This window comes from Pseudomonas sp. Z1-29 (assembly GCF_051131995.1).
Classification (GTDB): domain Bacteria; phylum Pseudomonadota; class Gammaproteobacteria; order Pseudomonadales; family Pseudomonadaceae; genus Aquipseudomonas.
Window position 1 is genome coordinate 736088 of the sequence record NZ_CP071645.1, and the last position, 113071, is coordinate 849158.

The 113071-nt window shown below is 62.5% G+C and carries 103 protein-coding genes and 2 pseudogenes (2 of these 105 cut by a window edge); 53 read left to right on the plus strand and 52 right to left on the minus strand.

Features of this window, described 5'->3' with window-relative positions; translation table 11 throughout:
* The 4 genes in view from J3P84_RS03500 to J3P84_RS03515 are tightly spaced (each overlapping or abutting the next) and all read right to left on the minus strand, a layout consistent with a single transcriptional unit that may run on beyond the window.
* On the minus strand, positions 1-319 hold the start of the coding sequence (locus tag J3P84_RS03500) for a lysylphosphatidylglycerol synthase domain-containing protein (protein ID WP_434627803.1). The gene continues 683 nt to the left of window position 1, outside the view; only the first 319 of its 1002 coding nucleotides appear in the window; the start codon lies at positions 317-319; the stop codon falls past the left edge of the window.
* On the minus strand, positions 306-1604 hold the full coding sequence (gene clsB, locus J3P84_RS03505; RefSeq protein ID WP_434627806.1) for a cardiolipin synthase ClsB: 1299 nt from the start codon (positions 1602-1604) through the stop codon (positions 306-308). Before clsB ends, J3P84_RS03500 begins: the two co-directional genes overlap by 14 nt.
* Positions 1601-2413 carry an endonuclease/exonuclease/phosphatase family protein gene (locus J3P84_RS03510; RefSeq protein ID WP_434627808.1) on the minus strand — a complete coding sequence of 271 codons (813 nt, stop codon included), beginning with the start codon at positions 2411-2413 and terminating at the stop codon, positions 1601-1603. Before J3P84_RS03510 ends, clsB begins: the two co-directional genes overlap by 4 nt.
* On the minus strand, positions 2410-3336 hold the full coding sequence (locus tag J3P84_RS03515; RefSeq protein ID WP_434627811.1) for a DUF72 domain-containing protein: 927 nt from the start codon (positions 3334-3336) through the stop codon (positions 2410-2412). Before J3P84_RS03515 ends, J3P84_RS03510 begins: the two co-directional genes overlap by 4 nt.
* 287 nt (positions 3337-3623) lie before the next feature.
* Between J3P84_RS03515 and J3P84_RS03520 the strand changes: the two genes are divergently transcribed.
* Positions 3624-5735, plus strand: coding sequence for a mechanosensitive ion channel family protein (locus tag J3P84_RS03520; RefSeq protein WP_434627814.1), 2112 nt, complete (start codon positions 3624-3626; stop codon positions 5733-5735).
* Positions 5736-5865: 130 nt separating this feature from the next.
* Here the strand turns inward: J3P84_RS03520 and J3P84_RS03525 are convergent, their stop codons facing one another.
* Entirely contained in the window at positions 5866-10179 is a 4314-nt protein-coding gene (locus J3P84_RS03525) for a DEAD/DEAH box helicase (RefSeq protein WP_434627817.1), read from the minus strand.
* 295 nt (positions 10180-10474) lie between these two features.
* Here J3P84_RS03525 and J3P84_RS03530 point away from each other — a divergent pair, with 295 nt between their 5' ends.
* The gene (locus J3P84_RS03530; RefSeq protein ID WP_434571510.1) at positions 10475-11359 is read left to right on the plus strand and encodes a sugar nucleotide-binding protein; all 885 of its coding nucleotides are present in this window, start codon (positions 10475-10477) and stop codon (positions 11357-11359) included.
* The gene (locus tag J3P84_RS03535) at positions 11352-12281 is read left to right on the plus strand and encodes an NAD-dependent epimerase/dehydratase family protein (protein WP_434627821.1); all 930 of its coding nucleotides are present in this window, start codon (positions 11352-11354) and stop codon (positions 12279-12281) included. The genes J3P84_RS03530 and J3P84_RS03535 overlap by 8 nt, the downstream gene beginning before the upstream one ends.
* A gap of 135 nt (positions 12282-12416) precedes the next feature.
* On the opposite strand, the gene J3P84_RS03540 is transcribed toward J3P84_RS03535, so the two are convergent.
* The 5 genes from J3P84_RS03540 to J3P84_RS03560 all read right to left on the minus strand — a co-directional run bounded on the left by J3P84_RS03540 (position 12417) and on the right by J3P84_RS03560 (position 16575).
* Entirely contained in the window at positions 12417-13115 is a 699-nt protein-coding gene (locus J3P84_RS03540; protein ID WP_434571514.1) for an OmpW/AlkL family protein, read from the minus strand.
* Between the two features lie 229 nt (positions 13116-13344).
* Entirely contained in the window at positions 13345-13863 is a 519-nt protein-coding gene (locus J3P84_RS03545; RefSeq protein ID WP_434571515.1) for a DUF3299 domain-containing protein, read from the minus strand.
* Positions 13864-13874: 11 nt separating this feature from the next.
* Entirely contained in the window at positions 13875-15140 is a 1266-nt protein-coding gene (locus J3P84_RS03550) for an ABC transporter permease (RefSeq protein WP_434627825.1), read from the minus strand.
* A 1-nt stretch (position 15141) separates the two neighbouring features.
* Positions 15142-15852: an ABC transporter ATP-binding protein gene (locus tag J3P84_RS03555; protein WP_434571519.1), complete on the minus strand. Its 711-nt coding sequence runs from the start codon at positions 15850-15852 to the stop codon at positions 15142-15144.
* A 138-nt stretch (positions 15853-15990) separates the two neighbouring features.
* Positions 15991-16575, minus strand: coding sequence for a DUF2796 domain-containing protein (locus J3P84_RS03560; protein WP_434627829.1), 585 nt, complete (start codon positions 16573-16575; stop codon positions 15991-15993).
* A 120-nt stretch (positions 16576-16695) separates the two neighbouring features.
* Between J3P84_RS03560 and J3P84_RS03565 the strand changes: the two genes are divergently transcribed.
* Positions 16696-17043 carry a hypothetical protein gene (locus J3P84_RS03565; RefSeq protein WP_434627832.1) on the plus strand — a complete coding sequence of 116 codons (348 nt, stop codon included), beginning with the start codon at positions 16696-16698 and terminating at the stop codon, positions 17041-17043.
* Here J3P84_RS03565 and trxA read toward each other — a convergent pair.
* The 3 genes from trxA to J3P84_RS03580 all read right to left on the minus strand — a co-directional run bounded on the left by trxA (position 17037) and on the right by J3P84_RS03580 (position 19214).
* Positions 17037-17909, minus strand: coding sequence for a thioredoxin (gene trxA / locus J3P84_RS03570; protein WP_434627835.1), 873 nt, complete (start codon positions 17907-17909; stop codon positions 17037-17039). The genes J3P84_RS03565 and trxA overlap by 7 nt on opposite strands.
* Positions 17910-18096: 187 nt before the next feature.
* Positions 18097-18753 carry a class I SAM-dependent methyltransferase gene (locus tag J3P84_RS03575; RefSeq protein ID WP_434627838.1) on the minus strand — a complete coding sequence of 219 codons (657 nt, stop codon included), beginning with the start codon at positions 18751-18753 and terminating at the stop codon, positions 18097-18099.
* A complete protein-coding gene (locus J3P84_RS03580; RefSeq protein WP_434627841.1) occupies positions 18750-19214 on the minus strand; it encodes a YbaY family lipoprotein in 465 nt (154 codons plus the stop codon). Before J3P84_RS03580 ends, J3P84_RS03575 begins: the two co-directional genes overlap by 4 nt.
* Positions 19215-19341: 127 nt before the next feature.
* Between J3P84_RS03580 and nrdR the strand changes: the two genes are divergently transcribed.
* The 12 genes from nrdR (at position 19342) to J3P84_RS03640 (ending at position 28060) form a co-directional block, all read left to right on the plus strand.
* Entirely contained in the window at positions 19342-19806 is a 465-nt protein-coding gene (gene nrdR / locus J3P84_RS03585) for a transcriptional regulator NrdR (RefSeq protein WP_013694316.1), read from the plus strand.
* A complete protein-coding gene (gene ribD, locus J3P84_RS03590) occupies positions 19803-20936 on the plus strand; it encodes a bifunctional diaminohydroxyphosphoribosylaminopyrimidine deaminase/5-amino-6-(5-phosphoribosylamino)uracil reductase RibD (RefSeq protein WP_434627844.1) in 1134 nt (377 codons plus the stop codon). The genes nrdR and ribD overlap by 4 nt, the downstream gene beginning before the upstream one ends.
* Before the next feature lie 46 nt (positions 20937-20982).
* Positions 20983-21645 (plus strand): riboflavin synthase, encoded by a 663-nt coding sequence (locus J3P84_RS03595; RefSeq protein ID WP_123343996.1) that lies wholly within the window; start codon positions 20983-20985, stop codon positions 21643-21645.
* A gap of 16 nt (positions 21646-21661) precedes the next feature.
* Entirely contained in the window at positions 21662-22753 is a 1092-nt protein-coding gene (gene ribBA, locus J3P84_RS03600; RefSeq protein ID WP_305498480.1) for a bifunctional 3,4-dihydroxy-2-butanone-4-phosphate synthase/GTP cyclohydrolase II, read from the plus strand.
* 154 nt (positions 22754-22907) lie between these two features.
* Entirely contained in the window at positions 22908-23384 is a 477-nt protein-coding gene (ribH, locus tag J3P84_RS03605; RefSeq protein ID WP_039594266.1) for a 6,7-dimethyl-8-ribityllumazine synthase, read from the plus strand.
* Entirely contained in the window at positions 23381-23881 is a 501-nt protein-coding gene (gene nusB, locus J3P84_RS03610; protein WP_305498485.1) for a transcription antitermination factor NusB, read from the plus strand. Before ribH ends, nusB begins: the two co-directional genes overlap by 4 nt.
* An 18-nt stretch (positions 23882-23899) precedes the next feature.
* On the plus strand, positions 23900-24862 hold the full coding sequence (gene thiL, locus J3P84_RS03615) for a thiamine-phosphate kinase (protein ID WP_434627849.1): 963 nt from the start codon (positions 23900-23902) through the stop codon (positions 24860-24862).
* Entirely contained in the window at positions 24859-25362 is a 504-nt protein-coding gene (locus tag J3P84_RS03620) for a phosphatidylglycerophosphatase A family protein (RefSeq protein ID WP_030140455.1), read from the plus strand. Before thiL ends, J3P84_RS03620 begins: the two co-directional genes overlap by 4 nt.
* 11 nt (positions 25363-25373) lie before the next feature.
* Positions 25374-26132: a substrate-binding periplasmic protein gene (locus tag J3P84_RS03625; protein WP_434601967.1), complete on the plus strand. Its 759-nt coding sequence runs from the start codon at positions 25374-25376 to the stop codon at positions 26130-26132.
* Positions 26133-26241: 109 nt separating this feature from the next.
* Complete coding sequence (gene ribA, locus J3P84_RS03630; protein ID WP_305498489.1) at positions 26242-26859, plus strand: GTP cyclohydrolase II; 618 nt, start codon at positions 26242-26244, stop codon at positions 26857-26859.
* Positions 26856-27275, plus strand: coding sequence for an MFS transporter (locus J3P84_RS03635; protein ID WP_434627853.1), 420 nt, complete (start codon positions 26856-26858; stop codon positions 27273-27275). Before ribA ends, J3P84_RS03635 begins: the two co-directional genes overlap by 4 nt.
* On the plus strand, positions 27275-28060 hold the full coding sequence (locus J3P84_RS03640; protein WP_434627856.1) for a cobalamin-binding protein: 786 nt from the start codon (positions 27275-27277) through the stop codon (positions 28058-28060). Before J3P84_RS03635 ends, J3P84_RS03640 begins: the two co-directional genes overlap by 1 nt.
* Positions 28061-28179: 119 nt before the next feature.
* Here the strand turns inward: J3P84_RS03640 and J3P84_RS03645 are convergent, their stop codons facing one another.
* From J3P84_RS03645 to J3P84_RS03665, 5 genes are all read right to left on the minus strand, one after another.
* Entirely contained in the window at positions 28180-30060 is a 1881-nt protein-coding gene (locus tag J3P84_RS03645) for a TonB-dependent receptor domain-containing protein (protein ID WP_434627859.1), read from the minus strand.
* 150 nt (positions 30061-30210) lie between these two features.
* The gene (gene dxs / locus J3P84_RS03650; RefSeq protein ID WP_434627862.1) at positions 30211-32109 is read right to left on the minus strand and encodes a 1-deoxy-D-xylulose-5-phosphate synthase; all 1899 of its coding nucleotides are present in this window, start codon (positions 32107-32109) and stop codon (positions 30211-30213) included.
* Positions 32110-32223: 114 nt separating this feature from the next.
* Positions 32224-33111, minus strand: a complete 888-nt coding sequence (ispA, locus tag J3P84_RS03655) for a (2E,6E)-farnesyl diphosphate synthase (protein ID WP_434627865.1) — start codon at positions 33109-33111, stop codon at positions 32224-32226.
* Complete coding sequence (locus tag J3P84_RS03660; RefSeq protein WP_305498501.1) at positions 33108-33350, minus strand: exodeoxyribonuclease VII small subunit; 243 nt, start codon at positions 33348-33350, stop codon at positions 33108-33110. The genes ispA and J3P84_RS03660 overlap by 4 nt, the downstream gene beginning before the upstream one ends.
* Before the next feature lie 232 nt (positions 33351-33582).
* Positions 33583-34719: a Fic family protein gene (locus J3P84_RS03665; RefSeq protein ID WP_434627868.1), complete on the minus strand. Its 1137-nt coding sequence runs from the start codon at positions 34717-34719 to the stop codon at positions 33583-33585.
* 269 nt (positions 34720-34988) lie between these two features.
* Here J3P84_RS03665 and J3P84_RS03670 point away from each other — a divergent pair, with 269 nt between their 5' ends.
* The 13 genes from J3P84_RS03670 to J3P84_RS03730 all read left to right on the plus strand — a co-directional run bounded on the left by J3P84_RS03670 (position 34989) and on the right by J3P84_RS03730 (position 51188).
* Positions 34989-35777, plus strand: coding sequence for a YfaP family protein (locus J3P84_RS03670; protein ID WP_434627871.1), 789 nt, complete (start codon positions 34989-34991; stop codon positions 35775-35777).
* A 35-nt stretch (positions 35778-35812) separates the two neighbouring features.
* A complete protein-coding gene (locus J3P84_RS03675; RefSeq protein ID WP_434627874.1) occupies positions 35813-37522 on the plus strand; it encodes a DUF2138 domain-containing protein in 1710 nt (569 codons plus the stop codon).
* On the plus strand, positions 37507-38166 hold the full coding sequence (locus tag J3P84_RS03680; RefSeq protein ID WP_434627877.1) for a DUF1175 domain-containing protein: 660 nt from the start codon (positions 37507-37509) through the stop codon (positions 38164-38166). The genes J3P84_RS03675 and J3P84_RS03680 overlap by 16 nt, the downstream gene beginning before the upstream one ends.
* Positions 38163-42731: an alpha-2-macroglobulin family protein gene (locus J3P84_RS03685; RefSeq protein WP_434631147.1), complete on the plus strand. Its 4569-nt coding sequence runs from the start codon at positions 38163-38165 to the stop codon at positions 42729-42731. Before J3P84_RS03680 ends, J3P84_RS03685 begins: the two co-directional genes overlap by 4 nt.
* 1 nt (position 42732) lies before the next feature.
* On the plus strand, positions 42733-44352 hold the full coding sequence (locus J3P84_RS03690; protein ID WP_434627879.1) for a DUF2300 domain-containing protein: 1620 nt from the start codon (positions 42733-42735) through the stop codon (positions 44350-44352).
* A 3-nt stretch (positions 44353-44355) separates the two neighbouring features.
* A complete protein-coding gene (locus J3P84_RS03695) occupies positions 44356-45189 on the plus strand; it encodes a YfaP family protein (RefSeq protein WP_434627882.1) in 834 nt (277 codons plus the stop codon).
* A gap of 396 nt (positions 45190-45585) precedes the next feature.
* Positions 45586-46167, plus strand: a complete 582-nt coding sequence (locus tag J3P84_RS03700; RefSeq protein ID WP_434627885.1) for a YjfI family protein — start codon at positions 45586-45588, stop codon at positions 46165-46167.
* Positions 46168-46188: 21 nt separating this feature from the next.
* Positions 46189-46887, plus strand: coding sequence for a PspA/IM30 family protein (locus J3P84_RS03705; RefSeq protein ID WP_434601949.1), 699 nt, complete (start codon positions 46189-46191; stop codon positions 46885-46887).
* A gap of 282 nt (positions 46888-47169) precedes the next feature.
* Positions 47170-48204, plus strand: coding sequence for an ion channel (locus tag J3P84_RS03710; RefSeq protein WP_434571554.1), 1035 nt, complete (start codon positions 47170-47172; stop codon positions 48202-48204).
* On the plus strand, positions 48191-48853 hold the full coding sequence (locus tag J3P84_RS03715) for a DUF2491 family protein (RefSeq protein WP_434627888.1): 663 nt from the start codon (positions 48191-48193) through the stop codon (positions 48851-48853). Before J3P84_RS03710 ends, J3P84_RS03715 begins: the two co-directional genes overlap by 14 nt.
* 15 nt (positions 48854-48868) lie before the next feature.
* The gene (locus J3P84_RS03720) at positions 48869-49297 is read left to right on the plus strand and encodes a DUF350 domain-containing protein (RefSeq protein ID WP_434571556.1); all 429 of its coding nucleotides are present in this window, start codon (positions 48869-48871) and stop codon (positions 49295-49297) included.
* Between the two features lie 19 nt (positions 49298-49316).
* Positions 49317-50018 (plus strand): DUF1190 domain-containing protein, encoded by a 702-nt coding sequence (locus J3P84_RS03725; protein WP_434571557.1) that lies wholly within the window; start codon positions 49317-49319, stop codon positions 50016-50018.
* A 12-nt stretch (positions 50019-50030) separates the two neighbouring features.
* Complete coding sequence (locus J3P84_RS03730) at positions 50031-51188, plus strand: glutathionylspermidine synthase family protein (RefSeq protein ID WP_434627892.1); 1158 nt, start codon at positions 50031-50033, stop codon at positions 51186-51188.
* Between the two features lie 81 nt (positions 51189-51269).
* Here the strand turns inward: J3P84_RS03730 and J3P84_RS03735 are convergent, their stop codons facing one another.
* The 6 genes from J3P84_RS03735 to J3P84_RS03760 form a co-directional block, all read right to left on the minus strand.
* Positions 51270-52202, minus strand: a complete 933-nt coding sequence (locus tag J3P84_RS03735) for a phosphatidate cytidylyltransferase (protein WP_434627895.1) — start codon at positions 52200-52202, stop codon at positions 51270-51272.
* A 1-nt stretch (position 52203) separates the two neighbouring features.
* Entirely contained in the window at positions 52204-52824 is a 621-nt protein-coding gene (locus J3P84_RS03740; RefSeq protein WP_305498533.1) for a lysophospholipid acyltransferase family protein, read from the minus strand.
* 86 nt (positions 52825-52910) lie between these two features.
* The gene (locus J3P84_RS03745; protein ID WP_434631150.1) at positions 52911-53375 is read right to left on the minus strand and encodes a hypothetical protein; all 465 of its coding nucleotides are present in this window, start codon (positions 53373-53375) and stop codon (positions 52911-52913) included.
* Positions 53372-54709 (minus strand): phosphatase PAP2/dual specificity phosphatase family protein, encoded by a 1338-nt coding sequence (locus tag J3P84_RS03750; RefSeq protein ID WP_434627899.1) that lies wholly within the window; start codon positions 54707-54709, stop codon positions 53372-53374. Before J3P84_RS03750 ends, J3P84_RS03745 begins: the two co-directional genes overlap by 4 nt.
* A complete protein-coding gene (locus J3P84_RS03755; RefSeq protein ID WP_434627901.1) occupies positions 54709-56466 on the minus strand; it encodes a bifunctional alpha/beta hydrolase/class I SAM-dependent methyltransferase in 1758 nt (585 codons plus the stop codon). Before J3P84_RS03755 ends, J3P84_RS03750 begins: the two co-directional genes overlap by 1 nt.
* Positions 56467-56476: 10 nt before the next feature.
* Entirely contained in the window at positions 56477-57100 is a 624-nt protein-coding gene (locus J3P84_RS03760) for a CDP-alcohol phosphatidyltransferase family protein (protein ID WP_434571567.1), read from the minus strand.
* Positions 57101-57258: 158 nt separating this feature from the next.
* On the opposite strand from J3P84_RS03760, the gene J3P84_RS03765 reads away from it, so the two are divergent.
* Positions 57259-57717 carry a GNAT family N-acetyltransferase gene (locus J3P84_RS03765; RefSeq protein ID WP_434627904.1) on the plus strand — a complete coding sequence of 153 codons (459 nt, stop codon included), beginning with the start codon at positions 57259-57261 and terminating at the stop codon, positions 57715-57717.
* A 12-nt stretch (positions 57718-57729) separates the two neighbouring features.
* On the opposite strand, the gene J3P84_RS03770 is transcribed toward J3P84_RS03765, so the two are convergent.
* The 3 genes from J3P84_RS03770 to J3P84_RS03780 form a co-directional block, all read right to left on the minus strand.
* Positions 57730-57966, minus strand: coding sequence for a hypothetical protein (locus J3P84_RS03770; RefSeq protein ID WP_434571568.1), 237 nt, complete (start codon positions 57964-57966; stop codon positions 57730-57732).
* Between the two features lie 244 nt (positions 57967-58210).
* Positions 58211-58591 carry a hypothetical protein gene (locus tag J3P84_RS03775; protein ID WP_434627907.1) on the minus strand — a complete coding sequence of 127 codons (381 nt, stop codon included), beginning with the start codon at positions 58589-58591 and terminating at the stop codon, positions 58211-58213.
* The gene (locus J3P84_RS03780) at positions 58588-63369 is read right to left on the minus strand and encodes an RHS repeat-associated core domain-containing protein (protein WP_434627910.1); all 4782 of its coding nucleotides are present in this window, start codon (positions 63367-63369) and stop codon (positions 58588-58590) included. Before J3P84_RS03780 ends, J3P84_RS03775 begins: the two co-directional genes overlap by 4 nt.
* Positions 63370-63876: 507 nt before the next feature.
* Between J3P84_RS03780 and J3P84_RS03785 the strand changes: the two genes are divergently transcribed.
* The gene (locus J3P84_RS03785; protein ID WP_434627913.1) at positions 63877-64236 is read left to right on the plus strand and encodes a DUF6124 family protein; all 360 of its coding nucleotides are present in this window, start codon (positions 63877-63879) and stop codon (positions 64234-64236) included.
* Positions 64237-64412: 176 nt separating this feature from the next.
* On the opposite strand, the pseudogene J3P84_RS03790 reads toward J3P84_RS03785, so the two are convergent.
* The 10 genes and pseudogenes from J3P84_RS03790 to exaC form a co-directional block, all read right to left on the minus strand.
* Positions 64413-65277: pseudogene (locus J3P84_RS03790) on the minus strand (PDDEXK nuclease domain-containing protein).
* 598 nt (positions 65278-65875) lie between these two features.
* The gene (locus J3P84_RS03795) at positions 65876-66607 is read right to left on the minus strand and encodes a LexA family transcriptional regulator (protein ID WP_434601930.1); all 732 of its coding nucleotides are present in this window, start codon (positions 66605-66607) and stop codon (positions 65876-65878) included.
* A gap of 205 nt (positions 66608-66812) precedes the next feature.
* A complete protein-coding gene (gene ppa / locus J3P84_RS03800; protein WP_434627916.1) occupies positions 66813-67340 on the minus strand; it encodes an inorganic diphosphatase in 528 nt (175 codons plus the stop codon).
* A gap of 111 nt (positions 67341-67451) precedes the next feature.
* Complete coding sequence (locus J3P84_RS03805; protein ID WP_434571575.1) at positions 67452-68264, minus strand: zinc-dependent peptidase; 813 nt, start codon at positions 68262-68264, stop codon at positions 67452-67454.
* Between the two features lie 6 nt (positions 68265-68270).
* Positions 68271-68927 carry a DedA family protein gene (locus J3P84_RS03810; RefSeq protein WP_305498554.1) on the minus strand — a complete coding sequence of 219 codons (657 nt, stop codon included), beginning with the start codon at positions 68925-68927 and terminating at the stop codon, positions 68271-68273.
* A gap of 443 nt (positions 68928-69370) precedes the next feature.
* Positions 69371-69832, minus strand: a complete 462-nt coding sequence (locus J3P84_RS03815; RefSeq protein ID WP_186641436.1) for a GNAT family N-acetyltransferase — start codon at positions 69830-69832, stop codon at positions 69371-69373.
* A 106-nt stretch (positions 69833-69938) separates the two neighbouring features.
* A complete protein-coding gene (gene eutC / locus J3P84_RS03820; RefSeq protein ID WP_434627921.1) occupies positions 69939-70763 on the minus strand; it encodes an ethanolamine ammonia-lyase subunit EutC in 825 nt (274 codons plus the stop codon).
* Between the two features lie 24 nt (positions 70764-70787).
* Positions 70788-72182 carry an ethanolamine ammonia-lyase subunit EutB gene (locus tag J3P84_RS03825; protein WP_434627924.1) on the minus strand — a complete coding sequence of 465 codons (1395 nt, stop codon included), beginning with the start codon at positions 72180-72182 and terminating at the stop codon, positions 70788-70790.
* Positions 72183-72239: 57 nt separating this feature from the next.
* Complete coding sequence (gene eat / locus J3P84_RS03830; protein ID WP_434627927.1) at positions 72240-73688, minus strand: ethanolamine permease; 1449 nt, start codon at positions 73686-73688, stop codon at positions 72240-72242.
* A gap of 238 nt (positions 73689-73926) precedes the next feature.
* A complete protein-coding gene (exaC, locus tag J3P84_RS03835; protein ID WP_305498559.1) occupies positions 73927-75447 on the minus strand; it encodes an acetaldehyde dehydrogenase ExaC in 1521 nt (506 codons plus the stop codon).
* A 470-nt stretch (positions 75448-75917) separates the two neighbouring features.
* Between exaC and J3P84_RS03840 the strand changes: the two genes are divergently transcribed.
* From J3P84_RS03840 to J3P84_RS03855, 4 genes are all read left to right on the plus strand, one after another.
* Complete coding sequence (locus tag J3P84_RS03840; protein WP_434627930.1) at positions 75918-77822, plus strand: sigma-54-dependent Fis family transcriptional regulator; 1905 nt, start codon at positions 75918-75920, stop codon at positions 77820-77822.
* Between the two features lie 240 nt (positions 77823-78062).
* Positions 78063-79412, plus strand: coding sequence for a UDP-N-acetylmuramate:L-alanyl-gamma-D-glutamyl-meso-diaminopimelate ligase (mpl, locus tag J3P84_RS03845; protein WP_434627933.1), 1350 nt, complete (start codon positions 78063-78065; stop codon positions 79410-79412).
* The gene (ubiX, locus tag J3P84_RS03850; RefSeq protein ID WP_305498563.1) at positions 79409-80056 is read left to right on the plus strand and encodes a flavin prenyltransferase UbiX; all 648 of its coding nucleotides are present in this window, start codon (positions 79409-79411) and stop codon (positions 80054-80056) included. Before mpl ends, ubiX begins: the two co-directional genes overlap by 4 nt.
* Positions 80049-80333 (plus strand): YceK/YidQ family lipoprotein, encoded by a 285-nt coding sequence (locus J3P84_RS03855; RefSeq protein WP_434571586.1) that lies wholly within the window; start codon positions 80049-80051, stop codon positions 80331-80333. The genes ubiX and J3P84_RS03855 overlap by 8 nt, the downstream gene beginning before the upstream one ends.
* 138 nt (positions 80334-80471) lie before the next feature.
* Here the strand turns inward: J3P84_RS03855 and J3P84_RS03860 are convergent, their stop codons facing one another.
* The 3 genes from J3P84_RS03860 to J3P84_RS03870 form a co-directional block, all read right to left on the minus strand.
* The gene (locus J3P84_RS03860; RefSeq protein ID WP_434627937.1) at positions 80472-81113 is read right to left on the minus strand and encodes an oxidoreductase; all 642 of its coding nucleotides are present in this window, start codon (positions 81111-81113) and stop codon (positions 80472-80474) included.
* Positions 81114-81140: 27 nt separating this feature from the next.
* Complete coding sequence (locus tag J3P84_RS03865; protein ID WP_434627940.1) at positions 81141-82859, minus strand: C13 family peptidase; 1719 nt, start codon at positions 82857-82859, stop codon at positions 81141-81143.
* A gap of 93 nt (positions 82860-82952) precedes the next feature.
* Complete coding sequence (locus tag J3P84_RS03870) at positions 82953-83408, minus strand: MaoC family dehydratase (RefSeq protein WP_434627943.1); 456 nt, start codon at positions 83406-83408, stop codon at positions 82953-82955.
* 188 nt (positions 83409-83596) lie between these two features.
* On the opposite strand from J3P84_RS03870, the gene J3P84_RS03875 reads away from it, so the two are divergent.
* From J3P84_RS03875 to J3P84_RS03885, 3 genes are read left to right on the plus strand one after another with little or no spacing between them, the layout of a single operon-like run.
* Complete coding sequence (locus tag J3P84_RS03875; RefSeq protein WP_434627946.1) at positions 83597-83962, plus strand: CidA/LrgA family protein; 366 nt, start codon at positions 83597-83599, stop codon at positions 83960-83962.
* Positions 83959-84675, plus strand: a complete 717-nt coding sequence (locus J3P84_RS03880; RefSeq protein ID WP_305498569.1) for an LrgB family protein — start codon at positions 83959-83961, stop codon at positions 84673-84675. Before J3P84_RS03875 ends, J3P84_RS03880 begins: the two co-directional genes overlap by 4 nt.
* 10 nt (positions 84676-84685) lie before the next feature.
* A complete protein-coding gene (locus tag J3P84_RS03885; protein WP_434571597.1) occupies positions 84686-85276 on the plus strand; it encodes an LON peptidase substrate-binding domain-containing protein in 591 nt (196 codons plus the stop codon).
* Between the two features lie 140 nt (positions 85277-85416).
* Here J3P84_RS03885 and J3P84_RS03890 read toward each other — a convergent pair whose 3' ends face one another.
* Both J3P84_RS03890 and J3P84_RS03895 read right to left on the minus strand, forming a co-directional pair.
* The gene (locus J3P84_RS03890) at positions 85417-86733 is read right to left on the minus strand and encodes a bifunctional DedA family/phosphatase PAP2 family protein (RefSeq protein ID WP_434627950.1); all 1317 of its coding nucleotides are present in this window, start codon (positions 86731-86733) and stop codon (positions 85417-85419) included.
* A gap of 218 nt (positions 86734-86951) precedes the next feature.
* A complete protein-coding gene (locus tag J3P84_RS03895; protein WP_434627953.1) occupies positions 86952-87632 on the minus strand; it encodes a DNA-3-methyladenine glycosylase in 681 nt (226 codons plus the stop codon).
* Positions 87633-87830: 198 nt separating this feature from the next.
* Between J3P84_RS03895 and J3P84_RS03900 the strand changes: the two genes are divergently transcribed.
* From J3P84_RS03900 to lipA, 12 genes and pseudogenes are all read left to right on the plus strand, one after another.
* Positions 87831-89102 (plus strand): glutamate-5-semialdehyde dehydrogenase, encoded by a 1272-nt coding sequence (locus J3P84_RS03900; RefSeq protein ID WP_434627956.1) that lies wholly within the window; start codon positions 87831-87833, stop codon positions 89100-89102.
* Between the two features lie 28 nt (positions 89103-89130).
* Positions 89131-89802, plus strand: a complete 672-nt coding sequence (gene nadD / locus J3P84_RS03905) for a nicotinate-nucleotide adenylyltransferase (RefSeq protein WP_434574088.1) — start codon at positions 89131-89133, stop codon at positions 89800-89802.
* A 72-nt stretch (positions 89803-89874) separates the two neighbouring features.
* Entirely contained in the window at positions 89875-90369 is a 495-nt protein-coding gene (gene rsfS / locus J3P84_RS03910) for a ribosome silencing factor (RefSeq protein ID WP_434571605.1), read from the plus strand.
* 9 nt (positions 90370-90378) lie between these two features.
* Entirely contained in the window at positions 90379-90846 is a 468-nt protein-coding gene (gene rlmH, locus J3P84_RS03915; protein ID WP_003185785.1) for a 23S rRNA (pseudouridine(1915)-N(3))-methyltransferase RlmH, read from the plus strand.
* A 10-nt stretch (positions 90847-90856) separates the two neighbouring features.
* A complete protein-coding gene (gene mrdA / locus J3P84_RS03920) occupies positions 90857-92752 on the plus strand; it encodes a penicillin-binding protein 2 (RefSeq protein ID WP_305498579.1) in 1896 nt (631 codons plus the stop codon).
* Positions 92753-92783: 31 nt separating this feature from the next.
* Positions 92784-93887, plus strand: coding sequence for a rod shape-determining protein RodA (gene rodA, locus J3P84_RS03925; RefSeq protein ID WP_305501174.1), 1104 nt, complete (start codon positions 92784-92786; stop codon positions 93885-93887).
* Between the two features lie 17 nt (positions 93888-93904).
* Positions 93905-94915 carry a lytic murein transglycosylase B gene (gene mltB, locus J3P84_RS03930; protein WP_434627960.1) on the plus strand — a complete coding sequence of 337 codons (1011 nt, stop codon included), beginning with the start codon at positions 93905-93907 and terminating at the stop codon, positions 94913-94915.
* A pseudogene (locus J3P84_RS03935) lies at positions 94915-95941 on the plus strand (septal ring lytic transglycosylase RlpA family protein). Before mltB ends, J3P84_RS03935 begins: the two are co-directional and overlap by 1 nt.
* A 311-nt stretch (positions 95942-96252) precedes the next feature.
* On the plus strand, positions 96253-97410 hold the full coding sequence (locus J3P84_RS03940) for a D-alanyl-D-alanine carboxypeptidase family protein (protein WP_434571608.1): 1158 nt from the start codon (positions 96253-96255) through the stop codon (positions 97408-97410).
* A gap of 82 nt (positions 97411-97492) precedes the next feature.
* A complete protein-coding gene (locus J3P84_RS03945; RefSeq protein WP_434627963.1) occupies positions 97493-97768 on the plus strand; it encodes a DUF493 domain-containing protein in 276 nt (91 codons plus the stop codon).
* Entirely contained in the window at positions 97768-98415 is a 648-nt protein-coding gene (gene lipB, locus J3P84_RS03950) for a lipoyl(octanoyl) transferase LipB (protein ID WP_434627966.1), read from the plus strand. The genes J3P84_RS03945 and lipB overlap by 1 nt, the downstream gene beginning before the upstream one ends.
* A 1-nt stretch (position 98416) precedes the next feature.
* The gene (gene lipA / locus J3P84_RS03955) at positions 98417-99439 is read left to right on the plus strand and encodes a lipoyl synthase (protein ID WP_014340371.1); all 1023 of its coding nucleotides are present in this window, start codon (positions 98417-98419) and stop codon (positions 99437-99439) included.
* Positions 99440-100085: 646 nt separating this feature from the next.
* Here the strand turns inward: lipA and J3P84_RS03960 are convergent.
* The gene (locus J3P84_RS03960; protein WP_434627969.1) at positions 100086-100319 is read right to left on the minus strand and encodes a hypothetical protein; all 234 of its coding nucleotides are present in this window, start codon (positions 100317-100319) and stop codon (positions 100086-100088) included.
* 199 nt (positions 100320-100518) lie between these two features.
* Here J3P84_RS03960 and J3P84_RS03965 point away from each other — a divergent pair, with 199 nt between their 5' ends.
* Positions 100519-101457 (plus strand): S66 peptidase family protein, encoded by a 939-nt coding sequence (locus J3P84_RS03965; RefSeq protein ID WP_434627972.1) that lies wholly within the window; start codon positions 100519-100521, stop codon positions 101455-101457.
* A 112-nt stretch (positions 101458-101569) separates the two neighbouring features.
* Here J3P84_RS03965 and J3P84_RS03970 read toward each other — a convergent pair whose 3' ends face one another.
* From J3P84_RS03970 to leuS, 5 genes are all read right to left on the minus strand, one after another.
* Positions 101570-102892, minus strand: a complete 1323-nt coding sequence (locus tag J3P84_RS03970) for a lytic murein transglycosylase (RefSeq protein ID WP_434627975.1) — start codon at positions 102890-102892, stop codon at positions 101570-101572.
* Between the two features lie 72 nt (positions 102893-102964).
* Positions 102965-103129: an alternative ribosome rescue factor ArfA gene (gene arfA, locus J3P84_RS03975; RefSeq protein ID WP_030140368.1), complete on the minus strand. Its 165-nt coding sequence runs from the start codon at positions 103127-103129 to the stop codon at positions 102965-102967.
* Between the two features lie 147 nt (positions 103130-103276).
* On the minus strand, positions 103277-104314 hold the full coding sequence (gene holA, locus J3P84_RS03980; protein WP_434571617.1) for a DNA polymerase III subunit delta: 1038 nt from the start codon (positions 104312-104314) through the stop codon (positions 103277-103279).
* 39 nt (positions 104315-104353) lie between these two features.
* The gene (gene lptE / locus J3P84_RS03985; RefSeq protein ID WP_434627978.1) at positions 104354-104959 is read right to left on the minus strand and encodes an LPS assembly lipoprotein LptE; all 606 of its coding nucleotides are present in this window, start codon (positions 104957-104959) and stop codon (positions 104354-104356) included.
* A gap of 89 nt (positions 104960-105048) precedes the next feature.
* Positions 105049-107655, minus strand: coding sequence for a leucine--tRNA ligase (leuS, locus tag J3P84_RS03990; protein WP_434627981.1), 2607 nt, complete (start codon positions 107653-107655; stop codon positions 105049-105051).
* A 293-nt stretch (positions 107656-107948) separates the two neighbouring features.
* On the opposite strand from leuS, the gene J3P84_RS03995 reads away from it, so the two are divergent.
* Complete coding sequence (locus tag J3P84_RS03995; protein ID WP_434627984.1) at positions 107949-108269, plus strand: hypothetical protein; 321 nt, start codon at positions 107949-107951, stop codon at positions 108267-108269.
* A gap of 103 nt (positions 108270-108372) precedes the next feature.
* A complete protein-coding gene (locus J3P84_RS04000) occupies positions 108373-109134 on the plus strand; it encodes a YdcF family protein (protein WP_434627987.1) in 762 nt (253 codons plus the stop codon).
* A 171-nt stretch (positions 109135-109305) separates the two neighbouring features.
* On the opposite strand, the gene lnt is transcribed toward J3P84_RS04000, so the two are convergent.
* The 4 genes in view from lnt to J3P84_RS04020 are tightly spaced (at most 40 nt apart) and all read right to left on the minus strand, a layout consistent with a single transcriptional unit that may run on beyond the window.
* Complete coding sequence (lnt, locus tag J3P84_RS04005) at positions 109306-110829, minus strand: apolipoprotein N-acyltransferase (protein ID WP_434571625.1); 1524 nt, start codon at positions 110827-110829, stop codon at positions 109306-109308.
* A gap of 27 nt (positions 110830-110856) precedes the next feature.
* Positions 110857-111696, minus strand: coding sequence for an HlyC/CorC family transporter (locus tag J3P84_RS04010; protein WP_186610826.1), 840 nt, complete (start codon positions 111694-111696; stop codon positions 110857-110859).
* Positions 111697-111736: 40 nt separating this feature from the next.
* On the minus strand, positions 111737-112195 hold the full coding sequence (gene ybeY, locus J3P84_RS04015) for an rRNA maturation RNase YbeY (RefSeq protein WP_434571627.1): 459 nt from the start codon (positions 112193-112195) through the stop codon (positions 111737-111739).
* Positions 112188-113071 carry the 3' portion of a PhoH family protein gene (locus J3P84_RS04020; RefSeq protein WP_434627991.1) on the minus strand. It continues 124 nt past the right edge of the window, so the window shows 884 of its 1008 coding nt (coding positions 125-1008); the start codon falls outside the window, past its right edge; its stop codon occupies positions 112188-112190. The genes ybeY and J3P84_RS04020 overlap by 8 nt, the downstream gene beginning before the upstream one ends.

Genomic DNA, 113071 nt, shown 5'->3' on the forward strand with positions numbered 1-113071 from the left:
CCCCCACCGGTAGGATCTGCCGCCAGCCGAGCTTCTGCCGGATGTAGGTGCGACCGATCAAGTCGAAGCAGGCGTAGGTGATGAAACTGGTGATCGTCAGCGCAGCGGCGATCAGCAGCGTGCGCAGCTTGAAGTCAGACAGGGTGGCGAAGACTTCGGACCAGTCGATGCGTCGCGCCAACGCGGTGAACAGCACAATCAGCAACAGGAAAAAAGCCAGCGTCAGCGGGCGTTTCCAGCGGCTCCAGCGCGACTTCGGCTTGGCCTGTTCCGGCGCCTGGGCGTCTCCCGGCGCGGTGTGCGCTTCAGAGTGGTTCATGGGGTTCGCTCCGGACCGCCGTCGGCGGTGAAAAAGGTTTCAGACGCGGTTTATGGGCCGGCAGCCATCCGGCCCAGGCCGGGAAATGACGCAGGAAGTGGAACACCATGAAACCGATGGTCATGCGCCAGAGCAGCCCGCGCGGGGCGTGGTTCTCGGGCATGATGGTGCAATGGGTGCGGCTCAAGTGATCGAGGCGCTCGAACAGCTCGCGGTTGAATGCACGGTCGCGGATCAGCACGTTGGCTTCCAGGTTCAGGGACAGGCTCAACGGGTCGAGGTTGCTCGAGCCGACGGTGCTCCAGTCCTCATCCACCAGGGCGACCTTGCCATGCAGCGGCCGCTCGCAATATTCATAGATCGTCACGCCGGCCTTGAGCAGATAGTCGTAGAGCATCCGCGCAGCAAGCTTGGCGATCATCATGTCCGGTTGCCCCTGCAGGATCAGCCGCACCTCCACGCCACGCCGGGCGGCGTTGCGGATCTCGCGCAGCAACCGGTAGCCGGGGAAGAAATAGGCATTGGCGATCACTACCCGCCGCTGGGCGCTGCGCAGCACTTGCAGGTAGACCTCCTCGATGTCGGTCTGGTGCTCGTGGTTGTCGCGATAGACCAGGCGCACCTGGCCGTCATGATCATTGAACGCCAATTCGGTGCGACGGCTGCGGCGGCGTTGCCACCAGTATTTGGCCCGGCCCGGCCGGCCGGTCTGGAGCAGCGCAAAATGATGGATATCCACCACCGCCGGGCCTTTGATCTCCACGGAGTAATCCTGCTTGGCCTCGGGACCGAAGTCGCCCAGGTGGTCGGCGGAGAAATTGATCCCGCCGATAAACGCGATCACACCGTCCACCACGACGATCTTGCGGTGCAGGCGGCGGAACCAGTTGGTGCGGATGCCCAGGTGCCTGGGGGCCGGGTCGAACATCTGCAGGCGCACCCCGGCCTCGCTCAACGACGCGAGAAACCCGGTGGTCAGTTCGCCACAACCGAAACCGTCGAGATTGACGGTAATACGCACCCCACGCTTGGCCGCATCCACCAACAGGTCGCGCAGTTCAAAGCCGACCTTGTCCTCGAACAGAATGAAAGTCTCCAGGAGAATTTCTTCCTGGGCACGGCGAATTGCCTCGAAAACCCGTGGGAAATATTCCTCGCCATTTTCCAGCAGCGTGACACGGTTGTTGCCGTGCCAGCCGTATTCGATATCGTTCAGCGCCGGGTTGCTCTCGGTCGGCGGGACCTCGATCTTTTCCACCGTTGCCTTGTTCATCGTCGCGCTCATAATTCGATCTCCACCGACAGCGGTGCGTGGTCGGAAAGGTGCGACCAGGGGCGTACATTCAATACTTTGGCGTGATGGGCCTTGAGGTTGCGCACGTAGATGCGGTCCAGGCGCAGGATCGGCAGGCGTGCCGGAAAACTGCGGGCCGGCTTGCCCCATTGTTCGGCGAATACCTCCCGCAGGCCGCAGGGGACGAGCAGGTCATCGGCCTTGCCGCGCCAATCGTTGAAGTCACCGGCGACAATCACTGGCGCTTCAGGCGGCAGCTCGCTCAGGCGCTGGCAAAGCAGTTTCAGTTGCTCGACGCGATGACCTTCGCGCAACCCCAGGTGCACACAGATCGCATGCACGTCCTGGCCTTCGCCACCCGGCAGACGCAGCACGCTGTGGAGCATGCCGCGGCTCTCGTGGCCGCTGATGGAGACGTCGAGGTTCTCGTGGCGAATGATCTGGAATTTCGACAGCAACGCGTTGCCATGGTCGCCCGCCGGGTACACCGCGTTGCGCCCATAGGCGAACTGCGGCCAGAGGGTGTCAGCGAGAAACTCGTATTGCGGGATGCTTGGCCAGTTGCTGTAGCGCTGGGGGTGGTGCTCGTGGGTGCCATGCACTTCTTGCAGGAACACCACGTCTGCGGAAACGCTGCGCACGGCTTCGCGCAGTTCCGGCAGGATGAAACGCCGGTTCAGGGCGGTGAACCCCTTGTGTGTATTGACCGTCAGGACGGTGAAGCGGCTGACCCGTTCGAAATCCCGCAACGATTGCTGGGTCGGGTCACGGGTGGCTTCGCTGGATTCTGGCGTAGTCATGGCAATACCCCTTCGGCCGGGCGCACGCCGGGAGCGGTGGCGAGATGCTTGTCCAGGTCGAAGCGCTCCAGCAGGTGGCGCGCGTCATACGGCGCGCGGACTTTGATGTCGTTGTCGAAATAGCAGAACACTTCCCGGCTCTTGCGCGCCCGGGGTTTCTTTTTCGGATCGATCAGGTGGGCGTCACTCGGCTGAGTGCCGTGGCTCCAGGCTTCGATCCGATCGCCCCAGCGCTTCAGCGCCTCGTCGGTATAGCCGCTGGCGTACAGCTCTTCGGCGCCGTGCAGGCGCAGATAGACGAAATCGCTGGTGACGTCCTCGCGATACGGCCATTTTCCAGCGGTATCCGCCACCACCAGGGCGACGTCGTAACGTTTGAGCAGGGCGACGAAGCGTGGATCGATAAAGCTCTCATGACGGATTTCGACGGCATGGCGCAGCGCACGCTTCTTGTCGGTCGTTGTGCTGGCATGGCCGTCCAGGCGTGGTTCATGCTCGCGTGCCAGCGCGGCGGCGGCTTCGGTGTCGTGGGGCAGTTGCTTGAGGAAGTCTTCGAACAGCTCGGGGTCGAATTTGAAGCTCGGCGGAAACTGCCAGAGGATAGCCCCGAGTTTTTCCTTGAGCTCCAGCACCCCGGAGGCGAAGAAGTTCGCCAGCGGCTTGTGGATATCCCGCAGGCGCTTGATGTGGGTGATGAACCTTGGCGCCTTGACGCTGAAGACGAAGTCGTCCGGCGTCTCGGCGTACCACTGGGCATACCGTTCGGGACGTTGCAGGGCGTAGAACGATCCATTGATTTCGATGCTGTTGACCGCGCGAGAGGCGAATTGCAGTTCCCGCTTCTGAGCCAGCCCCTTGGGGTAGAAATCCCCCCGCCAAGGCGTGTAGCGCCAACCGGAAATGCCAATGTGGATCGCCGTCATGTATCCCTCCCGTGCCAATGACCTCGTACCACCTGTGTCTTTTGATGACCGCCGCGCGGGCTGGAAAGTTTCGGTGGAGTGCCCGGCGGCGGGGAAGAAGTGAACCCGTGGCGAGGGAGCTTGCTCCCGCTGGGGCGCGCAGCGTCCCTGTTTTTTTGGGGCACTGCTGCGCAACCCAGCGGGGATAAATCCCCTCACCACAAGGGCGTGCATTGACCTTTCTGGCGAACTTGCCGGCTGATTCTTGATCAGTTCCTTACTTGTCCCGTGTAAAGGAGCCCCGCGTTTTGTCTCGATTGAGCACCGTATTGCTGTTGGTCCTGCTGACGCTGACCGGCACCAGCGCCTACGGGACCGCTGCTGTCCCTGGCGCCTCCAATCCCAGTGAGGCCCCGGCCGAGCCCGAACCGCTGGTGCAGGGCGGTTTGCTGGGCGCGATCAGTTCGAGCATCGATGACGTCCAGGACAAGCTCGACCTCAACCAGAGCCTGGTGGACGCCTGGCGCCTGCGGGCGGACCGGGCGGCGGACGAGGTCGATCGCCTGGTGGACCAGACGTCCCGTTCCACATGGCGCGTGGCGGGGGATTTCCTGCTGCTCTCGGGCGTATGGCTGGGGACGTTTGCGCTGATATGGACCGCCGCGCGATTGCTGGTGCGCCGCTTGCGCCGGCGTCGCTGGCTACGCACCCGCCAGCGGGTGCTGGACGTGCTCGGCTATGTGCTGCCCTACACCTTGCCTGCCGTGGCCTGCCTGCCGCTGACCCTCTACGTCAGCCACTTCCTGCAAGTCTCGGTTGGTCGCGCCCTGGCGCTGTGTTTCGCCTACGCCACCAGCAGCGGTATTTTTTCCACGTCGGTGCTGCTTTGCGTGATCGTGATGTTCAACGCCGGGCACAAACGGCGAGCGGTGGCGATGCTTCGTCGTTTCACCCCACGGCCGTTGTTCCTGATCGGCTTCCTGGCCGCCCTCAGCGATGCACTGACCAGCCCGCAGATCGCTCGGCAACTGGGCGGCAATATCACCAGCAGCGTTGCGGTGTTCACCGGGCTGTCGGCGTCGATGATCTTTGGCTGGCTGGTGATCCATATGCGCCGGCCGGTGGCCCACCTGATCCGCAACCGACCGTTGGCCCAGCGCTTGAAACAGCCGGCGTTGCAGGAGTCCTTGCGGATTTTTTCCGGTCTCTGGTACTGGCCGATCCTGCTGATGGTGCTGGTGTCGGCGGTGAGCCTGATCGGCGTCGGCGAAGACAACCAGAAAGCCCTGCGTTGCGCCCTGTTCACCACCATCCTGTTGATCGCGATGGTGTTCCTCAGCACCATATTCCAACACGTCTTCAAGTCGCCCAAGGCCGAAGCCATCCAGCGTAACAGCGCCTACAAGGGACGACTGTTGAGCTTGCTGCACGCCTTGGTGCGCATCGTCATGGCGGTGGCGTTCATTGAAATCCTCGGGCGGATCTGGGGGATTTCCCTGTTCGAATTCGCTTCGCGCAACGCCGTGGGCCGGGCGATCAGTGACTCCTTGAGCCGCATCGGCCTGATCTTCCTGATGACCTGGCTGACCTGGGTGGTGCTCGACACGGCGATCCAGGAGGCTCTCAAGCCGCCGCTCAACAAGCGCGGCGCCCGCCAACCCAGCACGCGAGTCAAGACCATCCTGCCGCTGCTGCGCAACGCCGCCAAGATCATCCTGGTGGTGATCTGCGCGATCACCACCATGGCCAACCTGGGCATCAACGTCGCGCCGTTGCTGGCCGGTGCCGGGGTGGTGGGGCTGGCGATCGGTTTCGGTTCGCAGCAACTGGTACAGGACGTGATCACCGGGTTGTTCATCATCATTGAAGACACGCTGTCCATCGGTGACTGGGTGGTACTCAGCTCGGGCCACGCAGGCACTGTCGAAGGCCTGACCATCCGCACCCTGCGTCTGCGCGACGGCAAGGGGTTTGTGCATTCGGTGCCGTTTGGGCAGATCAAGGCCGTGACCAACCAGTCCCGGCAATTCGCCTTTGCGTTTTTCTCGGTGCAGTTCACCTACGACACCGATGTGGACCGTGCCATTGAATTGATCCGCGAGGCTGGCGATTCGATTTCCGAAGACCCGTTCCTCAAGTTCAACCTGCAAGGGCCGCTGGATGTGTTCGGCGTGGACAAGATGGACCTCAACGGGCTGGTGCTCACCGCCCAGTTCCGCACTGTGTCGGGTGGGCAGTATGCGGTGAGCCGGGCGTTCAACCAGCGGCTCAAGAAGCTTGTGGATAACGAGCCGTCGGTGCATTTTGCGCAGACTTATCCACAGCAGGTGGTGATGCCGAAGCGGTTGGATGCACCAGCGGAGCATTCAGAGCCATCGTCGCAGCCTCCATCGAAGCCGTCCGACCAGCCTGCGCAATAACCCGTGGCGAGGGAGCTTGCTCCCGCTCGGCTGCGCAGCAGTCGTCGCTTTTTCAGACGATCGATGAGCCGGGGGCTGTTGCACAGCCCAGCGGGAGCAAGCTCCCTCGCCACGGGCCTTGTGTGTCTGGCTAACGGCGTTGAATCAACTGGGTGCGAATCTCAGCCATCCCTTGAGCATCCAGCTCCACCCAGAACTGCGGCTTGCCGGCAATCAGCGCCGCCACCGGCAACCCATCGCGATATACCAGTCGATTACTCGCCAGCGCCGGCACTTTCGCTCCCGGCAGCAAGGTCCCGGCGAGGTTCAGCGGATCCACCCCACACACCGCGATCAGGCTGCCATCGCTGGGACGGCGCCGCGTTTCGCGCAGCAGGGGAATGGCTTCGGGCAAGGCAAATTGCTCGCCGGCCAGCCCGCTGACAAACCGCCCGCCGCGAATCTCGCCGCGTGCCTCCAGGCGATGGAAAGTGCGCAGTAACTCGCGCCAGCTCGGTAGCCAATCGGCCTCGCGCTCCAGCAGACGCCAGAACACCACGCCGTAACGGCGCAGCAGGGTCATGGCGATGTGTTCCAAGGTCTCGGGCGCAGTCGGCGCCGGGCGGTTACCCGGTTGCGCAGCAGGCGAACTGCGGCGCAACAAGGCCCAGCGCCCGGCGTCGTCCATGCCGCCGACAAACGCTCCACGCCCGCGCCGGCTGCTGCGGGCCTGGCGCTTGCTGGCGGGAGTGATCAAGGCTCGCAGCCCGGCGAAGCTGTCGGCGTTCACCAGCCCGGCGCCCACCAGTTCCTGCAAGGCGCTTTCCAGTTCGCTGCGCAGCAGATGGGCTTCGTGCAGCAACTCATCGAAAAACAATGCGCCGTGCTCGCTGAGGGCCTGGTGGACTTTTTGCGTCCTCGGCGACAACTCGTCGAGCGGCGTCTGCTCGGCCAGGCTGCTCCAGAGCCCGACCTGGCGGCGCGGCAGCAAGACGATCGGCGTGCTGCGCAAGGCGCTGGCGGACAGCTTCTGGCGGGCGCTCAGGCGCGTCCAGACAAACTTGCCGCTGCGACACAGTTCGTCGAGCCAGCTCGCTGAATAATCCTTGATCCGCGCCGGAAACAGGTCGCTGTCCCAGGCCGAGGCGGCCGCCGGATAACCTTCGAACTGGCTGACGATCGATGGCAATACGGCGTTGCCCCGGCCTTGGGCGGATGGCGACAGGTGCTGCCAGTCGAAGAGGAATCGCATGAAATCCTGCAGCGTCACCGGCTCGATTTCCCGGCGCAGGCGCTTGACGGTGTAGCGGTGGATCCGCGCCAGCAGGTGCCGCTCGCACCATTCTTCCTGCCCGGTGCCCGGCGTAAACCGACCGCGCAGCACATACCCTTGTTGCTCCAGTTGGGCCAGGGCCTGGGTCGCTTGCGCGGGTGACAACCCCAGCGGATAGGCGATCGCCGTCAGCGGCTGCGGGCCGAAGGCGCTGAGTCGCGCCCGCAGCACCTCGACCACGGCGTCGTCGCTGTCCCACTGCTCATCAAACCCCGGCAGTGGCGTCAGCGGCGGCTGCCATCGGGCCTGTGGATAAATTGCTTGCAGGCACGTCAGCCGTTCCAGCGGTACCCACAAACCACGCTCCTCGCTGATCCGCACATGGCTGGCGCGACCGCGCTCGGCCAGGGTCCGCAAGCCCTCCAGCCACGACGGCTCGGCGTCGGCTTCGCTGTCGGCGATGCACGCCAGGCTCATCAGCGCTTCATGGATTTCATCGATATTGCTCGGCGTCGGCCAGGCCTCTTCCCGCACCGCCTGAATGGCTTCGGCGTCCAGCGCGCCGAGGTCATCGGTGGATTGCGGATCGCTCCAGCGGCGATTGATCACCGCTTGGGTGCGGCGTTCTTCCAGGGGCGCGTCGTCGAGAAAGGTGTAGGGCCGGGCACTGAGAATTTCCGCCGCCAGGGGCGAGGGCGCCGGCAGGTCGCGGCTGACCAGGCGGATCTCGCCCGCTTCCATGCGTCGCAACAGGGCCAGCCAGCCTTCGCTGTCCATGGCTTCGTGCAGGCAATCGTCGAGAGTCTGTTCCACCAGCGGATGGTCGGGAATCTCTCGCTCGCCGGCGAGATTTTCCAGGCACGCGATCTGGTCGGGAAAAACGCTGGCGATCAGGTCTTCGCTCTTCATGCGCTGGATCTGCGGCGCGACCTTGCGCCCACCGGCGTAACGCGGCAACGCCAGGGCCACGCCGGCGTTCCAGCGCCAGCGCACCCCGAACAACGGCGCATCCAGCACCGCCTGGATCAGGATCTGTTCGGCGCTGTGGCTGTTGAGGTAACGCCAGACCTCGTCCAGCTCGAAGCTGTGGCTGGTGGATAACGAGAGCACGATGGCGTCTTCGCTGGCGGCGGCCTGCAATTCGAAATTGAAGGTACGGCAGAAACGCTTGCGCAGGGCCAGGCCCCAGGCGCGGTTGATGCGGCTGCCGAACGGCGTGTGGATGATCAGTTGCGTACCGCCGGATTCGTCGAAAAAGCGCTCCATCAGCAGCGTGTCCTGGGACGGCAGGGCGCCGAAGGCCAGGCGCGCCGGGGCGAGGTAATCGAGCAGTTGCTCGGCGCTGGCGAGGTTCAGTTGCAGGGTCCCGGTCAGCCAGTCGAGGGCCGGTTGCAGATTGCCCGGTGTGGCGCCGAGCAATTCATCCAGGTGGGCTTGCAGGCGGGCCACGGCCTGGGACAACTCGGCGCTGCGCCCCGGGGCTTCGCCGAGCCAGAACGGGATGGTCGGCGGTTGACCCTGGGCGTCCTCGACCCGCACGCGGCCACTTTCGACGCGGATGATCCGGTACGAGGTATTGCCCAACTGGAACACGTCGCCGGCAATGCTCTCGACCGCGAAATCTTCGTTGACGCTGCCGATGTTCAGGCCCTGGGGTTCGAGCAGCACGCTGTAGTCGGCATTGTCCGGAATCGTGCCGCCGCTGGTCACGGCGGTGAGCTTGCTGCCTCGGCGCCCGCGCAAGGTCCGACTGACCGCGTCGCGATGCAGGTACGCGCTGCGCACACCCTCGCGGCCATTGACGCCCTCGGCGAGCATCTGCAACAGCGCCTGGTAGTGATTTTCGTCGAGTTCGGCGTAGGGCGAGGCACGGCGGAACATCTCCAGCAGCGCCTGTTCGTGCCATTCCTGGCAACTGACCTCGGCGACGATCTGCTGCGCCAGCACATCCAGCGGCGCCTCGGGGATGTGCAGGATGTCCAGCTCGCCACGGCGCACGCAGTCGAGCAGGGCGACGCACTCGATCAGGTCGTCGCGAGTGGTGGCGAACAGACGCCCCTTTGGCGTGCCGCCGACCTGGTGGCCGGAGCGTCCGACCCTTTGCAGGAACGCCGAGATCGAACGGGGCGAGGCGATCTGGCAGACCAGGTCGACATCGCCGATGTCGATGCCCAGCTCCAGGGACGCGGTGGCGATCAATACCTGCAGTTCGCCGCGCTTGAGGCGTTGTTCGGCGTCGAGGCGAAATTCCTTGGCCAGGCTGCCGTGATGGGCCGCCACCGCCTCCTTGCCCAGGCGCTCGCTCAAATGCCGGCTCAGGCGCTCGGCCAGGCGCCGGGTGTTGACGAACACCAGCGTGGTCCGGTGTTGCCGGGCCAGTTCGGCGAGCCGGTTGTAGACCAGTTCCCAGACATCGTTGGCCATCACCGCCGAAAGCGGCACGGGCGGCACTTCGATGTCCAGGTCCCGTGGGCGGGCGTGGCCGATGTCGACGATTTCACAGGTGCGTCCCTGGCCGACGAGAAAGCGCGACACCGCTTCGATGGGTTTTTGCGTGGCGGACAGTCCGATGCGCACCAGCGGTTCGGCGCACAGCGCTTGCAGTCGCTCCAGGCTCAAGGCCAGGTGGCTGCCGCGTTTGCTCGCGGCGATGGCGTGGATTTCATCAATGATCACCGTGCGCGTGCTGGCGAGCATCTGCCGGCCGGAATCGGAACCGAGCAGCACGTAGAGCGATTCGGGCGTGGTCACCAGGATGTGCGGCGCGGTCTTGCGCATCGCCGTGCGATCTTTTTGCGGTGTGTCGCCGGTGCGCACCGCCGTGGTGATGGGCAACGGCGGCAAGCCCATTCGTTGCAACTGCTCGGTGATGCCGGCCAGGGGATTTTGCAGATTGATGCGGATATCGTTGCTCAACGCCTTGAGCGGCGAGACGTAGACCACCAGGGTCTGGTCCGGCAGACCGCCTTGCTCCAGGCCGCGATGCACCAGGTCATCGAGCACCGCGAGAAACGCCGTCAAGGTCTTGCCCGAGCCGGTGGGCGCCGCGACCAGCACCGAACGCCGTTGGCTGATCAACGGCCACGCCCGGGCCTGGGCGGCGGTGACCGCCGGGAATGTCTGGCTGAACCAGGCGCGAACGGCGGGGTGAAAGCCTGCCATGGCGTGGTCGGCTGGAAGGGGCAGATTCATGAGGGGCAGTTTAGGCGGGTGGGGTGGGTAGGATGCAAGTACCGTCCGGGATCTCTATTGCCTGTTCAGGCCCCATCGCGAGCAAGCTCGCTCCCACAGGGGATCTCGACTGTGCATGCAATCATGTGGGAGCGAGCTTGCTCGCGATGGCGGCCTCAAGGCCTGCGCAAAGCCACGATCTGCACATTACGGATGACGGTTGCGCACTAAACCCGCAAAATGCAACGATTCCGACCACGCCCACGGGCGTTGTCGACCAAAAATCTTGTGCCAACAGACTGGGCCTGCTGACTTTATGCGAATGCGCCTTATGTTACTGGGCGGCGGAAATGCCCTTGGGCAGGCGCTGATTCGCCTCGGTGCAGAAGAAGACATCGGTTTTCTTGCCCCCCGCCCGCCCGAAGATGGCTGGGATGCCGCGAGCCTGACGCAGTTGCTCGACGACACCCGGCCGGACGCCTTGATCAACCTGGCGTACTACTTCGACTGGTTCCAGGCCGAGACCGTCAGCGAGCAGCGCCTGGCGAGCCAGGAGCGGGCGGTCGAGCGCCTGGCCGAACTGTGCCAGCATCACAACATCGTCCTGGTGCAACCCTCGAGTTACCGTGTATTCGACGGCTCGCGCGCCACCGCCTACAGCGAAAAAGACGAGCCGGTGCCCCTGGGCTTGCGTGGCCAGGCACTGTGGCGCATCGAGCAAAGCGTGCGCGCCACCTGTCCGCAGCATGTGCTGCTGCGTTTTGGCTGGCTGTTGGACGACAGCGCCGATGGCATCCTCGGACGGTTCCTGGCCCGGGCCGAGCAGCCCGAAGAGCTGCTGCTGGCCGACGACCGCCGGGGTAATCCGACACCGGTCGACGATGCGGCGCGGGTAATCATTTCGGTGCTCAAACAACTCGATTGCGCGGCGCCGCTGTGGGGCACGTACCATTACGCCGGACACGAGGCGACGACGCCGCTGGCGCTGGGCCAGGCAATTCTTACCGAAGCCCGCGCCCTGCACCCGCTGGCCATCGAGTCACCCACGCCCCAGGCCCACGCCGCGCGGCCGGACGCCGCCGAAGAACCGCAGCACGCGGTACTGGCCTGCAAGAAAATTCTGCACACTTTCGGGATCAAGCCACGCGCCTGGCGCGCCGCACTCCCGGGCTTACTGGATAGGTTTTATCGCCATGGCTAAAGGCCCTGTTTTAATCACCGGCGGCGCCGGTTTCATCGGTTCGCACTTGACCGACGCGTTGCTCGCCAACGGCCATTCGGTGCGCATTCTCGATGACTTGTCCACCGGCAAGCGCAGCAACCTGCCGCTGGACAACCCGGCAGTCGAACTGATCGAAGGCGACGTCGCCGATGCGGCGCTGGTCGCCCGGGCCATGGCCGGGTGCAGCGCGGTGGCGCACCTGGCGGCGGTGGCCTCGGTGCAAGCCTCGGTGGACGACCCGGTACGTACCCACCAGAGCAATTTCATCGGCACCCTGAATGTCTGCGAGGCCATGCGCCAGGCGGGCGTGAAACGGGTGCTGTTCGCTTCCAGCGCCGCGGTCTATGGCAACAATGGTGAAGGCCAGTCCATCGACGAAGACACCTCCAAGGCGCCGCTAACGCCTTACGCCTCGGACAAACTGGCGAGCGAGTTCTACCTCGACTTCTACCGGCGCCAGCACGATCTCGAACCGGTGATGTTCCGCTTCTTCAACATCTACGGTCCACGCCAGGATCCGTCCTCGCCGTACTCGGGGGTCATCAGCATTTTCAGCGAGCGGGCCCAGAAAGGCTTGCCGATCAGCGTGTTCGGCGACGGCGAGCAGACCCGGGATTTCGTCTACGTGGAAGACCTGGTACAGGTGCTGGTGCAGGCCATCGAGAAGCCTGAAGTGCAAGCGGGCGCGGTGAATGTCGGCTGGAACCAGGCCACCACGCTCAAGCAGATGCTCCAGGCCCTGGCCGACGTGGTCGGGGATTTGCCCGCGATCAGCTACGGCCCGGCGCGCTCCGGCGACATTCGCCATTCGCGGGCTGATAACCGGCGGTTGCTGGAGCGTTTCGACTTGCCGGCGCAAACGCCGATGAGCGTGGGCCTGGCGCGGTTGCTCGGGCGCTGAGTTTCACCAGCCAAAAAACTGTGGGAGCGAGCTTGCTCGCGATAGCGGTGGGTCAGTCAACATTATTGCCGACTGATCCACCGTCATCGCGAGCAAGCTCGCTCCCACAGGGGCTTTCGTTCCTTCAGGTTCGGCTCAGAACTTGTAACCCAACCCCACCATGTAGACGAACGGATCCACATCCACGTCAACCTTGGCCCGAGTTCCGCCGGCCACCGCGTTGTTGTCGACATAGGCGGTGGTGTCGATGTCGATGTAGCGGACCTGGCCGTTGATCATGATGTTGTCCGTCAGCATGTAGTCGGCGCCGACTTGCCACGCCATGCCCCAGCTGTTGCTCGCCCGGAAGTTGCTGAAACCGTTGGCGCTGGCGTCGCTGCCGACGTGTTCGTCATAGATCCAGGTGTAGTTGATGCCGGCGCCGACGTAAGGCTGGAAGGCCGACTTGGCGTCGAGTGGGTAGTAGACCAGGCTCAGGGTCGGCGGCAAGTGCTTGAGTGTGCCGAGCTTGCCATTGGCGGCGCCGAGGGCGGTGCCTTTGATTTTCACGTCGTGCTCGAATGGCGAGGCCGCCAGCAGCTCGATCCCCCAATTGTCGGTGAGCATGTAGGCGAAGTTCAGGCCCAACTGAGTGTCGCTGCTCATGGTCGCCTTGCCGCCCAGGTCGGCACCGGCCAGCGGGCCACGGTCGACCTTGACGCTGGAACTGTCGGCATCCGGATTGACGGTGATGGCGCCGGCGCGAACGATGATATCGCCGGCGGTATGGGCCTGGGCGAGTGGTGCCGCGAGCGCGAGGGCGACGAGGGAAGCGCTGAGCAGAGACTTTTGCATGGGGGCTCCGGAGAACATTCAAAAAGGATGTCCCATGTTACGAAGCCGTCTGGAGCGGTCTTTTGACTCAGCTCAATGAAAGTGTGATGAGTGGGTCTTGAGGCTTCGCGAGCAGGCTCGCTCCCACAGTGGATCGGTTGTGAACACGAATCTTGTGTCCGACGCAGAACCCGGTGGGAGCGAGCCTGCTCGCGAATGCTATTTCACTGGAAACCATCGGCTACCAGATTCACTCCGGCAGCTCATACACGTAAATCTTCTGCGCCTCCATCTGATACCCGGCATCGGCCAGTTCACTGGTGGATGGCTTGACCTGCATCGGCCCTTCCACCCAGTACGGTTGATAAAGCTCGTCGAGCTTGACCCCGACTTCGCTTTTCACATGCACGATCTGGTTCGACGGCGGAGGCGGCACGTGGATGCAGGCGCCGAAATACGGCACCAGCAGGAAGTCGGTCGTGCGGCCTTCCTCACTGACTTCCAGTGGCACGATATAACCCGGCAAGCGAATCTGCTGGCCGTCCAGGGCCTTGACCACCGGGGCGTTGGGCATGTCCTGCCGGGCCGCCGGCGCGGATTCGGCGGCCAGGGCGTCGCTCATTTTCGACAGGTCATGCAGGGGCGTCATGTTCGGCACTTCCGGCGGCGCGTCCGGCGGGATCATTTCCGACCAGGCCAGGTCTCTCGGCTCGGCCGCCCACAATGGCAGGCTGACCAGCATCAACAGCGCAAGCAGGGCGCGGGGCATTTTCAACGTCCTCATAAACGGATCGACAGGCCATCGGCCAGCGATTGGCGATAGGCGCGCCAGGCCGGCACGCTGCCCATCAGCAAGGCGGCGACCAGAATGCCAGCCAGCAGCGTCCATTCATACTCGCTCGGCCAGCCCAGCGGCAGATACAGGCCGTAGGCCGACTGCACGTAACCCTGGGCGACGGCGATGCCGATGTACAGCAAGGCCAGCCCGGCGGTGACTCCAGCCAAGGCCAGCGCAAAGGCTTCGAGCACCAGCAGCGTCGCGATGTGCCACGGCCGCGCGCCCACCGAGCGCAGGATCGCCATTTCCCGGCGGCGCTCGTTGAGGCTGGTGAGGATAGCCGTGAGCATGCCGATCAAGCCGGTCAGCACCACGAACAGTGAAATCACGAACAAGGCCTTTTCCGCCGTGCCCATCAGGCTCCACAACTCTTGCAGCGCCACACCGGGCAGGATCGCCAGCAGCGGCTCGCCACGGAATTCGTTGATTTCCCGTTGCAGCGCAAACGTGGAAATCTTGCTGTTGAGGCCAAGCATGAACGCGGTAATGGCCTTGGGCGTAAGGTCCATGTTGCGGGCCTGGTCGGCGCTGATACGGCCGTTGCCCTGGGCCGGTACGCCATTTTTCCAGTCGACATGGATCGCCTCCATGCCGCCCAGGCTGATGTGCAGCGTACGGTCCACCGGCGTGCCGGTGCGCTTGAGAATCCCGACCACGGTGAACGGTTTGTCGTCATGCTTGACCAGGCTGATGGCCGCCACGCCGTGGGCCAACACCAGCTTTTCCCCGAGTTTGTAATGCAGCGCCTCGGCCACTTCCGCGCCGAGCACCACTTCGAACGGATCGCTGGCGAATGCCCGGCCGTCCGCCAGTTCCAGATGTTGCCGGCGGCCGTACTGGTAATGCTCGAAGTAGGCCACGGTGGTGCCCATCACCCGATAACCGCGATGGGAATCGCCAAGGGACATGGGAATCGCCCATTTCACTTTCGGATTGCTGGCGAACTGCTCGAAGCTGTCCCAGCGAATGTTATTGGTGGCGTTGCCGATGCGAAACACCGAGTACAGAAGCAGGTTCACCGAACCGGAGCGAGCGCCGACGATCAGGTCGGTGCCGCTGATGGTGCTGGCGAAACTGGCCCGCGCCTCGGTACGCACGCGTTCCACGGCCAGCAGCAGGCAGACGGAAAGGGCAATGGCAAAAGCGGTGAGGATCGCCGTGAAGCGGCGGTTCGCCAGGCTGGCCATGGCTAGACGGAACAAATACATCTCAGACCTCGAGTGGCGTGGCGGCGCGATTGAGATCGGCCAGCGAGAGGTGGCGATCGAACAGCGGCGCCAGGCTCTGGTCGTGGCTGACAAACAGCAGGCTCGAACCGGCTTCGCGGCATTCGGCGAAGAGCAGCCGCAGGAAGTTTTCCCGGGCGTCGTAATCCAGCGCCGAGGTCGGCTCGTCGGCAATCACCAGTTCCGGTTGGCCGATCAGTGCGCGGGCGGCGGCGACCCGTTGTTGCTGGCCGATGGACAATGAGTCGGCGCGGCGATCCAGCAGGCTCGAATCGCTCAGCCCGAGATGAGCCAGCAGCGTGGCGGCGGCTTGATCGACGCTGCCATGGCGTTGCTTCGCCCGTTGCGCGCGTAATGTCGAGAAATGGCAGGGCAGCTCGACGTTTTCGCGCACCGAGAGAAATGGCAGCAGGTTGAACTGCTGGAAAATGTAGCCGGTATGGTCCACGCGAAAGCGGTCGCGGCGGCCGGCGCCCAGTTCGCTGAGTTCCTGACCGAGCAGGCGGATGCTGCCGCGATCCGGTGTCTGCACACCGCCCAGCAGCCCCAGCAACGTGGTCTTGCCGCTGCCGCTGGGGCCCTTGAGAAACAGAGTTTCACCGGCCTCCAGGCGAAACGCCGGGATATCCAGCAAGAGCGGATGCCCGGGCCAGCTGAAGCCCAGGTCGGACAGTTCGATGAGTGCTTGGGTCATGTCGCCGATTTTTCAGGTTAACGGAATTCCTGTGGGAGCGAGCCTGCTCGCGAATGCGGTGAGTCAGCCAACATCGTCGTTGAATGTACTGGCGCATTCGCGAGCAGGCTCGCTCCCACATCGGGATTTTGCGGTGGATCAGAATTTCAGTGCAGGGGCCTTTGCCGTCACTTCAACGCCTTGCTGACCGCTCGGGCCGATCAGTTGTACCTGAATTTTCTGGGTGGCCGGGAAGGTTTTGAACAGGGTCGCCAGGTCCAGGTTCTTCAAGGCGCCCGGAGCGGCGCAGGTGAACTGGTAGTGGGCATGGATCTCGCTGTGCTCGTCGTGATGCTCGTCGCCGTCTTCGTCGTGGTCTTCATGGTCCGGCTCATCGCCGAAAAGCGGGCTCTCCAGCTCCTGATGGGCCACGGTGCACTTGGCCGCGGCCGGCAGGTTGAACAGCGCCAGGGGTTTATCCAGCTGCGCCCGCACGGCGGCGACCTTGGCCTTGTCGGCATCGCTGGTGGCGGCGTGTTCGAAGCCGACCAGGTTCATCGCCGGGCTCTCCAGCTCCAGTTCCAGGGTCTGGCCGTCCAGCGCGGCGTTCAGCCGAGCGACGCCGTGTTCATGGGCGCCGAGGCTGCCGTGCTCATGGTCATGGTCGTGATCATGCTCGACGGCCGCGTGAGCGACAGCCAACGGCAGCAGGGCGAACGGCAAAGCGAGAAGCAGACGACGCATGACGAGTCTCCGGAAAGGTTATGTAATCTTATAACGAAAGTGCGCAGAGTTTGACCGTCTGCTTGGCGTCGCGCAAGGCCCATGGGAGCATGCGTAGATGAAATCTTCAGGAGCACGGTGATGTTGCGGATACGCGGAACCGTCGGCGAGTGGCCGGTGGACTTGACGATCGAGATGGATGAAGGCGACTGGGCGCAGCTCGGCGCGCAGCTGCAGGTGGCCAAGTCCGAGGTTGCGACGACACCGTCGGCCAGGCCGGCGAGTCAGGACGATGCCCAATGGCAGATCGCCAAGGAGCTGCTGCGCAAGGCCGGGCAATTGACCGGCCCGGACTTGCTGGAGCAGCTGGAAGGCCTGACCGGCAGCGCTTCGTCCGGCAAGCGGCTGTTGGTGCGTCTGCGCCACAGCGCCGAGGTCAAGGTGTTGAGCGGCGGGGATACGCCGCTCTACAGCTGGGTCGGTCAGTAAAGCGCGGCGAACAGCTTGCGGCGATAGGTCGTCACCAGCGGGTGGTCATTGCCCAGCAGCTCGAACACTTGGAGCAAGGTCTTGTGTGGCAGGCCTTCGCTGTAGCTGCGATTGCGGATGAACAGCTTGAGCAGCGCATCGAGGGCGGGTTCGTACTGCTGGCGCGCCAGTTGCTGGATCGCCAGTTGATACGCCGCTTCATCATCCTGTGGGTCTTTCGCCAGGCGCGCCTTCAGGTCGGCGGCGTCCGGCAGGTCCTTGGCCAGGCCGAGGAACTGGATCTGCGCCTTGGCAGCGGCCAGTGCGGCCTTGTGCTCGTCACTTTTCACGGCATCCAGAACTGTCTGCGCTTCGTCCAGCTCGCCGCGCTCGGTCAGGCAGCGGGCATAGAGGATCAGCGCCTTGGCGTTGCTGTTGTCTTCCACCAGCAGTGCCTTGAGCAGGGCTTCGGCGTCGGCGAAACGACCGTCGTCGAACAGCGCCTGGGCTTGTTCCAGCGGATCGGCGGTGGCTGGCGGCGGCATCTGCACATGGGGTTCGAGCATTGCCCGCACCGCCGATTCCGGCTGGGCACCGGCAAAGCCGTCGACCGGCTGGCCGTCCTTGAACAACACAACGGTGGGCAGGCTGCGAATGCCGAAGCGGGCGACGATGTCCTGCTCGATGTCGCAGTTGACCTTGGCCAGCAGCAGTTCACCCTGGTAGCTCTCGGCGATGCCTTGCAGCATCGGCATCAGCGCCTTGCACGGCGCACACCACTCGGCCCAGAAATCCACCAGCACCGGTTTGTGGAAGGAGTTGGCGATTACCGACTGGTCGAAATCGGCAGTGGTGGCGTCGAAGATGTAGGGCGTGTCCTGGGTCATGGGAAGTCTCGTAGAACGCTTGAATGGGGCAACTATACGGCTTGGTGGGGGATGGCTGAAAGTCGGGACTTGCGGCGCCTGATGCACCGCTTTCGCGAGCAGGCTCGCTCCCACAGTGTTTTGTGGTGCCGGCAACTTCTGTTAACTGAACAAAATCCCTTGGGGAGCGAGCCTGCTCGCGAAGCTTTCAGTCGCGCCGCGCGTGGTACAGGCTCACATGCCGAAACTCCTCCGGCTCGGCCAGGTCCGGCAGAGTCATGGCTTCGAGCATTTCAATATGGCGATACAGCGGATGCTGGAAATCGCGCACCCGGGAGTCCGCCACCAGCGCCTCGCGGCCACGGCTGAGGAACTGGTCGAGCAACGGCAGGTTGGCCCGGTCATAAAGCACATCGGCGACCAGGATCAGGTCGAAGCGATCGGCTTCGGCGAAAAAGTCCGCTGAATAATTCAGTTCTACGCCGTTAAGCGCGGCGTTGGCCCGTGACGCGGCAAGCGCCAATGGATCCAGGTCGCAGGCCACCACTTCGCGCGCCCCGGCCTTGATCGCCGCGATACCCGCCACGCCGGAGCCGGCGCCGAAATCCAGTACCCGCTTGCCCTCGACCCACTGCGGGCGTTCGGCCAGGTAGCGGGCCAGCGCCAGGCCGCTGGCCCAGCAGAAACTCCAGTAGGGCGGTTCGTGGAGGATGCGGCGGGTTTCCTCCGGGCTGAAGGCGCGGTCCATGTTCTCGCCGTCGATCAGCCACAACGCCAGGTCGGTGCCGGGTAGCGCACAGGACACCAGGCGCGCATCGCCCAGCAGCTCGACCAAGGCATTTTGAAGGTGCTGCGGTGCCTTCATGGAGCTTTGACGAATTGCAGGACGCCCAGCGCCTGGGTGGTCGGTTGCGTGATGCGTTGTTCCGGCAGATGCAGGATCAGTTGGCCGGACTGGCTGGCGCGGCCGCGCAACTCGACACGGGCGCCGAGCGGGAACGCTTCCGGATTGAAGCGCAGGCGAAAGGGCAGCGCCTGGTTGGTGCCGATCAGGCTGGAGCTGGCGAGCAGTTGTTGCGGGCGGTCCTTGTCATCGATCACCAGTAGCGCCAGTTCGACTTCGGCGCCGGCCGGTACGCCTTGCAGGGTGCCGCTCAATTCGCGCTGATGGGCCGGCAGCGGGCCAAGCTCGGTGGCCTGCCGGGCCTTTTCCTGGGCCTGTTTCGGCGCTGGGGCCGGGGCGGGGGCAGCGGGCTTGGGGGCGTCGCTGCTGCACGCCATCAGCAGGCTGAAGAGACTGAGCAAAACGAGCGATCGTAGCGGCATGGGTGGCTCCAGCAAGGTGAATTCCGTGGGTCTTACAATAAGCCCGTCTGTATACCGTAAACCCTATGGCTTGTCTTGCCAGTGGGATGCGCTACCATGGCCCTCCCTTTTTTTGTTGCCTGCCACCATGCACTGTCCCTTCTGCGGTGCCAACGACACCAAAGTCATCGACTCGCGACTGGTCGCCGAGGGCGAACAGGTCCGCCGCCGCCGCGAATGCCTGGCCTGCGGCGAGCGTTTCACGACGTTCGAGACCGCTGAACTGGTGTTGCCGCGCCTGATCAAGACCGACGGCAGCCGCCAGCCGTTCGACGAAGAAAAACTGCGCGCCGGCATGCAGCGCGCCCTGGAAAAACGCCCGGTGAGCGTCGAGCGCCTGGAAGCGGCGCTGGTGCACATCAAGCACAAGCTGCGCGCGACGGGCGAGCGTGAGGTCAAGTCCCTCGTCGTCGGTGAGCTGGTCATGGCCGAGCTGCAAAAACTCGACGAAGTGGCCTATATCCGCTTCGCCTCGGTGTACCGGCGTTTCCAAGACCTCAACGAGTTCCGCGAGGAAATCGACCGCCTGGCCCGCGAACCGGTGAAAGAATGACCGGCGCGGCGCAGCAGGCCGTCCTCGACGCCCACTACATGGCCCGCGCCCTGGAACTGGCGCGGCGCGGTCACTACAGCACCCACCCCAACCCCCGGGTCGGTTGCGTTATCGTGCGCGACGGGGTGGTGGTCGGCGAAGGCTGGCACATCCGCGCCGGTGAACCCCATGCCGAAGTCCATGCCCTGCGCGCCGCCGCTGACAAAGCCCGGGGCGCGACGGCCTACGTGACCCTCGAACCTTGCAGCCACCATGGGCGCACGCCGCCCTGCGCCGATGCGCTGGTCAATGCCGGCGTGGCGCGGGTGGTCGCGGCAATGCAGGACCCCAATCCGGAAGTCGCCGGGCGCGGCCTGCAACGTCTCGCCCAGGCCGGCATCGCCACACAAAGCGGCGTGCTCGAAGGCGAAGCGCGCAAGCTTAACGAAGGGTTTCTCAAGCGCATGGAGCACGGCCTGCCGTTCGTGCGGGTCAAGCTTGCCATGAGCCTGGATGGCCGTACCGCCATGGAAAGCGGCGAGAGCCAATGGATCACCGGCCCCGCCGCTCGCTCGGCGGTGCAACGCCTGCGCGCCCAGGCCAGCGTGGTGCTGACCGGCGCCGATACGGTGCTGGCGGACAACGCCCGGCTGACCGTGCGTGCCGATGAGCTTGGGCTGGACGCCGAGCAGACCGCGTTGGCCATGAGCCGTCCGGCGCTGCGGGTGCTGGTGGACGGTCGTCTGCGGGTGCCGCTGGATGCGCCGTTCTTCAGAGCCGGCCCGGCGCTTGTCGCTACCTGCATGGCGGTTGAGGAACAGTACGCCAACGGCCCTGAATGCATGATCGTCGCCGGGGAAGATGGCCAGGTCGATCTGCATCGCCTGCTGCTGGAGCTGGCGGCCCGTGGCGTCAATGAAGTGCTGGTGGAAGCCGGCCCGCGCCTGGCGGGTGCTTTCGCCCGGCAGGGGTTGGTCGACGAATTCCAGATTTTCATCGCCGGCAAGTTCCTCGGATCCACGGCGCGGCCATTGCTCGATTGGCCGCTGGCGCAGATGAAAGACGCGCCGCAGCTTCAAATCACCGACATTCGCGCCGTGGGCGATGACTGGCGAGTCATCGCCGTCCCCGCTCCGCAGGCCAGCGTATAATTCCCGGCTTTCGCGCAAGCGACGGTCCGTTCTCGAGGAGGACTCCATGTTTACCGGCATCATCGAATCCATCGGCAGCATCCGTGCACTCACTCCCAAGGGCGGCGATGTGCGGGTCCACGTCGAAACCGGCAAGCTCGACCTGAGCGACGTCAAGCTGGGCGACAGCATCGCCGTGAACGGCGTCTGCCTGACCGCCGTGGAACTGCCTGGCAATGGTTTCCTGGCGGACGTCAGCCGGGAAACCCTCGACTGCACCGCGATGAACGACCTCAAGAGCGGCAGCCCGGTCAACCTGGAAAAAGCCCTGACCCCGACTACCCGCCTGGGCGGGCACCTGGTCAGCGGTCATGTGGATGGCGTCGGTGAAGTGGTGTCGCGCAGCGATAACGCCCGGGCCGTGGAGTTTCGTATCCGCGCTCCGAAAGAACTCGCCAAGTACATCGCCCACAAGGGCTCGATCACGGTCGACGGCACCAGCCTGACCGTCAACGCGGTGGATGGCGCCGAATTCCTGCTGACGATCATCCCGCACACGCTGAGCGAAACCATCATGGCCTCGTACCGGCCTGGTCGCCGGGTCAACCTTGAGGTCGACCTGCTGGCCCGTTACCTGGAGCGCCTGTTGCTGGGCGACAAGGCTGCCGAACCTGCGGCCGGTAACATCACTGAAAGCTTTCTGGCCGCCAACGGCTACCTCAAATCCTGACCCAAGGGGGTGCCGCGTGGCGCTCAATAGCATCGAAGAACTGGTTGAAGACATCCGCCAAGGCAAGATGGTCATCCTCATGGATGACGAAGACCGCGAGAACGAAGGCGACCTGATCATGGCCGCCGAATGCTGCAAGGCCGAACACATCAATTTCATGGCCAAGCACGCCCGTGGCCTGATCTGCATGCCGATGACCCGTGAGCGCTGCGAGCTGCTGAAGCTGCCGTTGATGGCGCCACGCAACGGTTCCGGGTTCGGCACCAAGTTCACCGTGTCCATCGAGGCCGCCGAGGGCGTGACCACCGGTATTTCCGCCGCGGACCGGGCGCGTACCGTGCAGGCCGCTGCGGCCGCCGACGCCAGGGCCGAAGACATCGTCAGCCCCGGTCACATCTTCCCGCTGATGGCCCAGGCCGGCGGCACCCTGGCCCGCGCCGGCCACACCGAAGCGGCGTGCGACCTCGCGCGTATGGCCGGTTTCGAGCCCGCCGGCGTCATCTGCGAAGTGATGAACGACGACGGCACCATGTCCCGTCGCGCCGAGCTTGAGGCTTTCGCTGCCGAGCACGACATCAAGATCGGCACCATTGCCGATCTGATCCACTACCGGATGATCCACGAGCGTACCGTTCAGCGGATTGCCGAGCAGCCGCTGGACAGCGAACTGGGCCAGTTCAACCTGGTGACCTACCGCGATTCGGTGGAAGGCGACGTGCACATGGCGCTGACCCTGGGAACCGTGTGCGCCGAAGAACCGACTCTGGTTCGCGTGCACAACATGGACCCACTGCGTGACCTGCTGATGGTCAAGCAGCCGGGCCGCTGGAGCCTGCGCGCGGCCATGGCCGCGGTAGCCGAGGCCGGCAGCGGCGTGGTGCTGTTGCTCGGGCACCCGCTCGATGGCGATGTGCTGCTGGCGCACATTCGCGAAACCACCGAACATCAACCGGTGAAAAAACCGACCACCTACAGCATCGTCGGGGCCGGTTCGCAGATCCTGCGCGACCTGGGCGTACGCAAAATGCGCCTGATGAGCGCACCGATGAAATTTAATGCGATATCCGGTTTCGATCTGGAAGTTGTAGAATACGTGCCCTCCGAATAATGGCCTGCGGATTCCGGCTTGTAGTTCAGGCTTGTCGGATCCACAAAAGCTGTGCAAGTGGGCAACAGGACGGAATCTGCGGCGCTGTATTCGAGACTAATATCACTGAGGAGCACGTATAGAACGTGCTCCGGCTCTTTAAGAGAACTGACGAATGACCCTGAAGACCATCGAAGGTACCTTCATCGCCCCCAAGGGCCGCTACGCGCTGGTAGTCGGCCGTTTCAACAGCTTTGTGGTTGAGAGCCTGGTCGACGGTGCGGTCGATGCCCTGGTTCGCCATGGCGTGAGCGAAGGCGACATCACCATTATCCGTGCCCCTGGCGCCTTCGAAATTCCGCTGGTTGCGCAGAAAGTCGCACAAAAAGGCGAATTTGCGGCGATCATCGCCCTCGGCGCGGTCATTCGTGGCGGTACTCCACACTTCGAATACGTGGCCGGCGAATGCACCAAGGGCCTGGCCCAGGTGTCCATGGAATTCGGCGTACCGGTTGCCTTCGGCGTGCTGACCGTTGATTCCATCGAACAAGCCATCGAACGTTCCGGCACCAAGGCCGGTAACAAAGGTGCCGAAGCTGCCCTGTCCGCCCTGGAAATGGTCAGCCTGCTGGCGCAGTTGGAGGCCAAGTGATTAGCGACGAAAGCGATCGTTTCAATCCGCGCGAGCCGAAACCGGCCGACGCCGGCAAGCCTTCGAAGAGCGTCAAGCGCCGCGAAGCCCGTCAGCTCGCGACCCAGGCCCTGTACCAATGGCACATGGCCAAGCAGTCGCTGAACGAGATCGAAGCGCAGTTTCGCGTCGATAACGACTTCAGCGATGTCGATGGCGCGTATTTCCGCGAGATCCTGCATGGCGTCCCGGCCCACAAGACCGAAATCGATACGGCCCTGGCACCTTGCCTGGACCTGACGATCGATGAACTGGACCCGGTTGAGCTGGCTGTGTTGCGCCTGTCCACCTGGGAACTGATGCAGCGCGTCGACGTACCGTACCGCGTGGTGATCAACGAAGGGATCGAGCTGGCGAAAGTCTTCGGTTCCACCGATGGCCACAAGTTCGTCAACGGCGTACTCGACAAGCTCGCCCCGCGTCTGCGTGAAGCCGAAGTGAAGGCGTTCAAGCGCTGATTGGCGCTTGTAGCGGCTATGGGCGAATTTGAGCTGATCCGTCACTACTTTGCCGCCGCTGCCTGTGCGCAAGGCGGCGAGGGCGTTGCGCTCGGAATCGGCGACGATTGCGCCCTGCTGGCCGTTCCTCCCGGAGAACAGCTCGCGGTATCCACCGACACGCTCGTGGCCGGTGTGCATTTTCCGGACCCTTGCGACCCGTTCCTGCTCGGCCAGCGCTCGCTGGCCGTGGCGGTCAGCGACCTGGCCGCCATGGGCGCCAGTCCTCTCGCCTTTACCCTCGCCCTGACCTTGCCGACGGTGGCCGCCGATTGGCTGCAGGCGTATGCCCGTGGCCTGAACCAGATGGCCCAGGCTTGTGGTGTAGCACTGGTGGGGGGCGATACCACCCGCGGGCCGTTGAGCCTGACCATGACCGTGTTCGGCCGCGTGCCGTGCGGCCAGGCGCTGACCCGCAGCGGCGCGCAACCCGGCGATCTGCTTTGCGTCGGTGGTGACCTGGGCAATGCGGCTGGCGCGTTGCCGCTGGTTCTCGGCGAGCGCAGTGCCGAGCCTGCTATCGCCGAGCCGCTGCTGGCTCACTACTGGTCGCCACAACCGCAGATCGGCCTTGGCCTGGCTCTACGGGGCAAGGCCAGCGCGGCAATGGACATTTCCGATGGGTTGTTGGCGGACTGCGGGCATATCGCGCTGGCATCCGGCGTGGCGTTACGGGTTGAACGGGACCGGTTGCCGTTGTCCAACGCTCTGTTGGCGTTTGGCCTGCCGCAGGCACAACATGCCGCCCTGAGTGGCGGCGACGACTATGTGTTGCTGTTCACCCTGCCGCCGGTCCGATTGTCGGCACTTCTCGCCGAAGGCTGGCCGATTCATGTGGTCGGCAGTGTCACGGCGGGGCAGGGCGTCATGCTGGTCGACAGCCTTGGACAGGACATCACCCCGCCAATCCGGGGCTATCAACATTTTCGGGAGACACCGTGACAGATCATCCCAACCAGGTTCCGGCAGAATTCGTTCCGCCCTCGGTCTGGCGCAATCCCTGGCATTTCATGGCGTTTGGCTTCGGTTCGGGCACGTTGCCCAAAGCGCCAGGCACATGGGGCTCGCTGGTTGCGCTACCCTTCATACCGTTGTGGCAGATGTTGCCGGATTGGGGCTACTGGCTGATGCTCGGCATCACCATGCTGTTCGGCTTCTGGCTGTGCGGCAAAGTGGCGGATGATTTGCGGGTGCACGACCATGAAGGCATCGTCTGGGACGAGATGGTCGGCATGTGGATTACCCTGTGGCTGGTACCGGAAGGCTGGTATTGGTTGTTGACGGGTTTCCTGGTGTTCCGCTTCTTCGATATCCTCAAGCCGTGGCCGATCCGCTGGATCGATCGGCATGTACACGGCGGGGTAGGCATCATGCTCGATGACGTATTGGCCGGCGTGTTCGCCTGGCTGGCAATGCAAGGGTTGGTGTGGTGTTTTACCTGAGGGAACCAGGCATGGGCGTAAGCCGCACACTGTTGCTGTTGTTGTGTCTCGGGGCGTTGCTCGGTGTTCGCGTGGCCGAGTCGGCGCCGTTGCCCGGCAAGATCCGCGCGGCCAGCGAGGAGTGGGCCGACTACACCCAGGCGGATGGCCAGGGCATGGCCTGGGATATCCTGCGCGAGGTGTTCGAACCCGAAGGCGTCAAGCTGGAAACCCGCAGCGTGCCTTACACCCGTTCGATCGGCCTGGTGCAGCGTGGCGAAGTCGACGTGCAGGTCGGTGCCTATCGCGACGAATCCGAGGGGGTGCTCTACCCCAATTGGCACTACGACGTCGATCACATCTATGCGTTGGGCCTGGCGTCAAAGCCCTCTCCCACGTTGGCCACGGTGGGTAATTACCGGCTGGTGTGGATGCGCGGGTACGAATACAACAACTACCTGCCGAACATCCGGCGCTTCAATGAAATCCACCGCTCCGTGGGGATCCTGCCGATGCTGGTCCACGACCGTGCCGATTTTTATATCGATGCGTTGATGGAAATCCAGGATGTACTCGCCAAGGCCGACGACCCCCAGCAGTTCAAGCTCTCTGCGCTGATCAACCTGCCGCTTTACCTGGGCTTTGCCGACACCGAAAACGGACGTGCCTTGCGTGCACTGTTCGACCGGCGCATGGACGTGCTGGTGAAAAGCGGCCAATTGAAGCCGATTTTCGAACGGTGGAAGCAGCCCTATCCCTTCGACGAGAGTGGCAAGCCACCAAAGCCGTGATCAAACTTTTCGATGGTAATGGTTGATAATTCAGCCTAAGCGTCTGTCGGATCGTGCTGTTACAATGCCCGCCTCTGCGAATCTCCAGTACTAGATCAGGAGCACACCGGTGCCTGTCGTTTTTGTTGCCGCTTCCAAGCTGCCAACACCCTTTGCGCAATTCACCATGCATGGTTTTCTCGATGAAGCCACCGGCCGCGAGCACGTCGTGCTCAGCCTGGGTGATTTCGCCGACGGCGCTCCGGTACTCGGTCGCCTGCACTCCGAATGCCTGACGGGCGATGCCTTGTTCAGCCAGCGCTGCGACTGCGGCTCGCAACTCGAAGCGGCCCTGCAGGCCATTGCTCGCGAGGGCCGTGGCGTACTGCTGTACCTGCGCCAGGAAGGCCGCGGCATCGGCCTGTTGAACAAGATCCGTGCCTACGAGCTGCAAGACGGCGGCGCCGATACTGTCGAAGCCAACGAGCGCCTCGGGTTTGCCGCCGACTTGCGTGACTACAGCATTTGCCAACCGATGCTCGAACACCTGGGCATCAAGTCCTTGCGACTGATGACCAACAACCCGCGCAAGGTCAAGGCATTGACCGACATGGGCGTAGTGGTGGCGGAGCGCGTGCCGCTGCATACCGGGCACAACCCGCACAACAAGCTTTACCTGGCAACCAAGGCCAGCAAGCTCGACCACATGATGGGCAACGAGCACCAGGGCGAGGTCGACCGGGCGTGACGCGTGGTCAGGTTCGGCGGCGGCTGGCCGTCAGTTGGTGGCAATACCTGGCGCTGGCGTTGCTGCCGCTGTTCGTGATCAACGCGGTGTTCGGCCAGGGCGAAGCGATTCTGCCGGTGTTGGCGATGCCGCTGTTTATCGCCGGCGTGGCGTCGATGTTTGTCAGCCTGCGATTTTTCGGCGGTTATAAAAACGCCCTGGTCGCCACGCAGAAATCCCTCGATACACCGGAAGAACCCCAAGCCTGGATCACTCTCGCGGCTCGGCGTCGCGCAGCGTTTCTGGCGGCAGGCCTGCCGGCATGGATTGGCGCGCTGGCGGTGTTTGTCGGGTTGGAAGCGGTACCGCTGATGCTCCTGGCGTTATCCACGGCGGTGCTGTTCTACCTGTACCGCATCCCGCGCCAGCTCGGCTGATGCGTCTCTGGCTGGCGGTTCTGCTGCTGGCCGCCAGCGCTTCGACGGCGGCGGCCAATCGTGTCGTCAGCCTGGCGCCGTCGCTCTCTGAAATTGTCGTTGAACTAGGCTCCGCCGACCTGCTGGTGGGTGTGCTGGACGGTGGCGATCGTCCACCGGTCCTGAAGGACCTGCCGTCGGTGGGCCGTTATGGCCAGCTGGATATGGAGCGCTTGCTTAGCCTCCAGCCCGATCTGCTCCTGCTCTGGCCCGGCAGTATCGGCCCGGCCCAGCGCGAACAGCTCAAGGGCCTGGGCATTCCGATTTATATCGCCGAGTCCCACAGCCTCGACCAGCTCCTCCACCAAATCGAAGACATCGCCGCCCAGCTCGGCCGCCCGGAGCGGGGCGTGCAACGGGCAGCGCAATTGCGCTTGCGCCTGGAGACGCTGCGCCAACGCTACCGACGGGAGACGCCGTTGCCGGTGTTCTATCAGGTCTGGGATCGGCCGCTGTACACCGTGGGCGGCCGACAGATCATCAGTGATGCGTTGTCAGTGTGCGGCGCGCGCAACGTCTTTGCAGACCTGGACCTGCCGGCGCCGCAAGTGAGCGTGGAGTCGGTATTGCAGCGCCAACCGCAGGTGGTCCTGGCTACGGAGCAGGCGCAGCTTGACGCCTGGAAAGCCTGGCCGGTGGCGCAGGGGCGGTTGTTGCTGGTCAAGGATAAAGGTCTGGAGCGGGCCAGCGGGCAGATGATCGAGGCGACGGCGCGGTTGTGTGAGTTGATTGCGCCAGACCGGTAGACCGCGGTGCGCCTTTCGCGAGCAGGCCCGCTCCCACAGGGGGTGGCGTATTCACCGCAATCCACTGTGGGAGCGAGCCTGCTCGCGAAGAGGCCGATTTAATCCCTAAAGATTCCGGATCAGAGGGAAGGCGTCCAGGTCACCCCAAACAACCACGCCCGCCCTTCCTCCCGATACCCATACTGTTCCCCGTCATGGCTATACAGCGCCCGGCTGTAATTCTGGTCCAGCAGGTTATCGACCTTCATCTCAAGCTTCACTTCCCGGCTCAACGCCCAACTGCCGCGCACTCCGAGCAGCGCATAGCCGCCCAGGGCGTTGCGGTTGTTTTCGTCGTCGTAACTGCTGCTCACCGCTTGCCAGCTCGCGCCGAGGCCGAGGCGATCGAATTGCCGGTCCAGGTCGAGGCTCAACGTGCGGCGGGCGCGGCGTGCCAGGGTGTGGCCGCTGTCGCGGTCGCGCGGGTCGATGATCGCCAGGCCGAGGTTGCCCTGCCAGCCGAACAGTTCCTGCCGGTAGGCCATTTCGAAACCGTTGATCCGCGCCGAAGCGACGTTTTGCGGCCGTGAATTGCTGCCGAAGATGATCGCGTCTTCCAGGTTCGTGCGGTACAGGGACGCTTCCAGGCGAGCGCTGTCGCTCAGTTGGCTGCGCCATTGCAATTCGTAGCTTCTGGCCGTCTCGGGTTTCAGGTCCGGGTTGCTGAAGTCCGGGTAGTAAAGATCGTTGAAGGTCGGCGCGCGGAAGCTTTCGCTGTAAGTCAGCAACACGTCGTTGGTCGGGTTGACCGGCAGGGTAAGGGTGCCGCTCCAGCTGTTCTGGCCGCCGAACTGCTGGTTCTGGTCGCGGCGCAGGCCCAGCTCGGTCGAGAACGTTTCGGCCTGGAATCGGTGCTGGATGAATGCCGCACGATTCCAGCGGCTGTCTTCGTCGAACGGCGTGGTGCTGTTGACGCGGTCCTGGTACCAGTCGCCGCCGAGGATCAGGCTGTTGCGTTCGTCCAGGGTCACGTCGTTCTGCCAGGTCAGCGAGTCGCGATAAGTGTTGAACACCTCCCGGACATCGCTGAGCTTGTCGAACGTTTTTTCCCGGTTCTCGCTGTGGCCCAGCTCGAGGCGAGATTTCCACGCGTCGTTGATCCGCCCATCGACATAACCGCTGAAACTGCTGACCGCAAATTCACTGTAGGGCTGCTGGGGCAGCGATTCGAAGGTGTTGGGGTCGAAGCGGCCGAACGGGTTGTCGTATTCGCTTTTGCCACGGTTATCCAGCAGGTTCAGGCCAACTTCCAGGTCGTCGCTGGCTGCATGGCTCAGGCTGAGACTGAAGGACTGGTTGCGGTTGGCATCGGCGTCGCGGTCGCTGGCGTAGGACTCATGGGTCCGATTGCTCCCCTCGCTTTCGTCGAGGCTGGCGCCCAGGTTGAAACGGGTCTGCTCGTCGCCACCGGACAGACCGAGGCTGCGCTCCCAGGTCTGATGATTGCCGACGCCCATATGCAGGCGTGGCTGCAGGCCTTGTTGGGCGCCTCGACGGGTGAAAATCTGAATGACCCCGCCCACCGCATCGGCGCCGTAGATCACCGAGCGCGAACCGCGCAGCACTTCCACCCGTTCGATCTGGTTGATATTCAAGCGTTGCAGATTGCTGTCGCCGGAGGTCGCGTTGCCGATGCGCTGGCCGTCCACCAGCACCAGGCTCTGGGCCGACTTGGTGCCGCGAATGTAGATCCCCGGCAGGCTGCCGCGCCCGCCCAACGGCGCCACCTGTACGCCGGGCACGCGGCTGAGCAGGTCGGTGACACTGGCCGGTTGCAGGCGTTCGATGTCGTCGCGGGTGAAGATTGTGTTGGCGGCGCTGCTGTCATTGCGCGCCTCGACCTGGCGATTGGCGCTGATCAGGATGTCAGGCAGCTTGAGGGCCTGGTCGCGTTCGAAGGTCTCGGCGAGCAGGTTGAAGGTCGGGAGCAGGGCGAGGGCTAGGGTGAGGCGGCGTTTCATTGATGTTCCGTGATTTTTGGGTCCACACAAAAACCAATGTGGGAGCGAGCCTGCTCGCGAAAGCGTCAGGTCAGTCAATACAGCGGTCGACTGATCCAACGCTTTCGCGAGCAGGCTCGCTCCCACAAAGGCTCAATGAAGTCTGGAGAGTTACAGGCCCAGCAACTGCAACCGCAGCCGCACCGCCGCTTCGATCCCCAGCTCGTCCAGCCCGCATTCGGCGAGCATCTGCGCCGGCTTGGCGTGCTCGACGTAGATGTCCGGCAACCCCAGGTGCAGCACCGACTTGAGGATGTTTTCCCGGGCCAGGAACTCGCTGACCGCCGCGCCGGCGCCGCCCATGATGGCGTTCTCCTCGATGGTCGCGAGCAGTTCGTGGCTGCCGGCCATCTCGCGCACCAGGGCTTCGTCCAGCGGTTTGACGAAACGCATGTCCACCACGGTGGCGTCGAGTTTTTCGGCGACCTTCAAGGCTTCCGCCAGCTGTACACCAAACACCAGCAGGGCGGTTTGCTTGCCGTGGCGGCGGATCACGCCTTTGCCGATCTCGATCGGCTCCAGGTCGCTTTCGATCGTTGCATTCGGGCCGGTGCCACGCGGGTAGCGCACCGCCGCCGGACCGTTGAACAGGTGGCCGGTGGTGAGCATCTTGCGCAATTCGTTCTCGTCGCTCGGCGTCATCACCAGCATGCCGGGGATGCAGCGCAGGTAGGACAGGTCGAAGCTGCCGGCATGGGTCGGACCGTCTTCGCCCACCAGGCCCGCCCGGTCAATGGCGAACAGCACGTCGAGGTTCTGCACGGCGACGTCATGCACCAGTTGGTCATAGCCGCGTTGCAGGAACGTCGAATAGATCGCCACCACCGGTTTGGCGCCTTCGCAGGCCATGCCGGCGGCGAGCGTAACGGCATGCTGTTCGGCAATTGCCACGTCGAAATAACGCTGCGGGTAACGTTCGCTGAACGCCACCAGGTCCGAACCTTCCTTCATCGCCGGGGTAATGCCCACCAGGCGCGGGTCGGCGTCGGCCATGTCGCACAGCCATTGGCCGAACACGCCGGAATACTTCGGTCCGCCGGCCTTTTTCGGCGCGGCGGCGGGGGCATCCAGGGGTTCGAGCTTGGTGATCGCGTGATAGCCGATCGGGTCGACTTCCGCCGGAGCGAAGCCTTTGCCTTTCTTGGTGACCACGTGCAGGAACTGCGGGCCCTTGAGATCGCGCATGTTGCGCAGGGTGGCGATCAGCGTCGGCAGATCGTGGCCGTCGATGGGACCGATGTAGTTCCAGCCCAGCTCTTCGAACAGCGTGCCGGGGACCAGCATGCCCTTGGCATATTCTTCGGTACGGCGGGCGATTTCCCAGGCGCCGGGCAGGCGCGACAAGACCTTCTTGCTGCCTTCGCGCATGCTCGCGTAGGTGCGGCTGGAGAGGATCTTCGCCAGGTAGTTGGACAAGCCGCCGACATTGCGCGAGATCGACATGTCGTTGTCGTTGAGGATCACCAGCATGTTGGCGTCGACTTCAGGGGCGTGGTTCAGCGCCTCGAAGGCCATGCCCGCCGTCAACGCACCATCGCCGATCACGGCGATCGCCTTGCGTTCGCTGTTCTGCAGGCGGGCGGCAATGGCCATGCCAAGGGCAGCGCTGATGGAGGTGCTGGAATGACCGACGCCAAAGGTGTCGTACTCGCTCTCGGAACGGCGCGGAAAAGCCGCGATGCCGTCCTTCTGGCGCAGCGTGCCCATGCGGTCGCGGCGGCCGGTGAGGATTTTATGCGGGTAGGCCTGATGGCCAACGTCCCACACCAGGCGATCGTCCGGAGTGTCGAAGACGTAATGCAGGGCGATGGTCAGCTCGATGACGCCCAGGCCAGCGCCGAAATGCCCACCGGTCTGGCCGACCGTGTAGAGCAATTCCAGGCGCAACTCATCGGCCAGGGTTTCCAGCTCGGCTTCACCCAGCCGACGCAAGCCGTCCGGCGTGTTGGCGCGGTCCAGCAAGGGCGTGGACGGGCGTGTGCGGGGAATCTCTTGGAACGTCGTGGGCATCAGGCGAATCGTTATAGGTATAAAAGAGGCGGCAGTTTACCTTATGCATCGCAAGCTGCCCACGCGTTGGCCGGAACTTGGCCGATACGCACATGTAATTGGGTTGACCGTGTATCAGCTGCGTCGTTCGACGATATAACGCGCCAGCTCGCGCAACGGTTCGGCGGCCGCGTCAAAGGGTCGCAGCGCGTCCAGGGCCTGGTCGCGCAGCTCCATCGCGTAGGCCTTGGCGGCCTCGAGTCCGAGCAGGGCCGGGTAGGTCGGCTTGTCACGGGCGATGTCGGCGCCCTGGCGTTTGCCGAGAGTCTGGGTATCGCTTTCGACGTCGAGAATATCGTCCTGCACCTGGAAGGCCAGGCCGATGGCCCGGGCGTAGGTTTGCAGGGCTTGCAGCTGTTCAGGCGTAGCCCGGCCGCTGGCCAGGGCGCCGAGCCGGACGCTGGCTTCGATCAGCGCGCCGGTCTTGTGCCGATGCATGTATTCCAGGGCGTCCTGGTCGAGTTTCAAGCCCACCGAACCGAGGTCGATGGCCTGGCCGCCGACCATGCCAGCCGGGCCTGCCGCTTGTGCCAGGGCGCTGATCATGTCCAGGCGAACCTCTGCCGGGCAATTGCTCAGGGCCGGGTCCAGCAGGGCGCTGAAAGCCAGGCTTTGCAAACCGTCGCCTGCGAGGATCGCGCAGGCTTCGTCGAATTTCTTGTGCGTGGTCGGCTGGCCGCGACGCAGGTCGTCATCGTCCATGGCCGGCAAGTCGTCGTGCACCAGCGAATAGGCGTGGATCAGCTCCACCGCGCAGGCCGCGCCGTTGGCCTGCTCGGCAGCGCCGCCAAGGGCTTCGCACGCGGCATAGGCGAGCAACGGACGCACGCGCTTGCCGCCGTTCATCACGCTATAGCGCATGGCTTCGTACAGTCGCGCCAGTTCAGGGCTCGGGGCGGCGAACAAGCTGTCCAGCGCGGCATTGACCCGGGCCTGACTGCTGGCCTGATACGCGCCGATCATTCAGGCTGTTCCGCGTCGAACGGTTCTTCGGTCAGCTCGCCGTCGCGTTCCAGCAGCAGTTGCACTTTCTGCTCGGCCTGGGCCAGCGCCGCCTGGCAGTCGCGAGTCAAGCCGATACCCTGCTCGAAAGCGGTCAGCGAGTCTTCCAGCGACAGTTCGCCGTTCTCCAGGCGTTCGACCAGCGCTTGCAGGTCGGCCAGAGATTGTTCGAAATCCAGTGCAGCTTTCTTGCGGGCCATGGCGGCTATTCCGGTTGACTGTTAAACCGGCGCGACACTAGCAGACATGGGGGGTTGGGGCAAATCAGGGTGGGGTTTATCGCAGCGCAGCGGGTGAGCTGAGACGGACCGCTTTTGTGGCGAGGGAGCTTGCTCCCGCTGGGCTGCGAAGCAGGCCCAACGCTGCGCAGGCTTACCCAGATTGCGACTGCTGCGCAGTCGAGCGGGAGCAAGCTCCCTCGCCACGGGGTATTCAGTCAGCTGGATAATTGATGCGATAACGGGTGCTGCGTCCCCCGCCGGGCATCCGCTCCAGGCAGCCCTTCTCCAACAGCTCCGTCAGGTGTCGCGTGGCCGTTGCCTTGGAGACCTTGGCCACGGCTTGGTACTGAGCTGCGCTGATGCCCTGCTCGAACCCCTTTTCATCACCGTCGAGCAATCGGTCCAGCGCTTTGATCTGTTCCGGTGAGAGCGCCGAGTCGCGATGGACTTGCCAGAAACGCGTCTTGCCCAGAACACTTTCGATATTGGTCATTGCCTTCTGCAGGCTGCGCAAAAGCGTTTGCAGGAACCAGTTCAACCAGTCGGTGATATCCAGCGTGGCCCTCTGGCTGTTTTCCAGGATTCGGTAATAACCAACGCGATCATCCAGAATGCTCACCGACATCGCGTGGAAACGGATCGCCTGGGCCTCGCCCTGGGCCAGTGCAAGATCGGTCAGGGTGCGTGTCAGGCGGCCATTGCCATCGTCGAATGGGTGCAGGGTTACAAACCAGAAATGAGCGATGCCGGCACGTAGCAGCGGATCAATGCTGGACTGATGACGGCTGGCTTCGAACCAGTCGATGAACTGTTGCAATTGTTGCTCAAGTCCTTTTCGAGGCGGCGCTTCGAAATGCACGGTAGGCCGCTCCAGCCTTCCCGAAACCACTTGCATCGGTTCGTCACCGCGCAGTGCACCTATGCGGATCCGCCGATGGGCAAGGTCGCTGATTTGATCAGGAAATAGCCACTCATGCCATTCCAGCAAGCGTTCGACAGTCAAGGGCTGGTTGAAATGCCGAGTCGCATCCAACAGCAGCTTCGCCAAGCCTTCGCTGCGCTGAGTGACCGAAGTGTCATCGGCGTGTTCCAGGCCCAGGCGGCGGGCCAGGGACGAGCGCACCGAGCCGACATTCAACTGTTCTCCTTCGATAGCTGAAGAGGACACGATGTTTTGCAACAAGGCATCAAGTTCGTTCTGCACGCTGATTGACGCCGTGACCGCGCCCGTCATGCCCAGCAACCGACCTTGCGCCTGTACGCATTCCCTTAGCGCCGGCGCCAATGCTTCAGCTTGCCAGTGAAAGTCGGGCCATTCGGCCTGCTGCCAGATCCAATGAGCTGCCATGAGTCTGTCCAAAAGTGAGTGAGCCGAATAATAGCGCTATTCGGCTCATTTAGTGAGCCGAATAAAGTCCCTATTCGGCTCACGCTATTCTCAGTCCGTGATTTCGCACACAGAATCGCGCGTTCCCCGATTGTGAAAAATCCGTCAAATGGCTACTCTTCGCGCCATCTACGGCCCCTTGTAACGGGGCCTTCAGACGTAATCCGAATAATGACAAACAGCGCCCGGGGAAGGGCGCCGGGTTGCGTTGTGCATGGCAGGAGGCATTCGTGCGTTTTCTTTTTTTATCGATCGTGCTGCTCGGTGCGCCTTTGGCGTGGGCCGGGCCTTCGGCCGAGTTGTCGGAGCCGGTCGGTGGCTGGCGTTATAGCGGCTTGCTCGATCGCACGGAAAACCCTCAGGTCGCCTATCCGACACCGCCCATTGACCGAGGCATCCAGCGCAATCGCACGATGATCGAAGGTCGGATCAAGGACATGGGCGCGGCGCGCCAGCCCCACAGCCTGGCAGTCAACGGCAACCCGTTGAATCTCTATACCGACGACGAGGGGCGTTTTGCCCGGCCGTATGCCTTTGGCGCCGGCTCCAACAGCGTCGAGGTGCGCAGCTCCGAAGGCCAGTCCCTCAAGCGCGTGCAATTTTATGAAGCCAACAACCTGCGCACCCCGGCGCAAATTCGCGTGGTGCTGGGCTGGGACGACCCCAAGGCCGAACTCGACCTGCATATCGTCACACCCGATGGCCAGCATGCATTCTTCGGCCAGCCGGCGCTGAGCAATGGCGGCGGCCTCGACCCGGACGGCGTCGATGGCCCCGGCCCCGAGATGTTCACCATGACCGCGCCGATGCACGGTACCTACCTGGTCTACGTGAACTATTGGGGCAACTACGGCAGCGGCGGCTACAACTTCGATGAAACGAGCAACCAGAACGAGGTGATCACCTCGCAGATCAACCTGGTGCTCAACGAAAACACCGTCGATGAAAAACGCGAGACCTTTGTCGTGCCCCTGCGCGCCATTGGCGATCTGTTGCTGGTCAAGACTTTCAATTACTAAGTATCCGCTCCACGGATGAACAGGCCCTTGTGAATATGAGCGACAACACTGCTTCCCCGACCACGCCGACCCCTGTCGCCAAACCAGTGCGCCGCTGGCCGGCGATACTGATCGGGCTATGCCTGGTGACCGGCGTGGCCGCCGGGTTGGGCTGGTTCATGACCAAGCCCAAGGCGCCGCCCACGGAGCTGGCGTTGGAAAAGCTCGGCGTGAGCCGTCCCGACGGTCTGCTCGAGGCGCACTCCTTGAGCCAATTGCCCAAGGACCTGCTGGCCGTGCCGTTCCTCAAGGCCACGCTCACCGAGGATTTCGTCTTCTATTACGAAGCTCACGCCGACCGCCTCGGCCTGATTGGCAGCCTGCGCCGGATCATTTACGAGCATGATCTCAAGCTGCAGGACAGCCTGATTGAGCAGCTTTTCGACCAGCCAGCCGACGTCGCGCTGTGGCGCGGTGCGGACGGCCGACTCAAGGATTTCCTGCTGGTGATGGACCGTGGCGGATTGGCGAAGGTGCTGGAGCCGTTGGCGAAAGTCGCCCTGGACGACACCCAGTTGAGCAAGCTCGGCGACCTGAAGGTAGGCGGCGACGAAGTCGCGCTCTACCAACTGAGCTATAACGCCAGCAAATCCCTGGTCTTCGCGTCCCATGGCGACAAGCTGGTGGTGCTGTCCAACCCGACCAAGCTCTACGACCAGGGAAGTGGCCCTACCGACGAACCGGGCATGATCTCGACCCAGGCCCTCGAAGCGTTGCTGGCCGGTGAGAAACTCTTCCCGGAAGCCTTCGGCCTGCCGCCCAAGGCGCCGCAGGTCAAGCAGCGCATCTCGGTCAACGCCAGCGTGCTCGCCATGGGTTACCAGCGTTTCATTCCGAACTTCGCCGGCTTGCGTTTCGACATGGACGACAAGGGCTGGCACAGCTTCCTGGCCATGGACGAATTGGAGAACCAGCCGGACTTCGATTTCAAGCCAATCTGGCAAGCCATGCCGATGGGCGCCAGTGCTTGCGTAGCCTTGCCCCTGGCCGCCGAGCAGCAGAAGCCCCTGCTGGTAAAACTCGGTGCCGACGAAAAAGCCGCCCAGGCCATGGTTGATCACGTGGCGGGTGCGGCAGGCCTGTGCTGGTACGCCGAGTCGCGCCTGTACACCCCGCTGCTGGTGGCAAACCTGAACGAAGACGACGGCAAGCTCGACGCCGACCTGGGCAAGCTGTTCGGTTCGATGGTGGGCGCCTATGAAAACAATGTCGCCGAACATGCGTTCCCGGTTGTAGAGAAGCAGCAAGGCGCGATGCACCAATGGCAACGCCAGGTCAGCTCCAACTTCGGCCCCTACCTGGCCAAGGACGCTGAGCAGCCCGAGTCGATCACCGGCAAGGCGTTCATGCGTATCAGCCTGGCACGCCACGGTTCGACCCTGCTGTTCTCCCTTGACGACAAACTGGTCGACAAGGCCCTCGGCACCCTCGACAAACGCTTTCCGCCCATGGCCGATGTAGTGCCCAAGGACCAGTTGATGCCGGTCTACTTTGGCCCCGACTCCATGGCGCAACTGATGCAGCGCGAAACCCTCGACAGCCTGCCCCAGGACATGGAACCGGTGTTCTATAACGCCGCGCAAACCTACCTGATTCCGAAACTGCGCACCCTCGGCGGCTACGGCAAATACGCCCTGACCTTGCCTGCAGGCAGCGAGCCGGACGGCCATTGGCAATGGTTGCCGCTGGAATGGAAAGCGCTGTGACAGGACTGATCCGCACTCCCGGATTGGCGCTGCTGCTGGCATTGCTGCTCGGCGCGCGGGCGTTCGCCGACGAGGCGCCGCCGCTGGATGCGCAACAATCCCAGGTCTTTCGGGCCTGGTTCGTGCGCATCGCCCAGGAACAACTGAGCAAAGGCCCGAGCCCGCGTTGGTACCAGCAGGACTGCGCCGGACTGGTGCGTTTCGCTGCCAACGAAGCGCTGAAAGTCCATGACCAGAAATGGTTGCGCAGCAATGGCCTGTCCAACCGCTACCTGCCGCCGGAGCTGCCGCTGAGCGATGCGCAACGGCGCCTCGCCCAGCAATGGCAACAGGGCGGCGGCAAGGTCGGGCCCTATGTCAACGCGATCAAGCTGATCCAGTTCAACAGCCGTCTGGTGGGCCGCGATGTCACCCAGGCCCGGCCCGGCGACCTGATGTTCTTCGACCAGGGCGACGACCAGCACCTGATGATCTGGATGGGCCGCTACATCGCCTATCACACCGGCACTACCACCCCCACTGACAACGGCATGCGTTCCGCAAGCCTGCAACAACTCATGAACTGGAAGGACACCCGATGGATACCCGACGCAGCCAACCCCAACTTCATCGGCGTCTATCGACTCAACTTTCTCACCCAATGACCGGTGCCCGCATGCTGCGCTTGTGTTCGAAACTGCCCCTGCTGTTTGCCCTGTTGCTGGCACCTCTCGTGAATGCCGAAGACACCGTGGAGCCCAGCGGCTACACGCCGGTGTCCGGTGAAAGCTTCTTCCTGCTAGCCGACAGCAGTTTCGCCAGCGACGAGCAGGCGATGGTCCGTCTCGAAGCGCCGGGTCGCGACTACCGCCGGTTCCGCATGGAGCCCTACGGCGGCGCCGATATCCGCGTCTATCGCATCGAAAAGCCACTGGAGTTCCTCAAGCGCCAGAAGAACCTGCATCGCGTGGTCAGCGACGGCCAGTTCAAGGGCGAAGGCTTGTCCAATACCCTCGCGTACCTGTGGGACAACTGGTATCGCAAGTCCCGCCGGGTGATGCAGCGGGCGTTCTCCTACGAGTCCCGCCAGCAAGTCACTGAAGAAGTGCCGGAGCTGAAGGTCGGCAATGCCCTGATCGCGCCGACCCCGTACGACGCTCCAGCGCAATTCGCCTTGATCCCCGGCTTGCCGGTGGTCAGCCAGTTCCGCTATCCGCTGTGGCAGGCCAAACCGATCCAGCCACCGGCCGGCGTCGACCTGGCCGGTTCGTCCAGCGACTTTGTCAGCGTCGCGCCGGGCAATGTCTACGTCCCGCTGGGCCAGTTGAAGCCGGGCCTGTACCTGGTGGAAGCGCTGATCGGCAAGTACCGGGCGACGACGATGGTCTTTGTCTCCAACACCGTGGCCGTGAGCAAGATTGCCGGCGACGAATTGCTGGTCTGGGCCGCGCGCAAGCATGAGGGCCGTTCGGTGCCCAAGGTCAACGTGCTGTGGACCGACGGCCTGGGCGTGATGAGCAGCGGTGCCACCGATGAAGACGGCCTGCTGCGCCTCAAGCACGTCAGCCCGGAGCGTTCGTTCGTCATTGGCGAGGACGAAGAGGGCGGGGTGTTCGTCTCGGAAAACTTTTACTACGACAGCGAAATCTACGACACCAAGCTTTACGCGTTCACTGACCGGCCGCTGTACCGGCCGGGGGATTGGGTGTCACTGAAGATCGTTGGCCGGGAGTTCAAGAACGCCCGCGACTCGGTGCAACCGACCGCCGCCGACGTCAACGTCAGCGTGCTGGACGCGACCGGCACTGCGCTGCAAACCCTGGCCCTGAAACTCGACTCCAAGGCCGGCACCCAGGGCCGTTTCCAATTGCCGGAAAATGCCGTGGCCGGTGGTTATGAGTTGCGCTTCAGCTACAAGGATCAGCTCTACAGCAGCGCCTTTCGCGTGGCTGAATACGTCAAGCCGCATTTCGAAATCGCCCTGAACCTCGCCAAGCAGGATTACCGCACCGGCGAGCCGGTCAAGGGCAATCTGGTGTTGCTGTACCCGGACGGCAAGCCCGTGGCGGACGCCAAGGTCAGCCTGAGTCTGCGCGCCCAGCAACTGTCGATGGTAGATAACGAGCTGCAATACCTGGGGCAATTCCCGGTGGAGCTGACCAGCAGCGAAGTGACCACCGACGCCAAGGGCAACGCGGTCCTCGACCTGCCGGCCGCCGACAAGCCAAGCCGCTACACACTTACTGTATTCGCCAGCGATGGCGCGGCCTATCGGGTCAAGACCAGCAAGGAAATCCTCATCGATCGTGGCGCGGCGAATTTCCGCCTGGGCGCTCCCCAGCGGTTCAGCGCCGTCGGCCAGAAAGTGTCGTTCAGCTACGCCAACGAAGGCGGCAACGAGCAGGCCAAGGCCGTGACCCCGGGCAGCTACGCCTGGGTACGCCTGGAAGACCAGAGCACCGGCGAAGGCAAGCTGGCGGCCAAGGACAAGGGTTTCAGCCTGTCCTTCGAGCGTCCTGGCACCTACAACCTGACGCTCAAGGACGACCACGGCCGGGTCATTGGCGCGGTCGCGCATGCGGTAACCGGTGAAGGTATCAAGGCCGTGCCGGGCACGGTCGAGATCGTCTTCGACAAGCCTGAATACAAGACCGGTGACGAAGCCCTGGCCTTGATCACTTTCCCGGAACCGGTCAGCGACGCGCTGCTGTCCCTGGAGCGGGACAAGGTCGAGGCTACCGCGCTACTGACCAAGGGCGCCGACTGGCTGAAGATGGAAAAGCTCAGCGACACCCAATACCGCGCGCGCATTGCCGTGAAAGACAACTTTGCGCCGAACCTGACCTTCTCGGTGCTGTACACCAAGGGCGGCCAGTACAGCTTCCAGAACGCCGGCATCAAGGTGGTTGCGCCGCAGATCGACGTGGCCATCACCACCGATAAAGCCACGTATCGCCCGGGCGACACCGTAACCGTGGACTTGGGCACCCAGTTCGCCGGCAAGGCGATCCCGGCGCACCTGACCGTCAGCGTCGTCGATGAAATGGTCTATGCCCTGCAACCGGAAGTGGCGCCCACCATCGACCAGTTCTTCTATCACCCACGCCGCAACAACGTGCGCACCAGCGCCAGCCTGTCATTCATCAGCTACGACGTGGCGCTGCCGGGCAGCCCTGGCGCACCGGGCAAGGCCAACCGCAGCGAGCGTGGCGTCAAGGTGCTGGAACGGCCGCGTCGCGAAGACGTCGACACCGCCGCATGGCAACCGGAGCTGGTCACCGACGCCAACGGCAAGGCCCGCTTTACCTTCAAGATGCCGGACTCCCTGACCCGCTGGCGCATCACCGCCAAGGCAATCGCTGACGACGGCCAGGTGGGGCAGAAGAAGCAGTTCATCGCCTCGGAAAAACCGCTGTACCTGAAGTGGAGCGGCCCGACCCGCTTCCGCGTGGGCGACAAGCCGCAACTGGGCCTGTTCGTCTTCAGCCAGTCGGAAAAACCGCTCAAGGCCGAACTGTTGATCCGCTACGCCGGCGCCGAACAGCGTGTGGTCGCGGACCTGAAAAATGGCATCAACTACGTCGCGCTGCCGACCATGGAGCTGAGCAACGGCGACTTGACCGTGCAGTTGCAACTCAATGGCGAAACCCAGGACGCCCTGGCCATGCACCTCAATGCCAGCGGCAACGGTTGGCAAGTCACCCAGAGCCAGCGCCTCGACGTCATGAGTGACGCCACGCCACTGAACCTGCCGGCCGACGCCAGTGACATTCGCCTGCGCCTGGATGACAGCCCGCAAGCGCTGTTCCGTTCGGCCCTGGACGACCTGTTGAGCTACCCGTACGGCGGCGTCGAACAGACCGCCAGCCGCTTGTTGCCGTTGAGTATTGCCTACCCGTCCCTGGCGTCGAACCCGCAGATCCGCGACCGCTTGCGTTTGATCATGCAGAACAGTCGCTTGCGCCTGGTGCAGATGGCCGGCCCGTCGGCGAGCTTCACCTGGTGGGGCCAGGATGGCGAGCCGGATGCATTCCTCACCGCCTACGCTTATTACGCCGACTGGCACGCCAGCAAGGCCCTGGACCTGAACCTGCCGCCGGAACACTGGCAGCGAGTGCTGGAGGTCTATGCCAAGCAGGCCGGTGAGACGCCATTGCTGCAACGTGCCCTGATCCTGTCGTTCGCCAAACAGATGCAACTGCCGGTGAACACCTTGATCAGCGGTCTGATGGACGACCTGGCGAAGGCCAGCGAAGACAGCACCGAGAGCGTGCTGGACAGTGGCGAGGACAGCCTCGTCATGTACGCGCCGGATTCAGCCCTCGGCCTGGCCAGCGCCCGTGTCCTGACGGCATCGCTGGCCAAGCAGGTAAAAGTGCCAATGCCGGCGGCCTTCAGTCGCCAGGCAGACGCCGCGCAACAGCAGTTGGAACTCAGCTCCCAGCCGTTCGTCGAGGCCTTGCTCTTGTCGATGCAGAGCTTCGATCAGGCGCGCGCCGCCGCGTTGCTGCAGCGCGTGTTGCCACAGCAATCCACGCTGGAACGTGCCCTGGCCCTGACTTGGTTGCAGCGCAGTATCGAACAGGCACCGGCGGCCACAACCCTGGAACCGGCCGAAGGCTGGGCAGCCAAGCAGGGCGCGACCGGTGAAACCTACTGGCAGTGGCAGGGCGCGCAGCTACCAACGATGCTGACCCTGACCAGTGCCCAGGCGCGTCCGGTGCAGGCGTCATTGAGCTTCCAGAGCCAGCAAGCGCCAATTGCGCCGATGGCCGTGTCCATCACCCGCCGCCTGTCGCGCCTCGTCCCGGGCGACGAAGCGTTTACCTTCAAGCTCGAAGCCGTCGGCAACAAGCCGTTGTCCAGCGACAGCCTCTATCTGGATGAAGTGATCATCAACAGCAAGGCCTCGACGCCGCTGCGCTACGGCATGCTCGAAGTGCCGCTGCCGCCGGGCGCTGATGTGGAGCGCACCACGTGGGGCATCCAGTTGCTGGGCAAGGCCGACAGCGAACCGACGTCCCTGGAAAAGGCCCGTTTCGAGCCGGGCCAGATGGCTTACGCGGTCCCGGTGGATGCCCTTAGTGGCGAACTGCGCCTGCGGCACCTGGTGCGTTTCTCCCAGAAGGGCCAGTTCACCCTGCCGCCGGTGCGTTTCACCCAGGTGTATGCGCCGCAAAACCAGGCTCGCGAACAGAAACCGGCGCTCGGTCAGGTGACGGTCAACTGACATGCGCAGGCCTTGGGGCTGGTGGCTGTTGTGCTTGATTCCTGCGCTGGCGACAGCGCAGGAGGAGCCCTTGCGCCTGGCTTTCGACGGTCAGCTGCTGCGAGTGAGCCAGACCCAGGTGCTGGACCGCCAGCCGTTGCCGGACGCGTTGACGGCACCGTTGGGCAGCCTGTGGAAGCTCTTCGTCTACGCCTGGCTGGTGGACACCGATGCTCGCGAGCCGGTCTATGAGTGTCGCGGCGAATCGAAAGAAGAAGTCTATTGCTGCACTGCCGGGCAGAGCATCGGCCGTGATCAGGCGCTGGTGAAGTCCTGCGGCTTGTACTTCGAACCGCAACGGCTCGGGCTTTCGGCGCCGGACTGGCGAGATTACTGGCAAGCGCGCCGGGCGCCGAACTGGTTGCTGGACTTGCCGACCTTGCAGCCGCAAACCCAGGTACCCGTTGCAGAACTGCTCAAGGCGCTGGCCACGTTGCCGGCCCAGGATCAGGCCCGGCAGGTATTACTCGACGTGGTACTCGGCGCTGCGGATGGGCGATTGGTCGGTCAATTGGGTGGTCGCCTGCGGGTCAAGACCTGGAGCTGGCTGGGTGACCGGGGCCCAGCGTCGCGCCAGGGCGGTTTCGCCGGTTGGTTGGCCGATGGCACGCCCGTCTGGGCCGGTGGGCGCGGTACCAGCCAGCAGGTGCTGAAGAAGTATGGCGATGGCTTGGCCACGGCATTGCCGTCGCGCTGGCCGGCGGAAACCGGGCGTTGCGTGGAAGTAGGCCTGTTTGCCCGTTATCCGTTGCAGCGGGTCATGGCTGGCGACCGTCCTGCCACGCCGGGTCAGCTGCGCGGCGATTACCGTGTCGAGTTCACCAATGGCAACCAATTGGATATCCACAGCGACGGCGAGCTGTTCCTGCTGCCTGGCAAGCTGGTCGCGCGACTGGATCGGGAAGAATACGTCGCCCGGGTCCTGCAACGCGAAGCCAAGGCCGAACCGGTCGAAGCGGCCAAGGCATTGGCCGTGGCGATTCGCACCTACCTGCTGCAAAACGCCGGGCGCAATGGTGATTGCCTGAGCATCGATGACAGCAGTCACCGCCAGCGCGTCGCCCCGCGTCCGGCGGCGCCTGAAACCCGCGCGATTGCCGCGTGGACCACTGATCTGGTCCTGGCCGGCACTGACGTCACTTACCACTCAGATCAACCGGGCCCGGACAAATTGTCCTGGGCCCAAGCCGTTGAACAAGCCAACGGCGGCCAACGCTACGACGCCATCCTGCTGCATGCGTATCCGCGTGCCAGCCTCAGCCGCTGGGACAACCCGGTAGCGTCCTGCGAAGCGTTGCCCGCGGCCCAGGACTGGTTGCTGAAGCAGCGCCGTGGCTGGCGTCAGCGCCTGGAAAGCGAAGTGGGCTACAACGAAATCAGCGCTTTCGCGGTCTGCCGCGTCGCCTTCGGCCGGCCGTATGTCGACCGCGAGCGCCAGCGCATCTACGTACGTGGCGTGCTGTCGCTGCAAGACCGCCTCGACCTCACACACGAATACCTGCACCTGGCCTTTGAGGCTCACCCCAACGGCCAGGACGAAACCTATATCGAAGGGCTCGCCCGTCACCTCTTGCTGGAATAGACCATGACACTCCGTTATCCACAGGTCTTGTTGTTGCTTTGTGCCTTGACCGCGTTGCCACCGGCCATGGCTGCCGACCCCATCAAGCTCGACACTCCCGTCGGCGGCTGGCGCAGCGGTGCGCCGGGGGGCGAGGGCGAAAGCTTCAGCCAGACCGTCAACTACCCGGCCTCGTCGGTCAATACGCCCCCGGGCCAGGCCGACACCGCGCGCATCAGCGGCCAGATCAAAGGCGCGCCCAAGGACAGCAATGCACCAGGACAATTGATCGTCAACGGCGTAAGCCTGCCGCTGAAAACAGATGAAGAAGGCCGTTTCGACCGACCGTTCTCATTCCCCAATGGCAGCAACAGCGTTGAAGTGCGCAGCGCCGATGGTCAGCAGCGCCACCGCACGCAGTTCCTCAACACCACCGGCGGCGCCACCCCGGCCAAGCTGCGGGTCCTGCTGACTTGGGATAGCGACGGCACCGACCTCGACCTGCACCTGGTGACGCCCGATGGCGCCCACATCTGGTACGGCGACCGCGCCGTCGCCAACGGCGCCGCGCTCGACGTCGACGTCACCACCGGCTACGGCCCGGAAATCTTCGCCATGCCCGCGCCGATCAAAGGCCAGTACCTGGTATACGTGAATTATTACGGCGGCGGCTACCGCAGTGACGAGGATGAGGAGGGCGACCGCGAGCAGGTGGAGCAGGCGCAACAGGCCCTGACCACGGCGCAGGTAACGGTGATTACTGAAGAGGGCACACCGAGCGAGAAAATGGAAACGTTTGTGGTGCCGATGCGGGCGGTCGGGGAGCTGACATTGATCAAGAGCTTCAGCTATCCGTGAGGGAATAGAAGGGGGGGCTGCCGCGCAGCCCAGCGGGAGCAAGGGATCCTGGGGTGAATGCCGATTTGTGAACGCTCGGGAACCCTGTGGGAGCGAGCCTGCTCGCGAAGACGGTGGCATATTCAACATCAATGCAAGCTGACCCACCGATTCGCGAGCAGGCTCGCTCCCACAGGTGGCATCAGTGTATTTGTGACAAATAAAAATCTCACGCGTGAGCTATTGTGGGGTTTGCAAAGTACCTGTAGTGTTTCTCACGCGTGAGTTTTTCACAGTGGGGTCAATGCCATGCCAACCAGCTCTCCAGCAGATCCACCTGACGGCTCTGTGACCGAGTCAGTGAGCCGCACGGAAGATCGCGCCAAGCCCTCGGCGAAAAAACCGTCGAGCTTCTACATGAAGCAGATGCGCGCGGGCCTGAGTGCCGCAGGCTATGTAAAACACGAGACTTGGGTGCTTCCCGAAAATCGAGGCCTGCTCAAGCAAATGGAGAAACAGCTACGCCAACCGATTCTGGCTGGCTCATTCATGTCGGAGAATTACATGAGCGCAGGTAATAACTGGAACATCGACCGTCTCTACAGCGCCCTTCAGGCCCTGGACGAAGTGGTCGCGAACGACATCACCCTGAGCCTCGTCCAAGGCTCCGAATCCAGCATCAAGCTGGAAATGAATGACTTCGGCGGCTTGCCGATCTACATCGCCGTGGTCGGCGACCAGATCATCGTCGACACCGTCCTGGTGGATGTCGAGTCGATCAACGACGTAGCGGCCTTCAACGACGCCGTGTTGCGCAGCCGGGAAATGTTTCCGCTGTCGTCCATCGGCATCGAGACCATGCCCAACGGCCAGGTCGTCTACAACATGTTCGGTGCGTTGAGCTCCGACTCCAGCCTGACCAACATCGTCACCGAGGTGAAAACCCTCGTTGACAATGTGCAGCGTGCCAGCGAAGCCTTCGAACGCTTCTTCATTTAATTCGCCAACAGGAACTATCCAATGACTCAGTCCATCTGGAGCAAATTGTTCACCGCGCTGCGAGGCGGTGCCAATGAAGTCGGCGAATCGATCGTCGATCAACAGGCCCTGCGCATCCTCGACCAGGAAATTCGCGACGCCGACACCGCGCTGGCCAACGCCAAGCGCGAGCTGGTCACGATCATGGCCAAGCACAAGCTGGCGACCGATCGCGTCGGCGAATACAACGCCAAGATCAAGGACCTGGAAGCCAAGGCCCTGGCCGCGATCCAGGCCAACCGCGAGGATCTGGCATTGGAGGTGGCCGAAGCCATTTCGACCCTGACCAACGAACTGGACGCCGAGCAAAAGCACGCAACCGAATTCGGCGGTTACGCGGAAAACATGCGCAAGGACATCACCAAGGCCGAAAGCCGCATCAAGAGCCTGCGTCAGCAAGTGGACATGGCCAAGGCCCGGGAAAGCGTGCAGAAGGCCCAGGTCAGTGCTTCGATTGCCAGCGGCGGCGCCAATGGCAAGCTGGAAACAGCGGTCGGTACACTCAATCGCCTGCAAGCCAAGCAACAGCAGCGGGCCGCTGAACTGCAAGCCCAGGACGAACTGGCCGAGGCTTCGACCGGCTCCGACCTGGAGCGCAAGCTGCGTGACGCCGGCATCACGCCGAACGAAGGCAGCGCCAACGCGATCCTGGAACGCCTGAAGAAAAAATCGGCTGAGTGATCGGTACACATTGTCCTGAGTGAACCCGTGGCGAGGGAGCTTGCTCCCGCTGGACTGCGCAGCAGTCCCATTCTTTGGGGGCCGCTTCGCGCCCCAGCGGGAGCAAGCTCCCTCGCCACAAGGACTGTGCTCGGCCTGCCTGCTCGTCGGATTTATTGTCACCAAGGTACTTCTATCCAGGCCGCACAACAGGTTTAATGCTGTCCGGCCACTACGCTCGAGCACCCAACTGCCCGCGCGATTATCCCGCCAGGAACGAAGCCCCACGGAGTCAGGGACGAAATGTCGATTTTCCTTCTGTTGCGCGCGTACGCTTCGTCGTTCTTCCATCGATTCGGCTGGGCCGGCCTGGCCATTGCGCTGGGCGTGCACCTGTCCACGGCCTGGATCGGCCTGGTATTGCTGGGCGAGCAGCACCTTATCGCCGCCGCCACGTTCACCTACTTCTATCTCACCACCACGCTCACCGTAGGCTATGGCGATCTCGCGCCGCAGACTGCGGCGGGACGGGTGTTCGTGGCTACCTGGGTGATGCTCGGGGGCATTGCGCTGCTGACGGCAGCCATCGGCAAAACCACCAGCAGCGTCATCGATGTATGGAGAAAAGGCATGAAAGGCAAAGGCGATTTCACCGGCCAGGTCGGCCATACGGTTCTCATCGGGTGGGAGGGCGCCTCCAGCGAGCGGGTCATTGAATTATTGCTGCAGGACGAAACGTCCAATGACAACCTGATCGTCATCTGCGATTGCGATCTCGAAGAAAACCCCATGCCCGGCAAGGCCTCGTTCATCAAGGGCGACAGCCTGTCCTCGGTCGCCCTGTTACAGCGCGCCGGCGTACCCGGCGCCGAGCGCGTGCTGGTGCGAACCCATTCCGACGACCTGACCCTGGCCACGGTGCTGGCGGTCAATCGGCTGGGGCCCGTCGGGCATGTGGTCGCCCACTTCAATGACAGCGAAATTGCCGCCCTCGCCAGCGCCTATGCGCCGAGCCTGGAATGCACCTCCAGCATGGCCATCGAAATGCTCGTGCGGGCCTCCCAGGACCCGGGCTCGTCAGTGGTCATCAATGAATTGCTCTGTGTCGGCGAAGGCGCCACCCAATACCTGATGAAATTGCCCGATGCGTTTGAAGCGACGTTCGGCGACCTCTACGGCCGAATGAAAGAGCAGCACAACGCTACGCTGATCGGCTACCGCGCCAAGGGTGCCCGACACCCATCGATCAATCCGCCTGGCACCACGCGCATCGCGGGTGGAGAACTCTTCTACATCGCGTCCGCGCGGCTCAAGGAAATTGCCCATGGGGTGGTTTAAACAGTTGATGGGGCTTGAGGCCCCGAACGCGAACAAGACAGCCAGCCATGACTCGCCCGTCAGCGGTCCGCTGGGCCTGGCCTCCGGCAAGCAGGTCATGTTCGATGCCACGCTCAAGTTGTTGCTCGACGGCAACAGCACCGTGGTCATCCCCGGCTCCCAACAGATCTGGAGCCTGGGCATCGTCGACCTCGGGCAGTCGAACTGGCTGTCGCGCTGCTACATGAACGACGAAGACTACTGGCTGCAAGTTCACACCAGCGGCGACGTCGCCGGGCAGGTCGAGTCGGTGATCCTGTTCAATTACCTCAGCTACGTCACGATCAACAGCGAAGCGGAGTTGCGTCGGCTGGCTGGCCCGGAAAGCCTGATCGGCCTGCCGACCTACACCCACGACGGTGTCGAATACACCCGTGAATGGGGCTCCGAAGCTGGCCAGACAGAGCTGGTGGCGTTGAGCGAGCGCGTGAGCAATCCGCAAGAATCCTACAGCGTCGAGCACCGCTCGATGCTGTACGCCCGCGAAACCGGCCTGACCGATCGCCGGGAATTCCTGCTGTTCTCTGTCGAAGAGGACGCCGAAGGCACCGTCAGCCTGAGCACTTCGCTGGGTATTTCGCTGTACACCACTGACCTGAACACTCTTTGAATAAGGAAGAATTCCATGCTTGAAGCGCTCTCCATTTCCCTGAACAAGGCTGCCGTGTTCGGCTTCGTCCTGTACATCCTCGGCGCGGCCGTGCTGTTCGCGCTGTTTCAGTTCATCTACATCCATGTCACGCCGCACAAAGAGTTCGAGCTGATCCGCTCGGGCAACGTGGCCGCGGCGATCGCCCTGAGCGGTGCCCTGGTTGGTTTCGCCATTCCTGCGAGTAACGTGATCGCCTACTCGATCAGCCTGCTGGATTTCGTTGTCTGGGCGGTGATCGCCGCAGCCGTCCAGTTGCTGGCCTTCCTGGTGACCAGCCTGGTGCTCAAGGGCGCTTCCGCGCGTATCAAGAATGGTGAGATCGCCGCCGGTATTTACATCGCCGCCGTGGCCATCAGCGTCGGCATGCTGAACGCCGCGTGCATGACGCCTTCCACGAACTGATTGCGCCACGGAGATCCCGATGAAACGAAGCAAGTACGTCCAGCTTTCGCTGGCTGCGTCGGTCGCCCTGGCGATATCCGGTTGCGGGCCAACGGAAAAAACCTACAAGTTGCAAAAGAAGTACAACTTCCAGTCCGTCCAGCAATGTGTCGATGAAAAGCTGCCAGTGGACATTTGCGCCGACGCCTACATGACCGCCATGGCCGAGCATCGTCGCATCGCGCCGACGTACGCCAGCCAGGCCGATTGCGATGCCGACTTCGTCCCCGATTGGTGCCAGCAGGACTCGTCCGGCCAGTTCATTCCCAAGCTGGGCGGTTTCGAGCTGAGCGCCGATGGCGAAGTCACCCAATCCCAGGTCGACGCCGCCAGGGCCCAATTGCCCGCTTCGGAAGCGAACGTCGGTGGTTCAGGCTTCGGCAACCTGCTGACGGGCATGCTGATCGGCAACATGTTGAGCAGCAACCGCAACAGCTATTACTCCGAGCCGGTCTACCGTTACCGCGATGATCGCGGCAGCTTCGGGTCCTCGACCCTCAGCCAGCGTGTCTCCAGGGGCTCGACTTTTACCAAGTCCAACCAGGCGCGGTACGGCAGCTACACCGACACCATCAAGACCAGCAAGCCGATGTCCGTTGCTTCCTCCACGTCTCGCGGTGGTTTCGGCAGCAGTTCCAGCGCCCGCAGCGGTTGGGGCGGATCGAGCAGCTCCGGCGGTTGAGGAACCAGCACCATGAAGAAGATCCAGTGCGCAGAACGTCCTGACTGGAAGCAGACGGCCGAGCAGCTCGGCTTTCTGTTCCACACCATCGACGACGAGCCCTATTGGGACGAAAGCGCGTACTACCAGTTCAGCCTCAAGCAGATCGAGGATGACCTGGAAGACCCGACGACCGAGATCCATGAGATGTGCATGGACCTTGTGGCCCGCGTGGTCCAGAGCGAAGAATTGCTGGAGCGCCTGAGCATTCCCGCGCCGTTCTTCGACCTGGTTCGCACTTCATGGCTTGAAGGCCACCCGCACCTGTACGGGCGTATGGATTTCTCCTACAACGGCAGCGGCCCCGCCAAGCTGCTGGAGCTCAACTACGACACGCCGACCAGCCTCTACGAGGCGGCGGCGTTCCAGTGGGGCTGGCTGGAGCAATGCATCGAGCGCGGCGTGCTGCCGGCCCATGCCGACCAGTTCAACAGCATCGATACCAAGCTGCACCAGGCCTTTGCCCAGTTGCAGCTCAAGGAACCGTTTTATTTCGCCTCGATGAAAGGTTCGGTGGAAGACAAGGGCACCACGGACTACTTGCGCCTGATTGCGGAAAAAGTCGGCATCGAATCGCGGCACATCGATATCGAAGACATTGGCCTCAACAGTGACGGGCGTTTCGTCGACCTGGAGGAGCGCTGGATTCCACACCTGTTCAAGCTGCACGCCTGGGAGTTCATCTTCCACGAGCCGTTTGGCGCTGCGATTGCCCAATGCGATACGCAGTTTTTCGAGCCGGCCTGGAAGTCGATCATCTCCAACAAGGGCATTCTGCCGCTGCTGTGGGAATTCAACAAAGGCCACCCGAACCTGCTCGCGGCCCACCTGGATACCGACACGAGCAAAGCCGTGCCCAAGGGCTGGGTGCGCAAGCCGTTCTTTTCCCGGGAAGGCGCCAATATCGAGTTGCAGACTGCTGACGGCTTGATCGTCAAGGAAGATGGCCCTTATACCGACGCACCGTTCATCCTCCAGGAATTCGCGCCATTGCCACGCTTTGGCGACAGCTACACCCTGATCGGCTCTTGGGTCATCGGCGACCAGGCGGCCGGCATCGGCGTGCGCGAAGACGACAGCCTGATCACCAAGGATTCCAGCCGGTTCCTGCCGCATCTGATTCTCGACTGATTACCTGCACACAGCTTTGGGCCAAGCGTTGCACCCCTATGGGAGCGAGCTGCCACAGGGGTGTGCGGTATGTCAGTTATCTCAAGTCCACCAGTACCGAACCAGATGAAAGAAGATTGGTGCGGCGAAGCACACCGAATCCAAGCGGTCGAGCATGCCGCCGTGGCCTTCGATCATGTGCCCCCAATCCTTGACGCCTCGGTCGCGCTTGATCGCCGACATGACGATGCCGCCGGCAAACCCCAGCAGGTTGATCAGCAAGGCAATGAGGAACGACTGCCATGGGTTGAACGGGGTGATCCACCACAACGCGCCGCCAATCAGCGAGGCCAGGAAAATGCCACCGACAAACCCCTCGACGGTTTTCGACGGTGACAGGTTCGGTGCGATCTTGTGCTTGCCGAACAACTTGCCGCACACGTACTGCAACACATCCGACAGTTGCACCACGATTACCAGATAGGCGATCAAGAGCAGGTTGCGCCCTTCGAAACCGGCAATGTCCAAGGTCAGCAACGCCGGTACAAAGGAGATGCAGAACACCGCGATCATCAAGCCCCACTGGACTTTGGAGGCGCGTTCCAGGAAGTGCGTGCTGTCGCCGCCAAGGGACGCGAGGATCGGCAGCAGCAGGAACACGTACACCGGAATGAAGATCGAAAACAGCCCGTACCAGTCGTAATAGATCAGCAAGTATTGCAGCGGCAGCGCCAGGTAGAACGCCGCCACCAAGGCTGGGTAATCGCTGCGCCGGGTGGGCGTCAGCGTGAGAAATTCCCGCAGCGCGTAGAACGACACGGCGTAGAACAACAGGATCACCGCCGCGTTGCCCAGCCAGAACGCGATGCCGATCACCAGCACCATGATCCACCAGGCATTGATCCGCGCATTGAGGTTCTCGATGACCGAGTTCGGTGCGCCTTTGGTCCGCAGCTTGAGTATGAAACCGACCAGCGAAGCCAGCAGCAGAATCGCGCCGATCCCGCTAAACAACATCAGGGTATATCGATCCATGTCAGACGTGCTCCGGGGCCAGCGCCAGCAGTGCGGCGCGGCTGCGTTCAAGGAATTGCTCTTTGCTTTCGCCTTCTTCGATGCACAGCGGCGCGCCGAAACTGGTGGTGCACAGCAGCGGTAAGGGCAATACGCGGCCCTTGGGCATGACGCGGTTGAGGTTGGCGATCCACACCGGGATCACCTCGACCCCGGGGTGGCTTTTCATCAGGTGGTAGATCCCGCTCTTGAACGGCAGCAGGCCTTCATCCGGGTTACGCGTGCCCTCGGGGAAGATGATCAGCGAGTCGCCGTTCTCCAGCGCATCGAGCATTGGCTGCAATGGGCTGTAGGAAGGGTCCTTGCGCTCGCGATCCACCAGCACGCCGTTGAACACCCGGTTGATGATGTAGCGGCGCATCGGGCTGGTTTGCCAATAGTCGGCGCCAGCGACGGGCCGAGTCAGTTTGCGCAGCGCCGGCGGTAGCGAGGCCCAGAGCAGCACGAAGTCGCCGTGGCTGCTGTGGTTGGCGAAATAGATCCGCTGCACCGGCGTGGGCGCGCAGCCGAGCCACAGGCTGCGAGCACCGGTGACCATCCGCGCGGCGGAGGTGATGAGGTTGGCGACCACGGGTTCGAACATGAGGATTCCTTGTCCTGAAAGCTTTGGTTTTATGCGACTTCTATAGCTGACAAACCATCGCCACAAAAGCCATTCACCTGCTGTTTTTAAACACCCAGACCCGAGTAAACCAGCCAGGGGCTCGCCAATACGAAGCTCACCGTCAACAGCGCTTGCGTCGCCACCAGCCAGGCTTGGCGGCGAAGCAGGCGCATGGAACCGTGGCTGCGCTCGGGCCATGACCGCCCGCCACGCTCGACCGGTTGCAGGCCGAGGTTAGCGAGGGCGGCATCCAGCGCCTGGGTACGTTCGGCCAGCGGCTTGTCGGCATCCGCGACGATCTGAAACAGATCGGCGTCAAAGGCCACGCGAAACGCCAGATATTTTTCCTGCAGGCCGAGGACGAACACGCCGAAGCTCAGCAACAGCAGCCACGGATCGACGCTACCGACCAGCCATTGGCCCAGGCCGATCAGCGCCGCGAGCAAGGTCAGGCCGGTGGAGAGCTGGTCCAGCGAATGACCGCGGCGCAGCAGGCTCGCCACGGTATGCAGTTCCATGTCACTGCTCATGACCATGCCCCGAATCCCTTGGATAGTTGCTCCAACGCCTGGCGATGGGCTGGGTGCAACACGATACCCGGCCGGGCTTGGCGAATCTGGGCGATGGCCGCGTCGACACTGTCGGCGCGACCGCTGTCCAGCAACCACGCCGCCGCGGCGGTGGCACTGCGCGAATAACCCAGGGCGCAGCAGACCAGGACCGGCCCGTGCTGACGCAGTTGCTCAATCATCTGCGCCGCGTTCAGGCACTGCTCGGCGGTCGGTGCCGTCAGGTCGAGCACCGGCAAGCTGCGATAGGCGATTGCGGTGCTGTCCATCGACAACTCGGCGCAGAGGTCGAGCACGCCAGTAAACGGGCTGCTTTTAAGCGACGCCGACGTAGGAATCCGCCCGAGCCAGACGTCATCCGCCACCTGATCCGGCTGCGGATGTTTGCGCGTCCACACGCGGGAATTGATCCACGCCGCGGCCAGATAGGGCGCCAGCAACCAGCGCACCGCCGGGCTCAGCCGGCCATCTTCACGCTTCTGGAAGCCACTGGCGCCAAACGCCAGGTAATTCAACGCCACCATGAGCACCGCGACCGCCGGCCAGATCAGCCAGAGCCACGCGCCGCCGAAGGCGAACGCCAACGTGAAGAACACTGCGGCGCCCACGCCATAACGCAAGGCCAGTCGCAGGCGCGCCGGGTCGCGCGTCAGGCGTGCACTTCGCAGTGGACTCGGTCGGTCCAACGGCCACAGCCAGACGCACAACCAACCGGCCAACGCACCGGTGGGGACATCGACAAAATGGTGTTGGTAAGTGGTCAGTACCGACACGCCAATCAAGGCGAACCAGCCGTGCATCAACCAGCGCCAGAAGCCTTGCAGGTGACGTTGGTAGCAGACCCAGAGCACCACCAGCAGCGCGATGTGCAGGGACGGCGCCTGGTTGAACGGCTTGTCGAAGCCGGCCAGCACGTCGAACATCCAGCCGAACACCCCGTCCATTTCCGGTCGGGGAAAGGTGAACGTCAGCGGCCAGAGCAGGAAGCAACTGACGGCAATCACCTGAGCCGTGAGCAGGCGCAGGGCGTGGCGCTTGAGTTCGTCGCGGCTGTTGGGCAGCAGCAGGGACAGGCCGTACAACAAGTCGATCGACCAGTACGGCACGATGGTCCAGGCCAGGAACGGCATGTGGCTTTCCCAAGCGAACACCAGCGTGCCGACATCGTCACGCTGGGACGTTACCCAGGTGGCGAAGCCGTAGGTGCTGAAGAACAGCGGTGCCAGCAACAGCAGCCAGAGCACCGCCGGTTTCAGCAGCGCGGGTTCGCGGACCGGAGCAATGACCGCGCTCATTACTGGACTCGCTGAGCCAGCGAAACGCTGAAGATGCCCCACTCATCGACCCGCAGGGTGATCTTGCGGAAACCCGCCGCCTCAACCAGTTGGTCCATTTCCGCTTGAGTGCGCCGACGCATCACCCAGGCCTGGCCAGCGCGGTGGCTGGTCAGGGCGCGCGCGATCAATTCCAGCTGCGGGTGCCACGGCTGGCCGGTGTAGACCAGGAAACCACCTGGCTCGACCGCTTCGGCCAGGCCGGCCAGAGAGCCCGCGACCATCTGGTTATCGGCGAACAACTCATACAGGCCCGACACCACGGCGAGGGTCGGCTTGGGTTCCAGGGCGGCGAGATCCTGACGGTCGAAGGCATCGCCTTTGACGAATCGAGCGATATCGCCCAAACCTTTTTCAACGATCAGCGCACTGCCGTCGCGCACGTTGATGTCGCTGTAGTCGCGCAGCAGGATCGACTCCGGCAACGGACTGACGCCTTGCAGCGCCTCGAGAATGTAACGGCCGTGTCCGGCGGCGATGTCGACGATGCGCACTTCGCGGTCCTGCTCGCGCAATTTGCCCATCGCCAGGCGCAGCAATTCTTCGACGTGCAACTTGCGTTGGCGAATGCCACGCCAGCCGATGGAGTTCAGGTAGTTCTGGTCGATCATCTTGCCCAGCGCAGACGTGCCGGTGGGCCGGTTGCGATAGACGTAATCCAGGGTACTGCCGGAGTCGAATCCGGTGTCGAAGCCCAGCTTTACCCCGGCGGACAACTTGCTGCCAAAACGCATGCTGGCGCGGGTCATGCGCCAGTAAAGATCGCGCAACGAGTTGTGGGGCAACGGCGTGGCCAGGGTTTCGGCTTCGGCGCAGGTCACGCCCAGGCGATCGGCGTCCAGCAGGGAAGGGCGCTCCAGCGGTCGGGCAAAATTTTGCAGGATGAAGCGTCGGGCACTGGCAATCGCCGGTGCGCGATTTTTCTCGCCGAGGGTGTCGTGGAAGAAACCCGGCAGGATGTGTTTTTCCTTTTGCAGGCTGCCCAGCCGCTCGAAGAACTGCTCCTGGGGTTTGCGATGCACCACAAAGTCGGAACCGGAGATCAACAGCTGCGTCGGCACCTGGATTGCCTGCGCGTCGGCGACAACCCGATCGGCGGCTTCGTACAGGCCCAGTAGCACATTCACCGAAATGGCCTTGGTGATCAGCGGATCGCTGTCGTAGGACGCCACCCGCTCCGGGTCATGACTGAGGAACTTCGCCTTGACGTAGCTGTTGACGAAAAAGCTGCCACGGAGCTTGCGCATCAATGCCAGGCCCGGACGGGCAAACGGCACGTAGAGCTTGACCTTGAAGGCCGGCGACGCCAGCACCAGCGAGCGAATGCGCGGTGCGTAATCGTGGACCCAGGTGGATGCGATCACTGCACCGACGCTTTGCGCCACCACGGCGATGTTCTGTTCGTCGATCTGGTGCGTTGCGCCGATGTGGTCACAAAAGGTCTGCACATCCCGCGCGCTGGTGGCAAAACTCGGGCTGTCGCCGCGTTCGCCAGGCGACTGGCCGTGGCCGCGTGCGTCCCAGGCGAAAAACTCGAACCCGGGCAGATCCAGCTCATCCACCAGATGCGCGATGCGCCCGGAGTGTTCATGGCCGCGGTGAAACAACAACACAGCCTGACGGGGTTCACCCGTCGCGGCCTCGACAGCCGGCCAGTGCCGGTAGAACAACTCCACGCCATCGTGGGTGGTGAACGTCAGTTCCTGGGCTTCGCGCATTGCAACTTCCTTATGCTGAGGGAGCGTTTTCCGACACCTGGCTCAGGCCATGACGGACCCGATTGACCAAGGTATAAACCAGCAGGGCGGCAACCACCGCCATCACACCATCAACCCACAGCGCCCCGAGCCAACCCAAGGCAATACCGGTCGCGAGCACGCCGAACACAAAGGCGCGATCACTCTTGCCCATCGGCCCGTCATAACGCCGCGAAGCCCCGACCATCGCCCCCAGCACGCCGGCGTATTCGCTGAACAACGCCAACAGCGTGACCAACAACACGAGCAACAGGCTGGTATCGGCAAACAAGGCAAAAGGCAGGATCAAGGCAGCGTCGGCGATGATATCGCATAGCTCATTGAGGTACGCGCCCAGATTCGATTGCTGGCCAAACTCCCGCGCCAGCATGCCATCCACCGCGTTCAAGGCCATGCGCAAGAACATCCAGACCGGCACGAGGATAAAAACCCACGGATGACTGGCGAACCACGCAATCACCGCCCCCACCAACACCGACACAGCACCCGCCAGAAGCGTGACCTGGTTGGCGGTGACACCCTTGTTGTAAAGACGTTGGACGGTGGGGCGAAGCAAATTCTGGAAGGCGGGTTTGAGTTGATAAATGGAAGGCATTTGAAATGGGATCTCGGCCGGATTCGGGGCAGGGCTTGTGCAGATGCGAGATTACGATAGGTTGAGGCGTTGCAGGTGGGTATTTACTGGGAATGCGCGCGGGTAGGCATCTGCGCGGGTGTTTGCGCTGGAAAACCGACTACAAAAGGACTGCTGAAATGCTGCGAGTGGATTGGCTCATCAACCACATGGATAAATGCAACCTGATGGCCGAGTGGCTTTATCGAGAGTTCAACTATGAATTTGCGCAGCAGTCGCTCGCCAGTTGGCAGGAAGAGTTTGCAGCGGGGCAACGCGATGGCCGCTGGAAATGCCTGATCGCCCTGGAACACGACCAGTTGTTGGGCGGCGCCTCGCTGGCGGGAGACGATCTACCTGAGCGCCCCGACCTCGGCCCTTGGCTTGCTTGCGTCTTCACCAGCCCGAATGCCCGCCGCAGGGGGCTCGCGGCGCAGTTGATCGACGGCATCTGTAGCCATGCGAAAGAGGCAGGCTATGCCACCTTGTTCCTGCACACCCACAGCCAACGGGACTATTACGCCAGGCAGGGCTGGGAAGTGCTGGAGCGCTTCGAGGCTTGGGGCAAAGAGCAATGGCTCATGGGACGGTGTTTATGATTTTTATAAGCGCTAGCCCCCAGCACGCAGCGGCCCGCCGACCGGGACGTACTCGACCGGGGCATCCCCGGACAACGTTTCGATGGGGTCTTCGGTGTAGCCGAAGCCTTCCTCCTTCAGATTGATCGAATGCACGCTGTGCTCACGGGCGGTGTGGTCGGTGAGTTTGGTGAACAGGCGGTGATCGGCGGGTTGGGTGAAGCGATCGCCGGGGTGGAGTTGGGCGAAGGTCAGGGTGGGGTGGTTCATGACGGGGCGCTCCGAGTGATACGTGGTCTCTCTGGGATTGAGGGGCGCGTTGGGATTGGGTTCCGTTTTTGCACAGCACAACGCGATAACCGGCCCGAGACACGGCCCCGGCCTTTAGGCGATCCCTTGTGGGAGCGAGCTTGCTCGCGATGGCGGTGTATGAGCTGGAGTCAATTCAACTGATCTAGCGCTATTACCGGTTGCAAGCTTCCGAGTGGCTTGGAGGGAGGGCTAGGCAAATTTTTTATAAATGTACGGGATATAGCTGTAGGCTTTTGAAGCTCAAACGTATAAAGCTGGGTGGAGTTGAAGGGCAGCCAACCAAGTCAATCATAGCTTTTGTTCCATTTATATCAATTATTGCTATTTCGTCCTCGGCAATTGAGATCAGTCGAGCATTAAGGTTGATTACCTCTTTTTTCATTGATAAAAAATAAGATTCATTAGTGTCTTCGGCATTCTCGCCATACACGAACTTGTCATTAATCTCTAGTTCGACTTCCCATTCCTCTCCTGCTTCTGGTGTCCCGTCTTTCCAAATAGCCGCTCCAGTACCGATAGCTGTCGAAAAGGTGACATGCACTTGGCTGCCGGTTATTATTACCGAATTTATTTTTACTTTCATTTTTTTATCTTACCCTGAGGAACTCGAACTACGGTATTGTCAACATTCATTGCCGTTCCTTTCAAATTGTATTTCCATGTCTCTTCATGGTAGTGATGCTTATTCGGCTTGCTGTTCATCTCATGGGCGCCGTAACGAATGCTTCTAACTCCATCTTTAGAAACTATCCTGTCAGCGTCTGGCTTTCCAGTTCTGGGGTGAGTGTTGGTGTAAGGGCCGGCCCCCAAAAAACGCTCCCATTCGTTAGTGGCATCCTGCGGTTTAATTGGCTTGTTTGCGTATATTTCGTTGTGATAACCCATCTCGGGAATATCAGAGGAGGTTTGGGGTAGCGCTGCGTCTCCTTCGTCGAGCTTTATTTGGTCGGTAGGATTCCGTCCATTGTGTGCCGGCTTACACCCAGCACTCCCTGGACAATCCACCAACCCCAACGGATCCACCCACCCCGTCGGGTTCAGGGTGTACCGGTACCCATTGAGCCCACCCGCCAGCTTGCTCGGGTCAGGCGTGAGATACCGCCCCGTGTCCGGATTGTAGTAGCGATGCCGGTTGTAATGCAGGCCGCTTTCCAGATCGTGGTACTGGCCTTGGAAACGCAGCGGTTGGGTCAGTTGCTTGCCGGCGCCGTGGGCCAGTTTGGTGAGTTTGCCGTAGCCGGTGTAGCGCGCCGCCCAGACGATTTCGCCCTGGTGGCTGGTCAGTTCCTGCGGTGTGCCGAGGTGGTCGTTGTGGTAGTAGAACGGCGTGGCGTTTTTTGGGCCTTGGCCTTCGAGCAGGGCGAGGGGGCGGAAGGTGCCGGGCTCGTAGACGTAGCTTTGGTAATGATGGTCGCTGCTTTCGGCGATGAGCTGGTCGCCTTGCCAGATGAATTCGGTGGTCTGGCCGTCCACGGTCTTTTCGATGCGTCGGCCGAAGGCGTCGTAGCGGTAGGACGCTTCGTTACCGTCCGGGGTGGTGAGGCCGATCAGGCGGTGCTGGCTGTCGTAGCGGTATTCGGTGACCAGGCACTGGGCTTTGCCGCGGCGCTCGCGGACCAGGTTGCCGTAGGCGTCGTAGTCGTAGTGGCGGTCGCCCTCCATCAGCAGGCGGTTGCCCTTGAGCGTGGTCGGGCCGGGGCGGTCGTGCAGCAGCAGGTTGCCGGCCGGGTCGTGGGAAAAGTGCTCCGGGGGCTGGCTGTGTGCGTAGTCGATGCGCAGCAGGCGATCTTGCGGGTCGTAGTGGTAGGCGCGTCGGTTTCGGGTGTCGGACAGCGTGGCGAGGTTGCCGTTGGCGCTGTAGGAATAGTCGCGCCAGAACAGTTGTTTCTGCTGGGTCTGCCACACGGTCTGGGCCTTGAGGCGGCCCTGTTCGTCGTAGCTATAGTCGCTGAGCAGCAGGCCTTGCTGGCGCTGGCGCTCGCGGGTGCCGGTGAAGCGGTGTTCGGTCAGGCACTGGCCGTTGAGGTCGATGGCCAGCAGCGCGCCGCCGTAAAGATGGCGGTAATTGAGGGTGCTGCGGTCGGGCAGGCGGCAGTAGGTCAGCCGGCCGGCCTCGTCGTAGCGATAGTGCAGGGTGGCCCAGCCCTGGTGTTCGGCGACGAGGCGGTCCTGGTTGTCGTATTCGTAGGCCAGCGGCCAGTGGCCGTCGTCGACGCTGACCAGCCGGCCGAGGGCGTCGTAGCGGTACTCGACCGGTTTGCCGTCGGGCAAGGTCTTGCGCAACAGGCGGCCAGCGCTGTCGCGCTGATAAGCGGTGAGCCGCTGGCTGCCATCGGCACCGAACTCGGTCTTTTCCAGCAGGTGGCCGTTGAGGTCGTAGGCGTAGCCGGTGCGCTGGCCGTCGAAGCCGGTTTCCTGTCGGATCAATCCGTTGGGCGTGTAGGCCAACTGATATTTTTCGCCGGCCTCGTTCTCGATTTCGGTGAGCAACAACCGCGCCGAGTCGTAGCGATACTTCAGTTCGCTGCCATCGGGATTGAGCCGCCGGCTGATCAGGTGCAGGTCGTCGGCGTATTCGTAGCGGGTGATGCGCCCCAGTTCGTCGCGTTCGGCGGTGACCTTGCCGTAGGCGTTGTAGCTCCAGGCGCGGGTGGCGCCGGTGGGCAGGGTGGTTTCCAGCAAGCGGCCGACGGCATCCCACTGGTAGTGGGTAATCGCGCCATGTTCGTCCTTGCGGGTCAGCAGCCGCCCCAACGTGTCGTAGGAAAAACTCCGCTGGCTGTCGTCGGGCAGGGTTTCTTCAGTCAGCTGGCCTTGGCTATTGCGGACAAAATGATGGGTGCCGCCGTCCGGGTAGCGGATCGAGAGCAGTTGCCCCTGGGCGTCATAGGCGTATCGGGTGCTGTGACGATCCGGGTCGATGGCCTCGACCACATCGCCCTGGGCATTACGCCGGTAGGTCCACACGGCTTTGCCGCGCTGTCGGGCGTGCAGGAAACCGTTGCGGTATTCGTAGGACGTCGGCTCGCCTTCAGGCGGAATCAGCGCCACCAGCCGTCCGGCTTCGTCGTAGCGGTATTCGGTGACCGCGCCCAGCGGATCCTGCTCGGCGGTCAGCCGACCCTGCTCGTCATAGGCCTTGAGCTGTTCGCCACCAGCGGGATCGACCTGGCGCACCAGCCGCGCCCGGTCGTCGTGGACGTACACTTCCTGGCTGCCATCCTGATGCCGGACCGTGACGCTGCCGTCTTCGCCCCAGGCGTAGCGGCTGTCTATCTGCGCGAACGACGCCCAGTGCCGCACGCAGCGCGCCGCCGGGCCGAGGCCTTGCCATTCCCAGTAGAAACTCGCGCCGCCGGCCAGTTGCCGCTGGAGGATGACGTGCTGGTCGTCGTAGTCGTAGCGCTCGCTTTCGCCAGCGGCATTGGTCGCCTCGATGAGTCGGAAACGGCCGTCGTAGCGGTAGGTCACCAGCGTCTGTTCGGTGCGCCAGGCATCGTCCGGATGCTGTTTCGGGTCAAAACTCTGATAGTCGATGGCGACCAGGTGGCGATGCTCGTAGCGCAACCGCAGCCCGCGCCGGGCGCCGTTGTCCAGGCGGCTGATGTCGCCGTAGATGTTGCGCTGGACGGTCAGGCGGTTGTCGTACCGATCGCTCAGCGCTGTCAGATGCCCGTCGCGAAAGTGCAGGAAAGGGGCGTCTTCGCCGGGCTGGGCGATGATCAGTTCGTCCGGCTCGCAGCTCAGGTAGATCGCCGCGCGGGCCAGGCTGTTGTGGATCGCCGGGCGTTGCAGGTTGGGGCGAGGGAAGGTGGTGCGGCGGTTTTCCTGATCGATCCAGGTCACCTGTTCGCCCTCGATCACCAGGCGATGGGCCAGGCCATGGCTCCAGCCACGGCCGAGGCCGACGTCCAGCTCGGCGGCGCTGGTGCGGTAGAGGCGGGTGAAGACGAAGGGCAAGCGCCCGTCGAGGGTGCCGTCCTCTAGGGTCAGCAGTTCCTCGCCGGTGACCATCGACACCGGGCAGCCGTCGGTGCGGGTCTGGGCGGCGCTGTCGGCGGGGTCGCCGTTGGGGTTTTTCGATGGGGTCGGGGCGTCGTCGTGGGGTTCGTACTTGCTCAGTCGTGAAGCAGGCTGGGATTTTTCCCGCACGATCGGGACCGGACGTCTGACCGACAGCGGCACCGACCCCGTGGTGATCTGCAACGGCGTGACGGGCGCCGGCCCCACCGACGGCCCTCGGCCACCGATCACCAGCGGTTTCAGTACATCGGCGTGTTTGTCGAGGCTGCCGCCGCCGAGTTGGCCCAATCGCTGGCTGGATGCCTGCAACCACTCGCGGGCGCGTTCCGAGCGGACATGGCGCAACACTTTGCCGGTCAGGCGCAGACCCAGACCCAGGCCGCCGGTAAAACGCGCCAACAAAAAGTTGATCAGAATGGCGGCGCGTATTTCGCCCATGACTTCAGCCATGTACTGCGGCGGCAACATCCGCAGCCAACTGGTGAAGGCCGCCGTGTAGACCAAGAGCAACGGCTCGTCGCTCAAGATCATCAAGGCTTTCGCTATCGCCTCTGCCGGGGCTTTCAGCAGCTGCTCAAGCTCGACCTCGGTGAGGTACTCCAGCAATTTTTCGCTGTTGGCCCGCAGGTCCGCCAACAGATCGAAGACCTGCTTGATATCGTCCCATAGCCCATGCAGCGCGTGTTCAAAACCGCGCAACTGAGCCTGCTGCAATACGTCGACACGCTTTAGAAAAGCGCTTTCGGAAAACGCCTTCCACAGCGGTTGAAACTCGTTCCACTCGGCTTTCAGCCAACCTTCGAGCTCGACGATCAGCTGCTGGTAGGACGCGTACAGCGCCTTGACGTGAACGGTCGTCAGATCAGGAAAAAAGGTAATGCGGTACCGCCGGCCGCGGTCGCATTCAGGTATTTCCAAGATGCCGCTGGGGCCGATGTCGTGACGCACCGCCTCGCCAAACCTTTCCCTCCCCGGCTCGCCCCCCAGGATGGGCTCCAGCATCACCGGCGTGTTGCCGATCGGCACGAAACGCGAGGCCTGGAACATATGCACCAGCGTCAACGGGCCCTGTGCCGGACACCGCGCCACCAGAGAACTGACCTGCTTGCCGCCGGTTCTTGCAGGCGCCAGCGCGACCTCGTCGCCCACCTTGAACGCCTGCTTGATGTCCAGCGACCGGCCGGCCCAGAAATCTTCCGCCCAGGTGTCGTAGTCGCTCAGGCACTGGCGGAAATCCTTCAGCACCCGTTCGACATCGGGTTGGTCCGAGTCCATGGCCGCCATTACCAGCGAGCCAATGACGTTGCCCTGGGCAAGGATTTTCTCGTAGAAGGGCATGCAGGCATCTCGCGGCGCAGGGTAGACGCGAGACTTTGCCGGGGGCGGCAAAGGAAATAAGTCAGGAAAAGAAGCAGGGCGTGTAGGGCGTTTCTTTAATTGCCACTACGTTGTCGGGGGCAAGCCGAAGCGCTGAAATGGAGGCGACTCAGCCTAGGGTGTTTATCCGGCTCGTGGGATCTGGAAAGGGGCTGACGCTGTCTTGCGCCGTTGCCTACAACTACGCCAGAATCGGCCGGCTTGTGCGGCTTGGGGTTGGTCGGTAGCTTGGGTCCTGTCACTGCTCATCAGTGATCGGGTTTCGCAGCCCGGACTCTATAGACGCACAATGTCACCTTCGAAAGCAGATAGCCCATGTCTGTACTTTCGTCAGAGGTGGCTGTGCGTGGGAGACCCTCGGGTCTGCCGGTCCCTAGAGTCCCGGTCTGCGAACCCGCGTACAGCTGCCACCCATAATTCGTTTCGCAGCGAACGGTGGCAGCTCCAACCGACTCTAGGAGCTTTTCCATGGCCAAAATTACACCGAACCCCCCAGCTATAGATGGACATGAGCCTCGCGCTCAGTCTGCTCGCAACAAAAAAGTCGATGATGCTACCAACCGGGCTTTCGATTCCGATCTCAAGCCTACCCCTGAAAACGAAACGTCTAACAAGCCCGACGCCTTGTTTACCGTCGCGCCTGATGTGGACATGGAGTGCCTGCTCGCGAACCTGAGCGAAAGCCTGGCTTCTGCCAATGCGATGATCAATGATCTGGCATTCGATCTGGAAGGCTCGCGACGGCATGTCGCGTTGGGGATCTTGCAGTTGATTGAGCTAAGTGAGTTGTTGGCGAACCGGGCTTTGGATATTGTTGAGATGAGGTAGGGCGGGGGGTTGGCTGCCCGCCAGGCGTAAAAAAGGTCTTGCTTGGCAAGGCCTTTTTACATCCGAATACCACGAAACGACGAGCGCTCAGAGCGTGAAACAACCTGTTGAGCTGAATGACCTGCCGTTGACGGTTGAGGCCTGGAGGGGTTGAGGGATTGAAGGGAGCAACTTCATTACGAATCGTCTTCCATGGACTTGCCGCTTGCCAGCTCTCGCTCGATCTGTTCAATGCTAGGCAGGCTGGTTTGTAGTTCCGCGGGCAGAGACTCCACCAATTGGTATTCAGCTACACCGATGGGACGTGCGCTATCACGCAGCGCATATTCAGCCACTACCTTATTCTTGCTTTTGCACAGCAGAAGACCAATGGTCGGGCCGTCCTGAGGGTGTTTGAGCTGGGCATCCACTGCGGTGAGGTAAAAACTTAGCTGCCCCAGATGTTCGGGTTTGAACTTGCCTGCCTTGAGTTCGATCACCACGTAGCAGCGTAGCTTGAGGTGATAGAACAACAGGTCGATGAAGAACTCGTCGCCGCCTACATCCAGCAACACCTGTTGACCGACGAAGGCAAAGCCTGCGCCTAGTTCCAGCAGGAAATCGGTGACATGTTTGACCCCAGTTGTGCTTGATGGCTTCGGCGGCATACCAGCAGCGCGTTTCAGGGTTTGGCAGTTTGTCCAGCAGCGCCAATTGGTGGTACCAAGGCAATTGTGCAAGCACCCCTTGCACAAACACTGCGTCAGGCCACGCCTCAGCAAAGGCACGCATGTACTTGAGGTTACGTGGGGAGAAGCCTTTCATATCGGGAAAGGCTGTACGCAAGTCTCGAGACAACCGGTCGATTACCTTGGCTCCCCAACCCTGTTGTGTTTGCCGGATCAAAATATCCTGACCGATCTGCCAATAGAGCAAAACCAGTTCGCGATTCACTGCCAATGAGGCGCGCTGCTGCGCATTGTGAATACGGCTCTTGAGGTCAGCCAGCCAGTCGCCATAACCTTCCGGGGGCATGCTTAGGCTAACAGGGTGTTCGCTCATGCTTTTCTCTCATGGTTCAGGGGGCGACAGGCAGAAATCATAAGCGTCATGCAGATGAAGACGTTCGTTGTCCAGTCAGTGGCGGGCTATAAGGTCTAATCATTTTGTTGGCAGTGACGATCGAAGACTAAGCTGCGCATTTATGAGGCGCAAGCGGGTTGCGTCCTTTCGGAAATTTCACTCAGTAAAAAATGAAAATGCTTACTTTGGGTCTTTATTACTCATCGACAGAGAAAGTGTCAGCATCGCGAACACTGTGTATGAATTTCCACCAGACATTAAAAAGCCGGCTTATGGCCGGCTTCTCGTTGACTGATTCAGTTCGTTTTTGACAAACCTTACCAGCCTTCAAAACGTACATCCGGCTCTTGCGGCCGGCTGTGGGACTTGGTCAGAAAGTGATCTGCCTTGTCAGTGCGAGGCGTGGGCTCGCAAATGTGGGGCGCAGGATACGCGGGTTTGCTTCGGAATCCCAGTGGTAAGTGGTGTGGAATCATTGGGTTAGCGGAATGCAGGTAAAAAGCAGGGGCTGCTGCGCAGCCCAGCGGGAGCAAGCTCCTTCGCCACGGGGGAGCTGTGTTGGTAGGAGCCGCATGAATCAATCGAACACCTGCGGTCGTTTTTTCGAGAGGGTGGACCACCAGAAGACCCAGCCGATCACGCGGATGTGCTGGGCTTCGATCTGTTCGGCGCTGAAGACTTCGTCGGGGTAGGCGGCGCTGTTCTGGCTGCGCAGGCGCAGTCGGTTGCCGGGGATGCGGTGCAGGTATTTGATGCGGAGCATGCCGTCGTGTTCGAGGGCGTAGATCTGGCCGTCGACGACTTGGGTCAGGCCGCGGTCGATGGCGACTGTGGAACCGTCTTCGATGCGTTCGGCCATGCTGTCGCCGACCATGGTGATGCAAATGACGTCGTTGGGGTTGATGTCGAGGGATTCGAGGTGGCTGCGGGGCAGACGGATGGACTGGTCGGGGTCTTCGATGATGTGCGTTGTGGTTTCGCCGGGGGCGATGGGCGCTTCCTTGTGGAAGGGCAGTTCGATGTCGAGGGTTTCCGGCACGCTGTAGACGCCCTGGGTTTCCGCGGCGTCGTAGGTGATGCCCGGGCCGAGCCCCAACGGGGTTTGCGGGCCTTCACCGCTGGCGAGCCATTCAGGGCTGACGGTCAGCATGCGGGCAATGTTGTGGATGCGCCCCGGCGGGATGCCGCGGTTGAACCAGTTGTTTACGTGCTGCGACTTCACGCCGTAAAGCCTGGCGAAGTCGACAGATCGGATGTTGGCTTCTTTGAGAAGGGCTCTGAAGCGATCGCCGCTGGATATGATTTTCATAAACGGAAAGTTTAGGACCGACTGTGTTTTCAGCAATAAACATGTCGTTCCGATTTATAAGATGATCTTTCCGTTTGCCTGAATGTAACTAGGCAAGTTAAACATAAATAAACAATTGGGTGGCCATGTTAATACTTTCACGTATTAAGCGGCATTAAGGCATAAAAAAACCCCGGTGCATACCGGGGTTCTTTTACTTGCAGTTTCAGCCCTTGTAGGCGGCAACCGACTTGGTGATCGCTTCGTGGGCGGCGTCGGCGCCGGCCCAGCCTTCGATCTTGACCCACTTGCCTTTTTCGAGGTCTTTGTAGTTCTCGAAGAAGTGTTCGATCTGCTGGATCAGCAGGGCTGGCAGGTCGGTGTATTCCTTCACGTCGACATACAGTTGCGACAGTTTGTCGTGTGGTACTGCGATGACTTTGGCATCGCCGCCGCCGTCGTCGGTCATGTTCAGGATGCCGACAGGACGGGCGCGGATGACCGAGCCTGGCGCAACCGGGTAAGGGGTCACGACCAGTACGTCGAGGGGGTCGCCGTCGTCGGCCAGGGTGTTGGGGATGTAACCGTAGTTGGCCGGGTAGAACATCGGGGTGGCCATGAAACGGTCAACGAACAGGCAATCGCTGTCTTTGTCGATTTCGTATTTGATCGGGGCGTGGTTGGCCGGGATTTCGATTGCGACGTAGATGTCGTTCGGCAGGTCTTTGCCAGCCGGAATCTTGCTGTAGCTCATTGGGCGGTGCCCCCGTTAGTTGACCAGATGACTGGTCGGATTGACCAAAAAGTGGCGGCGATTATAGGCATATTCGGCCGCTGATGCCACGTTACCAGGGTCTTAGAGACCTTAGTATGACGCCTGATAGACCGGATCTTCGGCCTGAAGTTGCCGCAGCCGGGCCAACGGGTCCTGGCGGTAGAACGCCTTGAGCTGTTCGTACACCTTTGGGTAGGCCTGATGCAGCAGGTCCGGGGCGCTGAAGAAATACTCGCTGGTGACGGCGAAGAACTCTGCCGGGTTTTCCGCCGCGTAGGGGTCGATGGCGGTTTCTGCGTCGGGGTTCAGGTCCAGTTGGCGGTTGAGATCGTCGAAGGCCTCTTGCATGGCTTGCGCCCAGTCGCTGACGCGCATGTCGGCGTGCAGCGGCGGCAGGCCGTTGGCGTCGCCGTTGAGCATGTCGAGTTTGTGCGCCAGTTCGTGGATCACCAGGTTGTAGCCTTCCCAGCCGCCGCTCGCCATCACGCCGTCCCAGGCCAGGATGATCGGGCCCTGGGGCCAGGCTTCGCCGCTGTGTTCGCCGTCCCACTCGTGTTCGATGCCGCTGGCGTCGCGGTAGCGCTGGGGGCTGAGGAAGTCGTCCGGGTAGAGAACGATTTCGTGGAAGCCCTGGTACCAGTTCAACTCGCCGAGGTGCATCAGCGGCAGTTGCGCCTGGGCGGCAAGCAACAGGCGTTGTTCCTGGTGCAGTTCGACGCCCGGCAGGGCGGTGAGGTGTTTGTCGTGCAGGAACAGCACGCTGGCGTCACGCAGCCATCGGTCTTCCTCGGCACTGATACCGTCGAGAAAGCTCAGTTGATGGCGCACCCGCTGCCAGGTTTCGTCGGCAACGGGGTGTTTGGCCAGGGTGCGGCGGCGACGCCAGGTGCTGAGAGACCACATGGCCGATCAGCGCGTCTCGGCTTTCGAGCCGCGCTGGCTCATTTTGCTGCGTACCAGGCCGATGATCATCGGCAGCAGCGATAGCAGGATGATGCCCACTACCAGCAGCGACAGGTTCTGCTTGATGAAGGGCACGTTGCCGAAGAAGTAGCCGAGGGTCACCAGGCCACCGACCCAGAGCACAGTGCCGAGGACGCTGAAGCCGAAGAAACGCGGGTAGGGCATTCTGCCGACGCCGGCGACGAAGGGCGCGAAGGTGCGGATGATCGGCAGGAAGCGCGCCAGGGTCACGGTCTTGCCGCCGTGTTTGTCGTAGAAGTCGTGGGTCTGTTGCAAGTAGTCGCGGCGGAAGATTTTCGAGTTCGGGTTGCTGAACAGCTTCTCGCCGGCGGTGCGACCAATGAGGTAGTTGGTGCTGTCGCCGAGGATCGCCGCGAGCATCAACAGCCCTCCTAGCAGCAGCGGGTCCATGGCGCCACCGGCTGCCACCGCGCCGGCGATGAACAACAGGGAATCGCCTGGCAGGAACGGCATCACCACCAGGCCGGTTTCACAGAAGATCACCAGGAACAGGATGGCGTAGATCCACGTCCCGTAGTTGGTCACCAGCATGTCGAGGTAGACGTCGAGATGCAGAATGAGGTCGAGTGGGTTGAAGTCCATGAATGACACCTTGGTGGCGGCCCGGCTCTGCGGGCTGGTGGGGCTGGCTTGGAGTAAGACTACAGCGTGTGCAGCTTTTTCTTACAAGCCGGGAAGATCGGAATTATACGGGGTGGAGGGTGATGAGCGGGGGGAGTTTGTAGCTGGGGATTTCGAGACTGGCGAACAGCTTGTGACGAGATTGAGTACCTGTGGCGAGGGGATTTATCCCCGCTGGGTTGCGCAGCAGCCCTAAAACCTGAGCACGCGGTCACCAGGTTAACCGAGTTGCCTGCTGTCGGGACCGCTTCGCGCTCCAGCGGGGATAAATCCCCTCGCCACAGGACGGGCGTGCTGTGTCAGTTGGATTGGGGCTGCTGCGCAGCCCAGCGGGAGCAAGCTCCCTCGCCACGGGGGGCTGAGTCAGGCCTCAGGCCAGGGTTGTTGCGGGCAGCCCAGAGGGATCAAAGCCCTTCGCTGATCGGCAACACGTAGTTCTTGAACTCGGTGTCTTCCTTGAAGCCAATCGATTCGTAGGTTTTCTGCGCCACGTCGTTGTTGCTGCTGGTGGAGACGCGCATGCGCACGGCGTTGGTTTCCTTGGCCATTTTTTTTGCGGTGCGGATCAGGTTGTCGGCGACGAGCTGGCGGCGGGCGTCTTCGGCGACGTAGATGTCGTTGAGGATCCATACGCGCTTGAGCGACAGCGACGAATAGCTTGGGTAGAGCTGGCAGAACCCCAGCAACCGGCTGTCGTCGTCATCCGGCAGGGCCAGGTAGATCACCGATTCCTTGCGGCGCAGGCGTTTTTCGAGGAACGCCCGGGACGAGTCCGGATAGGGCAGCGAGCCATAGAACTCCCGGTATTTGACGAACAATGGGGTCAGCAGGTCCAGGTGTTCCAGCGTCGCTTGGATAATCCGCATGGTAGGTCTCGTCTGCAAGGGTCGACATGGCGTCCGACAACAACGGCGGACTACCGTGCCAAGATGCTGCCTGAAAGCGGATCAAAAACGCAATTGGCCAAACGGATCAGCTTGGGGGCGGCGCCAGTAGGAAATTACCTTTCATATCGGCACCGTTTTCCGCCTCTAGAGTGTGAACCTGGGCTTCGTCCTTCAGGTTGACCCCCGAAAGCTGCCGGCGACAGGCCTCGCGCATCAGGTAGATCAGGCGATGCGCCGCCATGCCGTAGCTCAGGCCTTCGAGGCGGACATTGGAGATGCAGTTGCGATAGGCGTCGTTCAGGCCAACCTTGGGGGCGTAGGTGAAATAAAGTCCCAGGCTGTCGGGGGAGCTGAGGCCGGGGCGTTCGCCGATCAGGATCACCGACATCTTGGCGCCGAGCCGTTCGGCCACTTCATCGGCCACGGCCACCCGGCCTTGTTCTACCAAAACGATTGGCGACACAGACCAGCCTTCAGCGGTGATCTGTTCTTCCAGTCGCGCCAGGAACGGCAGCGTATGGCGATGCACCGCCAGCGCCGACAGGCCGTCAGCCACCACGATAGCCAAATCCACGCCGCCCGGGTGGGCCGCCGCGTAGTCCTGCAGGATCTGTACGGAAGCATCGTCGAGCCGTCGACCCAGGTCCGGACGCTGCAGATAGCTGTTTCGATCTGCCGCCGCGCTGTGAAGCAGCAGGCTTTCGCGGCCGCGCTCCGTGAGTTGTGCACGGATGCCCTGGTGATCGAACGCCAGGTGCACGGCGTCGCGGGCCTGGGCGTGGGCGAACTGGAAATCCAGTTGCGCCGAGGTCGGCAGGCTGGTGCCGGTGCGGCCCAGGGCGATGCGTGCCGGGGTCAGGTTGCGCAGATTCAGCCAGGGGTTTTGTGGATCGACAGGTTTTTTATCCATGGGCAACTCACTCATAAATGCAGCTCATCCCAAATGCGCCAAGGCGTGACGAAACGCCGGCGGCAGGTTGTCACCGAACCGCACCCGACCATCGGCCTGGGTGAAGATGCCCATGTTCGCCAGCCATTGCTCGAATTCCGGCGCCGGTTTCAGGCCCAGGGTCTGGCGGGCGTAGAGGGCGTCGTGGAACGAGGTGGTCTGGTAGTTGAGCATGATGTCGTCGGAGCCGGGGATGCCCATGATGAAGTTGATCCCGGCCACGCCCAGCAGGGTCAGCAGGGTGTCCATGTCGTCCTGGTCGGCTTCGGCGTGGTTGGTGTAGCAGATGTCACAACCCATCGGCACGCCCAGGAGCTTGCCGCAGAAATGGTCTTCGAGGCCGGCGCGGATGATCTGTTTGCCGTTGTACAGGTATTCCGGGCCGATGAAGCCGACCACCGTGTTCACCAGGAACGGGTTGAAATGGCGCGCCACGGCGTAGGCTCGGGTCTCGCAGGTCTGTTGATCGACACCGTGGTGGGCGTTGGCCGACAGCGCGCTGCCCTGGCCGGTTTCGAAATACATCAGGTTGTTGCCGAGGGTGCCACGCTTCAGGCTGAGCCCGGCGTCGTAGCCTTCTTTTAACAGGCTCAGGCTGATGCCGAAACTGGCGTTGGCCGCTTCGGTGCCGGCGATGGACTGGAACACCAGATCCAGCGGCACGCCGCGGTTTGCCGCCTCGATGGAGGTGGTGACGTGGGTCAGCACGCAGCCTTGGGTCGGGATGTCGTAGCGCTGGATGATGGCGTCGAGCATTTCCAGCATCGCGCAGATCGAGGCCGTGCTGTCGGTGGCCGGGTTGATGCCGATCATGGCGTCGCCATTGCCGAAGAGCAGGCCGTCGAGGATGCTTGCGGCGATGCCGGCGGGTTCGTCGGTCGGATGGTTCGGTTGCAGGCGAGTGGACAGGCGCCCGCGCAGGCCAAGGGTGCCGCGGAACTTGGTGACCACGCGGATTTTCTGTGCAACCAGTACCAGGTCCTGCACGCGCATGATCTTCGAGACGGCGGCGACCATTTCCGGCGTCAGCCCGGGAGCCAGCGCCCGCAGGCTGTGTTCGTCGGCGGCGTCGCTAAGGAGCCAGTCGCGAAAGCCGCCGACCGTGAGGTGGCTGACGGCGGCGAAGGCTTGTTTGTCATGGGTGTCGACGATCAGCCGGGTGACCTCGTCGGCCTCGTAGGGAATCAGCATTTCCTGCAGGAAATGACTAAGTGGCAAGTCGGCCAAGGCCATTTGCGCGGCCACCCTCTCGCCATCGTTGAGCGCGGCGATCTCGGCCAGGAAATCCCCGGAACGCGCCGGGCTGGCCTTGGCCATCAGGTCTTTGAGGCTGTCGAAGCGGTAGGTCTGGGCGCCGACCGTGTGTGCAAAGCTGGCCATACAGGTTCTCCGTGACGGCGCCGCTGGGCGGCGCCGTGGTTTTCGGCACGTTACGGCTTAGTGCAGGGCTTCTTCGGCTTTTTGAATGGCCGCGAATTCCTCTTCGGGCGTGCCTGCTACCAAGTGATGCCGACTGTAGAAAGCAAAGTAAGCAATTAACACTCCATAGATGATCGCGGCGCCGATCACCACTCGTGGGTCCACCAGGAAGCCCGCCACTACGGCGATGCAAGCCAATACCAGCGCCACGCCCGAGGTGAAGATGCCGCCCGGCGTGCGGTACGGCCGGTCCATTTTGGGGCGGCGGATGCGCAGGGTGATGTGCGCGGCCATCATCAGCACGTAGGAAATGGTCGCGCCGAACACCGCCACCAGAATCAGCAGGTCGCCCTGGCCAGTCAGGGACAGGCCGAAACCGATGATGCCGGGAATCACCAGCGCCAACACCGGTGCTTTGCTTTTATTGGTTTCCGAGAGTTTGCGCGGCAGGTAGCCGGCGCGGGACAAGGCGAAGATTTGCCGCGAGTAGGCGTAAATAATCGAGAAGAAACTGGCGATCAGACCGGCCAGGCCGACGAGGTTGACGAAGCTGCCCATCCAGGTCGAGCCACCATAGGCCTTGGCCAGGGCTTCCACCAGTGGGTTGCCGGACGCCATCAGCGCGTTGGAGCCTGCGCCGCCGGGGCCGATCACCAGGATCAGCAGGGCGAACGCCACCAGCACCAGCATGGCGCCAATCAGGCCGCGTGGCAGGTCGCGCTTGGGGTTCTTGGTTTCTTCAGCGGCCAGTGGCACGCCCTCGACGGCGAGGAAAAACCAGATCGCGTAAGGAATCGCCGCCCAGACGCCGACGTAGCCGAAGGGCAAGAACGGGCTGGCGCCCTTGGCCTCGGTGACCGGGATGTCCAGCAGGTTGGCGACGTTGAAGTGCGGCACCATCGCCACCAGAAAAACCCCCAGCGCCAAGGCGGCGACAGCAGTGATGATGAACATCAGCTTGAGGGCTTCGCCGACCCCGAATATGTGGATGGCGATGAACATGATGTAGAACGCCAGGTAGATCATCCAGCCGCCAATCCCGAACAGCGATTGGCAATAAGCACCGATGAACACGGCAATCGCCGCCGGGGCGATGGCGTATTCGATGAGAATCGCCGTGCCGGTGAGAAATCCGCCCCAAGGCCCGAATGCGCTGCGGGCAAAGCCGTAGCCGCCGCCAGCGGTGGGGATCATCGAGGACAGTTCGGCGAGGGAAAAACACATGCACAGGTACATCGCGGCCATCAGCAGCGTGGCGAGGAACATCCCGCCCCAACCGCCCTGGGCCAGGCCGAAGTTCCAGCCGGCGTAGTCGCCGGAGATGACATACGCCACCCCCAGCCCCACCAGCAGGACCCAGCCTGCCGCGCCTTTTTTCAGCTCGCGTTGTTGGAAATATTCGGAGCCGACTTTTTCAAAGTCGACCGAGGACGTTGCCGGTTGCGGGTTTGCATGATCGCTTGGCATAAGGGTTTACCTGTTTTTATTGTTTTTTGGCCCTGTTGGAGCGGGGCTGCTCTTGGAACCGGTGTGTTGCATGCAGCATGGATGCAAGCTGGACCGCCGCCTTCGCGAGCAGGCTCGCTCCCACAGTGGATCTATGCCAACCCAAAAAAGAGTTATCCACAGATCCCTGTGGGAGCGAGCCTGCTCGCGAAAGCAATCCAGAGGGCGAAGCAGGAAAGCCTGTCTCGCCCTCTCTGGCTTAGAAGAACCCCAACGGATTGATGTCGTAGCTCACCAGCAGATTCTTGGTTTGCTGGTAATGGTCGAGCATCATCTTGTGCGTCTCACGCCCCACGCCGGACTTCTTGTAGCCGCCAAATGCGGCATGCGCCGGGTACAGGTGGTAGCAGTTGGTCCAGACGCGACCCGCCTTGATCGCCCGGCCCATGCGGTAGGCGCGGTTGATGTCGCGGGTCCAGAGGCCGGCGCCGAGGCCGAACTCGGTGTCGTTGGCGATCGCCAGGGCTTCGGCTTCGTCCTTGAAGGTGGTGATGCTCACCACCGGGCCGAAGATTTCTTCCTGGAACACGCGCATCTTGTTGGTGCCCTTGAGCAGGGTCGGCTGGATGTAATAACCACTGGCCAGGTTGCCTTCGAGTTTTTCCACCTTGCCGCCGGTCAGCAGCTCGGCGCCTTCGCCCCTGGCGATTTCCAGGTAAGACAGGATCTTGTCGAATTGCTGCTCGGACGCCTGGGCGCCGACCATGGTGTCGGTGTCCAGCGGGTCGCCGCGCTTGATCTGCTGGATTTTCTTCATCACCACTTGCATGAATTCGTCGTAGATCGACTCTTGCACCAGCGCCCGGGATGGGCAGGTGCAGACTTCACCCTGGTTGAAGAACGCCAGCACCAGGCCCTCGGCGGCTTTTTCGATGAAGCTCGGCTCGGCCTGCATGATGTCTTCGAAGAAGATGTTCGGCGACTTGCCGCCCAGTTCCACGGTGGACGGGATGATGTTTTCGGCGGCGCATTTCATGATGTGCGAGCCGACCGGTGTCGAGCCGGTGAAGGCAATCTTGGCGATGCGTTTGCTGGTGGCGAGGGCTTCGCCGGCTTCCTTGCCGAAACCTTGCACAACGTTCAGCACGCCCGGCGGCAGCAGGTCGCCGATCAGCTCCATGAGCACGCAGATGCCCAGCGGGGTCTGTTCGGCGGGCTTGAGCACCACGCAGTTGCCGGCGGCCAGGGCTGGCGCGAGCTTCCAGGCGGCCATCAACAGCGGGAAGTTCCACGGGATGATCTGCCCGACCACGCCCAGCGGTTCATGGATGTGATAGGCCACGGTGTTGCCGTCGATCTCGGCGGCGGCGCCTTCCTGGGCCCGCAGGCAACCGGCGAAGTAGCGGAAGTGGTCGGCGGCCAGGGGGATGTCGGCGTTGAGGGTTTCACGCACGGCCTTGCCGTTGTCCCAGGATTCGGTGATCGCCAGGGTTTCGAGGTTCTGTTCGATGCGGTCGGCGATTTTCAGCAGGATCAGCGAACGCGCCTGGACCGACGTGGCGCCCCAGGCATCAGCGGCCGCGTGGGCAGCGTCGAGGGCTTTGTCGATGTCTTCGGCGGTGGAACGCGGAAATTCTGCAATGGGCTGGCCATTGACCGGGGAAGTGTTGGTGAAGTACTGACCTTTGACAGGCGCGACGAACTCGCCGCCGATGTAGTTACCGTATTTGGCCTTGAACGAAACGATAGCGCCTTCAGTACCGGGGTGAGCGTAACGCATGATGAGTTCTCCTTGGCTTTTGTGCTTATTAGGGAGCCGCGCAAAAAACGCGCTGGTACTCAAGCCTAGAGCAAAGGTCGGGCCATTGCCTTGTGGGGCCCGGAAATCAAGACTTTGGGAGGAGCTGGTCGGACAAACGGAGGGGCTGTGTCACGGTTGCGATACGGCGGGTGTGACAGTTTGTGCCATCGGCGAGACAGTCTGTGACTGGCAGGTCGCGCCAGCATTGCAAAGGTGGTTGGGCTGGAGGATGCTGGCGTTGAAGCCAAGTCTATGGACGGACCGCTTTTCGTGGCGAGGGAGCTTGCTCCCGCTGGACCGCGAAGCAGTCCCCCCAAAGCCAACTCGGTCAGCCTGATGCACCGCGTGCTCAGGTTTTGGGTCTGCTGCGCAGCCCAGCGGGAGCAAGCTCCCTCGCCACGGGTAAGGTGTTGGCAGGTCCAAAGGGTCCTTCGGGAGAACAATAAGAAATGCACAGCAACCATTTGAGTCGCCATGCCCGGCAAGTCCTCACGGTCACCCAGGGCAAGGCCCATTTGCAGGGGCCTGGCAGCGATCCGTCGATTGCCCGTTCCTGGCTGCGCTGCCTCGAGGACTATCACCTCGACCCGGCGCAGAACCTGGCGCCGACCGTGCTCGAGCATGGCCGGTTGCTGGAAAGTCGCGAGCGCCTGCAGCAGGTTCTGCATATCGCCGGTACCGAGATGACCAGCTTGCACCAGCAATTGTCCGGCGCCGGCCATGCGGTGCTGTTGACCGATGCCCGGGGTGTGATCCTCAATTGCGTCACCGCCCCCAGCGAACGGAAGATTTTCGAACGGGCCGGCCTCTGGCTCGGCGCCGACTGGAGCGAAGCCTGTGAAGGCACCAACGGGATCGGTACCTGCCTGGTGGAACGCCAGGCCCTGACCATCCACCAGGAAGAACATTTTCGCGGCCGCCACACCGGCCTGACCTGCTCGGCGAGCCCGGTGTTCGACCCTCATGGCGAGCTGCTGGCGGTGCTCGACGTGTCCTCGGCGCGGCCGGACGTATCGCGCCAGAGCCAGTTTCACACCATGGCCCTGGTCAATCTCTCGGCGAAGATGATCGAGAGCTGTTATTTCCTTCGTTGTTTCGATAATCAATGGCTGCTGCGCTTTCATCTGCAGGCCGAGTCCGTGGGGTTGTTCAGCGAAGGGCTTATGGCGTTCGACGGCGAAGGACGCATCTGTGCAGTCAACCAGAGCGCGCTGAACCTGCTCGGGCACCTTCGCGGTGGCTTGCTCGGCCAGCGGGTCGAGGACTTCTTCGACTGTTCGCTGGATGAGTTACTGGGCCGGGCCAGCGCCCAGGCCAGTGCCAGTTGGCCGCTGCGCACCCGTGACGGTCGGCACTTGTTCGCGGTCCTGCGTGGGCAAGCTCGTAGCGTGCCGGCTGCGGTCGCGCCTGCGCTCAAGGCTGTCGAACCCGCCCGTCTGCCGGGCATCTGCCTGGGGGACGCGGCGTTGCAGGAACATTTTCGCAAGGCTTTGCGGGTGTTCGAGCGCGATGTGCCGCTGCTGATCCAGGGCGAAACCGGTTCCGGCAAGGAGGCGTTTGCCAAGGCCGTGCACCACGCCAGCCAGCGCGCCGGGAAAAACTTCGTCGCGCTCAATTGCGCCGCGATTCCGGAAAGCCTGATCGAGAGCGAGTTGTTTGGTTATCGCGGCGGCAGTTTCACCGGCGCGCGCAAGGAAGGCATGCGTGGCAAACTGCAACAGGCCGACGGTGGCACGCTGTTTCTCGATGAAATCGGCGACATGCCCCTGGCCTTGCAGACCCGTTTGCTGCGCGTACTGGAAGATCGCCAGGTGGTGCCCATCGGCGGCGAGCCCGAGGCGGTGAACGTGCGCATCATCAGCGCCACTCACCGGCAATTACTCGACCGCGTGGCCGACGGCAGTTTTCGCGAGGATTTGTACTACCGCCTCAACGGCCTGGAAATCCCACTTCCGGCATTGCGCAAGCGCAGCGACAAATCACAACTGCTGGATTTCCTTCTGGCCGAGGAGAGCGGCGCCGAGACCGTGTCCATCGACGAACCGGCGCGCCAGGCGCTGCTGGCGTTCGACTGGCCGGGCAACGTGCGGCAGTTGCGCAATGTGCTGCGGACTCTTGCGGCGTTGTGCCACGGCGGGCGGATTGGGCTGGAGGATCTGCCGGCGATGATTCGCCAACGCCCGGTTGCGGGGACCGAAACCCCGACCGAGCATCCGTTGGAAGATGCCGAGCGCCTGGCGTTGCTCGATGCGCTGGAACGTCAGCGTTGGCACATGACCCACACCGCCGAACAGCTGGGGATTAGCCGCAATACCCTCTACCGCAAGCTGCGCAAACACGCGATTGCCCGCTGAGCTACGGACTGCTTTTGTGGCGAGGGAGCTTGCTCCCGCTCGGCTGCGCAGCAGTCGCCTTTGGTTTCAGAGTGAAGGAAGCTTGGAGCTGCTTTGCAGCCCAGCGGGAGCAAGCTCCCTCGCCACAAAAACCTGTGCTCCAGCAGGAGTCTGCGGTGTTCTGGCGCGGATAAGTTCGAAACACAAGGTGCGATTTCCCCCTCCCTACGCTAACCTGCGGCCATGTTTACGAGGTCGACTATGCACATCCATATTCTCGGTATTTGCGGCACTTTCATGGGTTCGATGGCGGTCCTGGCCAAGGAACTGGGCCATCATGTGACGGGTTCCGACGCCAACGTCTACCCGCCGATGAGCACACAGCTGGAGGCTCAGGGCATTGAGCTGACCCAAGGTTACGACCCGGCGCAACTGGACCCGGCGCCGGACCTGGTGGTCATCGGCAACGCCATGTCCCGTGGCAACCCGGCGGTGGAATACGTGCTCAACAAAGGCTTGCCGTACGTGTCGGGGCCGCAGTGGCTGGCCGATCATGTGCTGCAGGGCCGTTGGGTCCTGGCCGTCGCCGGTACTCACGGCAAGACCACCACCAGCAGTATGCTCGCCTGGGTGCTGGAGCACGCGGGCATGAGCCCGGGTTTCCTGATCGGTGGCGTGCCGCAGAATTTTTCGGTGTCGGCGCGCCTCGGTGGCACGCCATTCTTCGTGATCGAGGCCGATGAATACGACAGCGCGTTTTTCGATAAACGCTCGAAATTCGTCCACTACCGTCCGCGCACGGCGATCCTCAACAATCTTGAGTTCGACCACGCTGACATCTTCCCTGATCTGCCGGCCATCGAGCGCCAATTCCACCATTTGGTGCGGACCATCCCAAGTGAAGGCCTGGTCATCCATCCGACCACCGAGCCGGCCTTGCGGCGGGTCATTGAAATGGGCTGCTGGACCCCGGTGCAGACCACCGGTGCGGGCGGTCAGTGGCAGGTCAAGCTACTCAAGGATGACGGTTCGGCGTTCGAAGTCATGTTCGAAGGACAGTCCCAAGGCGTGGTCGAATGGGACATGACCGGCCAGCACAACGTCGCCAACGCCTTGGCCACGCTGGCGGCGGCCCGGCACGTCGGGGTGGTGCCGCCCATGGGCATCGCCGCGTTGAGTGCGTTCAAGAGTGTGAAACGGCGGATGGAGAAAGTTGCCGAGGTGAACGGCATCACCATTTATGACGACTTCGCCCACCATCCGACCGCTATTGCCACCACCCTCGACGGTCTGCGCAAGCGCATCGGCGATGCGCCGCTGATTGCGATCATCGAGCCGCGCTCCAATTCCATGAAACTCGGCGCTCACCGCGACGGCCTGCCGGAAAGCGTGGTCGATGCCGACCAGGTGATCTGGTACGCGCCGGCCAACCTCGGCTGGGACCTCGGCGCCACGGCTGCGCTGTGCACGGTGCCGTCGATTGTCAGCGATTCCCTGGAGGGCATCATCGAGCGCGTGAAGAGCCAGGCCCAGCCCGGCACCCATGTGGTGATCATGAGCAACGGCGGCTTCGGCGGCCTGCACGGCAAACTCGCCGAGGCACTGAAATGAATACTCGCTTGGAGAGCAACGGCCCCGAACGCATCACGCTGGCAATGACCGGCGCTTCCGGCGCCCAGTACGGCTTGCGCCTGCTCGATTGCCTGGTGCGTGAGGATCGCGAGGTGCACTTCCTCATCTCCAAGGCCGCGCAGTTGGTGATGGCCACCGAGACCGACGTGACGTTGCCACCCAAGACGCAGATGATGCAGGCCTTTCTCACCGAGTACACCGGTGCGGCGGCAGGGCAGATTCGTGTGTATGGCAAGGAAGACTGGATGTCACCGGTGGCTTCGGGCTCCGGCGCGCCGGCGGCGATGGTCGTGGTGCCGTGTTCCACCGGTACGCTGTCGGCGATCGCCACGGGGGCCTGCAACAACCTGATCGAGCGGGCGGCGGACGTCACGCTCAAAGAGCGCCGCCAGTTGATCCTGGTGCCGCGGGAAGCGCCGTATTCGAGCATTCACCTGGAGCACATGCTCAAGCTGTCGAACATGGGCGTGACCATCCTGCCGGCCTCGCCGGGCTTCTACCATCAGCCGCAGACCATCGACGACCTGATCGATTTTGTGGTCGCGCGGATCCTCAACTTGCTGAACCTGCCGCAAGACATGCTGCCACGTTGGGGCGAGCATCATCCGGGCAGCGATGAATAAGCTGCTGGCGGTGTTGCTGGTCCTGCAGCTGACTGGCTGTGCCACCGCGCGCACCCTTGACGCCGCCAAGCCGGGAGCGCCGGTGGTGTATGCGGGGACGCGGCTGGACATGTACGCGCTCAACGGCGGTTGCTGCGCCAAGGACCGTTTTGGCGCCGAGGCGCCGAGCTATCCGGGCCTCGATTTGCCGGGGAGTGCGCTGCTGGATACGTTGTTGTTGCCGTTGTCGTTGCTGACGGTGATTGGCGTGGGGTTTCAAGCGACCGGTGGGATGTAATAGACACCACGATGAATACCTGGCTTTGGATCGGTGCTGCGCCCTTCGCGAGCAGGCTCGCTCCCACAGGGCCGAGTTGAATGCGATCCTTGTGGGAGCGAGCCTGCTCGCGAAGGCGCCCGGCCAGGCACCACATGATCATTTGCCCAGCTTGCGCAACTCATCCGACTCCACTACCCGCACCCCATCCTGCTCCTCCAGCGCAAGTCGCCACATGGCCCGGGCCAGTTGGCAGGCTTCGATGCCGTGGTATTTGCCGGGGATCAGCTTGGACAACGGGCCGGCCAGTTGCTCGGCCAGGCGTGGTTCAACCCGGTCGCCCAACAGCAACGAAGGTCGGCAGATGGTCAGTTGCGGCCAATCCTGTGCGCGGAGCGCAGCTTCCATTTCACCCTTGACCCGGTTGTAGAAAATCGACGATTTCGGGTCGGCCCCGAGGGCGCTGATCACCACCAGGTGCCGTGCGCCCAATTCCCGCGCGCGTTTGGCGAAGGCCACCACCAGGTCCAGGTCCACCGAGCGAAAGGCCGATTCGGAGCCGGCTTTCTTGATGGTCGTGCCGAGGCAGCAGAAGGCGATGTCGACCTGGCCGCCAAGCCGTGGCAGCAGTTCGGCCGGTTCCCCAACCGGGTTTTCCAGATGCGGGTGTTCGGCCAATGGCCGGCGGGAAGGCGCCAGTACCCGCGTGATGGTCGGCTCGTTCAGCAGCCGGTCCAGTAGATGTTCCCCGGTCAATCCGGTCGCGCCGGCGAGCAAAACATGCTGAGGCGTCAAGTACATAGTGTTTCCCCCTTGATACGGTTCAGCTTAGTTGCTCTTTTTAGCCTCGTCGTTCAACGCAGCACTTTGCAATGCTTTTCGCGCCTGTTGCTTGCGCAACAGCTGCCAATGAGAAAGCACGGTCCGGGGCGCCCACATCTGTGGTTCGGACGCTTCGAAATTGTCCGCCTGCTCCCGTTCGGCAACGATGCCCTTGGCCCGCTTGAAGGCTTGTTCCAGATCGTCGGTCTGGTTCAGCGCCTGGGCGAACAAGGCATCGCCGAAATAGGTGAAGTTGGCCTCCTCGGAGCAGCCGAAAGACACTCGGTCGGCCCGGGAGGCGGTCATGATCAGGGTCCGTTCGTCCTTGAGCGCGGGGATGAAACCGCCGGAATAACAGGCCGAGATCACAATGATCTTGTCGCGATTCTTCAGCGGCGCCAGCACCGCGGCCAACTCGTCGGCGGGCAGGTCGGCCAGCTCCATGCGCGGCTGGTCGAGTACCAGTTCATGTTCGCTGCTGCCGTGGCTGGTCAGGTAGATGAACACCAGGTCTTCCGGGCCGCTGCGTTCGGCCAGCGTGGCAGCGGCACGGCGCAGGTTTTCGCGAGTGGCCATGGGCCGGTCGCCGAGGTGATCGCGATGGTTCACCAGGCGAATCTGGCCGAATGCGCCAAAACGGCTGGCGAGCATGTTGGCGACATAGTCGGACTCACGCAGGAACACGCTTTGCTTGCCATCGCCGCCCAGGGTCAGACTGTACAGTTCCACCGCCGACGTCGAGGCCGGGATGTTGGCGAGGGCCTCGTCCAGCAGGCGACCCTGGGCCAGCAGGCCGAGTTCGAGCACATCGGGCAACAGCTTGCCGTCGGCGTCACGGATTCGTTGGCCGTTGGCCCAGGTGCCGCTCTGTACGGTGCCGTCGGTCAGCACCAGCGTGCCGCGCCCGTGGTAGCTGTCGCCTTCGAACTGGCCGATGTAGAAGCTGCCGTCGGGCAGGTTCAGGCGACCTTCGCCGGTGAAGCGCCAGTCATTGAAGCGCCCGCGGTAGTGGCTGCCATCGGCTCCGATCAGTTCACCCTTGCCGGTCAGCGCACCGTCCTTGAACTGGCCAATCCAGACATCGCCATCGGCGTTTTCGTAGCGACCGCGGCCGTTGAGCTGGTTATTCCTGAAGCCGCCGATGTAGACGTCGCCTTCGGCGCTGTTGAACGTGCCCTTGCCCTGGAGCTGGCCGTCGACGAAATGGCCGGTGAACTGGTTGCCGCTGGCGTCGAAGCGCTGGCCTTCGCCGTTGGGCTTGCCGTTGACGAACGGGCCCTGGTACTGGCTGCCGTCGTCGAGTTCCAGGCGGCCGAGACCGGAGTAGCGGTCGGCCTTGAACTCGCCCCGGTAGGTCACGCCGTTTTCCTTGAACGTGCCTTCACCGTCCCGCCGGCCCAACTTGAAACCGCCGGTGTAGCTGCTGGTCGGTGTGGTCAGGCTGCCCTGGCCGTGGAACAGGCCATGCTGGAACTGGCCGCGATAGACCTCGCCATTGCTGCCATGCCATTCCCCGGTGCCGTGCCACTGGCCCTTGTCGAACTGCCCGGCGTACCAGCTGCCGTTGGGATAGTCGATGCGTCCCTGGCCCTGCAACAGCCCGTCTACCAGATCGCCGCGATAGCGTCCGCCATCGGGCAGGCGTGCGTCTGGGGGCAGCGGTGATTCGCCGTTTCCGCAGGCGGTGAGCAGGAGGGTCAGGGTCAGGGGTACAAGTGCGCGCATAACGGGATCCAGGTAATCAGGCGACGAGTATGCCGCAGCTATGCGCGTTGAAGCGATGCGAAACTGCATGAGCGGTTTCGCGACCGCAAGGGCCTATACGAAGCAGAGTGACAGCGGCTCGGCGATATAGGCCGGTTTTTCCGAGCCTTCGATTTCCAGGGTGGCGGTGGCCTTGAGCAGCCATTGGCCAGGTTTCTTCTCGGTAACGTCCACCAGGTCGACCTTGAGCCGGACTTTGGAACCGACTTTCACTGGCTGGATGAAGCGCACGCTGTCCAGCCCGTAGTTGATCACCATCTTCACCCCCTTAGGAAGGAGCAGGATGTCTTCCATCAACTTGGGCATCAGCGACAGCGACAGGAACCCGTGGGCAATCGTGCTGCCGAACGGGGTCTGCGCGGCCTTGACCGGATCGACGTGGATGAACTGGAAGTCGCCGGTGGCTTCGGCGAACAGGTTGATACGCTCCTGGTCGATGGTCAGCCAGTCGGAGTATCCAAGTTCCTTGCCGACATAATCCTTGAGCTCTGCAACGGGAACGTAGGGCATTGAGACTCTCCTGGGTCATCTGTTCTATTTTTTCTGGAACGGGGATCTGTGTCCCCGCAAACCACTGTAGATCAACATGACCGGCGGGGCAGGTCATCGACCATGCTTTTTACGAATGCCGACCCATAGCGCGGGCGTGTTTATAATGCGCGCGCATGCTTGAACACGTGTTACAGGGGAGAGAACGGATGTTGCTACGGGGCCTGACCTGGCTGGTACTGTTCCAATTGCTGGGCACCGCCATCAATCATTTGTTCCTGCCGATCCTGCCGGGGCCGATCATTGGGCTGCTGCTGTTGCTGGGCTATCTGATCGTCCGTGGCGAAGTCAGCGAGCCGTTGAACCTTGCTGCCAGCAGCCTGCTGCGTTATCTGCCGTTGCTGCTGGTGCCGCCGGCGGTGGGGGTGATGGTCTATGCCCGGGCGATCGCTGCCGATTTCTGGGCCATCGTTGGCGCGCTGGTGTTGTCGCTGGTGCTCTCCGTGGCGCTGACGGGCGTGCTGATGCAACGTTTGGCCAGGCGCCATATCGTCGAGCCGGAGGATGCCCGATGATGTTCGATTGGCAGGGGGCCTGGACGTCGGTGATTCACCATCCACTGTTCGGCATCGGCATTACCCTGGGCGCCTACCAGTTGGTGTTGGCGGCGTATGAAAAGACCCGTTGGGTGTTCCTGCAGCCGGTATTGATGTCGATGGTGCTGTTGATTGTCGTGCTGGTCGGCTGCGGCATCAGCTACGCGGAATATCGCAAAAGCACCGAAATCCTCAGCATTTTGCTGGGCCCCGCGACCGTGGCGTTGGCGGTGCCGTTGTACCTGAACCTGCGGCGAATCCGCCAATTGTTCTGGCCGATTTTTACTACGCTGGTGATAGGCGGGGTGTTTGCCACCGGCTCAGCGGTGGTGCTGGGCTGGGCTTTTGGCGCCGAACACATGATTCTGATGACCATGGCGCCCAAGTCGGTCACCTCGCCGATCGCCATGTTGGTGGCCGAGCAGATCGGTGGCGTGGCGGCGATGGCGGCGGTGTTCGTGCTGATCACCGGGGTGCTTGGCGCGATCCTCGGCCCGAGCATTCTGACCCGGCTCGGTGTCCATAGCCCTGAGGCCCGGGGCATAGCCTTGGGGCTGACTGCCCATGCGGTGGGTACGTCGGTGGCCTTGCAGGAAAGCGAGGAGTCCGGTGCCTTCGCGGCGCTGGCGATGAGTCTGATGGGCGTGGCCACGGCGGTGCTGCTGCCGCTGGTGGTGTCGATGACGGTCTAAGGAACAGGTTATGAGCTTGCCGCTTTTCCCATTGAACACCGTGCTGTTTCCCGGTTGCATCCTCGACCTGCAGATTTTCGAGGCACGTTACCTCGATATGATCGGGCGCTGCATGAAAAAAGGCGAAGGCTTCGGGGTGGTCTGCATCCTTGACGGCGAAGAGGTCGGTATCGCGCCCGACGGTTATGCCCGGGTGGGCTGCGAGGCGCTGATTACCGACTTCTCCCAGCAGGACAACGGCCTGCTGGGCATTCGTGTGCAGGGCGGCCGGCGCTTCATCGTGCATGCCAGCAGTGTCCAGCCGGATCAACTGACTGTCGCTGAAATCGAGTGGCTGGAAGACGAGCCGGAGCAACCGCTGCAGGACGAGGATGCCGACCTGGTGGCGCTGCTCAGGGCCCTGGCGGAACACCCGATGGTCGAGGCGCTGAACATGGGCACCGAGGCTACCGGTCAGCAGTCATTGGCCAATCAACTGGCCTATCTGCTGCCATTCAACGAACTGGACAAGATCGACCTGCTGCAGCTCGACGACCCGCAGCAGCGCCTGGATGCGATCCAGGCCTTGCTGGATGAGTTGCAGGGTGAGCTGTTTGCCTAAGGTGCTGACCGTCAGATCAATGCGGACCTCTGTGGGAGCGAGCCTGCTCGCGAAAGCGGTGGGTCAGCTGGCAGATGTGCTGAATGACACTCCGCTTTCGCGAGCAGGCTCGCTCCCACAGGGGGGGCGGCGTCTGCGCTTTAGTAGGCATACCGCAACATCGCATGCGGAAGGTGCCGCAGGGCGAAGAAGCTGAACGCCGCCGCCAGCGCCGGCAGGACCAGCCACCAGACTTTCGGCGACATGGCGCGCAGCGGTTCCTGGCGCTGGCTTAGCCAGAGGACAGCGGCGCAGACCGTGGCGGCGAGCACGGCACCGGCGACAATGTCGCTCGGCCAGTGGGCGCCCAGGTACACCCGCGACAAGGCAATCGCCAGCGCAGGTAACGAGCCGAGCAGCAGCCAGGTCAGGCGCAGGCGCGGTGGTTGGCCGCGGCCGGCCAGTATCGCCAGGCTCAGGAACAGGGCGAAAGCGCCGGAGGCGTGGCCGCTGGGCATGCTGTAGCTGGTCAAGGGTTCGCTGAGGATCTCAGGGCGCACGCGGGCGAAAAACAGTTTCAATCCAGTGTTGGCCAGGGCCGTGAGCAGCATCGTGCCGCCGGCAAAGATTGCCTGCCGCCATTGTCGTGCAAACAGCAGCAACACGGTCACCAGGCTGCAGACGATCAACATGTAGCGGAATTCACCGATCAGCGTGAACGTCACGGCAATCTCGTCCAGGGTCGCGCTGCGATGCTCCTGCACCAGGGTCATCAGGCCCTGGTCGAAGGCTGTGAGGTAACGAAAGCCGACAAACAGGCCGATCAGGATCGCCAGACCGACACTTGCGATGATCGCTGAGGCATGGCGATGACGACGCAGGCTGCTATTGACACTCAGCCCGAGCATCACGGCGATGCTGCCGATGACCACGCCGGCCTGCGGCCAGAAACCTTCGGGCAACGGCAGGCGGAACGCCGCGCCGGTGGCCCAGCCCGGCAGCAGGTAGGCTACGGTCCAGCCCGCCGCGGCGAGCACGCTGACGGCGGCGAAGCGTGGGAACGGCATGTCGCACATCCCGGCTACCATCGGCAGCATCGGCCTCAACGGTCCGATAAACCGCCCCACCAGCAGGCTGGCGATGCCATAGCGCTGGAAGTAGCTCTCGGCCGCGCTCATCCATTCCGGATGTTGCCGCAGCCCCGGCAGGCGCCGGATGTTCTGGTGGAAATGCCGGCCGAGGAAATAGGACACCAGATCCCCCAGCAGCCCCCCCAAAAGGCCCAGCAACAACGTCTCGCCCAAGGACAAAGCGCCGCTGCCGGCCAGCACCGCAATCGCGAATAACAGCACGGTGCCCGGCACGATCAACCCGGCGATGGCCAGGCATTCAATACAAGCAACGACAAACACCGCCACCGCCAGCCATTGCGGGTTGACGGTCAGCCAGCCGGTAATGCTATCGAGCCAAGGGCCCATAAGGACAACTCCATTTATTGTTCAAACCGCATGTTTTTACTGTGGGAGCGAGCCAGCTCGCTCCCACAAGGTAACTCCGGGTGTAGCCAAAATCCGCGTCCACTGAAGATCCAATGTGGGAGCGAGCCTGCTCGCGAAAGCGGTGTATCAGTCAACATCAATGGTGCAGGACTGTCCTCTTCGCGAGCAGGCTCGCTCCCACAGGGCAAATTGTCGATTCAGGAAAGCAGAAAATAATCCCGCCCCTCGACCTGCCCGCGTCGCAACGGGTTGCGGGTGCACCATGGCGCATAGGCGGCGTCGACGAAGCGGTAAAGCAGGTGCTCATCTCGTCCCAGCGGGATGCCCAGGCGAGTGGCCTGGATCACATTGACCGTCGGCACCCCCACATCCTCCACCAGCAGGCGTTCAGGGTCGAAGCGTCTGGCGTCCCAGTCCGGCACTTTCAGGCCCAGCGCCTTGCACAGCAAGGTCTGTCCGGCACAAAGTTTCTGCGGCGTACGTGGCCGGCCTTGGGCATCGGGGTTGTTCAGCAACATCTGCGCCAAGCTTGCCGGGCCGCTGATGGCATCCACCCAGGGATACGCCGATTTGATCAATACGGCATTGCCGGGGCCTTGGGCGCTGAAATTCAGCGAATCGCCGCCCCGCGCGTAGTACATATAGATGTGGCCACCATCCAGAAACAAAGCCTTACGCTTTTCCGTGTAGCCCAACGAGGCGTGGCTGCCCTTTTCGGCGAAGTAATACGCTTCGGTCTCGATGATCCTCGCGCTCAGCCACAGGTCGCCAACCTTGTGGCGAATCACCTTGCCCAGCAGATCCTTGGCAAGCTCCTGGGCGTCGCGGTCAAAAAAAGCGTGTGGCAAAGCAGTGGGCATCGGAGGCGAATCGGTCATGGTCATGGACGGAACAGGGCCAAAAGTAGCGAGATGATAACAATGGAAAGCTTAATTACCGCTGAACATTCACGGAAACACTAGCGATTCATGCCGGTTTTGCTTCTCCGCCGGTCACCGCTGTCAGTCCATGCTGTTAGTCGCGGGTTACGACAGCTATAATCTGCCGCTTTCCTCTTTGCCAAGACCACACAGACCATGACTGAGTCCGTTCTTGACTACATGACCCGCCTGGGTCGCGCCGCCCGCGAAGCGTCGCGCATCATCGGTCGTGCCAGCACCGCGCAGAAAAACCGCGCCCTGCAGGCCGCCGCCAATGCGCTGGACGCTGCGCGCGCCGAGTTGTCCGCCGCCAACGAGCTGGACCTGGCCGCCGGCCGGGCCAATGGGCTCGAGCCGGCCATGCTTGAGCGCCTGGCGCTGACCCCGGCACGCATCGACGGCATGATCGTCGGTCTGCGTCAGGTGGCGGCTCTGCCGGACCCGGTCGGGGCGATCCGCGACATGAGCTATCGGCCGTCGGGTATCCAGGTCGGCAAGATGCGCGTACCGCTGGGTGTGGTCGGGATCATCTACGAGTCGCGGCCGAACGTGACCATCGACGCCGCGAGCCTGTGCCTGAAGTCGGGTAACGCGACCATCCTGCGCGGCGGTTCCGAGGCGATCCATTCGAACCGTGCGATTGCCGCCTGCATCCAGCGCGGGCTGGCCGAAGCCAACCTGCCGGCAGCGGTCGTGCAAGTGGTGGAAACCACCGACCGCGCCGCGGTCGGCGCGTTGATCACCATGCCCGAGTTCGTCGACGTCATCGTCCCGCGTGGCGGCAAGGGCCTGATCGAACGGGTCAGCCGCGACGCCCGCGTACCGGTGATCAAGCACCTGGACGGCATCTGCCATGTCTACGTCAGCGCCCACGCCGAATTGCCCAAGGCCCAGCGCATCGCCTTCAATGCCAAGACCTACCGTTATGGCATTTGCGGCGCGATGGAGACCCTGCTGGTGGACCAGGCCGTTGCCGGGGATTTCCTGCCATCGATGGCGGCCCAGTTCCGCGAAAAAGGCGTCGAGCTGCGTGGCTGCGAGCGCACCCGGGCGATCATCGAGGCCGCAGTCGCGACGCCAGGGGACTGGGACACCGAATACCTCGCGCCGATCCTGTCGATCCGCGTGGTGGACGGGCTGGACCAGGCCATCGAGCACATCAATCGCCACGGATCCCACCACACCGATTCCATCGTCAGCGAGCACCAGGGCGAAACCCGGCGCTTCGTGGCTGAAGTGGACTCGGCGTCGGTGATGATCAACACCCCGACCTGTTTTGCCGACGGCTTCGAATACGGATTGGGTGCCGAGATCGGCATTTCTACTGATAAGCTGCATGCCCGTGGCCCGGTGGGCCTGGAAGGCCTGACCTGCGAGAAGTACATCGTGGTCGGCGACGGCCAGTTGCGCGGACAGGAGCCAGCCTGACTTGGGCGACCTCGACCCACTGGCCTCCATGACTACGCCCGCTGTGACGGCGACCGCGCCAAAGCGCATCGGTATCCTGGGCGGTACGTTCGACCCGGTGCACATCGGCCATTTGCGCGGTGCGCTGGAAGTCGCCGATGCCCTGGCCCTCGATGAGCTGCGCCTGACGCCCAGCGCCCGGCCACCTCATCGGGATACGCCGCAGGTGTCGGCGCAGGATCGCCTGGCGATGGTCGAGTGCGCGGTGGCCGGTGTGGCGCCGTTGGTGGTGGACGCCCGCGAATTGCAGCGGGACAAACCGTCCTACACCATTGATACCCTGGAGCTGATGCGCGCCGAGCTGGCCGCCGATGCCCAGGTTTTCCTGCTTCTGGGCTGGGACGCATTTTGCGGCCTGCCCACTTGGCACCGCTGGGAAGAGTTGCTCCAGCATTGCCACATCCTGGTGCTGCAACGCCCGGATGCCGACAGCGAACCGCCGGATGCCTTGCGCAACCTGCTGGCGGCGCGCTCGGTGAGCGACCCGCTGGCCCTCAAGGGGCCGAGCGGACAGATTGCATTCGTCTGGCAGACGCCGCTCGCGGTATCCGCCACCCAGATCCGTCAACTGCTGGCCAGCGGTAAGTCGGTACGTTTCCTGGTGCCCGACGCGGTCCTGGCCTACATCGATGCGCACGGTCTGTACCGTGCGTCGAACTGAACAAGGCGTGCTCCGCCGACACGAATCAACGTGTACCGAAGCGCCCGAACATACGAGCAAAACGAGTTTTATATGACTGACAAAGACCTGAACAAAGTAAAGCGCAAGGGCACTTTCAAGAGCGCCCCGCTGCCGGTAGAAGCGCCAACCGGCGTGGCGCTGGTCGGTGAAGAACTGGTCAAGGTGGCCGTGGCGGCCCTGGAAGACGTCAAGGCCCAGGATATCCAGGTGATCGACGTTCGCGAAAAGCAGAGCATCACCGACTACATGATCATCGCCACCGGTACTTCGAACCGCCAGATCGGCGCGATGCTCGACAAGGTCCGCGAAGCGGTGAAGGCCCAGGGCGTCAAGCCGTTGGGCGAAGAAGGCAAGGGCGACAGCGACTGGGTCCTGCTGGACATGGACGACGTCATCGTGCACATGATGACCGCCTCGGCGCGCCAGTTCTATGACCTGGAGCGCCTGTGGGCCGGTGCCGAGCAGAGCCGTTCGGCCAGCGCCGCGCACCACAGCCCGGAAAACACCCATGAGCACTTCACCAAGCTCAACAAAGACCAGCAATAAGGGATCGCTGTGCGACTGCGCCTGATCGCCGTCGGTTCTCGCATGCCCAAGTGGGTGGAAGAAGGCTGGCATGAATATGCCAAGCGTCTTCCGTCCGAGCTGGCTTTGGAACTGGTGGAAATTCCGCTCAATACCCGCGGCAAGAACGCCGACGTGGCGCGCTTTATCCGCCAGGAAGGTGAAGCCATGCTGGCCAAGGTCGGGCCGAACGAGCGCATCGTCACACTCGAAGTTCATGGCAAGCCCTGGAGTACCGAGCAACTGGCGGTGGAGCTCGATCGCTGGCGGCTGGATTCGCGCACGGTCAATTTCATGGTCGGCGGTCCGGAAGGGCTGGCGCCGGAAGTCTGCGCCCGGGCCGATCAACGCTGGTCGTTGTCGCCCCTGACGTTGCCGCATCCGCTGGTGCGGATCCTGATCGGTGAACAGTTGTATCGTGCCTGGACAGTCCTGTCCGGGCACCCTTATCACAAGTAATCCTGCCCTCATGCCTCAGCCGATCCGCATCAAGGACCACGAAAAAGACGCCCGCCTGGTGCGGGGCCGCGTCGTGTTCGGCGCCATTACCGTGGTCACGCTGATCGGCGTGCTGATCGCGCGGCTGTATTTCCTCCAGGTGATCCAGTACGAGTACCACTCGACCCTGTCGGAAAGTAACCGCGTGCATGTGCAGCCGATCCCGCCGACCCGCGGGCTGATTTTCGACCGCAATGGCGTGGTGGTGGCCGATAACCGGCCGAGCTTCAGCCTGAGCATGACCCGCGAGCGGTCCGGTGACTGGCAGAAAGTCCTCGACGTGATCGTCGAAGTGCTGCAACTGACCCCCGAGGACCGGGCGATCTTCGAGAAGCGCATGCGCCAGGGCCGGCGCCCCTTCGAGCCGGTGCCGATCATGTTCGAGCTGACCGAAGAACAGATCGCCCTGATCGCGGTTAACCAGTTCCGCCTGCCGGGCGTCGAGGTGGTGGCGCAGTTGGTGCGGCATTATCCCCAGGGGCCGCACTTCGCCCACTCGGTCGGCTACATGGGGCGGATCAACGAAAAAGAGCTCAAGACCCTCGATCCGGTCAACTACAGCGGCACCCACCATATCGGCAAGACCGGCATCGAGCGCTTCTACGAGGCCGAGCTGCACGGCCAGGTCGGCTACGAGGAGGTCGAGACCAACGCTCGCGGCCGCGTACTGCGCGTGCTCAAGCGTACCGACCCGATTCCAGGCAAGGACATCGTCCTGAGCCTCGACATCAAGTTGCAGGAAGCCGCCGAAGCGGCGCTGGGTGGACGCCGTGGCGCGGTGGTTGCGCTGGACCCGAACACCGGCGAAGTCCTGGCGATGGTCAGCCAGCCGAGTTTCGACCCGAACCTGTTCGTCACCGGCATCAGCTTCAAGGCCTACGCCGAGCTGCGCGATTCCATCGACCGGCCGTTGTTCAACCGCGTGCTGCGTGGCCTTTATCCGCCGGGTTCGACCATCAAGCCGGCCGTGGCGATTGCCGGGCTGGATGCCGGAGTGGTGACCGCGTCGAGCCGGGTCTATGACCCGGGTTATTACCAATTGCCCAACTACGACCACAAGTACCGTAACTGGAACCGCACCGGTGACGGCTACGTGGACCTGGAAGCGGCGATCATGCGGTCCAACGACACCTACTTCTATGACTTGGCCCACAAGCTGGGGATTGATCGGCTGTCGTCCTACATGAACAAGTTCGGCCTTGGTCAGAAAGTCTCCCTGGACATGTTCGAAGAGTCTCCGGGCCTGATGCCGTCCCGGGAATGGAAGCGGGCGACTCGCCGCCAGGCCTGGTTCCCCGGCGAAACCCTGATCCTGGGGATCGGCCAGGGCTACATGCAGGCCACGCCGCTGCAACTGGCCCAGGCCACGGCGCTGGTGGCGAGCAAAGGCAAATGGTATCGGCCGCACCTGGCGAAGACCATCGAAGGCCAGAAACCGGTGGACCCGGACCCGATGCCGGACATCATCCTGCGCAACCCGTCGGACTGGCAGAAGGTCAACAACGGCATGCAGCAGGTCATGCACGGCGCCCGGGGTACCGCGCGCAAGGCGGCCATCGGCGCGCAATACCGCATTGCCGGCAAGAGCGGTACCGCCCAGGTGGTAGCGATCAAGCAGGGCGAGAAGTACGACCGCTCCAAGGTCCAGGAACGCCATCGCGACCACGCCTTGTTCGTTGGCTTCGCGCCCGCCGAGAACCCGAAGATCGTCGTGTCGGTGATGGTCGAGAACGGTGAATCCGGCTCCGGCGTCGCCGCGCCGGTGGTGCGCCAGATCATGGACGCCTGGCTGCTGGATGAGCACGGCCAGCTCAAGCCCGAATTCGCAAGCCCCATCAGCGCGGAGGCTACGGCCCGTGAAGAATAATTTCGACCGTATCCTCTCCAGCGAAGATGTGATGCGCCGTCGCGCCACCTTGCTGCAGCGCATGCACATCGACGGTCCGTTGCTGATCCTGTTGCTGACGCTGGCCGCCGGCAGCCTGTTCGTGCTGTATTCGGCCAGTGGCAAGAGCTGGGACCTGCTGGCCAAGCAGGCCACCTCGTTCGGCATCGGCCTGGTGTCGATGATCGTCATCGCCCAGCTCGAACCACGGTTCATGGCGCGCTGGGTGCCGCTGGCCTACGTGGTCGGCGTGGGTTTGCTGGTAGTGGTCGACATCATGGGCCACAACGCCATGGGCGCCACCCGCTGGATCAACATCCCCGGGGTGATCCGCTTCCAGCCTTCGGAATTTCTCAAGATCATCATGCCCGCGACCATTGCCTGGTACTTGTCCAAGCGGTCCTTGCCGCCGCAGCTCAAGCATGTGTGTATCAGTCTGTTGCTGATCGGCATTCCGTTCATTCTCATCGTCCGCCAGCCGGACCTCGGCACCTCGCTGCTGATCCTCGCCGGGGGTGCGTTCGTGCTGTTCATGGGCGGGTTGCGCTGGCGCTGGATCCTCAGCGTGATCGCCGCCGCCGTGCCGGTGTCGGTGGCCATGTGGTATTTCGTGATGCACGACTACCAGAAGCAGCGGGTACTGACCTTCCTCGACCCGGAAAGCGATCCGCTGGGCACCGGCTGGAACATCATCCAGTCCAAGGCCGCCATCGGTTCCGGCGGGGTGTTCGGCAAAGGCTGGCTGATGGGCACCCAGTCGCACCTGGACTTTTTGCCAGAAAGCCACACCGACTTCATCATCGCCGTGATGGGCGAGGAGTTCGGCCTGGTGGGCATTTGCGTGCTGTTGCTGATCTATCTGCTGTTGATCGGGCGCGGGCTGGTGATTACCGCCCAGGCCCAGACGCTGTTCGGCAAGTTGCTGGCGGGCAGCCTGACCATGACGTTTTTTGTTTATGTTTTCGTCAACATCGGTATGGTCAGTGGCCTGCTGCCGGTGGTGGGGGTGCCGTTGCCGTTCATTAGCTACGGAGGAACTTCGCTGGTGACGCTACTGTCAGCGTTTGGGGTTTTGATGTCGATCCATACGCATCGCAAGTGGATCGCGCAGGTTTGAATAAGGTGAAGAGTTCAATGCAAGCAATGCGTGGCTGGTCGACGCGATATGCGCCGTGGGTCGGCCTGGTCGGCTTCCTGGGCTGTGCGCCGCAGGCCCTGGCCGGCGAATACGAAGGCTCGCCGCAGGTGGCCGAATTCGTCGGTGAGATGACTCGCGACTACGGTTTTGCCGGCGAACAGCTGATGGGGGTGTTTCGCGAGGCCGAGCGCAAGCAGTCGATCCTCGACGCGATTTCCCGGCCCGCCGAGCGGGTCAAGCAGTGGAGCGAGTACCGGCCGATGTTCATCACCGAGGCGCGTATCGCCCGGGGTGTGGACTTCTGGCGCCAGCACGAAGCCGCCCTGGCCCGCGCCGAGCAGGAATATGGCGTACCGGCCCAGGTCATCGTATCGATTATCGGCGTCGAGACCTTCTTCGGCCGCAACACCGGGAATTTCCGGGTGATCGACGCCTTGTCGACCCTGGGCTTCGATTACCCGCCGCGCGCCGAGTTCTTCCGCAAGGAACTACGCGAATTCCTCCTGCTGGCCCGTGAAGAGCAGGTCGATCCGCTGACCCTCAAGGGCTCCTACGCCGGGGCCATGGGCTTGCCACAATTTATGCCCAGCAGTTTCCGCGCCTATGCGGTGGACTTCGACGGCGACGGCCACATCAATATCTGGACCAACCCGACCGATGCCATCGGCAGTGTTGCCAGTTATTTCAAACGGCATGGCTGGGAGGCCGGCGAGCCTGTGGTCAGCCTTGCGGACGTGCTTGGCGACCAGGTGGACCAAGGCCTGACCACGGGTATCGAGCCGACAAAAACCGTCGGGGAGTTGCGAGCGCTGGGCTGGTCGAGTCATGATGCGCTGCGTGACGACATGCCGGTCACCGCGATGCGCCTGGAAGGCGAGCAGGGCCCCGAATACTGGATGGGCCTGAAGAATTTCTACGCGATTACGCGTTATAACCGCAGCGTGATGTACGCCATGGCCGTATATCAACTGTCTGAAGAGCTGGTCAAAGCACGGGGCGTCAAATAATGCGGGCAATGCCTACCTATCAACCCCTGAAAGCCAGGCCCCTCAAGCTGGTGGCATTGGCGGCGCTGTCTTTGCTGGTCGTGAGCTGTTCGACCAGTCGCGCACCGACCCAGAAAAGTCCCAACGTCGTGCGGGCCACACCGGGCCTGGACATCAACCGGGCCCACAAGGATGGCGCGCCGTGGTGGGATGTCGATGTCTCGCGCATTCCCGACGCGACACCGACCCTGCACACCGGCCCCTACAAGGCCAACCCGTATACGGTGCTGGGCAAGACCTATTTCCCGATGGCCGAATCCAAGCGCTATGTCGCCTCGGGCACGGCTTCCTGGTATGGCACCAAGTTCCACGGCCAGAACACCGCCAATGGCGAGGTCTACGACCTGTATGGCATGAGCGCCGCGCACAAGACCCTGCCGCTGCCCAGTTATGTGCGGGTGACCAACCTGGACAACAACAAGAGCGTGATCCTGCGGGTCAACGACCGTGGGCCGTTCTATTCCGACCGCATCATCGACTTGTCGTATGCAGCGGCGAAAAAGCTCGGTTACGCTGAAACCGGCACCGCCCGTGTCAAGGTCGAAGGCATCGATCCGCAGGAATGGTGGGCCCAGCGTGGCCGTCCGGCGCCTTTGATGCTCAACGAACCAAAAGTGGCGCAAAATGCCGCGCCGACCGTGACGGCCTCCACCGGCACGGTCGAGCAATGGACGCCGCCGCCGCAGCAACACGCCGCGGCCGTGGTGCCGGTGCAGATCGATGCAAAAAAAAAACGCTTCTGCAACAGCCTCTGGCCAGTATCTGCAAGTGGGCGCGTTCGCCAACCCGGACGCTGCAGAACTGTTGAGGTCGAAGCTGAGCTCGATGGTCAGCGCGCCGGTGTTCATCAGCTCGATCGTGCGCAACCAGCAGACCCTGCATCGAGTGCGCCTGGGGCCGATCGGTTCTCCGGGTGAGGTCCAGCAAGTGCAAAATAGCGTGCGCCTGGCCAATCTCGGTTCGCCGAGCCTGGTCACGTCCGAATGATTGATTGAGGGCCCGCTCGTGGTTTGGGCGGGTCAGGTTGTTGGCTCCACGAATAACAAAAGCCCGGCAGGGGTTGTGAGTGAGCAACTTAAATACGCGGCAGCTCGAGGGTTTGTATGAGAAGTCGCCGAGCGGCGATCAGGCAAGGCGAAAACAGGCGAGGAAGCGGAGTTGACTGGTTGTCAATGAGCATTCCGAGCCTGTTTTCAACGCAGCATGATCGTCGCGCAGGCACTTTTCATACAAAGCCTAGAAAGCTGCCTGTTTAGTTTTTGCCTACGGGCAGTCCCATTAGCGATTTCGAGAGACGGATGAACATCACCACCTTTGCCAAACGCCTTTGCCTGCTAGTCCCGCTGCTTCTCTCTCCGGCCGCGTTCGCGGTCGAGATGATGCCTTCGCCTCCGCAACTGGCGGCCAAAGCCTATGTCCTCATGGATGCCAGCAGCGGCAATGTGCTGGTAGAGAACAATGGTGACCAGCGCCTGCCACCGGCCAGCCTGACCAAGCTGATGACCGCGTACATCGCCACGCTGGAGATCCGTCGCGGCCAGATCGGTGAGAACGATCCGGTGACCGTCAGCGAAAACGCCTGGCGCACCGGCGGTTCGCGGATGTTCATCAAGGTCGGTTCGCAAGTGACCGTCAGCGACCTGCTGCACGGCATCATCATCCAGTCCGGCAACGACGCCAGCGTCGCCCTGGCCGAGCACATCGCCGGCAGCGAAGACGCGTTCGCCGACATGATGAACAAGACGGTCGCCGACCTGGGCATGACCAACAGCCACTTCATGAACCCGACCGGCCTGCCGAACCCCGAGCATTATTCCTCGGCTCACGACATGGCGATCCTGGCCCGGGCAATCATCCACGAAGACCCTGCGCATTACGCCATTTATTCCCAGAAGGAATTCTTCTGGAACGGCATCAAGCAGCCTAACCGCAACCTGTTGCTGTGGCGCGACAAGACCGTCGATGGCCTGAAGACCGGCCACACCGAGGAGGCTGGCTACTGCATGGTGTCTTCGGCGGTTCGTGACGGCATGCGCCTGATCGCCGTGGTGTTCGGCACCAACAGCGAAGTGGCCCGCGCCGCCGAGACCCAGAAGCTGCTGACCTACGGTTTCCGTTTCTTCGAAACCCAGACCTTCTACCAGAAGGGCACCGAACTGGCCCAGGCCCAGGTGTGGAAAGGCACCAGCAACCAGGTGAAAGCCGGCCTGGCGCAGGACCTGACCATGACCTTGCCTAAAGGCCAGCTCAAGAAGCTTGCCGCCAGCATGACCATGAACCCTCAGCTGACCGCGCCTATCGCCAAGGGTGACGTGATCGGCAAGGTCGAAGTCAAACTGGACGACAAGGTGGTGCACAGCGCCGACCTGATCGCGCTGGACGCGGTCGAGGAAGGTGGTATTTTCCGCCGCATGTGGGATAGCATCCGTCTATTCTTCTACGGCTTGTTCAACTGATTTCGAGTGTTGACCTGCATGGCCCCGTTCCTTTCCGGTGCGGGGCCATGTTCGTTATCACGGCTTGCGAGGCCGTTACGCCATGACAGACTCCGAAGTAAAAGCGCCAAAGATCGAATTTCCCTGCGCGGATTATCCGATCAAGGTAATCGGCGATACCGGTGTGGGCTTCAAGGACAAGATCATCGCGATCCTTGAAAAACACGCCACCGTTGACCACAACACCCTGGCCGAGCGCCAGAGTACCAACGGCAAATACACGACCATCCAGTTGCACATCATTGCCACCGGCCAGGAACAGCTCTACGACATCAACAGCGAGCTGCGAGCGACCGGTTTCGTGCATATGGTGTTGTGATGCCGGGCACGCTGGGCTTTCGCGAGCTGGGCAGCATGGCTTACGAGCCGGTCTGGCACGCCATGCAGCGCTTCACGAACGAACGTGGCACCAGCGCCGACGACGAAGTCTGGCTGGTGGAACACCCGCCGGTGTTCACCCAGGGCCAGGCCGGCAAGGCCGAGCACTTGCTGCTGCCGGGCGATATCCCGGTGGTGAAGGTCGACCGGGGCGGGCAGGTGACTTACCATGGCCCCGGCCAACTGGTTGCCTACCTGTTGCTGGATGTGCGCAAGCTGGGGTTCGGCGTGCGCGAGCTGGTCACTCGCATGGAAACATGCCTGATCGAGCTGCTCGCCAGCTACGGCGTGACCGCGGCGGCCAAGCCGGATGCACCGGGCGTCTACGTCGACGGGTCGAAGATCGCCTCGCTCGGCTTGCGCATCCGCCATGGCTGTTCGTTCCATGGCCTGGCGCTGAACGTGGACATGAATCTTGAACCGTTTAGACGGATTAATCCCTGTGGCTATGCAGGGCTGGCAATGACCCAGCTGCGCGATCACACAGGATCGATTGAATTTGCCGAGGTAAGTGCCCGGCTGCGCGCGCAGCTCGTCAAACACCTCGACTATGCTGAGCAGACGACCCTCACGGGCGGAATCGACTGATATGACTACTGATGCAGTGCAAACCATGATCCCGACGCTGGACGTCACCGAACGTCCGGCCCCGCGTGCCAAGGTAGAGGCCGGCGTCAAGCTGCGCGGCGCCGAGAAGGTTGCACGCATTCCGGTCAAGATCATCCCGACCACCGAACTGCCGAAGAAACCCGACTGGATCCGCGTGCGCATCCCGGTCTCTCCGGAAGTCGACCGGATCAAGGCCCTGCTCCGCAAGCACAAGCTGCACAGCGTCTGCGAAGAAGCCTCCTGCCCGAACCTGGGCGAGTGCTTCTCCGGCGGCACCGCGACGTTCATGATCATGGGCGACATCTGCACCCGTCGTTGCCCGTTCTGCGACGTCGGCCATGGCCGTCCGAAGCCATTGGACACCAACGAGCCGGAAAGCCTGGCCATCGCCATCGCCGACCTGAAGCTGAAATACGTGGTCATCACCTCGGTGGACCGTGACGACCTGCGTGACGGCGGTGCCCAGCACTTCGCCGACTGCATCCGCGAGATTCGCAAGCTGTCGCCGAACGTGCAGCTGGAAACCCTGGTGCCTGATTACCGTGGCCGCATGGACATTGCCTTGGAAATCACCGCCGCCGAGCCGCCGGATGTGTTCAACCACAACCTGGAAACCGTGCCACGCCTGTACAAGGCTGCGCGTCCGGGTTCGGACTACCAGTGGTCGCTGACCCTGCTGCAGCGTTTCAAGCAGATGATGCCGCATATTCCGACCAAGTCTGGCTTGATGCTGGGCCTGGGTGAGACTGATGAGGAAGTCATCGAGGTCATGAAGCGCATGCGTGAGCACGACATCGACATGCTGACCCTGGGCCAATACCTGCAGCCTTCCCGTAGCCATTTGCCGGTGCAGCGTTTTGTGCATCCGGATACCTTTGCCTGGTTTGCGGAGGAGGGGTACAAGATGGGCTTCAAGAACGTTGCTTCGGGGCCGTTGGTGCGGTCTTCTTATCATGCGGATGAGCAGGCTAAGTTGGTCAAGGCTGAGCTTTTGGGTTCCTGAGTTTTTTGGGGGTATATCCGTTTTTTGCGTAATGGCGGCTGACGGTTCCGCTCTTACAGCGGGTCACTTTTATAAAGCGCAAAAGTAACCAAAACGCTTTTGCCCCACCACTCGGTGCCTCGCCTAGGCTCGGCATGCCTGAACGCAGGCATTGCTCCGTGGGCCGCCGCGAAGGGCCATCCCTGGCCCAGCGCGGCTACCTCGGCATCCATGCCGAGGTGCCCACTACGCAACACCTCCGTTCAGCCAGCGTGGTTAACGGGGCGCCGAAATCAACGTCCACCGCGAGGCGGCCTTAGGGCCGACCTGGTTTGTCGGGATTGCGTTTCTTCTGTGGGAGCGAGCCTGCTCGCGAAGGCAGTGTGCCAGCCAATGAAGATGTTGGATGTGACGGCCCCTTCGCGGGCAAGCCCTCTCCCACAAGGGGCTGCGTTGTACGCAAATTTTGTGGTTGCTGAAGATCAATTGTGGGAGCGGGCTTGCTCGCGAAAGCGGATTGTCAGTCGATGAAAATGTTGGATGTGCTGGCCTCTTCGCGAGCAGGCTCGCTCCCACAGTGATTCTCTGTACGTCGTGAAATCTGCGTCAGCCGAAGATCGAATGTGGGAGCGAGCTTGCTCGCGAAAGCGGTGGTTCAGCTAAATAGTTACTGGCACATGTCTCGCTCTTGCTCTTGCTCTTGCTCTTGCTCTTGCTCTTGCTCTTGCTCTTGCTCTTGCTCTTGCTCTTGCTCTTGCTCTTGCTCTTGCTCTTGCTCTTGCTCTTGCTCTTGCTCTGCTTTTGACTCTGATCTCAGCGCCCCGTTAACCACGCTGGCCGAACGCAGGCATTGCGTAGTGGGCATCCCGGCATGGATGCCGGGATAGCCGCGCTGGGCCATGGATGGCCCTTCGCGGCGGGCCCACGGAGCAATGCCGGAGTGAGGGCACACCGAGCCTAGGCGAGGTGCCGAGTGGTGGGGCAAAGCGCTTTTGGTTACTTTTGGCGCTTTACCAAAAGTGACCCGCTGTAAGAGCGGAACCCTAAGCAGCCATTACCGCAGAAACGGATATTCACACGATCAAAAAACCGGAAAACCCATGGCCCACACCCTAATCCCACACCACCCCGTCCCGGCCCTCCTTCAAGAAGGCCTGATCGGAGTGATCGCCCCCGCCGGCCCAGCCCCATTGGACACCGAAAAAGCCATCCAATGGATGCGCGCCAGGGGCCATGATCTGCGAATTTTCCCCGGCGTCTACGAAAAAGACGGCTACCTGGCCGGCAGCGACGATACACGACTGAACGACCTGCACGCCGCCTTCGCCGACCCAGAGGTAAACGCGATCATCTGCCTGCGCGGAGGCTACGGCACCCCCCGCCTGCTCGATCGCATCGACTTCGAGCTCATTAAACGAAACCCCAAGCCCTTCGTCGGTTACAGCGACATCACCGCCCTGCACCTGGCAATCAGCCGTTACGCCGGCTTCGTGACCTTTCACGGACCGTTGCTCAACGCCGACCTGCTGGGCGATAAGGAGCCCCCGACCGTCACGTCCTTTTTCAGCCTGCTGCGCGGCCAATTGAAAGCGGGCGACGTACTGAGCCATCCCGCAGCCTATCCATTGACTACCGTGGAACCCGGCATTGCCCAAGGGCGCCTGTTGGGCGGCAATCTGTCGATGATCGCCGCAACCATGGGCACGCCCTACGAAATTGATGCCGAAGGCGTGATCCTGCTGGTCGAGGACGTCAATGAGCCGCTATATCGCATCGACCGTCTGCTGACCCAATTGCGGCTGGCAGGCACCCTGGCGAAGCTGCGAGGCGTGCTATTGGGGGATGTCGCCGGTGTGGATGGCGAGGCGCTGAACCGCTTGTTCAAGCAGACCTTCGAACCACTGCGTATTCCGGTGTTGTCCGGCTGGCGCAGCGGGCATTGTGATCCGAACCTGACGTTGCCGATGGGCGCGCTGGTGACGCTGGATGCGGGGGAGAAGAGGTTGGTGCTGGAGCAGGATGTGGTGGTCAGCCGCTAATTTTCTGTTGCCTGATAGTCAGTCTTCGCGAGCAGGCTCGCTCCCACAGGGAATACATGAGCACCTGTGGGAGCGAGCCTGCTCGCGAAAGCGTCAGCCGCCGTACGGCAATTCAGCGACTACGCAACGCCTCCAGCAACTTGTGCGTCGGATACCCATCCGCCGGCCAGCCAAACGACTGCTGGGCGCTGCGGATCGCCTTGCGGGTGTTGGCGCCGATAATGCCGTCGGGCGTGCCCGCGTCGTAGTTGTGCTTGCCCAGCAGAGTCTGTAGTTCGATACGTTCGCTGCGGCTCAGGGGCAGGTCCTCCTTTGGCCACTGGCCGTAGACCAGGCCTGCGCCGGCGAAGCGCTGTGACAACAGCCCAACCGCCAAGGCGTAGGACGATGAGTTGTTGTACTTGAGGATGGCTCGGAAGTTATCGAATATCAGGAATGCCGGGCCGCGATGGCCTGCCGGCAGGAGAAGGGAAGCCGAGAGCTGTTTCTCATCCGGGGCAATCGGCAAACCGCCATATTCGGAAACGCCCAGGCGCTCCCATTCGGAGACGGGTTTGCGAATCGTGCCATCGGCCAGGGTGTAGTCGAAGCCTTCACCGAGCGAGACCTCGAATCCCCATGGTTGGCCGCGCTGCCAGCCGGAGCTTTGCAGGTAGTGCGCGGTCGAGGCCAGGGCGTCGGTGGCGCTGCCCCAGATATCACGACGCCCATCGCCATCGAAATCGACTGCATGTGTGTTGTAGGTGGTTGGAATGAACTGGGTCTGGCCCATGGCGCCGGCCCAGGAGCCGAGCATCTTTTCCGGGGTGATATCGCCCTGTTGCAGAATTTGCAGCGCGGCAATCAGTTGTGCGTGGGCAAAGCCCGGACGCCGTCCTTCGTAGGCGAGGGTGGCCAGGGAGTTGATCACTGACTTGGTCCCCTGGAACTGGCCGAAATTGCTCTCCATGCCCCACACCGCTACCAGCGCCTGGCGATCAACGCCGTAGCGCTGTTCGATGCTTTGCAGGATGTCGGCGTGCTGCTGGAGCAAGGCCTGGCCTTTGCGCACCCGCAAAGGTGACAAGGCGCCATCGAGGTATTCCCATACCGGCCGGCTGAATTCAGGTTGGCTGCGATCCGCCTTGATCACGCTCATGTCCGGGCTGACGCCGATGAAGGCACGGTCGAACAGGTCGGCCCGGATCCCGGCGGCCAGTGCTTCCTTGCGAAACCCGGCTTGCCATTCGGCGAAGGTCTGGGTCGGCGCAATATCCAGGTTCTCCCCGGTCGGCACTACGGGCGGCACGATGGCCGGTGCGGTCACGGCAGGCAGGGTCTTGAGCGGTTGGGCATCGGCGGCGGTGGGTTTTTCAGCGCAGGCGACCAATAACGCAACGCTTGCGGCAGCTATCAATTGGCGCAGTGGCCAACGACGGGAAAGGCGGAGGGGCATGCACGGGTCCAGATAAACGAATCAAGTGCTGACCTTAACATGGGCAGGGGCTGTAGAGCTTGTTCGAGTGTTTCAGGCTGCCAGAAAGCAAGAAGCCTCCCAGTTGTCAGACTGGAAGGCTTCGCGGCGGTAGCTGCCTTTGCCCTTGGCGGGTCGTTCCTGGCGGCTGCGGAACAGGGGCTGGGCGACGATGGACTTGGCCTTGTTGGGGCCATGCCTGGATGGCTTTTTGCTCATGACGGATCTCTCTTGGGGATGGTTTTTCGCGAGGCAATCATGGGACAGAGCTGGGTTTTTGTCCAGTCCCTGGACCGTGCTGGTTATGTCGTCTGGATGGAGAGATTTTGTCGCGAGGGAGCAAGCCCCCTCGCCACAGGTACCGGTTTATTCAGCGGGTAATGACAGCCGTTGGCCGGCCATCAACAGCGACAACCGGCTCAGGCTCATCCACGGCGAGCCTGCGGCCTGGCCCTTGATCTGTGCGTCGATGCGCTGGGCTTCGAGCAGCAATTGCGCCCAGCGTGATGCCGAGTAACGTTGCAGCGCCTTGCTCATCAACGGTTTGCGTTTGTCCCATACCGGCGGCCGGGCCTGGCTGAAGGCTTTGTCCAGCGGCACGCCCTGACTGTATTGCAACGACAGGTTCGCGAGCAGGCGCAACTCCCGGGCCAGCGCCCAGAGAATCACCGGCGGTTCGACGCCTTCGCCCCGCAGGCCTTCAAGCATGCGCAAGGCGTGGGCGGCTTCACCGTTGAGGATCGCGTCGGTCAGCCCGAAGACATCGAAGCGTGCGCTGTCGGCCACGGCCGCCTGGACCGTTTCCACCGTGATCTGGCCACCCTCGGCCATCAGCTTGAGTTTTTCGATTTCCTGGGCGGCGGCCAACAGGTTGCCTTCGACCCGGGCGGCAATCAGCTCAACCGCGTCCTGGCTGGCCGACAGGCCGGCCTGGGACAGGCGCTGGCGGATCCAGCTGGGCAACTGACTGACATCCACCGGCCAGATCTGCACGAACTGAGTCTGCTGGCCTTCGACCAGCGCCTTGCCCCACTTGGTTTTCTGCGCGCTGCCGTCGAGTTTCGGCAGGCTGATCAGCAGTACCGTGTCCTCGGCGGGCCGCGAGCAGTATTCGATCAGCGCGGCGGCGCCCTTGTCACCGGGTTTACCGGAGGGCAAGCGTAGTTCCAGCAGGCGTTTCTCGGCGAACAGCGACATGCTTGCCCCGGCCTGCAGTAACGTACCCCAATCGAAGCTGGCGTCGGCGGCGAACACCTGGCGTTCGTCGAAACCTTGCTGGCGGGCGGCAGAGCGGATGGCGTCGGCGGCTTCCTGGCACAGCAGCGGGTCATCGCCGCTGATGATATAGACGGGCGCGAGCGCGCCTTGCAGATGTTTGCCGAGTTGAGCGGGAGCGAGTTTCATAGGCGCAGGCGAGCGGGGCGCCGGAGCGCCCCGCAAGGCTTATTGAGCCGGGATCTGCAACGGCGACTGTTGCGGGGTTTCCGCCTCAGCCTTGCGTGCTGCTTCCAGCGCTTCGGCTTCGGCCTTGGCGCGAGCGTCGGCGGTCTGTTGCAGCTGGTCCAGTTGAGCCGGGCTCAGCTGTTGCAGGCGCAGCATCATGCGCTGGACCAGTTCACGGCGCATTTCGCCGCGAACTTCGACAGACTCCTGATCGGAACCGGTGATGTTGTTGCCGTCGTGCAGGTAGACCTTCTGCACCTGCAGCTTGTCATCCAGCAGCGACAGACCATTCTGGCCGCGGATTTCGTAGTTCAACACGTTGGTCAGCTCGTACTCGGCCGAACGACCGGCGCCGGCATAGCTGAGGCTGCGCTGGCTTTGCTGTTCGCTTGCCAATACCAGCTTGTACGGTGCGCCGCTGTAGACTTTCACACCGCTGTTTTCCAGGGTCTGACGCAGCATTTTCACGGTATCGCCATAAGCGTCCCGCGCGCTGAGGTCCAGTTCCTTGATGGCCAGCTCGGTGGTGCCAGTGCCGCGCAGCTGGAAGCCGCAGGCGCTCAACAGGACCGCCAGGCCCATAACCAGCAGATTACGTTTGATCATCTTGTTGCTCCCCTTGAAACCCATGGCCGACTGTGCGGCCCCGCAGGTCATATTCGGCGTCCGGCCGGTGGCCTGGACGCCCGATCCAATTAGCTTGCGACGATATTGACCAGTTTGCCGGGCACGACGATCACTTTGCGGATCGTCAGGCCATCGACGAAGCGCAGTACGTTTTCGTTGGCGCGTGCGGCGGCTTCGACTTCTTCGCGAGTGGCGGCGGCCGGCATGTCGATCTGGCCGCGCAGCTTGCCGTTGACCTGGATGACCAGGGTCAGGCTGTCTTGTACCAGCGCTGTTTCGTCCACCACCGGCCAACCGGCGTCGATCACCGGGTCGGCGTGACCCAGTTGATTCCACAGTTCATGGCTGATGTGCGGGGTGATTGGCGCGAGCAGCAGCGTCACCGCTTCCAGGCCTTCATGAACCAGCGCGCGATCCTGTTCGGTGTCTTGCGCGGCTTTTTCCAGCACATTCATCAGCGTCATTACTTGGGCGATGGCCGTGTTGAATTTGTGGTTCTGGCCGACGTCATGGCTGGCCTGCTTGATCGCCAGGTGAATCGAGCGACGAATGGCTTTCTGCTCGTCGTTCAGGCCGGCGAGGTCCAGTTTGCCTGGCAGACCCTGGCTGACGTGAGCCTGGGCCAGGCGCCAGACGCGCTTGAGGAAGCGGTGCGAGCCTTCGACGCCGGAGTCGGACCATTCGGCGCTCATGTCGGGTGGCGACGCGAACATCATGAACAGGCGGCAGGTGTCCGCGCCGAACTGATCAATCATCGACTGTGGGTCGACGCCGTTGTTCTTCGACTTGGCCATCTTCTCGGTGCCGCCGATTTCCACCGGCAGGCCATCGGCGATCAGCTTGGCGCTGATGACCTTGGCCTTGCTGTCGCGTTCGAGTTCGACGTCGCTCGGGTTGAACCAGGTATAGGCACCATTGGCTTCGCGACGATAGTAAGTCTCGGCGATCACCATGCCTTGGGTCAGCAGGTTCTTGAACGGCTCGTTGGAGCTCACCAGGCCTTCGTCGCGCATCAGCTTGTGGAAGAAGCGCGCGTAGAGCAGGTGCAGGATGGCGTGTTCGATGCCGCCGATGTACTGGTCCACCGGCAACCAGTGGTCGGCTGCGGATTTTTCCACCAGGCCGCCTTCATAATGCGGCGAGGCGTAGCGGGCGTAATACCACGAGGACTCGACGAAGGTGTCCATGGTGTCGGTTTCACGCTTGGCCGGTGCGCCGCATTTCGGGCAACTGCATTCGTAGAACTCGGGCATGCGCGCCAGGGGCGAGCCGGCGCCGTCGGGTACGACGTCTTCCGGCAGGACCACTGGCAACTGGTCTTCCGGTACCGGTACATCGCCGCAGGTGTCGCAATGCACGATCGGGATCGGGCAGCCCCAGTAGCGCTGGCGGCTGATGCCCCAGTCACGCAGGCGGAACTGGGTGCGCGAGGCACCAAGGTTCTTCTTGATCAGGGCGACTTCGATGGCGTCGAACGCACCGGCGAAATCCAGGCCGTTGAACTCGCCGGAATTGATCAGCTCACCGTGCTCGCCATAGGCATCCTGCCATGGCGCCGGGGTCTGGTCACCGGCGCTGGTGCGCACGACCGGTTTGACTGGCAGGTTGTACTTGTGGGCGAACTCGAAGTCGCGTTCGTCGTGAGCCGGCACGGCCATCACGGCGCCGTCGCCATAGTGCATCAGCACGTAGTTGGCGACCCACACCGGCAGTTTCTCGCCGGTGAGCGGGTGTTCAACGAACAGCGAGGTCGGCAGGCCTTTCTTTTCCTGGGTGGCGACATCGGCTTCGGCGACGCTGCCGCCCTTGCATTCGGCGATGAACGCCTGCAGCTCGGGGTTGTTCTGCGCCGCCAGGGTCGCCAGCGGATGTTCGGCGGCCACGGCCACGTAGGTGGCGCCCATCAGGGTATCCGGACGGGTGGTGAAGACTTTCAGGGCGCCGGCCTCGCCAATGGAGGCGACGTCGTACGGAAACTGCACTTCCATGCCCCGGGACTTGCCGATCCAGTTGCGCTGCATGGTCTTGACCTGCTCGGGCCAGCCGGTCAGCTCGTCGAGACTCTCCAGGAGTTCATCCGCGTAGGCGGTGATCTTGAAGTAGTACATCGGGATCTCGCGCTTTTCGATCAGCGCGCCGGAGCGCCAGCCGCGACCGTCGATGACCTGCTCGTTGGCCAGTACGGTCTGGTCCACCGGGTCCCAGTTCACGGTGCCGTTCTTGCGGTAGATCACGCCTTTTTCGAAGAGGCGGGTGAACAGCCACTGCTCCCAGCGGTAGTACTCGGGCTTGCAGGTGGTGACCTCGCGGGACCAGTCCACCGCAAGGCCCAGGCTGCGCAGCTGGGTCTTCATGTAGGCGATGTTTTCGTAGGTCCACTTGGCGGGGGCCACGTTGTTTTTCATCGCGGCGTTTTCCGCCGGCATGCCGAAGGCGTCCCAACCCATCGGTTGCAGGACATTCTTGCCCTGCATGCGCTGGTAGCGGGAGATCACGTCGCCGATGGTGTAGTTGCGCACGTGCCCCATGTGCAGCTTGCCGCTGGGGTAAGGGAACATCGACAGGCAGTAGTACGTCTCCTTGCCTGGCTGTTCACTGACTTCAAAGGACTTTTGCTCGTCCCAGAACGATTGGGCGGCGGCTTCGATTTCACGGGGCTGGTAGTGTTCGTGCATGGCTACTTTTGTACTGAATGGGGTGGCCCAATCCTCTTCATTGCCATGCTGGACGCAGACGACGCCGGATGCGGCGTTTTCGATGCCCAGCCAAGCTGGAAGTGGAGTTACAGGAAGCGCCGTAGCATACATGACCGCGCTCTGCCGAGGGAAACCTTGATTGCGTGTCCAGGCGTTGCCGACCATTGCCGACGGCCGGCGTTCAGGGCCGTTGGTCGCGGCGTCCTGCCGGTTTGCCCAGCGAAGCTAAGCTTCTCAATGGGGAGTGAGTCTTATCTTCAATGAGGTGAGGGATGGTTGAATCACAACGAAAAGTCGCTACACCTGAGCTGTACGAAAAACTGATCGATCGTCTCGGGGTGGCCCTGGACGCGGCAAGAACCGCCGGTCGCTTGCGTGATGAACGCCCGGCAGAGCTGGAACTACGCGGCTTGAGCCCCGCAGAGTTCGAAGTCGTCAAGGCTTACCTTGAGCAGGTCGGGCACCAGGCCTCCTCCAGTGGTGTCCAGGCAAACAAGCGTCTCGATGCGCCCCGTCCGGCCAAGGTTGTCTGGCTCAAGGACCGGGCGCCCGACAAGGATGCTGTAAAGGTCCGCTCGCTGCAGTTCAAGTGAAGCCGGATCCACGCGTGTCGCTTTTTTTTGATTCGGCTTTTTTCGAATCTGTTGTCGCATTGCGTCAACCCACCTAGGCTTCGGGCATCTTTGGAGATGCCCGATGCCGTTTCGTTATTTCATCAAACAACTTCTATTGCCGCCCGGCATTCTTTTACTGCTGCTGGCGCTTGCCTGGTGGTGGCGCGACTCCCGGCCGCGCCTGGCTCGCCTGTGTTTTGCCGCGGGCCTGGGTGGTTTCTGGCTGATGAGCCTGCCGGTGGTGGTGCAGTGGAGCGCCGAGGCATTGGAGCGTGAGCCGCCACTGCCGCGCAGTGGATGGGCGACCCTGGCTCAGCGGGCCGACGCCATCGTGGTGCTGGGGTCCGGTCGTGAGCGTGGCGACCTGGCCTGGGGCACTGACCAGCCCACCGGTATCGGTCTGGAGCGCCAGCGCTATGCGGCGCGCCTGGCGAAGGCGTCCGGCCTGCCTGTGCTGACTACTGGTGGCTTGCACTATGGCACTCCACCCAGCGAAGCGAAGCTGATGGCCGACGCGATGCTCGATGATCACGGGGTGGCCGTACGCTGGCTGGAAGAGCGCAGCCGCACGACTTGGGAAAATGCCCAGATGAGCGCGCAGATCCTGTTGCCTGAAGGCGTCAAGCGCGTGGTCGTTGTGACCCAGGCCTGGCATATGCCGCGCGCGGTCTGGAGCTTCCAGCGTGCGGGCTTCGAGGTGGTTCCCGCGCCGATGGGGTTTCTCGGCCAGGATAACGCCCGGCCATTGGGCGGCTGGATGCCGGAATTCAAGTCGATCTGGCAGTCGGGACAGTTGATGAATGAAGCGGTGGGGTTGGTGGGGTATTGGTTGTTCTACCGCTGAACAAAATCGAGGTGAGCACCATTGTGGCGAGGGAGCTTGCTCCCGCTGGCCTGCGAAGCAGGCCCCTGCAGTGCTCCAGGTAAACCGCACTGTCCGGTTTTGCGACTGCTGCGCAGCCGAGCGGGAGCAAGCTCCCTCGCCACAGAGATATCCAGCCCTACAAGAGGTGTGTCAAACGGTCTTGGCCATCCGTCCGGCCATCAACGCCCAGCCCAGCAGCAACACGCACAGGATGATCAACGGCCACGAACGCCATTGCAGGTAGGGCGTCAGGTCGTGCATCGGCACCACTTCGCCGTAGAGGATGCCGCGCTCGAATTGCGGGATGCTGACGGTGATCTGGCCGAAGGGGTTGATCAGGCCGGTCACCCCGTTGTTGGTGGCACGAATCATCCAGCGGCCGGCTTCCAGCGCGCGCATCTGCGCCATTTGCAAATGCTGCAGCGGGCCGATCGAAGTGCCGAACCAGGTGTCGTTGCTGATGGTCAGCAGCAGGTCGCTGCGCGCCGAAAGGCTGGCGGCGAATTCCGGGTAGACCACTTCGTAACAAATGAATGGAGCGATCTGGTAACCCTTGGCTTGCAGCAGCGGCTGGTCGGCCGGGCCCCGGGCGAAATCCGACATGGGCAAGTCGAAGAATGCGATCAGCCCGCGCAGCAGGTCCTGCAACGGCACGTACTCGCCGAAGGGCACGAGTTTCTGCTTGAGGTAGGTGCCATCGCCTTCTCCGGTCACGGTGATGCCGTTGAAGTAGCGTCTCTCGTGGCGCACCAGTTGGCGAATCGGCACGCCGGTGATCAGCGCCGAATGCCGCTCGGCGGCGAAGCTGCCCATCATGTCCAGGTAACCCTGGGCAGACTCCTTGAGCACCGGCACCGCGGTTTCCGGCCAGACCAGCAGGTCGACGCGCTTGGAACTGAGGCTCATGTCGCGGTACAGCGCCAACTGCGCGTTGAGCTGTTCGGGGTCCCACTTCATGCTTTGTTCGATATTGCCCTGGATCGCCGCCACGCTCAGCGGGTCGCCCGAAGGACTGGTCCAGGCGTGGCCCTTGAGCGCCATGCCGGCGACCCACGGACCGACCAGCAGCACCAGGCCCGCAGCGATGAAGCCCTTGCGCCCGGCGCGCAGCAGCCGGGGCACGTTGTACAGCAGCGCGGCGGTCAGGGCGAGGGTGAAGGATATCAGCCACATCCCGCCCAGCGGCGCGAGCCCCGCCAGCGGGCCGTCGAGCTGGCTATAGCCGGAATAAAGCCACGGGAAACCGGTCAGGAACCAGCCGCGGAAAGCTTCCTGGCCCAACCACAGCGCGGCGAAGGCCAGTGCGTCGGCCAAGGGCGCCTCGTTGCGCCGCAGCCAGCGCGCCCACAGCCAGGCGGGCAGGGCGAAAAACCAGGCGATGGCGGCGATGAACAACAGCATCAACAGACCGGCGAGCAGCACCGAGGCGCCGCCGAAGTTGTGAATGCTGACGTAGATCCAGCTGGTGCCGGCGCCAAACAGGCCGAAACCGAAACACCAACCACGGCCCAGGGCCTGGCGGGGCGAGAGTTCGCGCAAGCCGGCGTAGAACAACCCGACCGCGAGCAATGCCAGCGGCCAGATGTCGAAGGGTGCCAACGCCAGGGTGGTGATCGCGCCGGCCGCCACGGCCAGCAGGTTACCGGGCCAGCCGGGGCGGGTTATCCAGCGCATGTGTTTCCTTAGCGGGTCTCGCAGGGGTTAACGGGCAATGGGTGACAGGCGCAGCAGATGGATCCGGCGACTGTCGGCATTGAGGATGCGGAAGCGCCAGGAGCCGATCTCGGTGGTTTCGTTACGCTTGGGCAGGTGGCCGAAAGCGCTCATGACCAAGCCGCCGACGGTATCGAACTCATCGTCGGAAAACTCGCTGTCGAAGAACTCGTTGAAGTTCTCGATGGGCGTCAGGGCCTTGATCAGGAAGTCACCGCTGGGCAGTGGCTTGATGTAGCTGTCTTCCTCGACATCGTGTTCGTCCTCGATGTCGCCGACGATCTGCTCAAGCACGTCTTCGATGGTAACCAGTCCGGCCACGCCACCGTATTCGTCGATGACGATGGCCATATGATTGTGATTGGCGCGGAACTCGCGCAGCAGCACGTTAAGGCGCTTGGACTCGGGCACGAAGGTGGCCGGACGCAGCAAGTCCTTGATGTTGAAGCTGTCGCCGTTCTCCTGGAGGATCAGCGGCAGCAGGTCCTTGGCCAGCAGCACGCCCATGACGTCGTCATGGCTCTCGCCGACGACCGGGTAGCGCGAGTGAGCGGAATCGACCACGGCCGGAAGGAATTCGCGGGGAGTCTGGGTCGCCTTGATGCTGACCATCTGCGAGCGTGGGACCATGATGTCCCGCACTTGCAGGTCAGCGACCTGGATGGCGCCTTCGACGATGGCCAGCGCTTCGCTGTCCAACAGTTTGTTCTGGTGTGCATCGCGCAGCAGCTCCAGCAGCTCCTGGCGGTTTTTCGGCTCATGGGCAAAAGCCTGGGTGAGCTTGCCCAGCCATGACTTCTGCCCGTTGGTCGATCGATCTTCGCTCATAGCGATTACTCTGAATCCTTTGTCGTTACAGGTTGATGTATCAGTGTTCGTCGCCGGCATAAGGGTCGGGATGACCCAGCTCGGCAAGCAACGTTCGTTCCAGTGCTTCCATTTCCTCGGCTTCGTCATCTTCCATATGGTCGTAACCGAGCAAATGCAAGCAGCCGTGAATCACCAGGTGAGCCCAGTGGGCCTCAGGGGTCTTGTGTTGTTCCGCCGCTTCACGCTCCACCACGGGGACGCAAATCACCAGGTCGCCCAATAGCGGGATATCGAGCAGCTCGTCGGGCACGTCGGCGGGGAAGGACAGCACGTTGGTGGCGTAGTCCTTCTGCCGCCAGGTGTGGTTCAACTCGCGACCTTCGGCTTCGTCCACCAGGCGGATGGTCAGTTCCGAGTCGGCGCTACGCTGACGCAGGGCCAGTTCGCACCATTGACGGAACTGGGCCTCGCCGGGGGCTGCATGTTCGCTGGCCAGTTGCAGGTCGAGTTCAAGCATCGTGGCTGTTGCCCTTGGCGGCGGGCGCGTCTTCCTGGCGATTCTCGAAGCGTTCATAGGCTTCGACGATGCGCTGCACCAGCGGATGGCGCACGACGTCCTTGGGCATGAAATGCGTGAAGCTGATGCCCGGAACATCCTTGAGCACCTGGATCACATGGTTCAGCCCGGACTTGGTGCCACGGGGTAGGTCGACCTGGGTGATGTCCCCGGTGATGACGGCGGTGGAGCCGAAGCCGATCCGGGTCAGGAACATCTTCATCTGTTCGACGGTGGTGTTCTGGCTTTCGTCGAGGATGATGAAGCTGTTGTTCAGGGTGCGGCCACGCATGTAGGCCAGTGGCGCAACCTCGATGACCTGGCGTTCGATCAGCTTGGCGACGTATTCGAAACCGAGCATTTCGTACAGCGCATCGTAGAGCGGGCGCAGGTACGGGTCGATTTTCTGGGAAAGGTCGCCGGGCAGGAAGCCGAGCTTTTCCCCGGCTTCGACCGCCGGGCGCACCAGCAGGATGCGTCGCACCTGTTCGCGCTCCAGCGCATCGACCGCACAGGCCACGGCCAGGTACGTCTTGCCGGTGCCGGCCGGGCCGATACCGAAATTGATATCGTTGGCGAGGATTTCCTTCACGTAGCGCTGCTGATTCAGGCCGCGCGGGCGAATCATGCCTTTTTTCGTGCGTAGGGCCACCGCAGGTTCCGCAGGGGCTGGGTTGTCGAGTTCCTCGACAGCCGATTCCTGCAGGAACAGATGGACCAGATCCGGCGACAGCTCGCTTGCCTTGGTTTCCCGATAGAGGCGGCGCAGCAGGTTTTCCGCGGAGGAGGTGTGCTTGGGTTCGCCGATCAGTTCGAACTGGTTTCCGCGGTTGCGGA

Excerpts from the sequence above, each read along its gene's own strand:
- J3P84_RS03730 (WP_434627892.1), top strand. The coding sequence starts at position 50,031 with ATGAAGAAGATCCAGTGCGCAGAACGTCCTGACTGGAAGCAGACGGCC.
- J3P84_RS03895 (WP_434627953.1), bottom strand. The coding sequence starts at position 87,632 with ATGACCGATTCGCCTCCGATGCCCACTGCTTTGCCACACGCTTTTTTT.
- J3P84_RS03875 (WP_434627946.1), top strand. The coding sequence starts at position 83,597 with ATGTTGCTACGGGGCCTGACCTGGCTGGTACTGTTCCAATTGCTGGGC.
- J3P84_RS03595 (WP_123343996.1), top strand. The coding sequence starts at position 20,983 with ATGTTTACCGGCATCATCGAATCCATCGGCAGCATCCGTGCACTCACT.
- J3P84_RS03970 (WP_434627975.1), bottom strand. The coding sequence starts at position 102,892 with ATGCCCCTCCGCCTTTCCCGTCGTTGGCCACTGCGCCAATTGATAGCT.
- lptE (WP_434627978.1), bottom strand. The coding sequence starts at position 104,959 with ATGATCAAACGTAATCTGCTGGTTATGGGCCTGGCGGTCCTGTTGAGC.
- leuS (WP_434627981.1), bottom strand. The coding sequence starts at position 107,655 with ATGCACGAACACTACCAGCCCCGTGAAATCGAAGCCGCCGCCCAATCG.
- J3P84_RS03740 (WP_305498533.1), bottom strand. The coding sequence starts at position 52,824 with ATGTTCGAACCCGTGGTCGCCAACCTCATCACCTCCGCCGCGCGGATG.
- J3P84_RS03695 (WP_434627882.1), top strand. The coding sequence starts at position 44,356 with ATGACACTCCGTTATCCACAGGTCTTGTTGTTGCTTTGTGCCTTGACC.
- J3P84_RS03555 (WP_434571519.1), bottom strand. The coding sequence starts at position 15,852 with ATGACCCAAGCACTCATCGAACTGTCCGACCTGGGCTTCAGCTGGCCC.
- J3P84_RS03525 (WP_434627817.1), bottom strand. The coding sequence starts at position 10,179 with ATGAATCTGCCCCTTCCAGCCGACCACGCCATGGCAGGCTTTCACCCC.
- lnt (WP_434571625.1), bottom strand. The coding sequence starts at position 110,829 with ATGCGCTGGATAACCCGCCCCGGCTGGCCCGGTAACCTGCTGGCCGTG.
- J3P84_RS03750 (WP_434627899.1), bottom strand. The coding sequence starts at position 54,709 with ATGAGCGCGGTCATTGCTCCGGTCCGCGAACCCGCGCTGCTGAAACCG.
- J3P84_RS03550 (WP_434627825.1), bottom strand. The coding sequence starts at position 15,140 with ATGTATTTGTTCCGTCTAGCCATGGCCAGCCTGGCGAACCGCCGCTTC.
- J3P84_RS03760 (WP_434571567.1), bottom strand. The coding sequence starts at position 57,100 with ATGCCTTCCATTTATCAACTCAAACCCGCCTTCCAGAATTTGCTTCGC.
- J3P84_RS03870 (WP_434627943.1), bottom strand. The coding sequence starts at position 83,408 with ATGCCCTACGTTCCCGTTGCAGAGCTCAAGGATTATGTCGGCAAGGAA.
- mrdA (WP_305498579.1), top strand. The coding sequence starts at position 90,857 with ATGCCTCAGCCGATCCGCATCAAGGACCACGAAAAAGACGCCCGCCTG.
- J3P84_RS03640 (WP_434627856.1), top strand. The coding sequence starts at position 27,275 with ATGCGTCTCTGGCTGGCGGTTCTGCTGCTGGCCGCCAGCGCTTCGACG.
- J3P84_RS03575 (WP_434627838.1), bottom strand. The coding sequence starts at position 18,753 with ATGAAGGCACCGCAGCACCTTCAAAATGCCTTGGTCGAGCTGCTGGGC.
- J3P84_RS03865 (WP_434627940.1), bottom strand. The coding sequence starts at position 82,859 with ATGCGCGCACTTGTACCCCTGACCCTGACCCTCCTGCTCACCGCCTGC.
- J3P84_RS03735 (WP_434627895.1), bottom strand. The coding sequence starts at position 52,202 with ATGGATCGATATACCCTGATGTTGTTTAGCGGGATCGGCGCGATTCTG.
- J3P84_RS03540 (WP_434571514.1), bottom strand. The coding sequence starts at position 13,115 with ATGCAAAAGTCTCTGCTCAGCGCTTCCCTCGTCGCCCTCGCGCTCGCG.
- mltB (WP_434627960.1), top strand. The coding sequence starts at position 93,905 with ATGCAAGCAATGCGTGGCTGGTCGACGCGATATGCGCCGTGGGTCGGC.
- rsfS (WP_434571605.1), top strand. The coding sequence starts at position 89,875 with ATGACTGACAAAGACCTGAACAAAGTAAAGCGCAAGGGCACTTTCAAG.
- ubiX (WP_305498563.1), top strand. The coding sequence starts at position 79,409 with ATGAATACTCGCTTGGAGAGCAACGGCCCCGAACGCATCACGCTGGCA.
- J3P84_RS03785 (WP_434627913.1), top strand. The coding sequence starts at position 63,877 with ATGGCCAAAATTACACCGAACCCCCCAGCTATAGATGGACATGAGCCT.
- holA (WP_434571617.1), bottom strand. The coding sequence starts at position 104,314 with ATGAAACTCGCTCCCGCTCAACTCGGCAAACATCTGCAAGGCGCGCTC.
- J3P84_RS03855 (WP_434571586.1), top strand. The coding sequence starts at position 80,049 with ATGAATAAGCTGCTGGCGGTGTTGCTGGTCCTGCAGCTGACTGGCTGT.
- arfA (WP_030140368.1), bottom strand. The coding sequence starts at position 103,129 with ATGAGCAAAAAGCCATCCAGGCATGGCCCCAACAAGGCCAAGTCCATC.
- clsB (WP_434627806.1), bottom strand. The coding sequence starts at position 1,604 with ATGAGCGCGACGATGAACAAGGCAACGGTGGAAAAGATCGAGGTCCCG.
- J3P84_RS03745 (WP_434631150.1), bottom strand. The coding sequence starts at position 53,375 with ATGAGCAGTGACATGGAACTGCATACCGTGGCGAGCCTGCTGCGCCGC.
- mpl (WP_434627933.1), top strand. The coding sequence starts at position 78,063 with ATGCACATCCATATTCTCGGTATTTGCGGCACTTTCATGGGTTCGATG.
- J3P84_RS03645 (WP_434627859.1), bottom strand. The coding sequence starts at position 30,060 with ATGAAACGCCGCCTCACCCTAGCCCTCGCCCTGCTCCCGACCTTCAAC.
- J3P84_RS03965 (WP_434627972.1), top strand. The coding sequence starts at position 100,519 with ATGGCCCACACCCTAATCCCACACCACCCCGTCCCGGCCCTCCTTCAA.
- ppa (WP_434627916.1), bottom strand. The coding sequence starts at position 67,340 with ATGAGCTACAGCAAGATTCCGGCTGGCAAAGACCTGCCGAACGACATC.
- dxs (WP_434627862.1), bottom strand. The coding sequence starts at position 32,109 with ATGCCCACGACGTTCCAAGAGATTCCCCGCACACGCCCGTCCACGCCC.
- trxA (WP_434627835.1), bottom strand. The coding sequence starts at position 17,909 with ATGACCCAGGACACGCCCTACATCTTCGACGCCACCACTGCCGATTTC.
- J3P84_RS03995 (WP_434627984.1), top strand. The coding sequence starts at position 107,949 with ATGGTTGAATCACAACGAAAAGTCGCTACACCTGAGCTGTACGAAAAA.
- J3P84_RS03940 (WP_434571608.1), top strand. The coding sequence starts at position 96,253 with ATGAACATCACCACCTTTGCCAAACGCCTTTGCCTGCTAGTCCCGCTG.
- ispA (WP_434627865.1), bottom strand. The coding sequence starts at position 33,111 with ATGATCGGCGCGTATCAGGCCAGCAGTCAGGCCCGGGTCAATGCCGCG.
- J3P84_RS03690 (WP_434627879.1), top strand. The coding sequence starts at position 42,733 with ATGCGCAGGCCTTGGGGCTGGTGGCTGTTGTGCTTGATTCCTGCGCTG.
- J3P84_RS03660 (WP_305498501.1), bottom strand. The coding sequence starts at position 33,350 with ATGGCCCGCAAGAAAGCTGCACTGGATTTCGAACAATCTCTGGCCGAC.
- J3P84_RS03900 (WP_434627956.1), top strand. The coding sequence starts at position 87,831 with ATGACTGAGTCCGTTCTTGACTACATGACCCGCCTGGGTCGCGCCGCC.
- ribH (WP_039594266.1), top strand. The coding sequence starts at position 22,908 with ATGACCCTGAAGACCATCGAAGGTACCTTCATCGCCCCCAAGGGCCGC.
- J3P84_RS03515 (WP_434627811.1), bottom strand. The coding sequence starts at position 3,336 with ATGACGGCGATCCACATTGGCATTTCCGGTTGGCGCTACACGCCTTGG.
- J3P84_RS03535 (WP_434627821.1), top strand. The coding sequence starts at position 11,352 with ATGGCTAAAGGCCCTGTTTTAATCACCGGCGGCGCCGGTTTCATCGGT.
- ybeY (WP_434571627.1), bottom strand. The coding sequence starts at position 112,195 with ATGCTTGAACTCGACCTGCAACTGGCCAGCGAACATGCAGCCCCCGGC.
- J3P84_RS03675 (WP_434627874.1), top strand. The coding sequence starts at position 35,813 with ATGAGCGACAACACTGCTTCCCCGACCACGCCGACCCCTGTCGCCAAA.
- ribD (WP_434627844.1), top strand. The coding sequence starts at position 19,803 with ATGACCGGCGCGGCGCAGCAGGCCGTCCTCGACGCCCACTACATGGCC.
- J3P84_RS03890 (WP_434627950.1), bottom strand. The coding sequence starts at position 86,733 with ATGGGCCCTTGGCTCGATAGCATTACCGGCTGGCTGACCGTCAACCCG.
- J3P84_RS03720 (WP_434571556.1), top strand. The coding sequence starts at position 48,869 with ATGCTTGAAGCGCTCTCCATTTCCCTGAACAAGGCTGCCGTGTTCGGC.
- J3P84_RS03945 (WP_434627963.1), top strand. The coding sequence starts at position 97,493 with ATGACAGACTCCGAAGTAAAAGCGCCAAAGATCGAATTTCCCTGCGCG.
- J3P84_RS03510 (WP_434627808.1), bottom strand. The coding sequence starts at position 2,413 with ATGACTACGCCAGAATCCAGCGAAGCCACCCGTGACCCGACCCAGCAA.
- lipB (WP_434627966.1), top strand. The coding sequence starts at position 97,768 with ATGCCGGGCACGCTGGGCTTTCGCGAGCTGGGCAGCATGGCTTACGAG.
- J3P84_RS03880 (WP_305498569.1), top strand. The coding sequence starts at position 83,959 with ATGATGTTCGATTGGCAGGGGGCCTGGACGTCGGTGATTCACCATCCA.
- thiL (WP_434627849.1), top strand. The coding sequence starts at position 23,900 with ATGGGCGAATTTGAGCTGATCCGTCACTACTTTGCCGCCGCTGCCTGT.
- eat (WP_434627927.1), bottom strand. The coding sequence starts at position 73,688 with ATGCCAAGCGATCATGCAAACCCGCAACCGGCAACGTCCTCGGTCGAC.
- J3P84_RS03565 (WP_434627832.1), top strand. The coding sequence starts at position 16,696 with ATGTTGCGGATACGCGGAACCGTCGGCGAGTGGCCGGTGGACTTGACG.
- J3P84_RS03805 (WP_434571575.1), bottom strand. The coding sequence starts at position 68,264 with ATGTGGTCTCTCAGCACCTGGCGTCGCCGCCGCACCCTGGCCAAACAC.
- J3P84_RS03705 (WP_434601949.1), top strand. The coding sequence starts at position 46,189 with ATGACTCAGTCCATCTGGAGCAAATTGTTCACCGCGCTGCGAGGCGGT.
- J3P84_RS03960 (WP_434627969.1), bottom strand. The coding sequence starts at position 100,319 with ATGGCCCAGCGCGGCTATCCCGGCATCCATGCCGGGATGCCCACTACG.
- J3P84_RS03625 (WP_434601967.1), top strand. The coding sequence starts at position 25,374 with ATGGGCGTAAGCCGCACACTGTTGCTGTTGTTGTGTCTCGGGGCGTTG.
- J3P84_RS03545 (WP_434571515.1), bottom strand. The coding sequence starts at position 13,863 with ATGCCCCGCGCCCTGCTTGCGCTGTTGATGCTGGTCAGCCTGCCATTG.
- J3P84_RS03815 (WP_186641436.1), bottom strand. The coding sequence starts at position 69,832 with ATGCGGATTATCCAAGCGACGCTGGAACACCTGGACCTGCTGACCCCA.
- nadD (WP_434574088.1), top strand. The coding sequence starts at position 89,131 with ATGACTACGCCCGCTGTGACGGCGACCGCGCCAAAGCGCATCGGTATC.
- J3P84_RS03775 (WP_434627907.1), bottom strand. The coding sequence starts at position 58,591 with ATGAAAGTAAAAATAAATTCGGTAATAATAACCGGCAGCCAAGTGCAT.
- J3P84_RS03810 (WP_305498554.1), bottom strand. The coding sequence starts at position 68,927 with ATGGACTTCAACCCACTCGACCTCATTCTGCATCTCGACGTCTACCTC.
- lipA (WP_014340371.1), top strand. The coding sequence starts at position 98,417 with ATGACTACTGATGCAGTGCAAACCATGATCCCGACGCTGGACGTCACC.
- J3P84_RS03725 (WP_434571557.1), top strand. The coding sequence starts at position 49,317 with ATGAAACGAAGCAAGTACGTCCAGCTTTCGCTGGCTGCGTCGGTCGCC.
- J3P84_RS03665 (WP_434627868.1), bottom strand. The coding sequence starts at position 34,719 with ATGGCAGCTCATTGGATCTGGCAGCAGGCCGAATGGCCCGACTTTCAC.
- eutC (WP_434627921.1), bottom strand. The coding sequence starts at position 70,763 with ATGGATAAAAAACCTGTCGATCCACAAAACCCCTGGCTGAATCTGCGC.
- J3P84_RS03840 (WP_434627930.1), top strand. The coding sequence starts at position 75,918 with ATGCACAGCAACCATTTGAGTCGCCATGCCCGGCAAGTCCTCACGGTC.
- nrdR (WP_013694316.1), top strand. The coding sequence starts at position 19,342 with ATGCACTGTCCCTTCTGCGGTGCCAACGACACCAAAGTCATCGACTCG.
- J3P84_RS04010 (WP_186610826.1), bottom strand. The coding sequence starts at position 111,696 with ATGAGCGAAGATCGATCGACCAACGGGCAGAAGTCATGGCTGGGCAAG.
- J3P84_RS03680 (WP_434627877.1), top strand. The coding sequence starts at position 37,507 with ATGGAAAGCGCTGTGACAGGACTGATCCGCACTCCCGGATTGGCGCTG.
- J3P84_RS03700 (WP_434627885.1), top strand. The coding sequence starts at position 45,586 with ATGAAGCAGATGCGCGCGGGCCTGAGTGCCGCAGGCTATGTAAAACAC.
- rodA (WP_305501174.1), top strand. The coding sequence starts at position 92,784 with ATGCGCCGTCGCGCCACCTTGCTGCAGCGCATGCACATCGACGGTCCG.
- J3P84_RS03715 (WP_434627888.1), top strand. The coding sequence starts at position 48,191 with ATGGGGTGGTTTAAACAGTTGATGGGGCTTGAGGCCCCGAACGCGAAC.
- J3P84_RS03780 (WP_434627910.1), bottom strand. The coding sequence starts at position 63,369 with ATGCCCTTCTACGAGAAAATCCTTGCCCAGGGCAACGTCATTGGCTCG.
- J3P84_RS03765 (WP_434627904.1), top strand. The coding sequence starts at position 57,259 with ATGCTGCGAGTGGATTGGCTCATCAACCACATGGATAAATGCAACCTG.
- J3P84_RS03795 (WP_434601930.1), bottom strand. The coding sequence starts at position 66,607 with ATGAAAATCATATCCAGCGGCGATCGCTTCAGAGCCCTTCTCAAAGAA.
- J3P84_RS03580 (WP_434627841.1), bottom strand. The coding sequence starts at position 19,214 with ATGCCGCTACGATCGCTCGTTTTGCTCAGTCTCTTCAGCCTGCTGATG.
- J3P84_RS03770 (WP_434571568.1), bottom strand. The coding sequence starts at position 57,966 with ATGAACCACCCCACCCTGACCTTCGCCCAACTCCACCCCGGCGATCGC.
- J3P84_RS03885 (WP_434571597.1), top strand. The coding sequence starts at position 84,686 with ATGAGCTTGCCGCTTTTCCCATTGAACACCGTGCTGTTTCCCGGTTGC.
- J3P84_RS03685 (WP_434631147.1), top strand. The coding sequence starts at position 38,163 with ATGACCGGTGCCCGCATGCTGCGCTTGTGTTCGAAACTGCCCCTGCTG.
- exaC (WP_305498559.1), bottom strand. The coding sequence starts at position 75,447 with ATGCGTTACGCTCACCCCGGTACTGAAGGCGCTATCGTTTCGTTCAAG.
- J3P84_RS04000 (WP_434627987.1), top strand. The coding sequence starts at position 108,373 with ATGCCGTTTCGTTATTTCATCAAACAACTTCTATTGCCGCCCGGCATT.
- J3P84_RS03710 (WP_434571554.1), top strand. The coding sequence starts at position 47,170 with ATGTCGATTTTCCTTCTGTTGCGCGCGTACGCTTCGTCGTTCTTCCAT.
- J3P84_RS03755 (WP_434627901.1), bottom strand. The coding sequence starts at position 56,466 with ATGCGCGAAGCCCAGGAACTGACGTTCACCACCCACGATGGCGTGGAG.
- J3P84_RS03860 (WP_434627937.1), bottom strand. The coding sequence starts at position 81,113 with ATGTACTTGACGCCTCAGCATGTTTTGCTCGCCGGCGCGACCGGATTG.
- J3P84_RS03560 (WP_434627829.1), bottom strand. The coding sequence starts at position 16,575 with ATGCGTCGTCTGCTTCTCGCTTTGCCGTTCGCCCTGCTGCCGTTGGCT.
- J3P84_RS03530 (WP_434571510.1), top strand. The coding sequence starts at position 10,475 with ATGCGAATGCGCCTTATGTTACTGGGCGGCGGAAATGCCCTTGGGCAG.
- J3P84_RS03825 (WP_434627924.1), bottom strand. The coding sequence starts at position 72,182 with ATGGCCAGCTTTGCACACACGGTCGGCGCCCAGACCTACCGCTTCGAC.